100 protein-coding genes and 2 pseudogenes (2 of these 102 only partly in view) are annotated in these 115343 nt (G+C 55.5%); 64 read left to right on the top strand and 38 right to left on the bottom strand.

Annotation, left to right across the window (positions count from 1 at the left end):
* Window positions 1-503, bottom strand: the 5' portion of a protein-coding gene (locus AC2TDA_RS14935; protein ID WP_480877207.1) for a creatininase family protein. The gene continues 232 nt to the left of window position 1, outside the view; only the first 503 of its 735 coding nucleotides appear in the window; the start codon lies at window positions 501-503; its stop codon lies beyond the left edge, outside the window.
* Between the two features lie 72 nt (window positions 504-575).
* On the opposite strand from AC2TDA_RS14935, the gene AC2TDA_RS14930 reads away from it, so the two are divergent.
* Window positions 576-1184, top strand: a complete 609-nt coding sequence (locus AC2TDA_RS14930; protein ID WP_480849303.1) for a helix-turn-helix domain-containing protein — start codon at window positions 576-578, stop codon at window positions 1182-1184.
* 42 nt (window positions 1185-1226) lie between these two features.
* On the opposite strand, the gene AC2TDA_RS14925 is transcribed toward AC2TDA_RS14930, so the two are convergent.
* Window positions 1227-1997: a transporter substrate-binding domain-containing protein gene (locus tag AC2TDA_RS14925; RefSeq protein WP_480849302.1), complete on the bottom strand. Its 771-nt coding sequence runs from the start codon at window positions 1995-1997 to the stop codon at window positions 1227-1229.
* A gap of 121 nt (window positions 1998-2118) precedes the next feature.
* Between AC2TDA_RS14925 and AC2TDA_RS14920 the strand changes: the two genes are divergently transcribed.
* The 3 genes from AC2TDA_RS14920 to AC2TDA_RS14910 are packed head-to-tail and all read left to right on the top strand — an operon-like array spanning window position 2119 to window position 3978.
* Window positions 2119-2859 carry an amino acid ABC transporter ATP-binding protein gene (locus AC2TDA_RS14920; protein ID WP_480849300.1) on the top strand — a complete coding sequence of 247 codons (741 nt, stop codon included), beginning with the start codon at window positions 2119-2121 and terminating at the stop codon, window positions 2857-2859.
* Between the two features lie 9 nt (window positions 2860-2868).
* On the top strand, window positions 2869-3630 hold the full coding sequence (locus tag AC2TDA_RS14915) for an amino acid ABC transporter permease (protein WP_480849298.1): 762 nt from the start codon (window positions 2869-2871) through the stop codon (window positions 3628-3630).
* 12 nt (window positions 3631-3642) lie between these two features.
* Complete coding sequence (locus AC2TDA_RS14910; RefSeq protein ID WP_480849297.1) at window positions 3643-3978, top strand: carboxymuconolactone decarboxylase family protein; 336 nt, start codon at window positions 3643-3645, stop codon at window positions 3976-3978.
* Window positions 3979-4249: 271 nt separating this feature from the next.
* Here AC2TDA_RS14910 and AC2TDA_RS14905 read toward each other — a convergent pair whose 3' ends face one another.
* The 6 genes from AC2TDA_RS14905 to AC2TDA_RS14880 form a co-directional block, all read right to left on the bottom strand.
* Window positions 4250-5959, bottom strand: a complete 1710-nt coding sequence (locus AC2TDA_RS14905) for an ABC transporter ATP-binding protein (RefSeq protein WP_480877206.1) — start codon at window positions 5957-5959, stop codon at window positions 4250-4252.
* 5 nt (window positions 5960-5964) lie between these two features.
* Entirely contained in the window at window positions 5965-6915 is a 951-nt protein-coding gene (locus AC2TDA_RS14900; protein WP_480877203.1) for an ABC transporter permease, read from the bottom strand.
* Complete coding sequence (locus tag AC2TDA_RS14895) at window positions 6912-7889, bottom strand: ABC transporter permease (RefSeq protein ID WP_480849291.1); 978 nt, start codon at window positions 7887-7889, stop codon at window positions 6912-6914. The genes AC2TDA_RS14900 and AC2TDA_RS14895 overlap by 4 nt, the downstream gene beginning before the upstream one ends.
* A gap of 66 nt (window positions 7890-7955) precedes the next feature.
* Complete coding sequence (locus tag AC2TDA_RS14890) at window positions 7956-8876, bottom strand: glutathione S-transferase family protein (RefSeq protein WP_480877201.1); 921 nt, start codon at window positions 8874-8876, stop codon at window positions 7956-7958.
* Window positions 8877-8880: 4 nt separating this feature from the next.
* Window positions 8881-10446 (bottom strand): ABC transporter substrate-binding protein, encoded by a 1566-nt coding sequence (locus tag AC2TDA_RS14885; protein WP_480877198.1) that lies wholly within the window; start codon window positions 10444-10446, stop codon window positions 8881-8883.
* Window positions 10447-10551: 105 nt separating this feature from the next.
* Window positions 10552-12132, bottom strand: a complete 1581-nt coding sequence (locus tag AC2TDA_RS14880; protein WP_480849286.1) for an ABC transporter substrate-binding protein — start codon at window positions 12130-12132, stop codon at window positions 10552-10554.
* Between the two features lie 438 nt (window positions 12133-12570).
* Here AC2TDA_RS14880 and AC2TDA_RS14875 point away from each other — a divergent pair, with 438 nt between their 5' ends.
* Window positions 12571-13347, top strand: coding sequence for an aldolase/citrate lyase family protein (locus AC2TDA_RS14875; protein ID WP_480877195.1), 777 nt, complete (start codon window positions 12571-12573; stop codon window positions 13345-13347).
* 155 nt (window positions 13348-13502) lie between these two features.
* Here the strand turns inward: AC2TDA_RS14875 and AC2TDA_RS14870 are convergent, their stop codons facing one another.
* Window positions 13503-14330 (bottom strand): helix-turn-helix transcriptional regulator, encoded by an 828-nt coding sequence (locus AC2TDA_RS14870; RefSeq protein WP_480877192.1) that lies wholly within the window; start codon window positions 14328-14330, stop codon window positions 13503-13505.
* A gap of 120 nt (window positions 14331-14450) precedes the next feature.
* On the opposite strand from AC2TDA_RS14870, the gene AC2TDA_RS14865 reads away from it, so the two are divergent.
* From AC2TDA_RS14865 to AC2TDA_RS14845, 5 genes are all read left to right on the top strand, one after another.
* Window positions 14451-15542, top strand: a complete 1092-nt coding sequence (locus AC2TDA_RS14865) for a pyridoxal phosphate-dependent aminotransferase (protein WP_480877190.1) — start codon at window positions 14451-14453, stop codon at window positions 15540-15542.
* Window positions 15539-17149 (top strand): thiamine pyrophosphate-dependent enzyme, encoded by a 1611-nt coding sequence (locus AC2TDA_RS14860; RefSeq protein WP_480877188.1) that lies wholly within the window; start codon window positions 15539-15541, stop codon window positions 17147-17149. The genes AC2TDA_RS14865 and AC2TDA_RS14860 overlap by 4 nt, the downstream gene beginning before the upstream one ends.
* Before the next feature lie 11 nt (window positions 17150-17160).
* Window positions 17161-18018 (top strand): hypothetical protein, encoded by an 858-nt coding sequence (locus AC2TDA_RS14855; protein ID WP_480877186.1) that lies wholly within the window; start codon window positions 17161-17163, stop codon window positions 18016-18018.
* A gap of 27 nt (window positions 18019-18045) precedes the next feature.
* Window positions 18046-19539 (top strand): aldehyde dehydrogenase family protein, encoded by a 1494-nt coding sequence (locus AC2TDA_RS14850; protein WP_480849276.1) that lies wholly within the window; start codon window positions 18046-18048, stop codon window positions 19537-19539.
* Window positions 19540-19634: 95 nt separating this feature from the next.
* Window positions 19635-21293 (top strand): alkaline phosphatase family protein, encoded by a 1659-nt coding sequence (locus tag AC2TDA_RS14845; RefSeq protein ID WP_480877183.1) that lies wholly within the window; start codon window positions 19635-19637, stop codon window positions 21291-21293.
* Window positions 21294-21319: 26 nt separating this feature from the next.
* On the opposite strand, the gene AC2TDA_RS14840 is transcribed toward AC2TDA_RS14845, so the two are convergent.
* Genes AC2TDA_RS14840 through iolD form a run of 5 tightly spaced genes read right to left on the bottom strand, consistent with a single transcriptional unit; the run spans window position 21320 to window position 26685 of the window.
* Window positions 21320-22150, bottom strand: coding sequence for a class II fructose-bisphosphate aldolase (locus AC2TDA_RS14840; RefSeq protein WP_480877180.1), 831 nt, complete (start codon window positions 22148-22150; stop codon window positions 21320-21322).
* Window positions 22147-22989 carry a 5-deoxy-glucuronate isomerase gene (locus tag AC2TDA_RS14835; protein ID WP_480877177.1) on the bottom strand — a complete coding sequence of 281 codons (843 nt, stop codon included), beginning with the start codon at window positions 22987-22989 and terminating at the stop codon, window positions 22147-22149. Before AC2TDA_RS14835 ends, AC2TDA_RS14840 begins: the two co-directional genes overlap by 4 nt.
* 14 nt (window positions 22990-23003) lie before the next feature.
* Window positions 23004-23981: a 5-dehydro-2-deoxygluconokinase gene (gene iolC, locus AC2TDA_RS14830; protein WP_480877174.1), complete on the bottom strand. Its 978-nt coding sequence runs from the start codon at window positions 23979-23981 to the stop codon at window positions 23004-23006.
* Window positions 23978-24817 carry a phytanoyl-CoA dioxygenase family protein gene (locus AC2TDA_RS14825; RefSeq protein ID WP_480877173.1) on the bottom strand — a complete coding sequence of 280 codons (840 nt, stop codon included), beginning with the start codon at window positions 24815-24817 and terminating at the stop codon, window positions 23978-23980. Before AC2TDA_RS14825 ends, iolC begins: the two co-directional genes overlap by 4 nt.
* Window positions 24817-26685, bottom strand: a complete 1869-nt coding sequence (iolD, locus tag AC2TDA_RS14820) for a 3D-(3,5/4)-trihydroxycyclohexane-1,2-dione acylhydrolase (decyclizing) (RefSeq protein ID WP_480849267.1) — start codon at window positions 26683-26685, stop codon at window positions 24817-24819. The genes AC2TDA_RS14825 and iolD overlap by 1 nt, the downstream gene beginning before the upstream one ends.
* A 134-nt stretch (window positions 26686-26819) precedes the next feature.
* Here iolD and AC2TDA_RS14815 point away from each other — a divergent pair, with 134 nt between their 5' ends.
* Genes AC2TDA_RS14815 through AC2TDA_RS14805 form a run of 3 tightly spaced genes read left to right on the top strand, consistent with a single transcriptional unit; the run spans window position 26820 to window position 29982 of the window.
* On the top strand, window positions 26820-27923 hold the full coding sequence (locus AC2TDA_RS14815) for a Gfo/Idh/MocA family protein (RefSeq protein WP_480877170.1): 1104 nt from the start codon (window positions 26820-26822) through the stop codon (window positions 27921-27923).
* Between the two features lie 19 nt (window positions 27924-27942).
* Window positions 27943-28836 carry a TIM barrel protein gene (locus AC2TDA_RS14810; protein ID WP_480877168.1) on the top strand — a complete coding sequence of 298 codons (894 nt, stop codon included), beginning with the start codon at window positions 27943-27945 and terminating at the stop codon, window positions 28834-28836.
* Window positions 28837-28848: 12 nt separating this feature from the next.
* Complete coding sequence (locus AC2TDA_RS14805) at window positions 28849-29982, top strand: Gfo/Idh/MocA family protein (protein WP_480877166.1); 1134 nt, start codon at window positions 28849-28851, stop codon at window positions 29980-29982.
* Here AC2TDA_RS14805 and AC2TDA_RS14800 read toward each other — a convergent pair.
* A complete protein-coding gene (locus AC2TDA_RS14800; RefSeq protein ID WP_480877164.1) occupies window positions 29979-30980 on the bottom strand; it encodes a LacI family DNA-binding transcriptional regulator in 1002 nt (333 codons plus the stop codon). The genes AC2TDA_RS14805 and AC2TDA_RS14800 overlap by 4 nt on opposite strands.
* Before the next feature lie 195 nt (window positions 30981-31175).
* Between AC2TDA_RS14800 and AC2TDA_RS14795 the strand changes: the two genes are divergently transcribed.
* From AC2TDA_RS14795 to AC2TDA_RS14785, 3 genes are all read left to right on the top strand, one after another.
* A complete protein-coding gene (locus AC2TDA_RS14795) occupies window positions 31176-32126 on the top strand; it encodes a sugar ABC transporter substrate-binding protein (protein ID WP_480849260.1) in 951 nt (316 codons plus the stop codon).
* Window positions 32127-32202: 76 nt separating this feature from the next.
* Complete coding sequence (locus tag AC2TDA_RS14790) at window positions 32203-33327, top strand: ABC transporter permease (protein WP_480849258.1); 1125 nt, start codon at window positions 32203-32205, stop codon at window positions 33325-33327.
* A 1-nt stretch (window position 33328) separates the two neighbouring features.
* Window positions 33329-34147 (top strand): ATP-binding cassette domain-containing protein, encoded by an 819-nt coding sequence (locus AC2TDA_RS14785; RefSeq protein WP_480849257.1) that lies wholly within the window; start codon window positions 33329-33331, stop codon window positions 34145-34147.
* Window positions 34148-34276: 129 nt separating this feature from the next.
* Here AC2TDA_RS14785 and AC2TDA_RS14780 read toward each other — a convergent pair whose 3' ends face one another.
* Window positions 34277-35260 (bottom strand): glycosyltransferase, encoded by a 984-nt coding sequence (locus tag AC2TDA_RS14780; protein ID WP_480878091.1) that lies wholly within the window; start codon window positions 35258-35260, stop codon window positions 34277-34279.
* 472 nt (window positions 35261-35732) lie between these two features.
* Here AC2TDA_RS14780 and AC2TDA_RS14775 point away from each other — a divergent pair, with 472 nt between their 5' ends.
* From AC2TDA_RS14775 to cuyB, 4 genes and pseudogenes are all read left to right on the top strand, one after another.
* A complete protein-coding gene (locus AC2TDA_RS14775) occupies window positions 35733-37535 on the top strand; it encodes an ABC transporter ATP-binding protein (RefSeq protein ID WP_480877161.1) in 1803 nt (600 codons plus the stop codon).
* A gap of 77 nt (window positions 37536-37612) precedes the next feature.
* Window positions 37613-38485: a glycosyltransferase family 2 protein gene (locus AC2TDA_RS14770; protein ID WP_480877159.1), complete on the top strand. Its 873-nt coding sequence runs from the start codon at window positions 37613-37615 to the stop codon at window positions 38483-38485.
* A 247-nt stretch (window positions 38486-38732) separates the two neighbouring features.
* A pseudogene (locus AC2TDA_RS14765) lies at window positions 38733-39538 on the top strand (D-cysteine desulfhydrase family protein).
* A 30-nt stretch (window positions 39539-39568) separates the two neighbouring features.
* On the top strand, window positions 39569-40261 hold the full coding sequence (gene cuyB / locus AC2TDA_RS14760) for a cysteate racemase (protein WP_480877157.1): 693 nt from the start codon (window positions 39569-39571) through the stop codon (window positions 40259-40261).
* Between the two features lie 43 nt (window positions 40262-40304).
* Here the strand turns inward: cuyB and AC2TDA_RS14755 are convergent, their stop codons facing one another.
* The 4 genes from AC2TDA_RS14755 to AC2TDA_RS14740 are packed head-to-tail and all read right to left on the bottom strand — an operon-like array spanning window position 40305 to window position 45914.
* Entirely contained in the window at window positions 40305-41342 is a 1038-nt protein-coding gene (locus AC2TDA_RS14755; protein ID WP_480877156.1) for an ACP S-malonyltransferase, read from the bottom strand.
* Window positions 41339-43528 carry a dehydrogenase E1 component subunit alpha/beta gene (locus tag AC2TDA_RS14750; RefSeq protein WP_480877155.1) on the bottom strand — a complete coding sequence of 730 codons (2190 nt, stop codon included), beginning with the start codon at window positions 43526-43528 and terminating at the stop codon, window positions 41339-41341. The genes AC2TDA_RS14755 and AC2TDA_RS14750 overlap by 4 nt, the downstream gene beginning before the upstream one ends.
* Before the next feature lie 11 nt (window positions 43529-43539).
* Window positions 43540-44742: an acyl-CoA dehydrogenase gene (locus AC2TDA_RS14745; protein WP_480877153.1), complete on the bottom strand. Its 1203-nt coding sequence runs from the start codon at window positions 44740-44742 to the stop codon at window positions 43540-43542.
* The gene (locus tag AC2TDA_RS14740; RefSeq protein ID WP_480877151.1) at window positions 44739-45914 is read right to left on the bottom strand and encodes a pyridoxal phosphate-dependent aminotransferase; all 1176 of its coding nucleotides are present in this window, start codon (window positions 45912-45914) and stop codon (window positions 44739-44741) included. The genes AC2TDA_RS14745 and AC2TDA_RS14740 overlap by 4 nt, the downstream gene beginning before the upstream one ends.
* Before the next feature lie 101 nt (window positions 45915-46015).
* On the opposite strand from AC2TDA_RS14740, the gene AC2TDA_RS14735 reads away from it, so the two are divergent.
* The 4 genes from AC2TDA_RS14735 to AC2TDA_RS14720 all read left to right on the top strand — a co-directional run bounded on the left by AC2TDA_RS14735 (window position 46016) and on the right by AC2TDA_RS14720 (window position 50778).
* Entirely contained in the window at window positions 46016-46912 is an 897-nt protein-coding gene (locus AC2TDA_RS14735) for a LysR substrate-binding domain-containing protein (RefSeq protein ID WP_480877148.1), read from the top strand.
* 160 nt (window positions 46913-47072) lie between these two features.
* Window positions 47073-48530: a xylulokinase gene (gene xylB / locus AC2TDA_RS14730; protein WP_480877146.1), complete on the top strand. Its 1458-nt coding sequence runs from the start codon at window positions 47073-47075 to the stop codon at window positions 48528-48530.
* Window positions 48527-49480, top strand: a complete 954-nt coding sequence (locus AC2TDA_RS14725; RefSeq protein ID WP_480877143.1) for an aldose epimerase family protein — start codon at window positions 48527-48529, stop codon at window positions 49478-49480. Before xylB (AC2TDA_RS14730) ends, AC2TDA_RS14725 begins: the two co-directional genes overlap by 4 nt.
* On the top strand, window positions 49477-50778 hold the full coding sequence (locus AC2TDA_RS14720; RefSeq protein WP_480877141.1) for a cytochrome-c peroxidase: 1302 nt from the start codon (window positions 49477-49479) through the stop codon (window positions 50776-50778). Before AC2TDA_RS14725 ends, AC2TDA_RS14720 begins: the two co-directional genes overlap by 4 nt.
* Here the strand turns inward: AC2TDA_RS14720 and AC2TDA_RS14715 are convergent, their stop codons facing one another.
* Window positions 50779-52290, bottom strand: coding sequence for a CRTAC1 family protein (locus AC2TDA_RS14715; protein ID WP_480877138.1), 1512 nt, complete (start codon window positions 52288-52290; stop codon window positions 50779-50781).
* Window positions 52280-53539, bottom strand: a complete 1260-nt coding sequence (locus tag AC2TDA_RS14710; RefSeq protein ID WP_480877136.1) for an ROK family protein — start codon at window positions 53537-53539, stop codon at window positions 52280-52282. The genes AC2TDA_RS14715 and AC2TDA_RS14710 overlap by 11 nt, the downstream gene beginning before the upstream one ends.
* A 109-nt stretch (window positions 53540-53648) precedes the next feature.
* Here AC2TDA_RS14710 and xylF point away from each other — a divergent pair, with 109 nt between their 5' ends.
* From xylF to xylA, 4 genes are all read left to right on the top strand, one after another.
* Entirely contained in the window at window positions 53649-54668 is a 1020-nt protein-coding gene (gene xylF, locus AC2TDA_RS14705; RefSeq protein ID WP_480849234.1) for a D-xylose ABC transporter substrate-binding protein, read from the top strand.
* 63 nt (window positions 54669-54731) lie between these two features.
* Entirely contained in the window at window positions 54732-56030 is a 1299-nt protein-coding gene (locus AC2TDA_RS14700) for a sugar ABC transporter permease (RefSeq protein WP_480849233.1), read from the top strand.
* Entirely contained in the window at window positions 56030-56833 is an 804-nt protein-coding gene (locus AC2TDA_RS14695) for an ATP-binding cassette domain-containing protein (RefSeq protein WP_480878090.1), read from the top strand. Before AC2TDA_RS14700 ends, AC2TDA_RS14695 begins: the two co-directional genes overlap by 1 nt.
* A 9-nt stretch (window positions 56834-56842) precedes the next feature.
* On the top strand, window positions 56843-58150 hold the full coding sequence (gene xylA / locus AC2TDA_RS14690) for a xylose isomerase (RefSeq protein ID WP_480877133.1): 1308 nt from the start codon (window positions 56843-56845) through the stop codon (window positions 58148-58150).
* Between the two features lie 260 nt (window positions 58151-58410).
* On the opposite strand, the gene AC2TDA_RS14685 is transcribed toward xylA, so the two are convergent.
* The 7 genes from AC2TDA_RS14685 to AC2TDA_RS14655 all read right to left on the bottom strand — a co-directional run bounded on the left by AC2TDA_RS14685 (window position 58411) and on the right by AC2TDA_RS14655 (window position 65938).
* Window positions 58411-59913 (bottom strand): mannitol dehydrogenase family protein, encoded by a 1503-nt coding sequence (locus tag AC2TDA_RS14685; RefSeq protein ID WP_480877131.1) that lies wholly within the window; start codon window positions 59911-59913, stop codon window positions 58411-58413.
* Complete coding sequence (locus AC2TDA_RS14680; protein WP_480877128.1) at window positions 59913-60686, bottom strand: L-iditol 2-dehydrogenase; 774 nt, start codon at window positions 60684-60686, stop codon at window positions 59913-59915. The genes AC2TDA_RS14685 and AC2TDA_RS14680 overlap by 1 nt, the downstream gene beginning before the upstream one ends.
* Window positions 60683-61687: an ABC transporter ATP-binding protein gene (locus AC2TDA_RS14675; protein ID WP_480849226.1), complete on the bottom strand. Its 1005-nt coding sequence runs from the start codon at window positions 61685-61687 to the stop codon at window positions 60683-60685. Before AC2TDA_RS14675 ends, AC2TDA_RS14680 begins: the two co-directional genes overlap by 4 nt.
* A gap of 12 nt (window positions 61688-61699) precedes the next feature.
* Window positions 61700-62530: a carbohydrate ABC transporter permease gene (locus AC2TDA_RS14670; protein WP_480849224.1), complete on the bottom strand. Its 831-nt coding sequence runs from the start codon at window positions 62528-62530 to the stop codon at window positions 61700-61702.
* A gap of 13 nt (window positions 62531-62543) precedes the next feature.
* Window positions 62544-63410, bottom strand: coding sequence for a carbohydrate ABC transporter permease (locus AC2TDA_RS14665; RefSeq protein ID WP_480849222.1), 867 nt, complete (start codon window positions 63408-63410; stop codon window positions 62544-62546).
* A gap of 107 nt (window positions 63411-63517) precedes the next feature.
* On the bottom strand, window positions 63518-64819 hold the full coding sequence (locus tag AC2TDA_RS14660) for an ABC transporter substrate-binding protein (protein ID WP_480877126.1): 1302 nt from the start codon (window positions 64817-64819) through the stop codon (window positions 63518-63520).
* Between the two features lie 93 nt (window positions 64820-64912).
* Window positions 64913-65938, bottom strand: coding sequence for a LacI family DNA-binding transcriptional regulator (locus AC2TDA_RS14655; RefSeq protein ID WP_480878088.1), 1026 nt, complete (start codon window positions 65936-65938; stop codon window positions 64913-64915).
* Window positions 65939-66065: 127 nt separating this feature from the next.
* Here AC2TDA_RS14655 and xylB (AC2TDA_RS14650) point away from each other — a divergent pair, with 127 nt between their 5' ends.
* On the top strand, window positions 66066-67496 hold the full coding sequence (gene xylB / locus AC2TDA_RS14650) for a xylulokinase (protein WP_480877124.1): 1431 nt from the start codon (window positions 66066-66068) through the stop codon (window positions 67494-67496).
* Window positions 67497-67555: 59 nt separating this feature from the next.
* Here the strand turns inward: xylB (AC2TDA_RS14650) and AC2TDA_RS14645 are convergent, their stop codons facing one another.
* On the bottom strand, window positions 67556-68197 hold the full coding sequence (locus AC2TDA_RS14645) for a TetR/AcrR family transcriptional regulator (RefSeq protein ID WP_480849215.1): 642 nt from the start codon (window positions 68195-68197) through the stop codon (window positions 67556-67558).
* Window positions 68198-68353: 156 nt separating this feature from the next.
* On the opposite strand from AC2TDA_RS14645, the gene AC2TDA_RS14640 reads away from it, so the two are divergent.
* Together AC2TDA_RS14640 and AC2TDA_RS14635 are read left to right on the top strand one after the other, a co-directional pair.
* Window positions 68354-69766, top strand: coding sequence for an aminotransferase (locus AC2TDA_RS14640; RefSeq protein WP_480877122.1), 1413 nt, complete (start codon window positions 68354-68356; stop codon window positions 69764-69766).
* 197 nt (window positions 69767-69963) lie between these two features.
* Window positions 69964-70719, top strand: a complete 756-nt coding sequence (locus tag AC2TDA_RS14635) for an SDR family oxidoreductase (RefSeq protein WP_480849325.1) — start codon at window positions 69964-69966, stop codon at window positions 70717-70719.
* A gap of 269 nt (window positions 70720-70988) precedes the next feature.
* Here the strand turns inward: AC2TDA_RS14635 and AC2TDA_RS14630 are convergent, their stop codons facing one another.
* The gene (locus AC2TDA_RS14630; RefSeq protein WP_480877119.1) at window positions 70989-72641 is read right to left on the bottom strand and encodes an ABC transporter substrate-binding protein; all 1653 of its coding nucleotides are present in this window, start codon (window positions 72639-72641) and stop codon (window positions 70989-70991) included.
* A 98-nt stretch (window positions 72642-72739) separates the two neighbouring features.
* Between AC2TDA_RS14630 and AC2TDA_RS14625 the strand changes: the two are divergent.
* A pseudogene (locus AC2TDA_RS14625) lies at window positions 72740-72946 on the top strand (helix-turn-helix domain-containing protein); the annotation flags it as partial.
* A 51-nt stretch (window positions 72947-72997) separates the two neighbouring features.
* Window positions 72998-73672, top strand: coding sequence for a LysR substrate-binding domain-containing protein (locus AC2TDA_RS14620; RefSeq protein ID WP_480878086.1), 675 nt, complete (start codon window positions 72998-73000; stop codon window positions 73670-73672).
* Between the two features lie 173 nt (window positions 73673-73845).
* On the opposite strand, the gene AC2TDA_RS14615 is transcribed toward AC2TDA_RS14620, so the two are convergent.
* Window positions 73846-74808, bottom strand: a complete 963-nt coding sequence (locus AC2TDA_RS14615; protein ID WP_480877117.1) for a LysR family transcriptional regulator — start codon at window positions 74806-74808, stop codon at window positions 73846-73848.
* A 129-nt stretch (window positions 74809-74937) separates the two neighbouring features.
* On the opposite strand from AC2TDA_RS14615, the gene AC2TDA_RS14610 reads away from it, so the two are divergent.
* The 23 genes from AC2TDA_RS14610 (at window position 74938) to AC2TDA_RS14500 (ending at window position 101130) form a co-directional block, all read left to right on the top strand.
* Window positions 74938-75945, top strand: a complete 1008-nt coding sequence (locus AC2TDA_RS14610) for a TAXI family TRAP transporter solute-binding subunit (protein ID WP_480849208.1) — start codon at window positions 74938-74940, stop codon at window positions 75943-75945.
* A gap of 80 nt (window positions 75946-76025) precedes the next feature.
* Window positions 76026-78239: a TRAP transporter permease gene (locus tag AC2TDA_RS14605; protein WP_480877114.1), complete on the top strand. Its 2214-nt coding sequence runs from the start codon at window positions 76026-76028 to the stop codon at window positions 78237-78239.
* 4 nt (window positions 78240-78243) lie between these two features.
* A complete protein-coding gene (locus tag AC2TDA_RS14600) occupies window positions 78244-79482 on the top strand; it encodes an NAD(P)/FAD-dependent oxidoreductase (RefSeq protein ID WP_480877111.1) in 1239 nt (412 codons plus the stop codon).
* Window positions 79483-79518: 36 nt separating this feature from the next.
* Complete coding sequence (locus AC2TDA_RS14595) at window positions 79519-80259, top strand: aspartate/glutamate racemase family protein (RefSeq protein ID WP_480849203.1); 741 nt, start codon at window positions 79519-79521, stop codon at window positions 80257-80259.
* Window positions 80260-80484: 225 nt separating this feature from the next.
* Entirely contained in the window at window positions 80485-81114 is a 630-nt protein-coding gene (locus AC2TDA_RS14590; RefSeq protein WP_480877108.1) for a hypothetical protein, read from the top strand.
* Window positions 81115-81175: 61 nt separating this feature from the next.
* Window positions 81176-82141, top strand: a complete 966-nt coding sequence (locus tag AC2TDA_RS14585; protein ID WP_480877106.1) for a D-cysteine desulfhydrase family protein — start codon at window positions 81176-81178, stop codon at window positions 82139-82141.
* A gap of 363 nt (window positions 82142-82504) precedes the next feature.
* Window positions 82505-83899, top strand: a complete 1395-nt coding sequence (gene ehuR / locus AC2TDA_RS14580) for a MocR-like ectoine utilization transcription factor EhuR (RefSeq protein WP_480877103.1) — start codon at window positions 82505-82507, stop codon at window positions 83897-83899.
* A gap of 97 nt (window positions 83900-83996) precedes the next feature.
* The gene (locus AC2TDA_RS14575) at window positions 83997-85016 is read left to right on the top strand and encodes a TRAP transporter substrate-binding protein (protein ID WP_480877100.1); all 1020 of its coding nucleotides are present in this window, start codon (window positions 83997-83999) and stop codon (window positions 85014-85016) included.
* Between the two features lie 65 nt (window positions 85017-85081).
* Window positions 85082-85648, top strand: a complete 567-nt coding sequence (locus AC2TDA_RS14570; protein WP_480877098.1) for a TRAP transporter small permease — start codon at window positions 85082-85084, stop codon at window positions 85646-85648.
* Window positions 85649-85658: 10 nt separating this feature from the next.
* On the top strand, window positions 85659-86945 hold the full coding sequence (locus AC2TDA_RS14565; protein WP_480849192.1) for a TRAP transporter large permease: 1287 nt from the start codon (window positions 85659-85661) through the stop codon (window positions 86943-86945).
* A gap of 16 nt (window positions 86946-86961) precedes the next feature.
* Window positions 86962-87399 carry a universal stress protein gene (locus tag AC2TDA_RS14560; RefSeq protein ID WP_480877095.1) on the top strand — a complete coding sequence of 146 codons (438 nt, stop codon included), beginning with the start codon at window positions 86962-86964 and terminating at the stop codon, window positions 87397-87399.
* An 8-nt stretch (window positions 87400-87407) separates the two neighbouring features.
* Window positions 87408-88172, top strand: coding sequence for an ectoine utilization protein EutA (gene eutA, locus AC2TDA_RS14555; RefSeq protein WP_480877092.1), 765 nt, complete (start codon window positions 87408-87410; stop codon window positions 88170-88172).
* Window positions 88173-88190: 18 nt separating this feature from the next.
* Window positions 88191-89186, top strand: a complete 996-nt coding sequence (gene eutB / locus AC2TDA_RS14550) for a hydroxyectoine utilization dehydratase EutB (RefSeq protein WP_480877090.1) — start codon at window positions 88191-88193, stop codon at window positions 89184-89186.
* Between the two features lie 10 nt (window positions 89187-89196).
* Window positions 89197-90189 (top strand): ectoine utilization protein EutC, encoded by a 993-nt coding sequence (gene eutC / locus AC2TDA_RS14545; protein WP_480877087.1) that lies wholly within the window; start codon window positions 89197-89199, stop codon window positions 90187-90189.
* Window positions 90190-90200: 11 nt separating this feature from the next.
* Window positions 90201-91388, top strand: a complete 1188-nt coding sequence (gene doeA, locus AC2TDA_RS14540; RefSeq protein ID WP_480877084.1) for an ectoine hydrolase DoeA — start codon at window positions 90201-90203, stop codon at window positions 91386-91388.
* 3 nt (window positions 91389-91391) lie between these two features.
* Window positions 91392-92378 (top strand): N(2)-acetyl-L-2,4-diaminobutanoate deacetylase DoeB, encoded by a 987-nt coding sequence (gene doeB, locus AC2TDA_RS14535; RefSeq protein WP_480877082.1) that lies wholly within the window; start codon window positions 91392-91394, stop codon window positions 92376-92378.
* Between the two features lie 4 nt (window positions 92379-92382).
* Window positions 92383-92862, top strand: coding sequence for an Lrp/AsnC family transcriptional regulator (locus AC2TDA_RS14530; RefSeq protein ID WP_480877080.1), 480 nt, complete (start codon window positions 92383-92385; stop codon window positions 92860-92862).
* An 81-nt stretch (window positions 92863-92943) separates the two neighbouring features.
* Window positions 92944-94419, top strand: a complete 1476-nt coding sequence (locus AC2TDA_RS14525; RefSeq protein ID WP_480877077.1) for an NAD-dependent succinate-semialdehyde dehydrogenase — start codon at window positions 92944-92946, stop codon at window positions 94417-94419.
* A gap of 14 nt (window positions 94420-94433) precedes the next feature.
* On the top strand, window positions 94434-95807 hold the full coding sequence (locus AC2TDA_RS14520; protein WP_480877075.1) for an aminotransferase: 1374 nt from the start codon (window positions 94434-94436) through the stop codon (window positions 95805-95807).
* A 262-nt stretch (window positions 95808-96069) separates the two neighbouring features.
* The gene (locus tag AC2TDA_RS14515; RefSeq protein WP_480877072.1) at window positions 96070-97320 is read left to right on the top strand and encodes a sarcosine oxidase subunit beta family protein; all 1251 of its coding nucleotides are present in this window, start codon (window positions 96070-96072) and stop codon (window positions 97318-97320) included.
* A gap of 12 nt (window positions 97321-97332) precedes the next feature.
* Window positions 97333-97623, top strand: a complete 291-nt coding sequence (locus AC2TDA_RS14510; protein ID WP_480849175.1) for a sarcosine oxidase subunit delta — start codon at window positions 97333-97335, stop codon at window positions 97621-97623.
* Window positions 97620-100574 carry a sarcosine oxidase subunit alpha family protein gene (locus AC2TDA_RS14505; protein WP_480877070.1) on the top strand — a complete coding sequence of 985 codons (2955 nt, stop codon included), beginning with the start codon at window positions 97620-97622 and terminating at the stop codon, window positions 100572-100574. The genes AC2TDA_RS14510 and AC2TDA_RS14505 overlap by 4 nt, the downstream gene beginning before the upstream one ends.
* On the top strand, window positions 100567-101130 hold the full coding sequence (locus AC2TDA_RS14500) for a sarcosine oxidase subunit gamma (protein WP_480877067.1): 564 nt from the start codon (window positions 100567-100569) through the stop codon (window positions 101128-101130). Before AC2TDA_RS14505 ends, AC2TDA_RS14500 begins: the two co-directional genes overlap by 8 nt.
* 3 nt (window positions 101131-101133) lie before the next feature.
* Here AC2TDA_RS14500 and AC2TDA_RS14495 read toward each other — a convergent pair whose 3' ends face one another.
* The 6 genes from AC2TDA_RS14495 to sigZ form a co-directional block, all read right to left on the bottom strand.
* A complete protein-coding gene (locus AC2TDA_RS14495) occupies window positions 101134-102141 on the bottom strand; it encodes a GlxA family transcriptional regulator (RefSeq protein ID WP_480877065.1) in 1008 nt (335 codons plus the stop codon).
* An 89-nt stretch (window positions 102142-102230) separates the two neighbouring features.
* Entirely contained in the window at window positions 102231-102881 is a 651-nt protein-coding gene (locus AC2TDA_RS14490) for a GntR family transcriptional regulator (RefSeq protein WP_480877063.1), read from the bottom strand.
* A 151-nt stretch (window positions 102882-103032) separates the two neighbouring features.
* Window positions 103033-103899, bottom strand: a complete 867-nt coding sequence (locus AC2TDA_RS14485; protein WP_480877061.1) for a copper resistance D family protein — start codon at window positions 103897-103899, stop codon at window positions 103033-103035.
* Between the two features lie 29 nt (window positions 103900-103928).
* A complete protein-coding gene (locus AC2TDA_RS14480) occupies window positions 103929-104243 on the bottom strand; it encodes a copper resistance CopC family protein (protein WP_480877058.1) in 315 nt (104 codons plus the stop codon).
* Window positions 104244-104253: 10 nt separating this feature from the next.
* Window positions 104254-104685, bottom strand: a complete 432-nt coding sequence (locus tag AC2TDA_RS14475) for a cytochrome c (protein WP_480849164.1) — start codon at window positions 104683-104685, stop codon at window positions 104254-104256.
* Window positions 104686-105439: 754 nt separating this feature from the next.
* Window positions 105440-105997 (bottom strand): RNA polymerase sigma factor SigZ, encoded by a 558-nt coding sequence (gene sigZ / locus AC2TDA_RS14470; protein WP_480877055.1) that lies wholly within the window; start codon window positions 105995-105997, stop codon window positions 105440-105442.
* Window positions 105998-106019: 22 nt separating this feature from the next.
* Between sigZ and AC2TDA_RS14465 the strand changes: the two genes are divergently transcribed.
* From AC2TDA_RS14465 to AC2TDA_RS14430, 8 genes are all read left to right on the top strand, one after another.
* Window positions 106020-106841, top strand: coding sequence for a glutathione S-transferase family protein (locus tag AC2TDA_RS14465; RefSeq protein WP_480877052.1), 822 nt, complete (start codon window positions 106020-106022; stop codon window positions 106839-106841).
* An 88-nt stretch (window positions 106842-106929) separates the two neighbouring features.
* Window positions 106930-107979: a PLP-dependent cysteine synthase family protein gene (locus AC2TDA_RS14460; RefSeq protein WP_480877049.1), complete on the top strand. Its 1050-nt coding sequence runs from the start codon at window positions 106930-106932 to the stop codon at window positions 107977-107979.
* A 481-nt stretch (window positions 107980-108460) separates the two neighbouring features.
* Window positions 108461-109597: a LacI family DNA-binding transcriptional regulator gene (locus tag AC2TDA_RS14455; protein ID WP_480896865.1), complete on the top strand. Its 1137-nt coding sequence runs from the start codon at window positions 108461-108463 to the stop codon at window positions 109595-109597.
* Between the two features lie 17 nt (window positions 109598-109614).
* Window positions 109615-110970 carry an ABC transporter substrate-binding protein gene (locus AC2TDA_RS14450; RefSeq protein ID WP_480877043.1) on the top strand — a complete coding sequence of 452 codons (1356 nt, stop codon included), beginning with the start codon at window positions 109615-109617 and terminating at the stop codon, window positions 110968-110970.
* Between the two features lie 61 nt (window positions 110971-111031).
* Complete coding sequence (locus tag AC2TDA_RS14445; RefSeq protein ID WP_480849155.1) at window positions 111032-112267, top strand: carbohydrate ABC transporter permease; 1236 nt, start codon at window positions 111032-111034, stop codon at window positions 112265-112267.
* Window positions 112267-113475: a carbohydrate ABC transporter permease gene (locus tag AC2TDA_RS14440; protein ID WP_480877040.1), complete on the top strand. Its 1209-nt coding sequence runs from the start codon at window positions 112267-112269 to the stop codon at window positions 113473-113475. Before AC2TDA_RS14445 ends, AC2TDA_RS14440 begins: the two co-directional genes overlap by 1 nt.
* A gap of 5 nt (window positions 113476-113480) precedes the next feature.
* The gene (locus AC2TDA_RS14435) at window positions 113481-114728 is read left to right on the top strand and encodes an MGH1-like glycoside hydrolase domain-containing protein (protein ID WP_480877037.1); all 1248 of its coding nucleotides are present in this window, start codon (window positions 113481-113483) and stop codon (window positions 114726-114728) included.
* Window positions 114728-115343: the 5' portion of an ABC transporter ATP-binding protein gene (locus AC2TDA_RS14430; RefSeq protein WP_480877034.1), read on the top strand. 443 nt of this gene lie beyond the right edge of the window; only the first 616 of its 1059 coding nucleotides appear in the window; it begins with the start codon at window positions 114728-114730; its stop codon lies beyond the right edge, outside the window. Before AC2TDA_RS14435 ends, AC2TDA_RS14430 begins: the two co-directional genes overlap by 1 nt.

Here is a 115343-nt window from a genome sequence, read left to right as displayed (position 1 = left end):
AGCAGGGATTGGGTTATCGCGATTTCGGAAGGTGTTGCATGCATACCCTCCCATTCTCCGTAGAGATCTTTGCGCAGAGTATTAACACCTTCCGGTTCCCACCAACTGCGGATGCGTAGCTTCCCGGGGGCAAGCCCTTCGGCGATCTGTTGTAGTGGCTCGAGGTTCGCGCCGTGGCCGTTCACTACAAACACGCCCACAAACCCCTGGGCCAATAGCCCGTCTATGACCTCTTGCGCGAGACAACGAAAGGTTTTGGCCGACACGGAGACTGTGCCCGGAAAAGCCGTGTTGAAGGGCGCGGGCGTATAAGCCAGCGGTGGAGCAACAATCGCACCGCACAAATCGGCTGCGGCATCTGCAACGGCTTCGGCACAGATTGTATCAGTTCCGATGCGACCCATGGGTCCGTGTTGTTCGGTCGAACCAACCGGTAACAGGATGGCCGCGCCCGTGTCGATACGAGCGCCTACTTCGTACCACGTCATGTGTTCCAATTTCATTGCAGACCCTTTCAATACTCACAGCGCCGAGTACCGCTTTTCCTTTTTGCTACACGTCGATACTCTGAGCCAATGGAAGATTCACTTGAAATCTCGGCCGAAAAGCCGCCCTTGGATCACTTGATCGGGATCACGGTCAAAACGCATCGGGTCCTTGCCGGGTTAACCTTGACCGAGCTTTCGGGTCGGTCCGGGGTGTCGACGGCAATGATCTCCAAGATCGAACGCGGGCAGGTTTCGGCTTCGTTGGGCACCCTTGACGCGTTGGCCAGTAGCATTGGCGTTCCATTGATCAATTTCTTCGCAGGCACAGTCGAGCGCTCGGACGTATCCTTTGTGGCTGCGGGCGAGGGGGTGACTGTACAACGCTTGGGCAGCGGGCAAGGTCATAGCTACAAACTGATTGGCCGGGCTGAAGCTCATCATGTTAATTTTGAGAGTTTTAGTGTCACTCTTGAAGCGCCATTGAGCACACGGCCACTATACCGCCACCAAGGTGTCGAGTTCATCCATGTGACGGATGGAGAAATGGTTTACGGCTGCGGCGATGAAACTTATCACATGCGACCTGGTGACAGCCTTAGCTTCGATTCCAACGCAGCGCATGGTCCGGTGGAACTGAAAACTGGCAGGGTCAGTTTTCTTACAGTCGTTTCCAAAGCCGTTTCCGGCGGAATCTAAAAACGCCCGACCGCTAGGGCCGGGCGTATCGGACTGCAGGGATCAAAGGCCCCACTTTTTCCTGTTCTCTTCAAAGAAACCCTGGGCTTTCTTTACTTCGATCCAGTTGTTCACATAGTTGATCCAGACCTGATCGCTTTGCGGCAACAGCATCGCAATTGGCGAAGGCGACCGAGGGCCGGCATTCTTGACCCGGACAACCGGGAACTTGGCCTCGAGTGTCGAGCCTTCGATGTTCGATGTTATGAATACATCCGCGCGCCCCGCGAGAACCTCCTGAAATCCACGTGCCGGAGCTTCGACAACTTTGATATCGGCGTTCGGGAACCATTCGCGCACCCGCTTCTCAAAAGTTGTTCCGAGGGTTGTCGCGACCTTCACATCCGGTTGGTTGATCGAGTCATATCCGTCGAATTTGTCGGCTTTATCCTTGGTTGTATACGGAAACAACTCAACCGCAATGTAGCTGTCGGAGAAGCCTGCAACCTTCATCCGTGGCGGGGAAATCGAGGCTGAACCGGTAATGTGGTACTTGCCGGCGACTACTCCGTTGACCAGCGTTTTCCAATCGGTGGGCACATATTGCACCTCGACGCCCAGATCAGAGGCCAGTGCGTTCATGATGTCGATGTCGTAGCCTTTGTAACTGTTCGTGGCGGGGTCGCGTAGTGACATCGGGTTCCAGTCACCCGTTGTCCCGACCTTGAGAACGCCGGAATCCAGCACCTCGTTTAATGCCGATTGGGCCTGTGCGGCGCCCGACAATACCAAACCCATTGCCGCAGCTGCCGCGGCTTTCAAAAAAGTGTTCATCTATATCTCCCGTTGGTGGCGGTTGGCGCTTGCTGCCATATTGTTCCTTGATTTAAGCGCAAAGACAAAGATAACCTCAAGAAAATATTCCACTGAGAATAAAATAAGGGCAGTTCAGTCAATGCCAGACGCCGCAATCGAGCTTGTTGATGTTAACAAGTGGTTTGACACATTCCATGTGCTCAAAGATATCAATCTCACGGTTGCCAGCGGTGAAAAAGTCGTGATCTGCGGCCCATCGGGTTCGGGTAAGTCTACAGTTGTGCGCTGTATCAACCAGCTGGAAAAACACCAGAAAGGTACCATTCGGATTGATGGGTTGGAACTGACCGATGACCCTAAATCGGCGGCCAGAATCCGGTCCGAGGTCGGGATGGTGTTTCAGCAGTTCAACCTGTTTCCGCACCTTACGGTTCTTGAAAACCTGACCCTTGGCCCGATCAAGGCCAGGGGGCTTAGTCGCAAGGATGCCGAGGAAAGGGCGCGCCATTATCTCGAGCGCGTCCACATCCCCGACCAAGCGGAAAAACGCCCCATTCAATTGTCCGGCGGACAGCAGCAGCGCGTGGCAATTGCCCGATCTCTGTGCATGGAACCTCGGGTTCTGCTGTTTGATGAGCCCACTTCGGCACTCGACCCCGAGATGATTTCCGAAGTTTTGGAAGTCATGGTGGAGCTAGCCGAGGAGGGGATGACCATGGTTGTCGTCACCCATGAAATGGGGTTTGCCCGAAAAGTCGCGGACAAGATGATTTTCATGGATGCGGGCGAGATCGTCGAACAAGGAAAGCCCGAACATTTCTTCACCAATCCTCAGTCCGAGCGGTGTCAGAAGTTCCTGAGTCAGATATTGCAGCACTGAGTGGCGCCAATGAAAAAACCTCTTGTTCTTTTGCCTCTTGTCCTGCTTCTGGCGGGGTGTTCCTCGTCCCAGACCTGGGGCTGGTATGTGATCGACCCGACCAAGCCATCGGGCTGGACCAACGTAAAATTTCTGGTCTCGGGTATGGGCGCGACGATCCAGATTTCTCTGATTGCTGCAATAATGTCGATTGTTGTCGGGTTGCTGGTGGCCCTGCCGGGGCTTTCGGAAAAGCGCGGCTGGCGTCTGGTCAATCGGGTCTATGTAGAGTTCGTCCGCTCGATTCCGTTGCTGCCGATGTTGTTCTGGGTTTTCTACGGCCTACCGATCGTGTTTCAGTCGATGGGCATGAACATCCCGATTGATCCGTTCTGGGGCGCGATCATCACGCTCGCGATATCTGACAGCGCCTTTACCGCCGAAATTTATCGTGCAGGTATACAATCCATCGCCAAAGGCCAAAGCGAGGCGGCGCAAACCATCGGGCTGAACTACGTTCAGACCATGCGCTACGTGATCCTGCCGCAGGCGATCCGGCGCATTCTACCCCCTTTGGCCAACCAGTTCATATACATCGTCAAGATGAGCGCCTTTGCCAGTGTCATCGGGATGCAGGAACTGACGCGTCGCGCTAATGAGCTTGTGGTGACCGAATACCGCCCATTGGAAATCTATACTCTGCTGATTTTTGAATACCTGGTGCTGGTGCTGATCATCAGCGCTGGTGTGCGCTGGTTGGAACGGCGCATGGGCGCAGACGAGCGCGGATAAGGAGTTGTTAGGATGGACTGGAAGGACTTCATGGCCGAAACCGAGGCCAATATAGGCACGTTCTCGAAAGAGGTTCCTGAAACTGTGCGCGGGTTCGGTATTATGGGTAAGGCCGCCAAAACGGACGGTGCGCTGAGCGAGAAGACCAAGGAGTTCATGGCGCTGGGCATCGCCGTCGCTACGCGCTGCGATAGCTGCATTGGTTTTCACGTGCGTTCGCTTGTCCGACTTGGGGCGACCCGCGCAGAAATGTGCGAGGCATTGGCCATGGCGACCTACATGGGAGGCGGGCCATCTTATGCCTACAGCGCGAAGGCGCTCAAGGCGTTTGACGTGTTTTCGGAATAGGCGAAGGCCATTGGCCTGCTTGGCCCTCTTTCATCCGCGTCAGTGCAGATAACCGCCCGCTTGACTTAGAAGAACCCCAGCACAATGGCACTGTGTCGTCTTGATCAGGATTAATCCCGGACAACATCATCGCATCGGTCAATTAATTCAACCGCCACCTTTGCGGTTTGGTGGCTAATACCGAATACAATGAGATCGGATTTTGTCGGGGATGAACAACCTGCCGGGTTGGCAGGTTTCAGTTCTCTCCAGTGTCAGGCGTTTGCTGCCGTCAGGCTTCGACGCCTAGACCTTCAACCGACAGGTCGTCAAGTTTGGGCATCAAGGTCAACAACTCCCTGGCATACTCGGTCTGCGGATTGGCAAACAGGTCATCGGTCTCTTGAATCTCAACCATCTGACCTTGTTTCATGACCGCAACCCGGTCGCACATCTGCCGGACCACTGGCAGGTCATGGCTGATGAACAGCATGGTCAGCCCCAGATGCTCCTGCAAGTCCTTCAGGATGTTCAGAATCTGCGCCTGAATTGATACGTCCAGCGCGCTTGTCGGCTCATCACAGATCAGGAAACGCGGTTGCGTCGCCAAAGCACGAGCGATCGAAATCCGCTGCCTCTGACCGCCCGAAAACTCGTGTGGGTATTTCAACCCGGCCTCGGATCCGAGGCCGACTTGATCCAACAACTCATCCACCCGGCGTTTGACATCGGAGCCCTGCATCAGGCGGTGATGACGGATCGGCTCGGCGACGATTTCGTCGACGCGCATGCGTGGGTTTAATGATGAATACGGGTCTTGAAAGATCATCTGGATGTTCTTGCGATAAGCGTCCAGACCGGCCTTGTCGCTCAGGTCACTGACCACCTTGCCGTCAAACGTGATGGACCCGCCGTCAACCGGATAGAGCCCCGCGATCATACGTGCAACCGTGGACTTTCCAGACCCGGATTCCCCTACGACACCAAATACTTCGCCTGCTTCAATGTCAAAGCTGACATCGTCCACCGCTGTGAAATAAGTACGATCCCAAGGCAACAGACCACGGCGCTGCAAGAAGTGTTTCGAGATGTTGCGGATCTCGAACACTGGTTTGGATTTGTCATTCTCCTGCTTCGGCCAGTGGCGCGCCATATCTTCGATGGCGAACCGCGTTTCGCGACCGCCATAGCTGATCTGCGGAAAACGGTGCAGTTTCAACGTGGGCCGCGGAACTGCCGCGATCAGTGACTTGGTATATGGATGCTCGGGGCGGCCCATAACCTGTGACGTCGCGCCGCTTTCTACGACTTTGCCGTCATACATCACCGTCACCCGATCCGTGGTATCCGCGATCACGCCCATGTCATGGGTGATCAGAATGACTCCCACTTGCCGTTCACGCGCCAGTTCCTTGATCAGGTCCAGTATTTGCGCCTGCACTGATACGTCCAGCGCGGTGGTCGGTTCGTCCGCGATGATCACGTCCGGTTCGGTGCATAAGGCCAACGCGATGACCACCCGCTGCCGCATCCCGCCGGAAAACTGGTGCGGATACTGGTCCAGTCGCGTATCCGGGTCAGGGATACCGACCCGGTCAATCAGGTCGTGTGCGCGTTTCTTGGCGTCTGCCTCGGACCCTCCCAGATGGGCCTGGATCGTTTCAGTCAGCTGTTCGCCGACCGTGAACAAAGGGTTCAAAGAGGTCAGCGGATCCTGAAAAATCATCGAGATTTTCTTACCGCGCAGCCCACGCATGGCCTCGGCATCCAGGCCGCTGATCTGGTCTCCGCCCAGCTTGATTTCGCCGCTGGCAATGCGGCCGGGACGTTCCAGCAGGCCCATGACCGCCGCGCCAATGGTGGATTTACCCGCACCGGATTCGCCGACCAGCCCGTGGATTTCGCCGGGTTCGACGGACAGGTCCGCATGGTCCACCGCCGTAAAAAGCCGGCGACGGGTTGGGAATTCAACGGTGAGGTTCTGGATTGTTAGAAGGCTCATCAACGTCACCGTAATTTGGGGTTTAGTGCATCGCGCAGCCAGTCGCCCAGCAAGTTGACCGACAGTGCAAGGGCCAGCAGCGTGCAGGCTGGGAAAAACAGGATCCACCACTCACCCGAAAACAGAAAACCCTGCCCGATACGGATCAGCGTACCTAGCGACGGCTGGGTCGGAGGAGCACCTACGCCAAGAAAGCTGAGCGTTGCCTCGGCGATGATAGCCAGTGCCAGCGAGATCGTTGCGATTACCAAAACCGGGCTGAGGACATTTGGCAGGATGTGGCGGAACATGATTGGGATCGGACCACGGCCAATAAGACGGGCGGCCTGAACGTATTCCTTATTCTTTTCGACCAGTGCCGCGCCACGCACAACGCGTGCGAATTGTACCCAATCCGACAAGGCGATGGCGATGATCAGCACATAGATAGCCATCTCGTCACGGTATTCCGGCGGTGTCACGCCTTTGGCAATGCCGAAGATCAGCATCGCCACCAGAATAGCCGGAAAAGTCAGCTGCACATCCGCAATCCGCATGATCAGAGTTTCAATCCAGCCGCCGAAATACGCAGCCACCAGCCCTAGGATCACACCGATGATGAGGGCCAGAAACACGGCTGCGGCGCCCACGAACAGCGAGATGCGCATGCCATACAGGATGGTCGAGAACACATCTCGGCCTTGATCGTCTGTGCCCAGCAGAAATGTTTCCTGCGTAAATGCGTTGGGAGTGCCGGGCGGCGTGAACCCGTTCATCAGGTTCAGCGTTGCCGGGTCGAACGGGTTGTACGGTGCAATCAGTGGCGCAAAGACTGCGGCCAGCACAAGGATCACAACAACCAACGAGGCGATGATGGCCATCGGAGAATGGCGGAAGGACCATGCAAAATCGCTGTCCCAGAGCTTGGCCAGGCGCGACTTGGACATGGCTTTCGGGTTTTCGGTTGTATCGGTCATGTGGCCCTCGCGTCGACACGCAGGCGCGGGTCAATGGCATAGTACAGAAGATCCACGATCAGGTTGATCGTGACGAACATCACCGAAATCAGCATCAGATAAGCAGCCATTACTGGGATATCGACGAACTGGATCGCGTTGATGAACAGCAACCCGACGCCGGGCCACTGGAACACCGTTTCGGTGATGATGGCAAAGGCGATGATCGAGCCCAGCTGAAGGCCGGTGATTGTGATTACTGGCACCAGAGTATTCTTCAGCGCATGACGGAAATTGATCACCCGGTCCGACAACCCGCGAGCGCGGGCAAAGCGGACGTAGTCAGCGCGCAAAACTTCAAGCATTTCAGATCGGACCAGTCGCATGATCAGTGTCATCTGGTACAGACCCAAAGTGATTGCCGGTAAAATCAGCGCTTTCAGGCCAGAGGTCGTCAGGAAGCCAGTGGACCAGTTGCCTATCATCACGGTCTCGCCCCTGCCAAAACTCGGCAAGAGGTCAAGCTCAACCGAGAATATGTAGATTAACAAAATCCCGATCAGGAAGGTGGGCAACGAGACGCCAATCAAACTGACAGTCATAATTACATTGGCCGCAATACCTTGTCGTCGTATGGCGGTGAAAACACCCAATGCGATACCCATGGTGATGGCCAGAAAGCCCGAAACAAAAGCCAACTCCAGCGTTGCAGGCGCACGTTCGGCGATGATCGTGGAAACCGGGCGACCTTGGCGGTATGAGACCCCGAAATTGCCCTGAGCCGCACCTTTCAGGAACTTGAAATATTGGACCGGAAAGGGTTGGTCCAAGCCAAGTTCGGTCCTTAGCCGGTCGATATCGGCTTGCGTGCGTTCCTGCCCAAGCATGTTGTCAATCGGATCGCCGACAAAGCGAAACATCGAAAACGCCACCAGACCCACGACCAACAACACGATCACAGACTGGAACATTCTACGGACTATATATGCGAACATTCTTTTTCCCCGTTGGTCTGTCTGTCTATGCTTTCCCCGACCGGACGGTCAAGTCACCAGCCAAGCCTAAGTGCCCCGATTGTGCGGTGTGCTCCAGTTGACGTCGGGGCCCAAGGGAACGATGCCCAGGGGGTTGCGCAATTCCGAAGGCGAAAAGTAACCCTTTTTGTAGATTTCGAACTTTACGGTTTGGGCAATTTCCGGACGGGCATAGAGGTCACGTGCATATCCCCACAGATTGGGGTAGTCGGTCAATCGACGCACATTGCATTTGAACGCATAATGATAAGCCACATCGAACCGGGCTAGGGTCGGGAATAAGCGCAGGTCGGCTTCTGTCAGGGTGTCTCCACACAGAAATCGGTTCTCGGAGAGGTGGCTTTCAAGCTCGTCCAGCATCCCAAATACATCTCGAACGCCTGCCTCGTAAGCATCCTGAGTTCGCGCGAAACCGGCCCTATAGACCCCGTTATTGAGACGCGGGTAGATCTTTGCGTTCCAGTTTTCTATTTCAGGCAGCTTTTCCTGTGGCGCCAGGTTCGGGCCGAAGTCGGGCAGAGTACCCAGCATTCGGACCAGATCGGCAGACTCGTTCGAAACGGCTCTGTTTTCAACGCGGTCCCACAGAAGAGGTACAGTGATCCGCCCGGTATAGGCAGGCTCAATGCGGGCATAGACTTGATGCAGGGCTGTCGCGTCGAATTGATCATCGGCACCGTCCTCGAAGACCCAGCCATCTAACGTGCGGCGTGGTTTGGCGTAAGCGACCGTGATAAGATCATCCAACCCCTTCACAGCTCGCGTCAGCAGTACGCGATGAGCCCAGGGGCAATTCCATGCCGCGTACAGATGAAAACGACCCGGCGTATACGGCTTGTCGGGAAGTGGGTTTCGTATGGTCGAGACCTGACGGCGGTATTCGCCGTCAAGCTTCGTATCGGGGGCTGGGTCATCAGGGTGATACTGGCCCGCGATCATCAACCCCATCGGATCAGTTCACCGAGACCCAGCGCAGAATCAAAAAGTTGTCGGGGCGTTGGGTCAATTCCACATTGTTGCGCGTACCCCAGACCAGTGGCTGGACATACATTGGAACATAGACCTGTTCGTCCTGAATAATCTGTGCGACTTCGTCCAGCATCGCTTGCCGTTTGTTGGCTTCCAGTTCGGACTGGATTTTCGGCAAAAGCTCATCGACCCGTTCATGCGAGAAACCGCCGAAATTCCAACTGCCTAGCTTCTTTTCTTCGTTGGGTGTGGCCACGAGGAACCTGACAGGGTGTTCGGCGTCGAAGGTGCCAGGACTCCAGCCCAACAGGTACATGTCGTAATTGTCTTCACGCAGCTCGGGCCAGTAGTTGCGTACCGGCATCGCGTCGAGTTCGGCGGTAATCCCGATTTGTGCCAGCATACCGACAACGGCCTGACACACGGCTTCGTCATTCAGATAGCGGTCATTTGGGCATTTAAGACCGAACGAGAAACCGTCTTTATAACCTGCCTCGGTCAACAGTGCCTTGGCGGCTTCGACATCAAATACGGGGCGGTCGGCTTTCGCCTTGGAATAGCCGCTCATTGCCGGGCTGACGAGTTGAGAAGCGGGTTCGGCATTACCGCGCATGATGGTAGCCAAAATAGCATCTACATTGATCGCTTGTGCCACCGCCCGTCGTACACGTGGATCAAGGAACGGGTTCGGTTTCCCAGCGTCATCAGAGTATTTCAGCTTTTCTGCTTCATGATCAAACCCAAGCATGATCACACGCGCTTCGATGCCCTGAATGACGTTGACATCACCGTTGCTCTGCAACCGAGCGACGTCCTGAATGGGAACCGGGTTTATCATGTCGACATCGCCGGATAGCAGTGCGGCCACGGCAGTGGCGGGGTTCTGAACCGGGTTGAATTCGGCTCGGGTCAGGTTGTGCTCTACCTCACCCCACCAGCCTTCGTGTGGTTCGAGCACGGTTTTAAGACCCGGCTCGCGCGCCGTGACTTTGAAAGCGCCGGTGCCGTTGGCGTTGATGGTGGCATAATTGCCAGTTTCCTTGTCGGGCTCAGTGGCATCATTTGCTTCTGCCCAGTCCTGATCCATGATCATCCAGTTGGCAATCGAAGACGGGAACAGGGGATTTGGTGCAGTGGTCATAAAGTCGACGGTAAAATCGTCCACCACGTTCACCTCACTGATCGGGGCAAACCAACTGCGGGTATCTGCCGCTTCGCTTGAAGCGCGCTGGTAGCTGAACAGAACATCCTGCGCGTCAAAACTGCTTCCATCATGAAAGGTGACGTCTTCGCGCAGCCTGAACCTCCAACCTTCACCTTCACCGATGGGTTCCCAGCTAACTGCCAGTGCAGGTTCGACACTCATATCCTTGCCACGGCGGACCAGCCCTTCGTAGACGTTGTTGAGGAAGCCCAGAACAGGTGCTGAGTTTACCGCATGAGGGTCCATTGTCTGCGGATCGGTGGTTGACGCCCACTTGAATTCGGCGGCTTGCGCCGTGCTGGCGACCAGCATGGCCAAACCAACGACACTGTTCCTGAAGATCATGGCAATAACTCCCTGCTTGTCCCGCAAACGGTTTTGGACTCAAACCATAGCTCAAAAAGCAGCAGGGCGCGAAACCGCGCCCTGCCCCCTTGTCTGCAACTCACCTTAGTTCATGGTGAAATATTTAATTTTCGGAGAATCTTCCGGCTCGACAATCGTTCCGACGCCCGACTTCATGCCCCAGTTCAGCACCTGATGGTGGATCGGAATATAAAGCTGTTCGTCCTGAACAACCTGCCAGATTTCGGCAATCTGTGCGTCACGCGCCGGCAGATCGGTTTCCGAGGCCAGCGCCTGAATTTTCGCGTCCAGATCCGGGTTGCTGTAACGCGTGGCATTCCACGACCCGTATTTATCATCCCTTGAATGAACCAGGAAATTGAAGATGTATTCCGAGTCGTAGGTCGGAACACCCCAGCCCAGCATGTAAAAATCGGTCTCGTAATTTGAGAGCAGCGGGAAGTGCTGCGCCTTCGGTTTGGCGTCGAGGTTCACGGTGATTCCGATCTGGGCCAGCATGCCGACCGCCGCCTGACAGATCGCTTCGTCATTGATATAGCGGTCGTTCGGGCAGTTCAGCGTCAGCGAGAAGCCATCGGGATATCCGGCCTCTGTCATCAGCGCCTTGGCCGCTTCGATATCGGTCGTGGACGAGCTGTCCATACCTTCATCCCAGCCATTGACGAACGGCGGCGCAATCATACCCGCGGGAGCCGACTGGCCACGCATCACAACCTGCTTGATCGCATCCCGGTTGATAGCTTTGGACATGGCCTGGCGCACACGCACGTCAGCCAGCGGGTTCGCACCATCGACGCTGTCCGAGGACAGATCGGCATCGCCCATATTCATGCCAAAGAAGATCACCCGGTTCTGCGGCGCGGTGCGCACATCAAGACCATCGGTGCCTGCAACGCGTTCCAGATCCTGGACCGGAACGTCCTGAATGATATCCACCTCACCCGACAGCAGTGCTGCAACACGGGTCGCGGCGTTCTGGATCGGGGTATAGATGATCTCGGTCACCTGCAGCGGGAACTCATCCTTGCCCCAATAGTTTTCGTTCAGGGCCAGCACGGTCTTCACGTCCGGCTCGCGGCTGACCAGCTTGTAGGGGCCGGTGCCGTTGGCGTTCTTGGCTGCAAAGGTGTCTTCACCGCCTTCGTAATCCTGAACCTTGACCGCGTTGTTCGCCTCGGCCCAGCCTTTGTCCATCATGAACATGTTGGTCAGGTTGTTCGGCATGATCGGGTTCGGACCGTTGGTTTCGATCTCGACCGTGTATTTGTCAGGTGCGCGCACCCCTTTGACCGAGGCCAGCAGTTCCTTGTAATCGGAATCCGGTGTCATGGCACGGTTCAGAGAGAACAGGACATCCTCACTGTCGAACTCTGCGCCATCATGGAATGTGACGCCTTCGCGCAGCTTGAAAACCCAGACATTCGGGTTGTCTTCCGACGGTGCCCATTCCGTGGCCAGCGACGGCACAAGCGCGCCGGAGTGGTCGCGCATGACCAGCGTTTCCATGATCTGATGCGCCAACGCCGAGGTCGGACCTTCGTTTTGTGCATGGGGGTCCAGTGTCAACGCGTCACCGGCACGGGCCCATCGCAAGGTTTCTGCCGATGCACCCGCGGCAAGAAGCGCGGTCGCACTGGCAGCGATCATCAGGTGTTTCAAAGTCATCTTGGTCTCCCCAATTATTGTTTGCCGCAGGAAATGCGGGTAACCGAATTTTTCGGTCAACATGCATCTGATAATCCAAATCAAATTGAAAGTTGCAACACCGTAGATCATCAGAGTTCGTTTCTTTCGGCGCGACCGCACGTCAACAAGGCCGCTTGCACGACCCTAAAATGCAATCCCGGCACACTGTTTAGTGTGAAAATACGCCGGAATGAGACAACCCGGCGTGGTTTAGGAAGTGTCGGCGAACACGTTGAGAATTCAGCCTTCAGCTTGAGAAGCCTGCTTCTTACGGGGCTATATGGACAACAGATCGAGTCGGGTAATAACATCAAGTTCGGTAGTATCATCCGAACTATTGGATGCCCGCCGGAATACGGGTTCAAACTGAATTCAGTATTGTCGGCATTGCCCGCTACAACTTTGAACGAGGTTTTCATGCCCGCACCACACAATCCATTCAAGGCTGCTCTGAAACGGGGTGAACTGCAATTGGGGTGCTGGCTTGGGCTAGCTGATCCTTACGCGGCAGAGATCTCGGCAACGGCTGGATTCGACTGGCTCTTGATCGACGGAGAGCACGCGCCAAATGATCTCAGATCGATCACCGCCCAACTGCAGGTTTTGGCAGCCTATGACAACCATGCGGCTGTGCGCGCGCCAATTGGGGATACCCGAATCATCAAACAATTGCTGGATGTCGGGGCACAAACCTTGCTTATTCCAATGGTCGAAAGCGCCGAGCAGGCGCGTGATCTGGTGCGTGACGTGACATATCCTCCGCACGGCGTTCGTGGGGTAGGGTCTTCCTTGGCGCGCGCATCGCGCTTTTCGGCGATTGACGACTACCTGACCACCGCAGGCGACGAAATCTGCCTACTGGTGCAAGTCGAAAATCGTGCGGGCGTCGCAGCCTTGGATGAGATACTGACTATTGATGGCATTGATGGCGTGTTTATCGGCCCGGCCGATCTGGCCGCCGACATGGGGTATCTTGGGCAGGCTGATGTCAACGAAGTTCAGGAGACTATTCTGGACTGCATCTGCAAAATCACTGTTGCCGGGAAGGCCGCTGGTATTCTCACTCTCGATCCGGACCAGCAACGGGCTTACGTCGATCAGGGCGCGACATTTGTAGCGACGGAAATCGACGTAACAGTATTCGCGCGCAACATCCGCCAATCGGCCCAACAGGCGCGGGACCATTTGAAATGAACTGATGGCCGAGCCGCTTCAGATAAGGATTCTTGCGCAGCGCGGATGAAAACAAGCCAGATTCCCCTGGATTCAATCGAACACTCGCGACACAGCTTGGAAAACCGAGCAATCGGTTGGCCCTACAAATGGTTCCCCTATCGGGCCGAAATTTATCAGCCGTGACCGCACAGTTCGAAAAGCGCTGATTTTGAGTTTACGCCCAGCTTTAGGTAAGCGCGTTTGCGATAAGTGGTGACTGTGCTTGGTGCCAAATTCAAATCCCACGCGATGGCATCCGCGGTTTTCCCCTTTAGGATGCCTTCGCAAATGTCCTTTTCGCGGCCAGATAACGAGTTGAGAGGGCTTTTCAACTGGACCGGCTGACCGACAGCATAGTGCATCAATGCGATCTTTGAGACCAGCGTCCAGAAATCGCGGCGCAGGTTCTCCTCGCTGATGCCGAAATGACCATTTCCCTTGAAGCGGTAGAAGTTCATCCCCAGCACTTCCTCACCGTCACAGCACAGGACGGAAATTTTGTCAGCAATGCCAGTGGATGTGAAGAAGTTCTGAAAATACTCGCAGGACATTCGATCCCGGATCTCTGCCAAAGTCAGCACCCGCATCTTTCTGTCCTGTTTCACCAGCTGAATTTCGGTCAATATCGGGTCTTCGGCATATTCCCCGCGCAGATACCGCTGCGCGATGTTCATCGCGGCCTGATTTTGCCGCTTACTGAAGGACAGGTAACACTGTGGGCGATCACGTTTGTAGGAAAATATCAGGCACTGGTCGGCTTTGACGACACGCTCAATCAGATCAAGGAAGTGAACGTTGAAATCAGAAGTGCCGGCCGTCGTCAGGCACGGGGTTAGTATCTCCAGAAATTCCTGGGTCTCTTTTCTACTGAAGATGTTCTCGAGTGACATTGTTTCATGGTGCTTAAGATCACCGGGAATGGCAACGCGACAGGCCGTTGTGATCAGGTAAATATCAGGCATGTCCCCTTCTGCGGGGGACAGAGCTGTAAGTGCCCATTTGCTAGTGTGCTGTCAACGTAAACTGCGCTGGTTCGAAGTTGGACTGGGTGAAGTTGTCAAGAACAGAGGATGCCGAACGGAATGACTAAAGCTGCGTCAATGGAATACAAAGCGGGCCTGTCGACAAAAGATGTAGAGGCGCTAACGCAAGGCAAACCGGTCACCAAGCTTTCGTCGAACGAAAACCCTTTTGGCCCGTCCCCCAAAGCCGTAGAGGCGGCGCGTGCCGCGATTAAAGAGGCCAACCTCTACCCTGAACGCAATGACTCGGCCCTGTGTGATGCATTGGCGGATTTTCACGGGAGGGGGCTGACCCGGGATCACTTCTTTGCGGCAAACAGCGGCGTTGAGGTTCTATCGCTGATCGAGGATGCAATCCTGACGGAAGGCGCAGAAGCCATCATCTGCCCGCCCTGTTTTGGTGCTTATGCAGCGTCTTTGAAAAAGAAGGCAGCGACTATTGGGTTAGTCGAACTTGTCGGCAGTGACTATGCTGTCGATGTTGAGGGTATTCTTGCAGAGATCACACCCGAGACGCGTCTGGTCTATCTGTGCAACCCCAACAATCCCACCGGCACGTGGTTCGGTGAGGACACGCTGAGCGCCATATTGGATGCCCTGCCCCCAGATGTGACGCTGATTTATGATGAGGTCTATTTTCAGTTTGCCACTGAACATGGGCTGCCCGACGCCATCCGACATGTCCAAGACGGTCGCAATATCGTCATTGTACACAGTTTTTCAAAAGCTTACGGGCTGGCGGGGATGCGCTTGGGATACGGGATCGCGCGCCCCGAAACAGTCGCCAGAATTCAACGTCTCAAGCGGGCATTCCATGTAAACTCTGCAGGAATGGCGGCGGCAATTGCAGCCCTAAAAGATGTCGAGCATCTGGCACGAACAGTCGATAATAACCATGCCGAACGCGGCAAACTGGCGTTGGGCCTGCAGAAGCTTGGGTTGGAAACTACGCGAAGTCAGGCCAATTTCGTGATGTTTAAATGCCCTGCTGACCACGATGCCGACAGCCTGACCAAGGCACTGGTTCGGCAGGCGGTCATGGTGCGGCCTGCGTTCAACCTGCCCAACCATATTCGGGCGACGGTGGGCACACCTGAAGATAACCAACGGCTGCTGGCCGCGCTGACAACAATTCTGGAACAACACGTATGACACAGGAAATGACAGGCGGCGAGGCCGCTGTTCTCTCGCTTCACAATCACGGTGTGAAGACTGTTTTTGGGCTGCCTGGGGTTCAGAACGATTGGTTGTACAACGCCTTTTACGACCACAGGTCAAAATTCCGGATCGTTCACACACGGCACGAACAGGGCGCGGCCTATATGGCACTTGGGGCGTCGCTGGCAACAGGTGAGAAGACGGTCTTCAATGTAGTGCCGGGGCCGGGATTGCTGAACGCAACCGCAGCCCTGTCTACGGCCTACGCGCTGAACGCCAAGGTGTTCTGCCTGACCGGCCAAATTCCGTCGCACAAAATCGGGCGACAGATGGGCGAGTTGCACGAGATTGAAGGGCAATTGCAGATCCTTCGAAACCTTACGAAATGGGCGGATCGGGCGGAAAGGCCCGAAGATATTTCTGGTTTGATTGGCGAAGCGTTCCGTCAGATGGACTCGGGCCGCCCTAGACCGGTCGGGCTGGAAATCCCGATGGATGTTCTGGCCGCGCAGGGACCGATCGATCTGAGCCAGAAATCTCTAGTGCCGGATGTGCCTGCTTTGGACGAAGAGGCGCTTGACCGTGCGGCCAAACTGTTGGGGCGGGCGGAAAATCCGATGATCTTTGTCGGAAGCGGAGCCGTTGACGCGAGCTCAAGTATTCGCAGATTGGCCGAAACTCTGCAGGCGCCCGTGATCGGTTACCGGACAGGGATGGGTATTGTCGATGCGCGTAGCCCTTATTCGCTGCACTTGCCGGCAGCTCGACCATTGTGGGAAAAGGCCGATGTGGTGCTGGCGATCGGCAGCAACATGCGGGTGCCAATGGGGAAATGGATAAAGGGGCATCACCCGGATATCATTCGGATCGATACCGACCCGGCCACTCACGAGATCTTTGCGCAACCAACAATCGCGATCACCTCGCGCGCCGAGGCAGCGGTGCCGTTTTTGCTGGATCGCTTGGAGACGTATAACAGTTCACGCGCTTCGCGCCAGGTCGAGCTGTCGGAGGCAAAAGCAAATTGGGCAAAGCGCTCGGCCGTGCTCGAGCCGCAGATCAGTTATCTGAACGTCATCCGCGAGGAGCTGGGCGAAGATGGGATTTTTGTTGATGAACTGACGCAGGTGGGTTTTGCCAGCCGCATCGTTTATCCGGTTTATAACCCACGCACTTATATCTCGACCGGGTATCAGGGAACGTTGGGATATGGGTTTCCAACCGCGCTGGGCGTCAAGGTGGCCCGTCCGGACGTACCGGTTGTCTCGATCACCGGCGACGGCGGTTTCATGTTCAGTGTGCAAGAGCTGGCCACGGCTGTGCAGCACAAGATCCCGTTGGTGACGGTGTTGTTCAATAACAATCAGTTCGGCAATGTACAGCAGATGCAAAAGAACAATTATGGCGGCCGTGTTATCGCAACTGACCTGGTGAACCCCGATTTCTACCGCATGGTCGAAAGCTTTGGCGCGCAGGCATTACGGGCAACCAACGCGGCCGAATTGCGATCCGCGATTGCGCGCGGCATAGCAACGGATGATGTGCCCACCGTGATCGAGGTGCCTTTTGATGACATGCCAAGCATTGACCAATTCCGCTGAGGAGACCCGGATTGAGCAACTGCATTATTCCTGAACCTTCGGACCTCCGCAGAACATTGAACGCGGCGGCCAGCAGCCGCGTTGTTTTCATCGCGGGATTGCCGGGAACAGGGAAAAGTCTTCTATTTCAGCAACTTACGATCCTCGCGGATGAGGTGGGCCGGGTTGTTCATACGATGCAATGGGATGACGCCCGGCAGGCATTCGAACAGCCGAAATGGCTGGAGCTTTACCCCGAAGTGGATAACCTCACTCATCCCGGCGTGCGAAAGGCTGTTGGGTTGTGGGTCCGACAGGGTCTGCAAAAATGGCAGGATACGCATCCTGATCCAAAGCACCTGCTGGTCATCGAACTCCCGGTGATCGGCGGACGGTTTATCGAGCTGCTGCATAGTCAGAACGACGCCATCGAAGACTTGCTGGCGTCGGATCAGACCGTTGTACTGGTACCTGTCCCGACAAATAGCTTGCGACAGAAAATCGAAGAATTTCGAGCCGAGACATTTGCCAACCCGCGAAACGCGCATGAGGAAAAGGACGCGCCGCCCTATATCGTACGCGACCTCTGGCTTGCATCGCGAAGGCTGTATAACCGCTGGAACGGTGTACAAAACGATGACACGCGTGACGCGCAATATGATGAAAATGTGGTTCGTGCCGTCTTCGGACACCTGTGCCGGTTTCGGCATACCGAACTGCTGACGATTGATCAGGTTTTCCCGACAAAAGGTTCTGCCTACGAACGGACGGTTCCAATTCACACAATCCGCGCTGATGCGGAAGAGGTCGACACCGCCTTTGCTAGGCTGCAGGCCTTGTTCCCTGGCCAATCAGCAGAAACTGCGACCGATGGTTGGGCAGATTACTGACTCCCTGACAAATACAAAGGACCCGGCATGACCCAACTGGATCAGCAGCGCATTGATGCCATCGCGCAGGCTCCGGCCCCCAAGGCATTGAACATCATAAATGGCCAGATCAAGTCAGCGGCCAGCGGTCAAGAACTTGAAATTACCAGCCCGATTGATGGCCGACCTTTCAGCATGTTGGCAGACAGCAGTGCAGGCGATCTGGATAGTGCTGTTGCCGCCGCGCGTCAGAGCTTTGATGCGGGGATGTGGTCCGCGATGCCCCCAGCAGGGCGTAAGAACGTGCTGCTGAAATGGGCCGACCTGATCGAGGCCAATGCTCTGGACCTCGCGGTGCTGGGCGTTCGGGACAATGGCACAGACATCCGTATGGCGCTGAAAGGCGAGCCTTTGTCCGCAGCGACCACGATCCGCTACTATGCAGAAGCCATCGACAAGCGTTCGGGCGAGATTACTCCAACCGGTCCGGATGTTCTGTCTCTGATCCACAAGGAACCCGTCGGCGTTGTTGGCGTGATAATTCCATGGAATTTCCCGTTGATGATCGGGGCGTGGAAGGTCGCGCCTGCGTTGGCTGCGGGGAATTCAGTGGTGCTCAAACCCTCGGAGGATGCAAGCCTGTCGACGATGAGATTCGTAGAACTGGCGCATGAGGCTGGAATGCCACCGGGTGTCTTAAACCTTGTGAACGGGCGCGGCCCGGTTGTGGGTGAGGCGCTGGGCCTGCACATGGATGTCGATGTTCTGGCATTTACCGGTTCGGGTGTCGTTGGCCGGAAGTTGATGGAGTATTCCGGGCGCTCCAACCTCAAGAGGATCTATCTCGAACTCGGTGGGAAATCGCCCAATCTGGTCTTTGCGGACGCGCCTGATTTGGAGGTAGCCGCCGCGCAGACAGCGGCTTCGATCTTCCGCAACAATGGGCAAGTCTGTGTAGCAGCCTCTCGTCTGGCCGTAGAACGATCTGTGTATGACGAGTTTCTGGGGATGGTCTGCGCGCATGCTGAAGCGATGAAAATCGGTCACCCGCTGAAGCTTGAAAATACTACTGGTGCCTTGGCCAATGCGGCACAATTGGAAAAAACCAAAAACGCTGTGGCCGCGGCACTGTCCGAGGGGGCGACCTTGTGCACCGGAGGCAATGCGCTGCTCGCTGAAAGCGGAGGGTATTATCACCAGCCCACCGTTTTGCGGGACGTGAGACCGGACATGAACATCGTGCAGAACGAGGTCTTCGGCCCTGTCCTGGCTGCCCGCAGTTTCCAGACTGAGGAAGAGGCGATTAGTATCGCAAATGAAACCGTGTTCGGGCTCTCGTCTGCCGTTTGGACGTCAAACTTGTCGCGGGCGCACCGAATGGCGCGACAGATCAAATCGGGGCAGGTTAACGTCAATTGCTTTGCTGGCTCGGACGTCACTTCCCCGTTGGGCGGGGTCAGGCAATCGGGGAACGGGTCCGACAAGTCTCTGCACGCGTTGGAGAAATACGAAAACCTCAAGGCCACGTGGATACAGCTTTGATGTTGACCAATTGCGGTGCAAGGTGCGGCGAGAGTGGAGAGACGCCCTTAGCCACTGAATGAACCGCCCGTACAGTCGGGAAGACGGAGACGAAAATGTCCAAGGCCAAAAACATACTGTTCATCATGTTTGACCAGCTGCGCTGGGATTACCTGAGCTGCTACGGGCATCCCCATCTGCACACCCCGCATATCGACCGGCTGGCCAACATGGGCGTTCGATTTACCCGCGCCTATATCCAGTCTCCGATCTGCGGCTCATCCCGGATGTGCTTCTATACCGGGCGCTATGCCCAAAGCCATGGTGCCACCTGGAACAACGTCCCCTTGAAGGTAGGAGAGGTTACGCTTGGTGATCACCTGAGAAAGGCGGGGATGGGGTGCTGGCTGGTCGGCAAAACCCATATGTCTCCGGATTTCGAGGGGATGGAACGTCTGGGCATCAGCAAGGATACTGTAATCGGTGCGCGGATTGCCGAATGTGGCTTTGATGTATTTGAGCGCGACGACGGAATGCGGCCAGAGGGGCCCAAGGGTTTATACGACCCCGATGGAGCCCTGCAGTACAATGCCTATCTGAAAGACGCAGGTTATGACGGCGACAACCCCTGGCATGACCATGCCAACTCTGGCATCGACGATGACGGAAATGTCCTGTCCGGGTGGTTCATGAAGAACGCGTCCGAGGCCGCAAACATCGCCGAGGATGATAGTGAAACACCCTATCTGACCCGACGGGGAATGGATTTCATCCAGCAGGCGGAAGACCCATGGTGCTGTCACCTGAGTTATATCAAACCGCATTGGCCCTATATCGTCCCGGCGCCATACAACGACATGTACGGGCCCGAACATGTTCTGCCTGCCGCGCGGTCTGAGGCCGAACGGGAGAATCCGCATCCCGTTCTGGACGCGTTCATGCAAAGCCGCGTCAGCCAGGCGTTTGCCCGGGATGAGGTGCGTGACACTGTGGTTCCCGCTTATATGGGGTTGATCAAACAGGTCGATGATCAGATGGGTGTGCTGTTCAAATGGCTGGAAGAAACCGGCCGCATGGAAGACACGATGATCGTGTTAACCTCAGACCATGGGGATTTTCTGGGCGATCACTGGCTGGGAGAGAAGTCATTCTTCTACGAGACATCAATCCGCGTGCCGTTAATCATCTATGATCCTTCATCCGAGGCGGATTCGACACGCGGAACGGTGTGCGATGCGCTGGTCGAAAGCATCGATCTTGCGCCCACATTCCTCGAAATTGCCGGGGGCGAGGCGTCGGATCACATCCTTGAAGGTGAATCGCTGCTACCGATCCTGCATGGCAAATCAACTGAAACGGCTAGAAACGCCGTGTTCTGCGAGGTGGACTACACTACAAACAACGAGGCTGTACTGCTGGGCGCTTCACCGGATCAGGCCATGGTCTTCATGGTCGCTACTCAGCGGTGGAAACTGATCCATTTTGAAACTGATCACCGGCCTATTCTGTTTGATCTGGAAAACGACCCCAATGAGTTGAACGATCTGGGGGCGTCAACCGAGCATCAGGCCATTATCAGAGATATGTACGAGCGACTGGGGGCTTGGGCCCGGCGTACCTCACAGCGTACGACAGTGTCAAAAAAAGACCTGGAAGCCATGCGTTCTGAAAAGGGTGGCACCGGTGTGCTGATCGGCGTGTGGGATGAGAATGAGCTTCCGTCGGAACTGACGGCAAAATATGTCGGGCAGAAGGCCAAGGACGTACGCAAATAGTCCTTGGCCTTGGCCAGTATTTGTTATCAAGCGGCTTTGAAGTCACGCAAGACCCGGCGGGTGGCGCCGACCAGCGGGTCATGTGTGTCCTTCAGGATCTGCACCCGGTCAAAACGAGCGGAATCTGCATTGACGGCATCTCGTAATGCGTTGCCAAAGGCCATGCGCAACTCAGTCCCGATGTTGAATTTGCAGATTTTCGATCCCTGCGCCAATGCGCGGCGCTGAGCCGGAGGAACCCCCGATCCGCCATGGATTACCAGCGGCACCTTGGTAACGGCCTCGATGGCGCGGATTCGAGGCTCGTCCAGGCCACCTTCCTTGTCTTGTTGCAGGTGCACGTTGCCTACCGAAATGGCCATCGCGTCCACACCGGTTTCCCGAGCGAACTGCGCTGCCTCGTCTGGATCAGTACCAGCCGAGCTTTCACCGCCCGAATAGCCCACAAATCCAATTTCACCCTCGCAGGAAACACCGGCGGCATGTGCTATCTCGACGATTTTAGCTGTTTCGTCGATATTCTCCGCCAACGGTTTGCGCGAGCCGTCGAACATCACTGAACTGAATCCGCTTTCGATTGCTACACGACATTCTTCAGCCGTGTACCCGTGGTCCAGATGGGCGACGACAGGGACCGCGGCCCCTTCAGCCAAGTGTCGAAACATCGCACCCAGAACCGGTAGAGGAGTATGTTCGCGGCAAGACGGGCCTGCTTGCAGGATGATTGGCACACCTTCGGCCTCGGCGGCCGCAACATAGGCGCGCATGTCCTCCCAACCCAATGTCACCAGACCGGCAACGGCATAGCCATCCCGCAGGGCCGGTTGCAGAACTTCGGATAAGGTCACCAAACTCATTTGAACTTGGCCACCATGTCCATGATGCCGGGAATGGTCTTCAGCTGCTCGGCATGGGTGGGTTGGAAATACTGTTTCAGGCTGCGCTGGCTGAGTCCGCCCAGAATTGTAAAGTAGTACATCTGGTATCCCGGCAGAGCCGCGCAGGGGTGATATCCCTTGTCGATGCACAGGGTCGACCCGTCCACGACGTGATATGCGTCACCGGGTTTGTTGTCTTCGCGCTGCAACATCTGCAGTCCTGAGCCGTAGTTTGGTTTGAACCGAAAATTATAGGTCTCGTCATGCCGCGTCTCGTCGGGCAGGCGATCGGTGTCGTGTTTGTGGCTGGGAAAACCGGACCAACCGCCTTCACCCACCGTATAAAGCTCGGACACCAGCAGGCGGCCAACCTTGTCGTGGTGGTTCGCACCAAGGATATGTTTGATCTTGCGGTGGGTTTTGGTGTCGTCCGACCCGTATTGCACCACATCCAGATCAGCAACGCGGACGTCGAAGGGTTCCAGCACCTTGTCGTATTTGGCACCAGCGATAAATGTCTCGGTCTCCTCCGTCAGGCAGGTGATCCGCACCTTGGCACCGACCGGCACATATACGCCTTCGGGATCGCCATCCCAAACATCAGCCGTACGGTTGCCGAGGTTATCGTACACTTTGCCATCAACATCGACGGTCACAGTTCCGGTGGCCGGAACGACACAGGTTTCATAACCTGGCACCGTGTATTCGAAGGCCTCGCCCTGGCTGAGCTTAATGATGTTGAAATAGTTTAGTGGAACCAGATCATTATCGATATCGACGATGGCTTTGTTCTGGTTGTCGTAGGGCGCGATATGCATTTGCGTCTCCTTGTTCAGCACTCAGTCGGGCCGGGGTGCGAGGCCAGAAAGGACTCGAGCTCGGCGGTTGTTGGCATGGCACCGGCGCAGCCGGGTTTGGATACGACGATCGAAGCGCAGGCCGATCCGCGCAGCACGGCATCGCGCAGGTCGTGCCCCGCTGCAATTGACGCCAAAAGGCCTGCCAGAAAACTGTCACCGGCTCCGTTGGGTTTGACCGCTGTCACCGGGTAAATACCGGTCCGGATTTCTTGTCCGTCAACCAGTGTTATCGCCCCTTCGTGCCCCATTTTGTAGACAACCATGCGCCCCTGCGCAGCCAGCTCGCGGGCCTTGTCCAGCCCTTTGTCGATCCCTCCGGCCATAAAGCCGAATTCTTCGTCATTGCCGACGATCAAGTCGCTTTCTGCGCCTGCGCGGGACAAGACGTCGGACGCAATCTGAGGCGAGGGCCAGGAATAGGGGCGATAGTCGATGTCGAAAATGACCGGCATCCCGGCTTTGCGCGCATTTTCGAACGCGCGGAAAGTGGCCGAGCGGGATGGTTCGGCGGCAAAAACAGTCCCTGCGGTGATCAACGCAGTGTAGGCAGAATAATCAACCGCATCCATGTCACCTTCGGTAACTTGAAAATCCGCTGCCCCGTTTCGATAGATGACGTTCTGAAATCCTTCGAGACAGCTTTCATAGACCGCCAGCGAAGTGCGTGCTTCGCCTCCTACAGAGCGGACATAAGTTGTCTCAACTCCGTAATCCTTCAACCGGTTGATGCAGAACCGACCCACCGCGTCATCCGAGACCGACGTGACCAGCGCAGATGCGCCGCCAAGCTTGACCAGTCCGGCGCAAATATTGGCCGACGAACCGCCGAGATCCGCACGAAAGGTTTCCGCATCTTCGCTTTTGACGCCAATCGGATCGGCAAACAGGTCCATTCCCGCACGCCCAAAAACGGCAAAGCGATTGCCCTTGATCCCGTTCATCAGGTTCATGCTCGACCCTCCGTATTACCTGCTTTTGCCGTGTCCAGAACCTCAGGGTAGGGGTAGTTCAATCCCAACAGCTGACGCAGGTCAGGGCTGGCGTTGCTCACAAACTCATCTGGCAAGGCGGCGGGCATGTCCTCCATCGGCTTGACCCATTTGGGCAGGTATTGGATCAAAATCGCACTACGGTCGTGGTCTGCCCGGTTCGGCATCGCGCAGTGCCATGTCACGCCATAGAATAGTGCTACGTCGCCAGGCTCTCCTGTCATGCGTTCACACCGATCAAAGAAACGGTCATCAGGGCCGGGGTAGCGCAGTTCTTTCTGTGAGCCCGGCAGATATGCAGTGGCCCCGCTTTCCTCGGTGAAGGGATCCAGCAACACCGAGACCTGCGCGTTCATTGGAAACGAGCCGTTCAAGCCGACGGGATGCGTGTCCGGTCGGTGGAAATCCCAATACGGATAATCGACATGTGGTTCCTGCCCGGGTCCGCCCGGCAGGATACGGTTGGCCGCGATCGATCCCATGATGAACTCGGTGCCCAGAAAAGACCGCAAAATATCCATCAAAACAGGATGAGCCGCCAGGCGCGAGAAGACCTCGCCCTTGGCCAGCAGGTTCCAGACACGCCTTTGCAGGTTCAGTTTGCCCGCCTCGGCGGCTGCCCCCTGAAAATGAGTGACCTTGTCCGCGGTCTCTTCGGAATGCGCCATGACAATAGCGCGCGCTTCGGCGATATCGTCCGGCGTAAACAGACCCGAGATGCCGACAGCTCCGCCGCCGTGCAGAAGTTCGTCTACGACTTCAGCAGCGGAAACCGATTGTGCGGTAAACCGTTTCATCAAACACCCCGCCGTTGTTTGTCACGTGTGGCTTCCCAGTCGATATGGGCCTGACGAACATTGTCGTCGTCCGTGACGTGCGGCGTTCCAACTTCCCACCAGGCATGGCCTTCGGTTGTCCAACCCTCGTAGGGGTCGACATCCATGACGATGACATAGGTCTTTTCGCTGGCTTTCGCGCGGTTGAAAGCTTCACCCAGTTCTTCGGGGTTTGACACTTTTTCTGCTGCAGCCCCCATCGATGTGGCATGCGAAACAAAATCCACGCCGAATGGTTCTGCGATTGTGGGGCAATCTGCGAGCAGATTGTTGAAACTTTCGTTGCCCGTGTTGTTTTGCAGCTTGTTGATCACTGCGAATCCGCCATTGTCCAGAACCATAACAATCAGCTTTTTCTGGCTGAGGACTGAGGAATAAATGTCGGAGTTCAACATCATATAGGAACCGTCCCCACAGAAGGTGATCGTGTCCTGATCCGGTTCTTGCTGCATTTGAGCGATCCGCGCACCCCAGGCGCCCGCGATCTCGTAGCCCATGCAGGAAAAGCCGAATTCAACGTCTACCGTGCCGATATCAAGTGTTCGCCAGTTGGCTGTGACTTCGGCTGGCAATCCGCCGGCTGCGGCGACTACGCGGTCACGCGCGTCGCACAGTTCGTTCACAACGCCGATCGCCTGAGCATAAGAATTAGGGCGATTGCCGTAGGAGACGTTGTCCGCAACATACTCATCCCACTTTTTGCGCTCGGCCTGTGCCATGGATACCCAGCTGTCCGGCGCGCGATAGTCAAGCGCGGCACCAAGGGCCGAAATGCAAAGCTTGGCGTCTCCAACAACCGGCAGCGACATGTGTTTGCCCGCATCGTGGCGCGCAGCATTGAGCGATATGAATTGCGCGTCTTTCGCAAAGGCAGTCCATGACCCCGTCGTAAAATCCTGAAGACGCGTGCCCACGGCCACGATGACATCGGCCTTTTCTGCAATCGCATTTGCCGAGTCAGAGCCGGTGACACCGATAGGCCCAATATTCAGTGGATGGGTTGCCAGCATATTGGCGCGACCTGCGATGGTCTCGACCACTGGGATCTGGTGCGCCTCGGCAAAGGTTGTCAATTCGGCCACCGCACGAGAATACTGAACGCCGCCGCCGGCGATGATCATCGGACGTTCCGCCCGGGCCAATGCTGCTGCGGCGTCGGCGATTTCTAGTGCATCGGGGGCCTGGCGGCGAATGCGATGCACTTTCTTTTCGAAGAATGTGACCGGATAGTCGTATGTCCATCCCTGTACGTCCTGCGGCAACCCAAGGAACGCGGGCCCGCAATCAGCAGGATCCAACATTGTGGCAATAGCATTCGGCAAAGACTGGATCACCTGCGCTGGGTGCGAAATTCGATCCCAATACCGCACCACAGGTTTGAAGGCATCGTTGACGCCAAAGGTAGGGTCGTTGAAATTCTCCATCTGCTGCAAGACCGGATCGGGCAGGCGGGTGATGAAGGTATCCCCGCACAGCATCAGCATCGGCAGCCGGTTGGCATGGGCCAGCCCGGCAGCGGTCAAAAGGTTGGCCGTACCCGGACCTGCACTGGCCGTGCAGAACATGAAACGCTGACGCAACCACTGCTTGGCATAGCCTGCCGCGGCGAATCCCATGCTCTGCTCATTCTGGCCACGATAGAGGGGCAGCTCATCGCGAACACTGTTCAGCGCTTCACCAAGGCAAGTCACATTGCCGTGGCCAAAGATGCCAAATCCGCCGCCGCACAGGCGCATTTCCTGCCCGTCGATCTGAATGAACTGGTTGGAAAGCCACCGAATAATCGCCTGTGCAGTGGTCAGGCGAACCGTATCAGTTGATGTCGTCATGTCGTTGCGAACCCTCCGGGAAATTTCGGCGAATTTTTGACGCTGTGCCGAATGCGGCTTGCGAGTTATCGAATCTCAGGATACTAATTTTGCAACCGGTTGCAAACCAATTTCCAAACGAGGAGGTCAGCGGGATGACCCAGATCGGAATCGGCATCGTTGGAGGCGGCTATATGGGCAAAGCCCATGCGGTCGCCATGTCTTCTGTCGGCGCGGTGTTCAACACCGCTTTGCGACCGCGACTCGAGATGGTTTGCGCGTCCAGCGCGGAAAGTGCCGAGAGGTACCGGAAGGCGTACGGGTTTCTCCGTTCAACGGATGACTGGCAGTCGCTGGTGTCCGATCCGAAAGTCGAAGCAATCGTAATCGCCACACCTTCTGAGACCCACCGTGCCATTGCCGAGGCTGCTTTTGCTTTGGGAAAGCCCGTGCTGTGCGAAAAACCGCTGGGCGCGTCCGTTGCCGATGGTGCGGCCATGGTTGCCGCGGCCGAAAGGTCGGGTGTCGTCAACATGGTGGGCTTCAACTATATCCGCACACCAGCCAGCCAGTACGCCCGGCAATTGATCGCAGATGGTGTTATCGGCGATATCGCCTGGTTTCGCGGGGAACACACCGAAGACTTCTATGCCGACCCGCAGACACCGGCCACATGGCGTGCAAAAGGCGTATCCAATGGGGCAATGGGCGATCTGGCACCGCATATTATCAATGCCGCCAAGGCACTGATTGGCCCGATCGTACGTGTATCGGCTGAAGTGGAAACCGTACATAAATCCCGTCCAGGCGGAGAGGTCACGAATGATGACCACGGGCAGATGATGTGCCGATTCGAAAACGGGGTTATGGGTCATCTGTACATCTCGCGTATCGCGACGGGCCGTAAGATGGGCTACGCCTACGAGATTACAGGTACCAAAGGTTCGATCCGCTTTGACCAGGAGGATCAGAATGCCTTGTGGCTTTATCAGATGGAAGGGCCCGAGGCGACGAGAGGGTTTGTCAAAATCCTCACCGGCCCGGCGCATCCGGATTACGAGCCGTTCTGTCAGGGTCCCGGACATGGCACCGGCTATCAGGATCAGATCATTATCGAGGCCCGCGATTTCCTGACGGCAATTGACACGGGGCAACCGGTCTGGCCGACTTTCCGCGACGGGCATGCGGTTAATTGTGTGGTCTCTGCAGCGCTTGCCTCGGCGCAGGACGGCACTTGGAAAGATGTCGAAATTATCTGAGCATCGGAGATGTAACAAGATGACAATGAGAATTGGCAACGCGCCCTGTTCGTGGGGAGTGGAATTCGCGGATGATGCCCGCAACCCGGCGTGGCAGACAGTGCTGCAGGAATGCGCCGCTGCGGGTTACAAGGGGATCGAATTAGGCCCGGTTGGATATATGCCTGAAGATCCGGCCATCCTGTCAGATGCGCTGGCCGAGCATGATCTGGAGCTTATCGGAGGCGTCGTTTTCCGCCCTTATCACGATCCCGGCGCGTGGGAGGATGTGCTTGATGCCACCCATCGCACGGCACGTGCGTTGAAGGCGCATGGCGCAGAACACCTCGTCCTGATTGACTCGATCTCGCCCCGTCGCGCCCCGACCGCGGGTCGGGCGACCGAGGCTGAGCAGATGGATCAGGCCGAGTGGGCTGCGTACCGTGATCGTATAGCCGAATCCGCCCGGATTGGGGCGGAAGAATACGGGCTGACCGTCGGCATGCACGCGCACGCGGCAGGTTTCATGGATTTTGAGCCAGAACTGGAGCGTCTGCTGGAAGAAGTGGATGAAAAGATCCTGAAGATCTGCTTCGATACGGGCCATCACTCCTATGCCGGGTTTGATCCCGTAGCGTTCATGCAGCGCTATGCGAGCCGTATTTCCTACGTGCATTTCAAAGATATCGACCCCAGGGTCAAAGCTGATGTCATCGAAAATCGCACCGGGTTTTATGACGCTTGCGGGCAGGGAATCTTCTGCAATCTGGGTGATGGTGACGTTGATTTCCCCGCCGTCCGGCAAGTGCTTTTGGACTCTGGATTCAGCGGTTGGTGCACCGTCGAGCAGGATTGCGATCCGACGCTGGACCCCGATCCGGTCGGAGACGCGCGAACCAACCGCGAATATCTTGAAACCATTGGCTTCAACTAAGGAGAGCAGGCAATGGCTAAACTGAAATGGGGTATGATTGGCGGTGGTGAAGGCAGTCAGATTGGGCCAGCGCATCGTTTGGGCGCCCAGGCCGACGGATTGTTCGATTTCGCCGCAGCCGCCTTGGATCACCGACCCGAACAGGGCCGGGAATATGCACAGCGACTGGGCGTAGCCGCCGACCGGGCCTATGGCGACTGGCGCGAAATGCTGGAAGCCGAAAGTAAACGGGAAGACCGGATCGATCTGGTGACCGTCGCCACTCCGAATGCGACCCACTTTGAAATCGCCAAGGCGTTTCTCGAGGCCGGATTCAATGTGCTATGCGAAAAGCCTATGACCATGACCGTGGACGAAGGTGAAGAAATCGTCCGCGTGGCCGAGGCTTCGGGCAAAATTTGCGCAGTAAACTACTGCTATTCTGCCTACCCCATGGTACGCCTTGCCCGCGCGATGGTGCGCGAAGGTGAGATTGGCAAAGTTCGGCTGGTTGTCACGAATTTCAGCCACGGCCACCACGGGGATGCAACGGATGCGGATAACCCGCGCGTCCGCTGGCGCTATGATCCGGCAATGGCTGGGGTTTCCGGGCAGTTTGCCGATTGCGGCATTCACGCCATGCACATGGCCAGCTTCATCTGCGACGATCATGTCAAATCGCTGTCTGCGGATTTTGCGTCAACCATCCCCAGCAGAGAGTTGGAAGATGACGCGATGGTCAATTTCCGCATGGTCGGCGGGACGGTTGGCCGTCTATGGACATCTTCAGTTGCAATCGGTCGCCAGCACGGATTCGACATTCAGGTTTTTGGTGAAACCGGCGGCGTGCGATGGATGTCCGAGCAGCCAAATCAGCTGATCTACACACCTGTTGGTGGACGCACCCAGATCATTGAAAAAGGTGAGGGCGGTCTGCACGAAGAAGCGCAGCGGCTGTCGCGTGTTGCGATTGCGCATCCTGAAGGTTTCCCTCTGGCCGTGGCCAACATCTATTGCGATCTGGCTGACGCCATCCGAGGGGAAGATCGGGATGGACTGCCGGGGGCAGAAGATGGTGTGCGCTCGATGGCCGCGGTGCACGCGGCGGTGGAATCCGCCAAAGGGGATGGCGTCTGGACGGATGCCCGCCCGCCAATGTTCCGCTAACTCCGGACGGGGCGCAACGTGCCCCGATCCACCACGGAACAGGGAAAAATCCGGGCTTCGGGATAACGGTCGGGTTCATTCAGCATGGCCACTGTTAATTCGATGGAAGAGTTCACGATTTGCCTGATCGGTTGATGGATGGTGGTGAGATTGATGTTCTCCCACCCGGCCATTTCCATGTCGTTCAGCCCGATAATGCCGATGTCGTCAGGGCAGGAATACCCGCTGTCACGCACTGCAGATAACACCCCAATCGACAGTACGTCGTCGCCGCAGAAATAAGCTTCCGCGGGTGTGCCAGCCAGCAATCGCAACATCTCTTTCCGCCCGGCATTAAAGGAATAAGCTTCGGCAAAGGAGTGGGATGACTGGATTTCGGGGTGGTTTTCGAGCTCTGCCATGAAGCCCTTGAAGCGGTCTTGGGTCGACGTCGCCATCTCGGGGCCACCCAGGAAGGCCACCCGTTGATACCCTCTGCTTATAAGCTCTCGCGCAGCCATACGTCCGCACTCAACGTTGTCGATCCCGACCACGTGCACCTGCGGGGCAGAGGAAGACCGGCCGAATGAATGAACAACCGGCATCCGAGCGTCTCGGAACGCTTTGGCAAACGCAGGAGGCAAGGTTGATGAGGCCACAACAACTCCGTCCACCGAATACTGGCGTAACATCCGGACCGAATTCTCTGGATCGGTTTCATCTGTCAGATTGACCAGCAACGGACGCAGACCTCGCTCCTGAAGTCCACGCGTGAACAGATCGAACACTTCCAGAAAAATCGGGTTGTGAAAGTTGTTCGAGATCAGGCCAATCAGTTTCGTTCGCCCTGTGGTCAGGGACGATGCCAGAGCGTTCGGGCTGTACCCGAGTTCGCGAGCTGCCTTTTCAACCTTGCGCCGCATCCTGTCCGAGACAGAGGCGCCATCGGTAAAGGTCCGCGAGACAGCCGACCGGGAAACCCCGGCGCGCGCTGCAACCTCTTTTAGCGTAACGGCCATAGTTACCGATCCCCTTTCGACTTTCGTCGCCTTGTAGGCTCTTTTTAGAACGTCCTGCGCGTTTGTGCATTGTCTATCGGGTTGCTTCATTTTGCAACCGGTTGCAAGAATTGGCAAGATGTGCTTTAACTTGAGTCGGAGGAGCGGTTTTTTGAACCGCCCCGTCGCCACAAACGGTGAAACTGGGAGGAAATCATGACATCACTGATGAAGAAACTGGCGTTGGCTGCGACCGTGGCCGCCGCTCCGCTGATTGCTGCAAGCGCAGCCGTCGCGGAAGGTGAGAAATACGTTCTGGTCAGCCATGCGCCCGACAGCGACAGCTGGTGGAATACAATCAAGAACGGCATCGCTCTGGCGGGCGATCAGATGGGGGTTGAGGTTGAATACCGTAACCCGCCAACCGGTGACATTGCCGATATGGCGCGGATCATCGAACAGGCTGCTGCATCGGGTCCTAACGGCATCATTACGACTTTGGCCGATTACGACGTTCTGAAAGGACCAATTTCGGATGCGGTCGCGTCAGGCATCGATGTCATCATCATGAACACCGGTTCCGGTGATCAAGCCCGCGAGGTCGGCGCGCTGATGTATGTCGGCCAGCCGGAATACGATGCCGGGTACGCTGCAGGTCAGCGGGCCAAGGGTGACGGTGTCGGGTCGTTCCTGTGCGTGAACCACTCGATTCAACAGCCGACGCTTGCAGATCGTTGCCAGGGTTTCGCTGATGGTCTGGGTGTCGAGCTCGGCAATTCAATGCTGGACAGCGGTGCAGACCCGGCGGAAGTCAAAAACAAAGTCTTGGCTTACCTGTCTGCCAATCCTGAAACGGATGCGATTCTGACACTTGGCCCTGTATCGGCTGATCCGACTATTTTGGCGCTGGAAGAAAACGGCATGGCCGGCGACATTTACTTTGGCACGTTCGACCTGGGCGAAGAAATCGTCAAAGGCATCAAAGGTGGCGTGATAAACTGGGGAATTGACCAGCAACCCTTCCTGCAAGCCTACCTGCCGGTCGTGATCATGACAAACTATCATCGCTATGGCGTTCTGCCAGGCAACAACATCAACTCGGGTCCGGGCTTCGTTACAGCGGATGGCTTGACTCTGGTTGAAAAATTCGCCGGCGAATATCGCTGATTAAAACAAGAAGAAGGCGGCTGGACGGGATCTGGCCGCCCTTTTTTTCAACTCCGAAAGAATACGAGGTCTGATAATGTCCGGATCTACTCAACAATCCGCGACAGTCGATGAACGTATTAAACAGCGTTCCCGATTCCGCGAAGCCCTGATCCGCCCCGAGCTAGGGGGGATCGTCGGCACCATCGTTGTTTTTGCCATGTTCCTGCTCTTTGCATCGGACTCAGGCATGTTCAACGCGCAAGGTGTCCTGAACTGGAGCCAGGTTTCTGCGCAGTTCATGATCATTGCCGTCGGTGCCTGTCTGCTGATGATCGCGGGTGAGTTTGACCTGTCCGTCGGTTCGATGATTGGCTTTGCCGGAATGATGATCGCGATATTCTCGGTCACGTTGGGCTGGCCTGTCTGGATAGCGATCATCGTAACCTTTGCGCTGTGCACTGCGATCGGCGCAATCAACGGGTTCATCGTAATTCGAACCGGGTTGCCTAGCTTCATCGTGACGCTGGCATCGCTTTTCATACTGCGGGGCTTTACGATTTACCTGCCGCAAACCATCGAGCGCAAAACCATCATCGGCGGTGTTAAAGATGCAGCCGAAGGAGATTGGCTCGCTTCAGTCTTTGGCGGCAAAATTTTGACCGGGTTCTTCCAGTGGCTGGGCGATATCGGTATCATCGATACGTTTGAACGCGGGACGCGTGAAGGACAGCCGGTAGTCGACGGCATACCGATGCTGATCGTTTGGGCGATCGTGTTGGTGATCTTTGGTCACGTCCTGCTGACCAAAACCAAATTCGGGAACTGGATTTTTGCCTCAGGTGGTGACGCAGAGGCCGCCCGGAACTCGGGTGTGCCGGTCAGCAGCGTCAAGATCAAGATGTTCATGTTTACAGCATTCTGCGCTTGTATCTTCGCCACTTGCCAAGTGATGGAATTCGGCTCGGCCGGTGCGGACCGTGGTCTGCTTAAGGAATTTGAAGCCATCATCGCGGTTGTCATCGGCGGCGCGTTGTTGACTGGCGGGTATGGGTCCGTCCTGGGCGCGGCGTTGGGAGCGTTGATTTTTGGTGTCGTCCAGCAGGGCCTTTTCTTTGCGGGTGTGGAAAGTTCGTTGTTCCGGGTGTTCTTGGGGCTAATCCTGCTCTTTGCCGTTGTCCTGAATACTTATATCCGCCGCATGATCACTGGAGAGCGCTGATATGACCGAAGATACCAAATTCCATCATGGTGATCCGGCTGCTAGCACCCCGATCATCGAAATGAAGGACATAGAAAAGCACTTTGGCGCAGTTATCGCGCTGGCCGGGGTGTCTGTGAATGTCTATCCAGGCGAATGCCATTGTTTGCTGGGCGATAACGGTGCGGGCAAATCGACATTCATCAAGACAATGTCTGGTGTGCACCAGCCAACGAAGGGAGAAATCCTGTTCGAAGGCAAGCCAATGCACTTCGACAACCCGCGTGATGCAATCTCTGCAGGGATTGCCACGGTGCACCAGCACTTGGCCATGATCCCGCTGATGTCGGTCAGCCGCAACTTCTTCATGGGGAATGAACCCTTGCGGAAGGTCGGGCCGCTGAATTTCTTTGACCATGAGTATGCCAATCAGGTGACCATGGAAGAAATGCGTAAGATGGGTATCAACCTACGTGGACCGGACCAAGCCGTTGGTACTTTGTCGGGCGGTGAACGCCAGACCGTGGCGATTGCACGGGCGGTGCATTTTGGTGCCAAGGTTTTGATTCTCGACGAACCGACCTCGGCTTTGGGTGTGCGCCAAACGGCGAATGTGCTGGCTACGATCGACAAAGTTCGCAAGCAGGGGATCGGCGTCGTGTTCATCACCCACAACGTCCGCCATGCCCTGGCCGTTGGTGACAGGTTCACCGTATTGAACCGCGGTAAGACGCTCGGCACAGCGCAGCGCGGGCAGATTACGCCAGAAGAGCTTCAGGACCTGATGGCCGGCGGGCAGGAGATGGTCGAACTGGAGGGCAGTCTGGGCGGTACAGTCTGAGTGGACGTTTGGGGTCTGAGAGAGAGCTGGTCAAATACGCGATTGGCTCTTTCTTAGTTCCGACTAATCTTCAGCGTGTCAACCTAATCCTGATAACGGGCAGCGCTGCATAGTCTTGCTCTCATCCTGTCAGTGGCCGGTCACTTTCTTGTACAGTGCGGACTTATAACCCACCAAGATACCCAGCACACCGACCAGCCATCCAGTCAGTCTGGCAATCTGAATGTACCGGTGGCTGGGTTGAAAGGGCAGCAGAACAACGGCTCCGAGTAACGCCAAAAAGCGAAACGGAGCACCTAGAAAACCAACCAGAGCGCTTACGGGGGCTCTGCTCATTTTGCGCCTCAAGTGCGCGTTCGACTGATCCCGGCCACGGGCGACCTGATACCAGAATGACAGCCGTTCGGGCGGGATCGTCTCATAAACAAACGCGTCGGTGACCCAACCGACCGGCAATCCGGCAGCAACTGTTTCTGCATAGAATTTCGCGTCGGTCCCGCCGGTCATCCGCATCTTCTCATCAAACCAGATGCCGAATTCGCTAAAGAGACGGGTTTCACCCAGCCAGTTGTTCGTCACGATGGTAACGCCACCTGTCGCATCCAGCGTGGCGCGTTTTGCGGCGGCTCTTTCTTTTCCCATGTAACGGTTGTCGATGTTTTGAAGCATCAATCGCTGCAGCGTGGTCTCGCGCCCTGTCGGAGCGGCGGCCCGGAGTGGGGCGCCAAGAAGGACGGCAGAGCTGTTTCGGTACCCTTCAACCAGTTTTTCAAGCCAGTCTTGGGCCACAACTTCGTCGTCATCGACAAAACACAGCAAGTCCGCAGTTTCCGCTATAGCTTCGCGTGCAGCCCTATTGCGGCCAAAGGGAATTCCAGGCTCAGTTTCAAGTACGTAGTCCAGGGGAATACCGTTGGGTAGTTTTTCGCCCCAGGCTTGCGCAACGGATTCACTGCGGGCAACCGAGTCGTTTTCGACGACCAGACATCGTACGATGGTATCCTGTGGAACGACCATCTCCGCCCAGCTTTTGATCAGAGCGTCCAGCATTTCCGGGCGCCGCCTGGTCAATGTTGCCACAGTGATACGGAGTAGAGCAGTCCGACGATCCATAAATGCTGATACAATCATATTCGATCCATTGGCAAGCGACGCCACTTGATTAAGTACTTTCGATGAACATATGAGGCATCCGTTCGATTATGAAAAATGTTCTACGCCACCTCCGGCAAATGTGAACGTTTTTGGTTACCCGACTGTTAACTAACAACGCATGTGGATGTCTCAAGTATTGATGTCAAAGAAATTGACTAAGGACTACTCTGAACCTGAAAGATGCTACTCCTTCCAAACTATGAGGCTGGATCACTACACCCAAAATTGGGGCGAGCTTACCCTGAGATGCGGTTGCATTTCCGTCAAGCGTAGGGTCAAAGTCTTCTGAAATCGTAAGAACGCGGCGATCAGAGTGCCTACCTGCCGCCTCAAGTAGTACGAGGCGAAAGGCAAAAAACAGTTGGTTCGTAGCAAACGAGCCAAATCTGGTCTCGTTTCGTCGTGACTCTAACAACTGCAGGACCTTGTTTTGCGAAAGATCAAACTGAAATTCCTGGACAAGAAGAACGAGTCGCTTTTGTGGCGGCTGGTTAGTGAAAACGCGCGCGCGCAGGCTGTGCCCTACATCATTGCAATTACTGCAATGGTTTTCGTGGCAGCCACGACGGCATCGATTGCATGGATCATGCGCGACGTCGTGGATACCCTGTTCGAAGCCGATAACTCCTCTCAAGTGTGGGGTGTTTCGCTGGCAGTGTTCGTGATTTTCCTTGTCAAAGGCGTGGCCACCTACGTTCAAGTCGTATCACTGACGCGGGCTGGGAACCGGATCGTTGCTCAGCAGCAAATCAAACTTTACGACAAACTGCTGCGTCAGGGAGTGTCCTTTTTCAACCTGACCGAAAGCTCGGACCTACTGACGAGGGTAACGCAATCGGCGCAAGCCGCTCGTAAAGTCGTCGAACTGATCGTCACAACGGCTGTTCGGGACACTTTGACCTTGATTGGCTTGCTTGCGGTTATGTTCTACCAGCAGCCCTTTTTGTCTTTGTTCACGCTGGTGATCGGACCAGTGGCAATGCTTGGTGTCCGAGCGCTTTTGCGGCGAGTTCGAGAAATCGCTGACAAGGAGATGCAATCGTTGTCGGCGATCATGAAGGTGATACAGGAAACCTCGGCCGGTATTCGCGTTATCAAATCGTTCGGGCTGGACGAACGTATGGCGAAACAAATGTATGACTCGGTGAAAAGCGTCGAAAAACGACGCAATAAACTGGCGCGATTGCAGGCGGCTACCAGCCCTTTGATGGATATTCTGGCTGGTTTTGCTATTGCGGCGGTCATCGGCTTGAGCGCCGCGAATATTTTCGGGTCTAAAGGATCAACACCTGGTGAACTGTTGTCTTTCGTGACGGCTCTGATGATGGCCTATGAACCAGCCAAACGGCTGTCCCGTATTCGTGTCGGATTGGAAATCGGATTGCAGCGGGTGAAGTTGATGTTTGACCTGCTCGACCAACCGGAAACACTGGTTGAGGACGATAAACCAAAGAGCTTGCCCGCCGGGCCGGGCAAATTGGTTTTCGATGACGTCACCTTTGGATACAGCCCGACGGATCCAATCCTAAACCATCTCACCCTCACCTTCGAGGCCGGTCAGACCACAGCGCTTGTGGGCCTTTCCGGTAGCGGTAAGTCGACCATTCTGAACCTGGCATTGCGTCTTTATGATCCGCAAAGCGGCAGTGTTTCGATCGATGGACAAGACATCAAATACGCATCGTTCGAGACGCTTCGCAAAAGCATGTCCTTTGTCGGTCAGGAGACGTTTTTGTTTTCGGCTTCGATCGCCGACAATATTCGATTGGGCCGAGAAAACGCCTCGCACGAAGAGGTGATCGAGGCGGCAAAGGCAGCTAACGCGTACGAGTTCATCATGAAATTGGACGATGGTTTCGACACGCTGGTGGGCGAGAACGGTGCGTTCCTGTCCGGCGGCCAAAAACAACGCCTTGCAATCGCACGCGCATTGCTGCGCGACAGTCCGATCCTGTTGCTGGACGAACCAACCAGCGCGCTGGATTCCAAGTCTGAACACCTTGTTCAGGAAGCATTGCATCGCCTGACCAAAGATCGCACAACAGTCATCGTGGCACACCGGCTTTCAACAATACTACATGCCGACAAGATTGTGGTCGTCGAAGCCGGTGAAATTGCTGAGCAAGGCAACGCAAACCAACTGCTCGATCATGATGGCCCGTTCCGCAGTCTTTACGACCACCAATACTCAAACGCCGCGAAAACGTCAGAAGGATCGGTCGAGCAAGGATAAAAGAAGCTGAAGCGCCTTTTTGGCCGAAATCCAAAACACCCTTTCCCGACTTCGACCTGGAGCCAACGCAGATTAAAATGGACGCATCCGTAATCATTCCAACCTATCAAAGCTGGGACGACTTGCAGAGTTGCCTCGACTGCTTGGCGGGGCAAACAATCAGTCCGCAACGGTTCGAAATCCTGGTGGTCAACAACGATCCGGATGGCGCTGTTCCTCAGTCGCTGCGCATGCCGTCAAACGCTCGGGTTTTGTCGGAAGCAAAGCCCGGCTCATACGCGGCACGCAATCGAGGTATTAAAGAGGCAAAGGCGGATCTGCTGTTCTTTACCGATGCAGATTGTCGACCCGCGCCAGAGTACTTGGAAAACGGGATAATGGTAGCTCGGGAAAACCCGGATGTCGGGCGGTTCGGTGGTGACGTAGTTCTTTTTCCGAACGGAGATAACTGGACGGCAACTGAGCTTTTTGACCGGCATCTAGGGCTGGAGCAAAAGAAATGGGTCACGCGGGGGCGGGCGGTTACGGCCAACCTTGTCGTACGGCGCAGCATCCTAGACCGGGTCGGGCCTTTTAACGATGCCGTGCTTTCCGGCGGAGATATGGAGTGGAACGACCGAGCGACCAAGGCTGGCGAACCCATATTGTTCGCCGAAAACGTCATCGTCGGGCATCCAGCGCGCAAAAGCCTGAGCGAGCATACAACCAAAGCCCGCCGTATCGAGGGCGCGCGCCTGAGACGTAATGCCAAACGGGGCGTCCTGAACTACATTCCGCCGGTTCACAAATTTGTCCCATCGTTCAAAACTTTGATTGAGCTCCTGAAAAATCCGGATCTGAGTTTCGGGCAAGCGATGGGAATTTGGGGTGTCCATTACTCCATCAGAGTGGCAAAGATAACTGAAACAGTTCGCTTGCTTTGGTTGCGTCAACCGGACCAACGTAAGTAGATCAGCACCGTTTTACTCTTTGAGGTCAGGGTTTTGACGTGGCGGTGGATGACGCACGTCTCGGTCATCAGGGTCTTTCCGTGATCAACCAAACCCAATCGGATTTGCCGTGCTGAGCATCAGCTTGGGTATATCCAGTCCCCAGATGCTCCGATGAGGTTTGGCCGCACAATTCTAACAGCCTGCCCTTTTTGGGGCTGCAGACAGTGCATTCTCTGCCCAACGAAACAGATTGGCAGGATCCCGAATGAACCTTCCCCGTGTTCACGTTGCCCGCTTACCGACTCCGCTGGAGCAAATGGAACGCTGCTCAGAAAAGCTTGGTATCGAGTTGTGGAATTAACGACGATTGCACTGACGTGTCTACCGGCTGGAACAAGACGCGTAAGTTGGAGTTCCTGATGGGCGCGGCTCTGACGCAGGGCGCAAATATGGTCATGACTCAGGGCGCAACGCAGTCGAACCACGCGCGCCAAGGGGCACAACGTTTATGTCGTTCCTGACGGTGGGTCGAACCCGACCGGGGCATTGGGGTACGTGAATTGTGCCGTGGAGCTTTTGGGACAGGCGAACGACGAGGGGCTTCTGGTCGACCGGATCGTTCACGCGACAGGCTGGTCGGGTACTTAGGCCGGGCTGGTGACCGGATTGTGCGCAATGAACGCTCAGATTTCAGTGTTGGGTATTGGAACCCGCGCGCCGCAGCCCAAGCAAGAGCAGATGGTCTATGACCTTGCCTGCAAAACGGCAGAGAAGTTGGGATGTCCGAACGTCGTCAAGCGTGAGGATGTGGTGGCCAACAGGAACTATGTCGGAGAGGGGTATGGGCGGCCCACGGAAAGCAGGATTGAAGCAATCCGCCTGTTTGCCGAGCTTGAGAGAATCCCGTTGGATCTGGTCTATTCCGCCAAGGGGGCAGCCGGCTTGATCGATCTGGCGCGCAAAGGAGACTTTTCCAGCGAGCGTGTGGTCTTTCTGCATACCGGCGGCTCGGTTGGCTTGTTCGGATATGATTTCGCCTTTGATAATACTGATCGTTGGGTCGAAATCTAAGATGTGTTGCCGATTGCCACGAGGTTGGCGGTGACCCGGAATGTGGTGGTAATACTGGGCGGTACGGGGCCTGAGGCGACCGTTTTGCTACAGCAAAGGTTCTTGCAGATCATCGATGCGCGGGATGATGCAGATCATCTGCCACTGCTTATCGACATGAACCCTCAGGTTCCGTCTCGGATAGCGCATCTGATCGAGGGAACCGGCCCGTCGCCTGCGCCGGTTCTCATCGAAATGGCCCTACGTCTGCAAAAGGCAGGGGCCACGGCATTGGCGATGCCCTGCAATACCGCACACCACTATCCGCCGCAGATAACGGACCAAATTAAGGTACCCTTTCTGGATAGGATCGAGCTTTCAGTCGCGCGTGTATCGCGGAGTTTGCCAAAGGGTAGTCTTGTGGGTTTTCTGGCGTCGCCCGCAATTCAGATGGCAGGTGTGTTTGATGGCCCGCTAAAACGGCATGGCCTGATACCGATCTGGCCAGAGCAGGCAGACCAGCTGCTATTCGCAATCAAGGACATCAAGGCCAGCGGACCGACCGATAGGTCTGTTAATATTCTGTCCAGCGCTGCATCCGATTTGGTATCGGCAGGTGCAACGCATCTGATTGTCGCGTGTTCCGACTTTTCTCTGATTGCGGAGACTCTGGTGGCGGCCGTGCCTGTCACCGATACGGTCGATGTTTTGGCCGAGGCAATTCGAGACCATTCTGTCGTATGACTTTTGGATGAGGTGACGGTAACGCGCCTTGGGTGCACATCGATCACACCACGGTGTCGCGCTGCTCTTTTATCCCCATCGAGACCAGCAGCGGATCATTGGCCTGACGGGCTTGAAATGCCGCTTTGTCTTCAATCGTATCCCAGTCGCACAGGATGAGGCTCTGCGCTACGGCTCCGCCCAGCGTGGTTCCCGGGCCGGTCACGATGAACAGGTCCGGGGCAAATTCGCGGGCGGCCTGTGCGACGGCACGCGAGAAGTCATAGGTTTCAGTCACTTGACGGCCCAGCGTGTAATCCCAGAGCGCTTCCAGATTGCAAGCACCCGGCCACCATATCTGGCCGCGCCCATCTATCATAGGCAGGTCAGGTTGCTGGAATTGGTCTGCTGTCAGCCGAGCGCGCCCTTCTGCCGCGACCGGGGCCTGAAGATGCGAATGGAATCCAGCGTGGTTGGCCAATCGCATGGGGAACCGCTCCTGCACTACAGGTACAGCCTTTTCAAACGCGGACAAGCCTGCTTCGTCCCCGGCCAGCACTAGCATCCCGCCCAGATCAATCGACAGGGCCAGAGTTGCGTCGTTGTCGTTAATGCCATCTACAAGCGCTAGAAGTTCAGACTTGCGTGCTGGGTCCGGTTGCCAATCGGCATCCATAAACGGATAAATCAACTGTCCACCAATCAGACGCTCTTGCATCAGCGTGCCCATGGTGTTGACCACCTCGAACCCGGCTTCAGCGGACAAGGCCCCGCCGCAAGCCAGAGCCGAATACCACCCCATAGAGTTTCCTGTCACGGCCACCACTTCGATCCGTTCTCGGTCGACAGCGCGAAAATCCCCCAGCGTGGCCGCATAGATCAGGGCCGACGCATTGTCGCCCCGCGTATGTTTGGCGATGGAGTAGCGCGCCGCCCCATCCAGATCACTCAGGCTTTCCTGACCCTGCGCGTGTCGAATCTCATTGAAGTGGGTCAGAAGGGCCTTATCCGTGAAATGTCGCCCCAAGGTGCCAAGCTCGGGTTTATTATATGTGCCTCGGCCCGGGCAGATGACGACGGCTGTCTTTTTGGTGGTGCTCATTTGCCGACCTCCATCAGTGATCGCGCAGCAGCTGCGATGCTGTCTTTTGATGGCATTGTCGCTGCATAGGCTGGTCCGGTGGCGATAAAGCTGTCCTCGGCGGTGATACGGGCCAGCGGCACATCGGTAGCTTCGTGGAAATGCGCCATCAGGGCTTCGGCGACGCCACCGTGATGGCGGGTCTCATCCACGATCAGGATATGCTTGGCCCCGCTCACGGCTTTTGTCAGGGCCTCTTTGGGCAGAGGGGATAACCAGCGCATGTCGACAATCCGCGTTTTGATGCCCTCGGTCTCGAGTGCGCGCCGCGCCTGATGGCTGAGGTAGACGCCGTTGCCAAAAGTAACGATGGCCAGATCGTCGCCGTCGCCGTCCACGCCAATCTCGCCGAATTCGATCCGTTCAGAGGGGTCGGGATAAGTCCCCATCCAGCCATTATCACCGGCTTCGTGAAGGTCGCGCATCGGGTAGAGCGCGATGGGTTCAAGGAATACCACAAGCCGCTGTTCCTCGCGCGCCAGTCGCACGCATTCGCGAAGCATCCGCGCGGCGTCGGCTCCGCTTGAAGGGCAGGCGAGGATCAGGCCTGGGATGTCGCGGAGAACAGCAACAGAGTTGTCATTATGAAAGTGCCCGCCAAAGCCTTTTTGATAGCCCAAACCGGCAATGCGCACGACCATTGGATTGGTGTACTGTCCATTCGAGAAGAAAGGCAGGGTGGCGGCCTCGCCGCGCAGTTGATCCTCGGCATTGTGCAGGTACGCAAGGAACTGGATTTCCGGCATCGGAGTGAACCCGTTCTGCGCCATGCCGATGGCTAGTCCCAGAATCGACTGCTCATCCAGCAGCGTATCGATCATACGGTCGGCGCCAAATCGCGCCTGAAGTTTTTGCGTCACGCCATAGACGCCGCCTTTGCGGCCCACATCCTCTCCCATCATAACGATCTCGGGATGTTCCAGCATCAGATCTGTCAGGGCCCAGTTGATCAGCCGCGACATGATCTGTGGCTCAGAATGGGCCTTGAGGTCCCCGCCAAAGACTTCACCCCGCCGCTCGGGCACCGGCCCGTTGGTCGGTGCACAGGGACGCGCAGGTGGGATCAGACTTGCCATCACATCCTTGGCGGTTTGCAGGCGCGGCCGGGTCACGGCCTGTTTGGCCACACGCGCCACTCGGGCGCAAGTGTCGTTGTAGACGGTCAGTGCTTCGCGCGGTTGCATGGCCCCGGATTGTTCTAGCAGTCGAACAGAATGTAGCAGGGGATCATTGGCTTCTTCCGCCTCGACTTCAGCCTTGGGCATGTAAGTGGTAGGCATGTCTGCTCCGGCGTGACCGTAAAGACGTACGGTACGAACATGCAGGAACGCCGGTTTCTTACGGTTGCGCACATAAGCAGCGGCCTCCTGTGCGACGCGGAAGGTTTCAAATATGTCCAACCCGTTGCATGTGAAATACTTCAGCCCCGGTCGGTTTGAAAATGTGGCGGCGATCCAGCCCGAGGGCGTCTTGGTGGAGATGCCAATCCCATTGTCTTCGCAACAAAACAACAGCGGTAGTGGAACGGATTGATAGGATGTCCACTGCGCGGTGTTGAATGCCCCCTGTGCGGTTGAATGGTTGGCCGAGGCATCGCCGAACGAGCAGTAGACGATGGCGTCTTCAGGCATGTCTGCATGCTCGGGTCGGTGACGGCGCGCCGCACCGATCGCATAAGCCGCCCCAACCGCCTTTGGCAGATGACTGGCGATGGTGGAAGTCTGCGGCGGAATACACAGTTCCTTGGACCCCAGTACCTTGTGCCGTCCCCCGCTGATCGGGTCGTCTGCGGACGAGGCAAAGGACAACAGGATGTCCCAGGTTGGGCTCTGGCCCGGCACCTGGTCGGCGCGGGCAATCTGAAACGCCGCATCGCGATAGTGTAGAAAGGCCGGATCGGTTGGGCGCAGGGCCGCCGCGACGGCAGCCATTCCCTCATGCCCGGAAGACCCGATTGTGTAGAAGCCTTGCCCCGCTTTTTGCATGGCGCGACTTTGCCGGTCGAGTGCCCGGCTGAGGCATTGTGCGCGATAGAGCGCTACCGCCTGTGGCCCGTCAAGTGGGCCCGCGGGAGAAGCGCCCGCAGGAAAATCCCGTGCCGCGACCCGACGCAGGAAATTGTCGTGAACGATGGTGGCGCGATCCATATCAGCCTCTCTTATGCAAAAGCCTGAAGGCCCGTTTGTGCCCGGCCCAAAATCAAGGCATGAACGTCGTGGGTTCCTTCATACGTATTTACGGTTTCAAGGTTCACCATGTGACGGATCACATGGAAATCCAGACTGATACCGTTGCCGCCGTGCATGTCGCGGGCGTGGCGTGTAATTTCCAGCGCCTTACCGCAGTTGTTTCGTTTGATCATGCTGATCATTTCGGGTGCGGCACGGGCCTCATCCATCAGGCGCCCCACGCGAAGAGCGGCCTGTAGGCCCAGCGTTATCTCGGTCTGCATATTGGCAAGCTTAAGTTGGAACAGTTGTGTCTGTGCCAGCGGCCGCCCGAATTGCTTTCGATCCAGCCCATACTGCCGCGCCGCATGCCAGCAGGCTTCGGCCGCCCCCATGGATCCCCAGGCAATACCGTAACGTGCTCGGTTCAGACATCCGAATGGTCCTTTCAGGCCTTCGGCGTCAGGCAGCAACGCATCCTCGCCGACCTCGACGTTGTTCATCACAATCTCGCCGGTGATCGAGGTTCGCAGAGATAGCTTTCCCTCGATCTTTGGCGCGGACAAGCCGGGTGTTCCTTTGTCCAGAACAAAGCCCCTGATCTTACCACCATGCGCCGCGGACTTGGCCCAGACGACGAACACATCTGCGATCGGCGCGTTTGAGATCCACATCTTGGTGCCATTCAGCACATAGCCACCCTGTGTCTTCTGTGCCGTGGTTTTCATCGAACCGGGGTCCGAGCCCGCATCCGGTTCTGTCAGGCCAAAGCAGCCGATATATTCGCCGCTGGCAAGTTTCGGCAGATACTTTTTGCGTTGGTCGTTGGTGCCATATGTATAAATCGGGTACATCACCAGGCTGGACTGTACCGACATCATCGAGCGGTAGCCGCTGTCGACGCGCTCGACTTCGCGTGCCACCAAACCATAGGTCACGTAGCCCGCGCCGATACCGCCAAACTCCTCTGGGATGGTGGTGCCCAGCAGGCCCATTTCGCCCATCTCGCGGAAGATTTCAGGGTCGGTTTCTTCCTTGGCAAACGCTTCGGTTACACGCGACATCAGCCTGTCTTGTGCATAGGCGTAGGCGGCATCGCGCACCATGCGTTCGTCTTCGGTCAACTGACCTTCAAGCAAGAACGGATCATCCCAGATAAACGGGCCAAGGTCAGGACGGGATTGAGGCTTCATGCGAGTTTCCTTTCGACAGCGGCTTTCAGTCGGGCCAGACCTGCCGTAATTGTATCTTCGGCGTACGCGAATGACAGGCGGAAATGCCCGGGCAGACCAAAGGCGCGGCCGGGAACCAGGGCAACGCCGGCCTCTTCCAGCGCCCAGTTGCAAAACCCTGCATCGCTTTCGAACGGCCGACCCCGATCTGCCAACAATCCGGCGCAGGACGGGAAGGCGTAGAACGCTCCATCCGGGGCCGCGCAGTCCAGCCCGGGAACCTCATTCAGCCCGGCGACCACAAGGTCGCGGCGCACGGCGAAAATAGTGCGGCGGTCCTCCAGCACTTCGGGTGCACAAGTGATGGCAGCGAGTGATGCCCATTGTGAGATCGAGCATGCCCCCGAAGTGACTTGCCCCTGAACTGCAACCATGGCTTTTATCAGGGCAACCGGCCCGATGCCCCAACCGATACGCCACCCTGTCATTGACCAAGCTTTGGCAACGCCGTTGACGATCAGCGTACGGTCGGCCAACTCAGGGGCGGCCTCGGCCACCGAGATGAAAGGTACGAAGCTGAGATGGCGGTAAATTTCGTCCGCCAATATCCAGACATTTGGGTGGTGAGTCAGAACATTGGCTAACGCTGCAATCTCGGCCCGTGTGTAGATAGCGCCGGACGGGTTTGATGGCGTGTTCAGCATCAACCACCGAGTCCGCGGGGTAATTGCCGCCTCCAACTGTTCAGGTTGCAGCTTAAAGCGCTGCTCAATAGGACACGGCAAAACAACTGGTACCCCGCCCGCCATGCGGACGATGTCCGAATAGCTGGTCCAATAGGGCGCTGGCATAATGACTTCGTCGCCGGGATTCAGACTTGCCAGCATCGCATTCGCGATAACCTGCTTCGCGCCGGTAGAGACAATCACCTGCGCTGCGTCGACCCCGGCCTGCTGGGCAATTCCAGTTCGCAATGCGGGCACACCAGCGGTGGGCGGGTACTTCGTTTTGCCTTCTTGTGCGGCGAGATGAGCGGCCTCAACCACATGTGGCGGGGTAGGCAAATCCGGTTCGCCAGTTGAGAGCGCGAGTATATCGCGCCCTTCACCACGCAGTCTTGAGGCGGTTTCCGAAATCTGCACGATTTCGGACAATTCGATCCCATTCAGACGGGCTGCGCGTTGGAACGACATGAGCACTCCTCTGGCTACTGATGTCCGGTTTTATCTGCAAAAATACTTGATAAAAAGACGTGAATAGGTATCGTATTGATGATTAAAACTCATGAATGCCCATGTCTAAATTCAACTCCCTGCCATCCCTTGCCTTGATGCGGAGTTTTGAGGCCGCAGCACGGTACGAAAGCTATACAATGGCGGCCGAAGAGCTGGGTGTGACCCAAAGCGCCATCAGTCGTCAGGTCCGTGAACTCGAATCTGCGCTGGGAGTGGCGCTGTTTCGCCGCGTGGGACGGGCCGTGCGCCTGTCGAAGGCGGGACTTGCGCTGCGAGACGAGCTTGCGGGTGATCTTGAACGCCTTAGCGGCACCATCAACCGCGCGACCGCAGCAGGCGACAGCGCAACTCTTCTGAGTGCAGCCGTATTGCCCACCTTCGCCACCCGTTGGCTGGTGCCGCGTTTGCCGGAATTCAAGGCCATGCATCCGGGGATCGAACTGGATTTGCAATCCTATACAACGCCGTTCAGCCTTGAAGAACGTCGTATAGATCTGGCCATTCACTTCGGTCGCGATGACTGGCCTGGTGCCCGACTGCGCAGGCTCTTTCCGGAAAATCTGGTTGTTACAGTCGCGCCAGCCTTGCTCGGGGATCAGGGATTGCGATCGGAAGAGCAAGTTTTTGACCTGCCGCTTTTACACCTGACATCTCGTCCGGATCTATGGTCGGCGTATCATGCTCATATTGGGCTGGAAGGAAAAGCCGTCTTTCCAGGCCTGCGCTTCGATCAGTTCTCGATGTTGATCGCCGGTGCAGTGGCCGGGTTGGGTGCTGCGATCCTGCCGTCCTACTTGATTGAGTCAGAGCTTGATTCCGGTGCGCTGGCGGAGGTCGGTCACTTAAAGAACACGTCCAACAGCGCTTATTATATCGTAACTCCGACGGGACAAAAAAATGAGGCGGCTCAATTGTTTTCCGACTGGCTCAGCAAGCAAATACGTGTTCGGGCCTGAGCTGCTTGCAAATCTCGACAGTCAAGAGTTTGGGCTCTGAGCTCATTTGCCCAATATCATTCCGGCGGATGTCATCAGGCATGGTTTGAAACTCTTGTTGACAACAATCTCGTGACAATTAATTTTAATTACTAAAATAATCTTGAACTGGAAGCACAAAGTGTATCTTGGATTGGACTTGGGCACATCGGGTCTCCGTGGGATTCTTGTAGATGAAGCCGGTGTCGTCGTTTGCGACGCTGAAGCGGGTATTCCAACCTCAACGCCAAGGCCCGGATGGTCCGAACAATCCCCTTTGGATTGGATAGATGCTTGCAGAAAGGTTATCGGACAGCTTCGAGGCGCTAATGGACCTGCCTTTTCACAGCTGCGCGGAATTGGTCTGAGTGGGCACATGCACGGTGCAACCCTGTTGGCTTCTGACGGAAGTGTTCTGAGACCGTGTATTCTCTGGAACGATACGCGATCTGCGAATGAGGCCAAGATCCTCGACCAGAAGAAGGAAATGCGGGCCATCTCCGGCAATATTGTTTTTCCCGGATTCACTGCGCCTAAGTTGGAATGGGTGCGATCTAATGAGCCCAGTGTGTTTTCCAGAACGGCCAAAGTTTTGTTGCCCAAAGACTATCTGCGGTTTTGGCTGACAGGAGAATATATCAGCGACATGTCAGACAGCGCGGGCACGTCCTGGTTGGATGTTGGCGCACGGCGATGGTCTGAAACGGCGCTCGAACTCAGCAGCATGGGCAGAAACCAAATGCCCCGATTGGTTGAAGGCAGCGAGTCTGGAGGAGACTTAAGGGCCGAGTTGCAACAAGAGTGGGGATTGTCAGGCCCTGTGGTTGTTGCTGGCGGTGCGGGCGACAACGCTGCGGCGGCCTGCGGCATTGGAAGTATAAATGAAGGTACCGGGTTTTTGTCGCTGGGAACTTCGGGTGTATTGCTTGTTGCAAGGGAAACCTATGTTCCGGCGCCGGAGACGGCCGTGCATAGCTTCTGCCATGCCGTTCCGGATCGATGGATCCAAATGGGTGTCATCCTTTCCGCGACAAACAGCATGAATTGGCTGTCCCGCAATCTTGGTCAGCCCGTAGAAGACCTTGCCGAAAAAGTACCCGCCAGTCTGAATGGCCCGTCTTCGATTACGTTTCTGCCTTACCTGTCGGGAGAACGAACACCGCACAACGACAGCGTGATCCGTGGGGCGTTTTTGGGTGTGGATATAGCTTCGGAACCAGCAGATTTGACCCAATCTGTGATGGAAGGCGTCGCATTTGCAATGAAGGATTGTCTGGAGGCGCTGAAGGCCACGGGAACAGAACCGGGCAGAATACTGGCAGTAGGTGGGGGCGCTCGATCCCGTTTTTGGTTAGAGACACTGGCCACTGTGCTGAAGGTCCCTCTGTTGGTGCCCAAGGGCAGCGAGTTCGGGGCGGCAATTGGTGCAGCGCGCCTCGCTATTTGTGCTGTCAACGGCGCAAGCCCTGCAGAAGTCATGACACCACCTGAAATTCGGGAAATCATTGAGCCGCGCAGCGACTTGATTGATGCTTACGAAAGTGAATTCCAGCGTTACAGGCAGTATTATACTGCACTGTCACCGTTAGCAGGGCGATGAGAAAACAAGAGGAAGACCTTAATCAAATCAAACGGGCTGTTTTGGAAGACGGCGCGATGCGTGTCTCGCTGTTGAGCTACGGGGCAATCACTCAAGGTTGGTGGAACAAGGGCGTTCCCCTGATACTTGGGTACGAAGATCCAAAGGCGTATTTTGCTGACAAAAACTATATGGGTGCAATTGTCGGGCGCGTTGCCAATCGGATCAGTGGGGCACAGTTTGCGCTGGGCAACGCGCGTTTTGAGTTAAACGCAAATGAGGGCCTGAATACGCTGCATGGTGGAAAAACCGGGTTGTCCCGCCAGCACTGGCGGCTTTCGCAGACTTCCGCAACCGAGGCCGTGTTGAGTTTCGTGTCGCCAGACGGAGATAATGGTTTTCCTGGAGAAGTCAGATTTGAAGTGTGTGTGAGCCTGCAATCTCCGCGCTTGGTATACTCGATATTTGCCTTACCTGACCGACCAACCCCAATAAGCATCGCACAGCATAATTACTACTCGCTCGGCAGTGACACAGGCATTTCCGAACACAAACTGAAAATAGCTTCAAATCGTTTTCTGGAGGTTGACAATGAGGGGATTCCGTCGGGGTCGATAAACGATGCACGAAATGGTGGATTGGATTTTGCCGTTGGTCGAGCCGTTGGAAGTGTCTCCGAAGACATCGACCACTATTTCCTGTTCGATCCTGAAAGAATTCGAGAAATCCCGGTGGCGAGGTTCAGCGCACCGTCCGGTCTGAACCTGCATGTGTACTCGGATCAATACGGAGCTCAGGTGTATTCCGGGGCAAAGCTATCAGAACCTTTTCAGCGAAATGCCGGGTTGTGCATCGAGCCATCAGGCTTTCCCGATGCACTCAATATCCCATCATTCCCCTCAATCGTGTGCACGCCCGAGAACCCGTACCGGCAGACACTCACGCTGGAGATTTCCGAGGTGCAGGCATGAAGTTAGGAATGCTGGTCGGAGTATTGAGCGTAATTTTTGGGGGCGTCTCTGGCATTGGTGCTCAGACGCTTGGACCGAGCCCGGAGTTCAATGAACCCGACTTGGCGAATGTCGAGCTGGGGCAGTTGCTTTTCTACGATCCGATCCTGTCTGGAAACAGAAACATAAGTTGCGCGACGTGTCATCACCCCAAGCTTGGCACATCAGATGGCCTCTCGTTAGGGATCGGAGAAGGTGGCGTAGGTCTGGGTGCAGAGCGCGAATTTGATCCTAACAACCCACCAGAGCAACGCATTCCACGGAATTCGCCGGGGCTCTGGAACCTTGGGGCAATCGAATTCACGACGTACTTCCATGATGGGCGCCTGGAACAAGACGCCACGCAACCTAATGGGATAAGAACGCCGTTGGGTACACATATGAGGCCAGGATTTAATTCCGCCTTGGCAGCCCAGGCTATGTTCCCGGTGCTGTCGCCAGATGAGATGGCCGGGCATTATTCTGAGAACGATGTGAGCAAGGCAGTACGCCTTGGCTTTTTCACACAGGAAGGCGGTGCATGGGATCTGATAGCGGCCCGTGTTTCGGCAATCCCGGAATACGAACGGCGATTTGACGAAGCTATGCCAGGTGACGCGATCACGTTCACCGCAATTGCAAATGTGATCGCTGAATTCATCGCTTTTGAGTGGCGCGCGGACAACAGCGCATTCGACCGCGCAATGCGGGGAGACGGCGATTTGCCTGAAAAGGCGCAGCTTGGAATGCAGTTATTCTATGGCAAGGCGCGGTGTGGAACTTGTCACTCGGGATGGTTCCAGACGGATCATAAGTTTCACTCGATTGCGATGCCGCAAATAGGACCCGGTAAAGCGGCCCGATTTGAAAATCATACAAGGGATGACGGACGTCTGCGCGTGACTGGCGATGCAGATGATGCGTTTGCGTTTCGCACACCGTCATTGCGCAACGTGACCCTCACCGCGCCTTACGGACACAACGGTGCCTTTGCTGAGCTCGAGGATATTGTGCGACATCACCTCGATCCGGTTGGTTCATTGCGTTCGTATTCCGTCGATCTGGCTTTGTTGCCCGATTTCCCAGATGCCGACAACCTGCGACCAATGCTGGAGGTCGAACATGTAGATGCGATTGCCAGGTCCAGCGACTTGGAAAAAATTGTTCTATCTGATCAGGAAATTAGCGCAATATTGAGTTTCCTGAGCAGTCTGGAGGACCCTGCAGTTCGGCTTGGTGTTCCCGAGGACGTGCCGAGTGGTCTTCCGGTCGATCAATGATCACCGTTGAATTCGAATAATCTGATTGGAGCTGTAGTCCTGCCAATCACTAGCGGCACCATCGGGCCAGATGACCCTAACATTGACGAACTTGTCTTCTCTCAGACCAAAGTGATGAAACCCCGCGATACCGCCGGCATGTCCTCCGCCGACTGTTATTTCCCGGGTCTGGATGCCATGCGAAGTCCTGATCTCGATAAATCCGCCGACTGCGAAGCGGTTGGGTCGATCCTGACCGACATCCAATAGCAGCCAATTTCCGGTCAGAGCTTGGTTTTGATGGACTTCGATCTTGGAGCCGCGGTTGACGACCACCAGATCCAGCCAGCCATCGTTGTTCAGGTCCACCATAGCTGCGCCACGAGATTTTGACATCGATGCGACTTTTGCCTCAGCTGAGGCTTCGAAGAATTGGCCACCTTCTTGCTGCAACAACATGTTGTTGGGGTCATTCAGCGCAGCGTCCGGCATCTGTTCGACATTTCCTTTTGCTACAAAAATGTCGTCCAAACTGTCGTTGTTAACGTCACCAAACTGTGCATGCCAGCCGGTCGAGGGCCGACCGTCACCACCCACATGTGGTCTGTGGGCTGTCGTGCCTTTATCGTACGTAGCATCACGCCATGTCGGACCATTGGTTTCGCTGTCAAAAATCTGAAACTTCTGGTCTCCCATCGACGTGAGGTAGATCTCGGGATGCCCATCGCCCGTCAAGTCGCGAGAGGCGATACCCATTCCCCAAATCGAATAGGGCAGCCATCCTTCGTCTTGCGAATACAGGCGTGGTGTAGGCTCCATCGCCCAAAGCTGCTCCTGCCCACCGCGTACAAAATAATGGCGGTCGTTGCTGACACGCAGATCTGCGCGGCCGGTCCGCCCCCAGTCCGAGAACAGAATCGACAAAGAGCAATACCCCGGCACGAGATGCTCCGGTGTCCGGTAGGTGTCTCCTTCGGGTCGGTAAAGAACCGTTGGCCCGCAGGTTTCAAAAGGACCATCGGGGTCGTATCGATCAACGTATGTGCCGAACGCCAGCGTCGGCAGCGTTTGGTTGTCTTCCCACGTTGCTGAAAAGCCTGTGGTCCAGTGGTCCTCCGACCGGAATCCGAGCGTGGTGAAGGGGCTGAATTGGCAATCCGGTTTACCCTGAAGCAAAAGATCTTCACCAACGCGCATGACTGCCAGGTCCATGATACCGTCGCTATCGACATCCAAGGGATAGGCTCCGGTCACTCCGGTCAGGGCGAGTTGGTCAGGTGTTTCGGCGTGAAATGAAATCTCTTTGTGCGAGGTATTCTTGAACAGCTGAGACTGTTCCGAACCGCCTGCCACAAAGAGGTCAGGCCGTGTATCCCCGTTGCAATCAAAAACAGCAACTCCACCGCCCACAAAGTGTTCCCAGCCGCCATCGTAAACGTGAATCGGGACATCCACATTTTCAAACTGCGGAACAGCGGTCTCGGCACCAGCCGCCGCGGCAAGGCATGTAAAAATTGCGAACTCACGACGCATGCGTCGCAAGCTCCTGGACCTTAAGGATCGAGACTTGTTCAATCCCATATGCGGCTGCGCCCTTGGCCCACATCAGATCGCCCCAGTGGTGAACTTTTATTTCCGGTAAAGGTGCATCGACATTTACAATCCCACTGCGAATTCGGTCCATAACATCGTCTGAACACAGGTGCTCAAAGCTCATCTGAGCGCCTGACACAATGATGCATTCAGGATCAAACAGATTGATCAGATTGGATAGCCCCAAACCAAACATCTGTCCTGCGCGCGCAAGAACAGACAGCGCCCTGTCGTCTCCTGATTTGGCGCGATCATGAATGTCAGAAACGGTTTTCATTTCCCGGCTTTGGCCCGCAACCGTCATTTCGCGGATCAATGCATAATCCCCAACATAAGCTTCAAGGCACCCACGCTGACCGCACTGACAGAGGGCTCCGTCGAGATGCACTTTGATATGTCCGAATTCCGCGCCGCAGCCCCTTTCCCCACGGTAGAGCTTGCCGTCCAGTACAATGCCAAGCCCCACACCGTGTTCGATTGTTACAACAAGGAAGTTTCTCAGGCCTTTTCCCAACCCAAAAAGCTGTTCTGCCTTTGCGACAAGGTTCGCGTCGTTTTCAATAAAGGCAGGGCAGGGAAGCCCCTTGGACAACAATCCGCTGAAATCAACGTTTCGCTCAGTTATGGAAGATGACCAGTGAACGAAGTTCTTTTTAGCGTCGACGAGGCCGGCTATCCCGATTGAGACGCCGGCCAATTGTTGTATGGAGCCATCAATCTTCGCGCATGCTTCTTCCAGTGCGCTGCGAATGGCGGCCACAAACTCGTTGGGTGCCATTCGGGCACTTTCCAACATGAATTTATGCGAAGTGACTTCGTTTCCCTCGAAATCGACGAGAATGACCGAGATAACTTGCCGGGCAACTTTTAGGCCAGCCACAAGGTAAGACTGGCCGTCCAATTGGAGCAGGACCCTTGGCCTTCCTCTCTTTGCGGATTTGGATTGAGCCTCACCCTCAATCTCTTTGATCAGTCCGGCCGAAATGAGATCAGCCGTTGCCGCCGTGACTGTTGCCGGACTGGTTTGCAAAGCAGAGGCGATATCGATCCGCGAGATCGATCCTCTTGTTCTGATGTGCTCCAAAACCCTTAGGCGCGTTATGTTTCTTTGGTCCATGGAATTTGGAGAAGCTTTGCTTTTCAGCATCTTGTCCTCGCGAATCTGATCTGCGTCCCAATCTAGTTGCATTTTGCCTCTTCTTATAGACTAAATATTTTACTGACTGAAATAAATATGATATTCAAAATTGTGAGAGTCACGAATCGAGATGCGATGGCTCAGCAATCGGGAGGAAACCATGAAACGAATTCTCAGCTTCTCAGCTGCGGTCACCTTGCTGGCTTCAACTGCATTCGCAGAGCCGGTCGTCGGTGTGAGCTGGTCCAACTTTCAAGAAGAACGCTGGAAAACAGACGAAGCGGCAATCAAGTCGGCGCTTGAAGCAGGTGGTGCCGAATACATTTCGGCGGACGCGCAATCGTCATCCGCAAAGCAGCTTTCAGACATTGAAAGCCTGATCGCGCAAGGTGTGGACGCCTTGATAATTCTTGCACAAGACGCACAAGCCATCGGGCCAGCCGTTCAGGCAGCAGCCGACGAAGGTATTCCGGTCATCGCCTATGATCGTCTCATCGAAGATGATCGCGCATTCTATCTGACTTTTGACAATGTCGAGGTCGGTCGGATGCAAGCGCGTGCAGTTTTCGAAGCGATGCCGAAAGGCAACTACGTGATGATTAAGGGTTCGCCCACGGACCCGAACGCCGATTTCCTGCGTGGAGGTCAGCAAGAAATCATAGGTGCTGCGGTCGACAGTGGTGACATCGTAATCGTTGGTGAGGCGTACACAGACGGCTGGCTACCAGCCAACGCGCAGCGAAATATGGAGCAGATTTTGACCGCCAATGAAAACAACGTGGATGCGGTTGTTGCGTCAAACGATGGAACTGCGGGTGGTGTCGTCGCGGCTCTGACGGCGCAGGGGATGGAAGGTATCCCGGTTTCCGGCCAGGATGGCGACCACGCCGCGTTAAATCGGGTCGCGCTGGGCACTCAGACTGTTTCGGTTTGGAAGGATGCCCGTGAACTTGGAAAAGCAGCCGGAGAAATCGCAGTCGCACTGAGCGGAGGCACAAGCCCGACAGATGTCGAAGGCGCAGCCAGCTGGACCTCACCAGGCGGCACCGAGATGAATTCGGTTTTCCTGGCTCCAGTTCCGATCACCAAAGACAACCTGTCTGTTGTTGTAGACGCCGGTTGGATCCCGTTGGAGGATCTGTGCCAGGGTGTCGAAAACGGTCCTGCTCCCTGCAATTAAACTTCAAAGTCTCTGGCCCGCTTCGTTGAGCCAGAGACCATTGCTGAATATGAAAGATCGGAAATGACCGAAACTTCGACTCAGCCGGTACCTCAGAAAACAAAGCCGGGCCTGTTCCAACAGTTGGAACTTGATATGCGGCTATTGGGAATGATCGGCGCATTTGTCATCCTCTGCATCGGGTTCAACATCTTTACCGATGGACGGTTCTTAACGCCCCGGAACTTGTTCAACCTGTCGATCCAGACAGTGTCGGTGGCGATCATGGCCTGTGGCATGGTTTTCATAATTGTTACACGTCACATTGATCTCTCAGTTGGCGCTCTGTTGGCGACAACATCAGCAGTAATGGCAGTGACACAGACCGAATTGTTGCCACACGTGTTAGGTATGGGTTTGGACAACCCTGCGACATGGGCGATCACGGTTGTAGTCGGGCTTCTGGTCGGTACTCTGATTGGTGCATTCCATGGCTGGATGGTTGGCTATCTGACGATCCCTGCATTCATCGTCACGCTCGGCGGGTTTCTGGTTTGGCGAAATGTAGCCTGGTATTTGACCAGCGGTCAGACAATTGGCCCGTTGGACGGCAACTTCCTCAAATTCGGAGGAACCAACGGAACACTTGGCACAACGACAAGCTGGCTGTTTGGTTTGTTTGCAGCCGGGATTGCAATCTGGATCTTGTTGAGCGGCAGGAGAGCAAAAGCGGCGCATGGATTCCCGGTAAAGCCTGTCTGGGCCGAGACCACCTTGGCCAGCATAATCGCGATTGCGATCCTGGGATACGTATATATCGTAAACAGTTACGCCATTCCGACCCGCAGGCTTCAACGCATGTTCGAAGCTCGGGGGGAAACGATGCCAGAGGGGCTGGTTGTTGGCTATGGTATCCCGATATCAGTTCTTATTCTGATTATCGTTGCAGTCACATTGACAATTGTAGCGCGGAAAACCCGGTTTGGCCGTTACATCTTTGCTACGGGCGGCAATCCAGATGCGGCTGAACTGTCTGGCATCAACACACGTTTGCTAACAGTTAAAATCTTCGCGCTAATGGGCTTCCTATGTGCCGTCTCCGCTGTTGTCGCTTCTGCACGTTTGGCCAACCACTCCAACGATATAGGGACACTGGACGAGCTGAGAGTGATCGCGGCAGCAGTCATCGGAGGGACTGCATTGTCCGGCGGGATCGGGACAATTTACGGAGCCATACTCGGTGCACTGATCATGCAGGCGCTTCAGTCGGGAATGGCGATGGTTGGGGTAGATGCGCCGTTTCAGAACATCGTCGTTGGCAGCGTTCTGGTTCTCGCCGTCTATATCGATATCGTCTATCGCAAGCGATTGGGGACAAAATGATGCAAAACCAAGTGACGCAAAAATCCCCATCGAAATCCGGCAGAGGCTCGGGTATGCCGCCGTTGGTTGAGATGCGCGAAATCTCGATATCTTTCGGCGGGATAAAGGCCGTGGACCACGTTTCAGTCGACCTTTACCCCGGTGAGGTCGTCGGTTTGTTGGGGCATAACGGGGCAGGGAAGTCCACCTTGATCAAGGTTCTGTCCGGAGCCTATCAGAAGGATCACGGAGAAATCCTGATCGATGGGAAACCGGTTGAGATTGATAACCCACGCGATGCGCGGGCTAACAATATCGAGACGATCTACCAGACGCTCGCCCTGGCCGACAATCTGGATGCGACGTCCAACCTATTCCTCGGGCGGGAAATGACCACGCCAATGGGCCTGGTGAATGATGCGGCAATGGAGGCCGAGTGCCGCAAGATAATGGCGCAGCTCAACCCGAATTTTCAGAAATTCAACGACCCAGTATCGGCGCTATCTGGTGGCCAAAGGCAGTCGGTGGCGATAGCGCGTGCGGTCTATTTCAATGCACGCATCCTGATTATGGACGAACCTACGGCAGCGCTGGGTCCGCATGAGACGCAGATGGTGGCAGATCTGATTCATCAACTGAAGGCGCAGGGCATCGGGATTTTCCTGATCGACCACGACGTTCATGCCGTGATGGAGTTATGTGATCGCGCGTCAGTAATGAAGAACGGAAAACTGGTCGGAACGGTTGATATCGCTGATGTAACTGACGACGACCTGTTGTCGATGATTATCCTGGGCAAACAGCCAGGACAAAAAACAGAGTAGGGGGCAGGTATGACCAGTGGATTCTTCGAAGGGATCGAAAAGATCCGATATGAAGGGGAGGACAGCAAAAACCCACTCGCCTTCCGCCAATACAACCCGGACGAAGTTGTCATGGGCAAACGTATGGAAGATCACCTGCGATTTGCTGTTGCCTGGTGGCATTCCTTTGCATGGGAGGGTGGGGATCCCTTCGGCGGGCCGACATTTGAACGCCCGTGGCATCCGCAGGACGACATGGGACGGGCCCGGATGAAAGCGGATATTGCTTTTGAGATGTATGAAATTCTCGGTCAGCCGTATTTTTGCTGGCACGATGTAGACATCCGGCCCGAGCAAGGGAATTTTGCGGGCAATCTGAGAACGCTGGAAGAAATCACCGATTATATCGGTGAAAAGATGCAGGCCGCTGGAACCAAGCTCCTCTGGGGAACGGCCAATATGTTCAGCCATCGTCGCTGGATGGCCGGCGCCAGCACAAACCCGGATCCTGACGTTTTTGCATTTGCGGCGGCCACCGTGAAATCATGTATAGACGCGACCCATAAGCTGGGTGGTGAAAACTACGTTCTCTGGGGCGGACGCGAAGGGTATGAAACCCTGCTTAACACGGACCTGAACGCAGAGCTCGATCACATGGGTAGGTTCTTGAATATGGTCGTGGAGTACAAACACAAGATTGGTTTCAAGGGTGCCATACTTGTGGAACCCAAACCGCAGGAACCTTCCAAGCATCAGTATGACTATGATGCTGCGACTTGTGTTGGATTCCTAAGAAAGTACGGGCTTGAAAACGAAGTGAAACTGAACCTCGAGCAGGGTCATGCAATTCTGGCTGGCCACAGTTTCGAACACGAAATCGCCGTTGCGGCAGCTGAGGGAATGCTGGGTTCAATCGATATGAACCGGAATGACTACCAATCGGGCTGGGATACGGACCAGTTCCCAAACAACACGCCAGAGGTCGCGTTAGCCTATTACTACATTTTGAAGGCAGGCGGGTTTTCGACCGGGGGCACAAATTTTGACGCAAAAATACGCCGGCAATCGATTGATGCTGAAGATCTCGTCGCCGCGCATGTCGGCGGTATGGACGTGTGTGCCAGAGGCTTGAAAGCTGCGGCTGCAATGATCGAGGACGGAGGCTTGGCCTCCGAATTGGCAAACCGATACGCTGGTTGGGCCTCTCCCGAGGCGCACGCCATGTTGGAATCCAGCCTGGAAGAGATTTCTTCCCGCGTTCTTGCAAAGGACATTAATCCAGATCCGAGATCAGGGCGTCAGGAAGTGTTGGAGAACTACGTGAACAGGTTTGTCTGATCCGTTTGACTTTGCGGGCGGTCTCTTGGTCGCCCAGTGGGTCAGGAAATTCAAGTTTCGCACTCGCCGTTCGTACATTCTGAGATAGCACGATAGGCTATGCTTCTCTTTTGACGAAGCAGCCTTCAAAGAGGGTTATTCTGCCTGGAAGGTCGATTAAACTGCTGTGCCGTGAATTGTGACACCTGCCGTCATCGAGCTGAATCGTATTGCTCTATGCATCGCACTACAGCTTTTGGAGTAGGGGGCAATCGGTTTGCTCAAGGAGATTGCGTCAGATAGCTTTCGATTGCTGCCCGGCTGCCCTTCTGCCAAATCTGAGGCAACCAAGACGAAAACTCCTGAAGGAAGAGCGATTCATGCCCTATGTCGCCGTAAAGCTTGGTTTTACTTATCCACTCCAGTGGATTTTCTCTGGCGGCAAATGCGGCATGCCTCAAGTTGCTCCACATTGGATCGTTTGGGGCGATCTCGGTTCCATCTTCCCGGATGCCAGCGCACATCCGGGCCCAGAACGCCTCAGCCAAGGCTAGCCCTGTTACAGACGAACCTGTTCGCAGCGCGTCGCGGAGCGAAGGCAGTAGGAAGCCGGGATGGCGGGCGGAGCCATCAAAGGCAACACGGCGCGTTGTGTCGCGAATTGCAGGATTTGCAAATCGACGTTCGACCAAGCCCAGATATTCAGAAGGGTTCGTTTCCGGCACCGCATCGACGAGGGGTGTGATTTCATTGATTTGGGTTTTTCGGAAAAACTCCAAGATTTTAGAGTCTTGCATACATGCCGAGATCGTGGGGACACTTAAAACTTCGCCGACATTTGCCAGAAGCTGATGGCCACCGTTCAGAATTCGCAGTTTCATTGCCTCATAAGCATGAACATTGTTCGTAATAGTGACGCCGACGTTCTCCAGCGGCGGTCGTCCGGCGCAAAAATTGTCCTCGATAACCCACTGGCGGAAATTCTCATGAGACACAGGTGCCAGATCGGCGATACCTAAATCTCGGCTTTGGGATATGACCTGATCGGTGGTTGCCGGAACTATGCAATCCACCATCGAGTTCGGAAAGGCCCCGTTTCGGTCAATCCATTCGGCCAGGTCAGGATCGGACAAACGCGCCAACCCAACGACACAGTCGCGCAAAATAGCACCGTTACCTTGCAGGTTATCGCAGCTCAATGCTGTAAACGGATGCTGCCCGGAAGACCGCCGGTGCCTGAGGGCGGCCACGATGGCCCCAAATACAGTTTTGGGGTATTCGGGATTTTGAGCGTCGTGGCGGATATCTTCGTGCTCGATATCGAAGTCACCCGTATTAGTGTTTTGGTAATAACCGCCCTCCGTTACGGTAAGCGACACGATACGGATGGCCGGGTTGGACATCTGCCGGATCAACGGCGCGTTACCGCACTCGATTGGAAGATAGTCAACCATTGGGCCGATGATTTCGGCAGATGTGCCCGAAGGGGCAAGCTCGGTCAGTGTCGTAAGACAGTCTTGCTCGATCAGCCTTTCCCGCATCTCGGCGTCGTAGGGGCGCACACCTGCTCCGATGATCGCCCAGTCGTATGCCATACCCTGCTGCATGAGCCGGTGAATGTACCAGGCTTGATGAGCCCGGTGGAAATTGCCGAGACCGATGTGAACGATCCCTGGCTTCAGATCCTGGCGTCGGTACTTGGGAACTTTGATATCGGCAGGAAGATCTGCCAGGTGGTTGAGTTTCAGATTTATCGGTGAATTAGCGTTCGCCAGAGGTACCATCAGCTCATCCAATTTCCGCCATCCACGTTATACGTTTGTGCAACGATGTAATTGGCCTCCTCAGATGCGAGGAAAACTGCCATGCCCGTAAGGTCTTTGGCACAGCCCATGCGCCCATAGGGCACCGCTGCTGCGACTTCGCGCTTTTTCTGGCCCGGTACTTTGCCTTCATGTTTTGCAAAGAAGGCATCAACACCGTCCCAATGTTCGCCATCTACAACGCCCGGGGCGATGGCATTCACATTGATCCCGTGTGAAATCAGGTTCAGGCCGGCCGACTGCGTTAGCGAGATGACTGCCGCCTTGCTGGCGCAATAGATGGCAACCAATGGTTCGCCGCGTCGTCCGGCCTGCGAGGCCATATTGATGATCCGGCCCCGGACGCCGTGCTTGATCATGTGCTGCGCTACGGCTTGCAGGGTGAACAGCGTGCCTGCGACGTTAACCTCAAAAACCCGGTTATAGTCGGCGCGTTCGATTTCGGTGATCGGTGCGGCCGAGAAGACGGCGGCGTTGTTTATCAGGATGTCTATTGGTCCAAAATGTGCTTCCGTGCGTGCGATGGCGTCCTTGATGCTTGGTTGTTCAGTGACGTTCATCTCGACGGCCAGCGCGGCCTCGCCGATTTCAACAGCCGCATCCTGCGCTTGCACGATGTCGATATCCGCAAGGGCTACCCGAGCGCCCTCTGCGACATAAGCTTTGGCGAAGGCCAGTCCGATTCCCCGCGCTGCGCCCGTGATGAGCGCAGTTTTACCGGCAAGTCGTTTCATTCGATCCGCATCCCTTGGGCGTCAAATCGGTGGATCACATCTGTACGCGGCGTTAAGTGGATGCGGTCCCCGTGCCGAAAACCAACCTCTCCGTCCGCACGTACCGTTATGGTTTCGGCCAGGCCTGTTTCATGGATGTGGAAGAAAGTGTCCGATCCGAGATGTTCGGAAACCCCTACGACACCGGACCATGTGCCTTCGCTTTCGGATACAGCGATGTGTTCAGGTCGAACACCTATCGTATGTGCGTTATGTTTTGCGGCCTCTTCACCTTCGATGAAGTTCATCTTCGGCGAACCGATAAACCCGGCTACGAACAGGTTTCGCGGCGTACGGTACAGTTCCAGCGGGCTTCCAACCTGTTCAATGACTCCAGCCTGAAGCACGACAATCTTGTCGGCCATGGTCATGGCTTCAACCTGATCGTGGGTCACATAGATCATTGTTGTCTCTAGGCGTTCGTGCAGTTCGCTGATCTCGAGCCGCATGCCGACGCGTAGGGCAGCGTCGAGGTTGGACAGAGGTTCGTCGAACAAGAACGCCGCCGGTTCGCGGACAATCGCGCGCCCGATGGCAACACGTTGCCGCTGACCGCCAGACAGTTGTCCGGGGCGGCGATCAAGATAATCGGCCAGGTTCAGAACCTGCGCGGCCCCTTCCACACGCCGGTCAATTTCGGCTTGATCCAGCTTGGCCATGCGCAGCGGGAATGCGATGTTTTTGCGCACCGTCATATGCGGGTACAAAGCATATGACTGAAACACCATCGCCAATCCTCTTTTCGCGGGTGGCACGTCTGTTGCATCTGCCCCGTCGATCTCGATGGAACCGGAGGTGATATCCTCCAACCCCGCGATCAACCGCAGCAGCGTGGATTTACCGCAACCCGAGGGACCGACGAAGACGGTGAACTCGCCATCTTCTATAGTCAGGTCCAGCGGGGGGATGACCTGTACGTCGCCGAAGCTTTTGGTCACGGACTTGAGTTGAATGCGTCCCATGAGGAGTGCTCCTTATTTCACAGCGCCGAAGGTGAGGCCGCGGACAAGTTGTTTCTGGCTGAACCAGCCAAGGATCAGGATAGGTGCGATCGCCATAGTCGAGGCCGCGCTGAGCTTGGCAAAGAACAGGCCTTCAGGGCTGGAATAGCTGGCGATGAAGGCAGTCAGCGGGGCCGCGTCGACGGCGGTTAGATTGAGGGTCCAGAACGCCTCGTTCCAGGCCAGGATAAAGTTCAGTAGAACGGTCGAGGCGATGCCGGGCACAGCCATGGGCGTCAGAATATAGAGGATTTCCTCTTTTAGCGTTGCCCCGTCCATTCGCGCGGCTTCCAGGATTTCACCAGGAATTTCGCGGAAGTAGGTGTAGAGCATCCAGACGATGATCGGCAGGTTAATCAGCATCAGCACCACGACCAGCCCGCCACGAGTGTCCAGCAGACCCAAACGGATGAACAGCAGGTAGATCGGATAAAGTACGCCGACCGCAGGCAGCATCTTAGTGGACAGCATCCACAGCAGGATGTCTTTGGTGCGTTTTGAAGGCACGAAGGCCATCGCCCATGCTGCTGGTACTGCAATGATCACGCCCAGGATAGTCGACCCGCCCGCGATGATGACCGAATTCCAAAGGAACCGCATATAATCCGAGCGTTCCTGTACAATGGCGTAGTTTTCCAGCGTCCAATCGAAGTTAAGGAACAGCGGCGGGCTTGCTATCGCCTGCGCCTCGGTCTTGAAGCTGGTCAGGATGGTCCAGAGGATCGGAAAGAAGATCAGCAGGCCGACTGCCCAGGCGAGGGCGGTGTTGAGCGATTTGCGTTGTGTCGTGACGGTGCGGGCCATGGTTTTCGTCTCCTCACGCGTCCAGGTTTTTGCCGACGATGCGCATCAGGAAGATCGCAACGATGTTGGCAAGGATGATTGCGTAGACACCTCCGGCTGATCCAAGGCCGACGTTCTGGCTTTCCAAGACACGCTGGAAGATCAGGTAGGTGAGTGTGCGGGTGCCGAATGCGCCGCCAGTGGTCACAAAAATCTCGGCGAAGATCGACAGCAGAAAGATTGTTTGGATAAGGATCACGATTGTGATCGCGCGACCCAGATGTGGCAGAATAATATAGTAGAACCGTTTCAACGGCGGCGCGCCGTCCATCTCGGCCGCTTCCAGCTGCTCGCTATCCAGCGACTGAAACGCTGTCAGCAGGATCAGCGTCGCAAAAGGCAGCCACTGCCACGAGACGATCATGACAATTGAGGTCATCGAGGCCTCGGACAGCCATGAAATCGGCTCTGCTCCGAAGAACCGCCACAGATGAGCCAGAAGCCCGTTCACAGGGTCCATGAACATGTTCTTCCAGACCAGAGCAGAGACTGTCGGCATGACAAAGAACGGGGCGATCACGAGGATGCGAACAACGCCCTGTCCCCACATTGGCTGATCCAGCAGCATCGCCAGCAGGATGCCGAGAATAACAGTGATCACCAGCACTCCGCCAACGATCACAAGAGTTGCCTGAACCGCGGGCCAGAACGAGCTGGACGATACGAACCGGACGTAGTTGTCGAACCCGACCCAGCCCAGATCACCGCCACGCAGAGGCAGGTATTTCTTGAAGGAGAAGTACAGCGTCATCGTGAGCGGTACGAGCATCCAGCCAAGTAGAAGGACCACAGCGGGTGCCATCATCAGGCGTGCTACGGATCGGGATTGTTGAGTTGCCATGACGCAAGACCTCTCTGTTCAGGCGCATACCAGCCTGCGAGAAAAACGCGAGTTGTGGAAGTAGGGAGCGGGGGACAGAACCCTGCCCACCCGCCGGGGAGTGTGCCTCAGTAGCCTGCGGCTTCCATTTCTTCAGTAGTGAAGGCCTGCGCTTTTTCCAGCGCTTCTTCAACTGATTGTTGTCCGGCATAGACTGCCGAAAACTCTTGGCTAACCTGCGTGGCAATGCCCGCAAATTCCGGGATAGCAGCGAACTGGATGCCGACATATGGTACCGGTTTGACCGTCGGGTTGTTCGGGTCTGCCGACAGGATCGAGTCCAGTGTCATCTTAGCGAACGGAACCTTCTGATACTCAGGGTTCTCATAAAGCGAGGTGCGCGCGCCCGGAGGGACGTTAGCCCATCCTTCGGTTTCGGCGACCAATTCGATGTAGTCTTTGGATGTAGCCCATTCGATGAACTGCTTGGCAGCATCTTCCTGCTGAGTACCCGCCGGCACAGCCAGCGCCCAGGCCCAGAGCCAGTTGGACCGCTTGCCCAGACCTGTATCCGGCGCCAGCGCAAATCCAACCTGATCTGCCACAGTCGAGTCCGTTGGATTGGTTACGAAGGATGCCGCAACCGTCGCGTCGATCCACATACCGCACTTGCCCTGTTGGAACAGCGACAGGTTTTCATTGAATCCGTTGGTGGCGTAACCGGCAGGGCCGGATTCATTCATCATTTCGACGTAGAAGTTCAGCGTGTCTGCCCATTCCGGTTGGTCGAACTGAGGTTTCCACTCTTCATCGAACCAACGCGCGCCAAAGGAGTTGGACATCGCAGTAATGAACGCGCCGCCTTCGCCCCAACCGGCCTTGCCACGCAGGCAGATACCGTTGATGTCGGCGTCGCGATCGGTCATGGCGGCTGCCGCTTCTTTGATGAACTCCCATGAAGGAGCATCAGGCATCTCAAGGCCCGCCTTTTCCATCAGATCCTTGCGGTACATGATCATCGAGCTTTCGCCGTAGAAAGGCGCCGCATAAAGCGTACCCTCGTGGCTCAGACCGCCCGCCATAGCGGGCAGGATGTCACCAACGTCATACTCGTCGGACAGGCCATCGAGAGGGACCAGCCATCCATTCGCACCCCAGATTGGGGTCTCGTACATGCCGATCGTCATGATGTCGAACTGACCGCCCTTGGTGGTGATGTCGGTCGTCACGCGCTGACGCAGCACGTTTTCTTCGAGCGTCACCCATTCTACGTCGATGCCGGTCGCTTCGGTAAATTTATCAGTATAGCCCTGCATCCGGATCATGTCGCCGTTGTTCACGGTGGCGATGGTGATGGATTGTGCATGGGCTGCTGCCGTTGCGACGAATGTTAGTGCAGTCGCCGCACGAAGTGTGTTCTTCAGATACATCCCTGTCCTCCCTGAGCTTGGATGTCGTACAGAGAGAGTAGTGCGAAAATTGTCGCGACGTCAATAAAAACTTTACGCGCGTTAAATTTTAGGTCACGCAGAATCCCTCAAAACGAGCCGCGCGGGAAACAGAGTTTCTGTTCGCTCATTAATTTGTCCCCCACTTTCAATGAGTTCAAAGAGAGTTTCTACACTTCGGCCCGCAACGTTATCATAGTCGTGTGCAGCCGTTGTCAAAGATGGGCACGTGAACTTAGAGAACGGATGATCGTCGTTGGATGCGACACGCAACGAGCAATCTTCCTTCCGTCCGACCCGAATCCCCTGTTTGTAACACGCAGCCAGGAAGCCGATTGCAAGGCGGTCATTGCTGCATAAAACAGAATCCGTTCTCAGTATTCCCTCTTCCAGAACCTTTGTTGCGCCTTGACAGCCGATCTCCTCGAAGGCCCAGCCTTCGCCGTCAACCTTGATGACATGGGGTTCGAACCCCAGACGTTCCATCACTTCGATATAGGCTTTGCGGCGTTTATTGGCATTTGGGTTGGCAGGTGTGCGCATCTCAAAAAACGATGGTGGCTCGCCGGTTCGCGTCATGTATTCGACGGTCTGCGAAACAAAGCTGAAGTTGTCAGAGCCGATAAAGGCGGCCCCTAATCCTTCGAGGTTGCTGTCGAACAAAACAGTCGGAACATTCTCGCAGAATTTTTCGATTTGAGCCCGATCTGACGGTCGCCCCAGGGGGGCCAGCAGCACGCCAGCGGGCTTCATTGACCTGAGACTTTCCAAGATCTCATTTTCCAGTTTGGGCTCGCCGTGTGAACTGAACAGAGTTGGACGATAACCAGCAGCGATACAGCTTTGTTCCAGATACCTGGCAATTTCGGCAAAGAACGGATCGGCAAGGTAGGGCACAACGATCCCGATATTCTTGGTCAGCTTCCTGTTTTGGTTTACCGCATAAATGTTAGGTCGGTAGTCAAACCGCTCTAGCGCTTCTTCGATGCGAGCGCGTGTTGTGGCGCGAACACTATCCGGGTCCTGAAAGTACTTGGAGACCGTCGGGCGGGAGATGCCGCTGACAGCAGCGAACTCCTCCATATTCTTAATTTTTGTCATTCTCTCTAACCTTCGGGCAAGCGTCGTCACGATCTTACGCTTCTTTACATATTCTTTGCGCGCGGTAAAAATCAATAGCTGGACCCTTGTCGCTTTGATCTCGCAAGACTACAGATTTGATATGTATGTGGGGATTGATATCGGCACGTCGGCGGTCAAAGTCGTCTGCTCGGACGGGTTGAAAATCCAAGCCGCAGCCTCTGTTGAACTAACAACAACCTCACTCAAACCGGGTTGGTCAGAGCAACACCCCGACATTTGGTGGCACGCAACTTGCGTGGCAATGCGTCAGCTGGGTGAAAGGGCTAATCTTTCGGACGTGAAGGCCATCGGCCTTTCCGGCCAGATGCATGGCGCTGTCCTGATCGATCGAGAGCAGCGTCCCATCAGACCGGCAATTCTCTGGAACGACAGCCGGGCCGCGCACGAGTGCGACCAACTGCGTGGCGCGATACCCGAGATCGGCCAAATAGCAGGCGTACCCCCACTTCCAGGCTTTACCGCACCGAAGGTTATGTGGCTGAAGCGTCACGAGCCGGAAAGCTATCGACACATTGCCCACATCTTGCTGCCGAAAGATTACGTCGGCCTGCGTCTTCACGGAGAAGCAGCGACTGACACTTCTGACGCTGCCGGGACCTTGTGGTTGGATCAAGCCTCGCGAAATTGGAATGCCGAGATTGCAGAGGCCTCTGGCGTTTCCCTGAACTGGCTGCCGCCGGTGTTCGTTGGTCATGAGGTCGTCGGGAGGGTAACCGCCCAAGCCTCGGAGGAAACCGGATTGAAGATCGGTGTGCCGGTTGTCGCGGGGGGTGGGGATGCTGCGACCGGCGCAGTGTCTCTTGGCGTGACTGATCCGGGGCGAGGGTTCGTATCTCTTGGCACTTCAGGTCAGCTTTTTGTCGCGGACCGCACTTACCGGCCCAATCCGGATCGCTACGTGCATGCGTTTGCGCACACGCTGCCTGACCGGTGGTACCAAATGGCAGCGATGCTGAATGGCGCCAGGCCCATTTCGTGGATTGGTGGGCAATTTGAAATGTCCGCCGCCGAGGTGGTTGCCTTGGCGGAAACAGTCGGCAGTGATCGTGTTCCAATATTCCTCCCCTATCTAACGGGAGAGCGCAGCCCTCATGGTGACCCGCACATTCGAGCGTGTTTCTTTGGCCTTGAGGATTCGACCACTCGGGCGGAAATCTGTCGCTCCGTAGTGGAAGCTGTCGCATTCTGCTTTGCCGACGCAGCCGATAGTTTTGGCGACACCCTTGCCCTGCAATCCGAGCTGGCCGCGATTGGCGGCGGGAGCCGATCGGACCTGTTGCTTCGCCTGATTGCAACTGTGACATCCAAGGCCATCGTTCGTAGCGATGGGGCAGACTCGGGCCCGGCGTTGGGGGCGGCAAAACTTGCGGCATGCCGGGATGGCGCTTTAAGCATTGGCGATCTGGCGGTGCGGCCTCCTACAGACGATCGATTTGAACCTGAAGATAAGACTGCATTGTTTGATCGACTCCAAAAGTTCCGTTCACTGTACAAATCGGTCAGTACCATGGGGTAGGACTGGCCTCCGGTCGAAAATCCGGTGTCAATGCCGTCAGGTATGATAGGCGCCATTTATCAAAAATACCTCGGGAAAAACGCCCGCGCAGTAATGGCGCAAATTTCCACAGCTGCTTGTCGATCAAACGTGTCGGGATGGGCATGGAAGTCTGTCCAGAGACCCTCCAGCAATGACATTAGTGCCATGGCGACTTTCTCGTAATCCTCGGTGGTTTCGCCTGCCTCACATAAAATACGGCAGCATTCCCGAACGTGTTCGTGTAAGGCGGTCCCTCGGGTCTCCACGTAACCGGAGCCGAGTTTTCGAAGCTCTGGTTCGGCGCGAAATGCAAATGTCAGTCTTGCATTTCGCTCGTTCAGCACGTCTTCCGAAAAATCGGTCTCAAACAGCGCTTTCAACTGAGCTGCCGCATCCGCAGGGGAATCTACGTCCTCAGCGGCTTTGTCAGTGAAGCTCTGCCAAGCCGTGTCGTATCGCCGGGAAAGGTGAGTGGCAAGTTCGCGAATCAAGTTGTCTTTGGTTTGGAAATGCAGGTTGATCATTCCTCGCGATAGTCCGGATTCTTCCTGTATGCGGCTGATCGTTGTGCCGCTTACGCCATGCTTCAGGATTACATTGGCCGTAGCTTCCAATAGGACTTCCCGATGTAAGTCCTTGTCGATTTTCCGTTTTTTGACTGCATTCCCGCTGCTTGCCATCCATTGCACCTTTTCGACGTCAAACGTTCTGCTGCCGCTTGGGCGCGTTGCCAGTGTTTACAGCAAATCCCATCGACAATGAACGTTCATTCAACTATATCATAAATGTATGAACGTTCATTCATAGCGAATGCAACCCCCGGACAGAGGCTTGAGATGACTAAACTTGGCAATGACTTCGAAAACTTCAGAATCTGGGACAAGCAAAACTACTTCCACCCGTGGGAAGGGCTGGAAGTGCAGGGCGCTGATAAAGCGGCTCGGACATTTAGCGAATACGCTGAAGGCATCTATGTCTATGACGAGCACGGAAACAAGATGATCGACGGTCCGGGCGGCATGTGGTGCATGCAACTTGGCTATGGCAATGCTGAGATTGCCGACGCCATGGCAGATCAGGCCCGTAAGATGGCTTATTGTTCACCGTTCTCCGAGGCGACTTCGGTCAGTGCAGCCCTTGCGCATTCGATTGCCGAACGAGCACCGGGTGACTTAAACCGTGTTTATTTCACAACCGGTGGCTCGACGGCCGTCGATACTGCAATCCGCTTCGTTCATTTTCGCAACAACTTGCTGGGAAAGCCTACCAAAAAAAGGATCATTACCCGCGCGCATGCCTACCACGGCGGCACGTATCTGGCGGCATCGTTGAGCGGTAAGCCAAGCGAGCGCCAGTGGTTGGATACGGATCAATCCACTCCGTATTTTCTGCCCGACGTAAACCCCTTCCACAGGCCTTCAGGCCAAAGCATCAAAGCCTTTCTCGAAGAGAAGGTAGCGGATCTGGAGAATGCCATTTTGGAATTGGGACCAGATAATGTCGCCGCATTCATAGCCGAGCCTGTGCTGGGGTCAGGCGGAGTAATTGTGCCGCCGGACGGCTACCATAAGCGCTGTCTTGAAACCTGCCGCAAATATGATGTGCTTTATATCTCGGACGAGGTGGTCACCGGCTTTGGACGTCTGGGTCATTGGTTTGCATCGGAAGAGGTGTTCGGCATCGTGCCCGACATCATTACATGCGCCAAGGGTTTGACTTCGGGTTATGCGCCAATGGGCGCTGCGGTTTTCTCTGATCGGTTGTTCCATGACATTGAGGGCGAAATTTCCAAGGACGTCTATTTCACCAGCGGTTACACGTATTCGGGCCATCCGGTTTGCGCTGCGGCTGGCCTCAAGAACATCGAAATATTCGAACGGGATGGCATTCTGGAGAATACGCGAAAAAATATCCCTCACTTTCAGAAGCGGCTGCATCAGCTGCGGGATATTCCGCTTATAGCGGACGTTCGCGGCATAGGGCTTGTGGGTTGTATCGAATGTTCGCTTACTAGCGCCGGCGAGGCGAACCCGAAGGTCGACGCTACAATCGGCGCGCAGATCGACGCCCGTTGCCAGGAACTGGGCCTCATGGTCCGTCCTTATGGCAACATGGCGATTTTTTCGCCGCCACTGGTGATCAATGAGAAGCAGATTGATGACTTGTTCGATCTGCTGACTGAAGGCGTGAACCGAGCAACTCAGGACTTGTTGGGGCAAGGGTTTGAACTGGAAGACGAAAGGTACTGAGTTGCCTGCCGACATTCATCCCGGTGAAGGCGACAGTTTAGCCAGCAAAGCAGGAATTTCGGATCGGGATTGAAATTTCCCTCCGACCCGGTTCTTGCGCTTTTAATAGCGTGAGTTCAGCAAGCGCAGGAAACGGGTCGCTTCACTCTCACTTTGTTCACAAGCTGAATGGCATGCAATTAGTGAAAGGCATGACCATGGAACTTAAAGGTAAAACGATAATCGTCACCGGCGCGAGCAGTGGAATTGGCGCAGCAGCAGCGCTGTTGTTTGCGGCAGAAGGGGCTAATCTGGTTCTGGGAGCACGTCGCGAAACCGAATTGTTCAACCTCGTTGGGCAAATCACGCAAAGCAACGGAAATGCAGTTTGCGTCGCTGGCGATGTGACAGATAGTGCGTATGCGATGGAGCTTGTTGATTTGGCCGAACAGACTTTTGGTGGTCTTGATGGTGCCTTCAACAATGCTGGCATTGTGGGGGATATGGCGCCAGTTCCGGCTATGGAAGTAGAAAACTGGCAATCTGTTATTGCGACCAACCTCTCAAGTGCGTTCTTCGCAGCCAAGGCTCAACTTCCGGCACTGGAGAAACGTGGCGGCGGGTCGATCGTATTTACAGGAACGTTTGTCGGGTTCAGTAATGGCGGCATGCCCGGCATGGGCGCCTATGCTGCGTCCAAAGCGGGATTGATCGGCTTGGTGCAGTCCTTAGCCTCTGATCACGCGGCGCAGGGCATTCGAATTAGTACTGTTCTGCCAGGTGGTACCAAAACCAGATTGGCAGGTGACGATCCGGCAACGCACGAGTTCATTGCTGGGTTGCATCCTCTGAAGCGTATGGCAGAACCGAAAGAGATTGCGCAAGCAGCGATGTTCTTATTGTCGGACCGATCAAGCTTTGTAACGGGTTCGCCATTGGCCGTGGATGGAGGCATGGCGACCAGGCTGCTTTAAAAAGGCTTCCTAAGTTACCAGAGCGGCTCCGCGCATTAGGGGCCTCTCTCAAGTTTTCAGACTTGCCGGACTGGTCCGAGCGGTGCATCAGAAAGCTCAGAAAGCTGCGGAGGTATATTGATCTGTTACCGGCCAAGCAGAATGAAAGACCGATTCACAGCGACACTGGACCCTCAAGCCCCAATGAGGTGTTCGCGATGATCAATTTTCTGACCCTGTGGCTTGGCCCACCTAATGGAATATGGGCCAAAGCCTGAGTTTGACTTGGTCTACTGGGACTCAAGCGCCAGTTTGTGCACATGAATCTCATTTATCGGGTGGCTTTCGGCACCGATGACACCGGGACGGGAATGACGGTACAGCGACCGCCAATACGGTTGAATGATTGTTCCGTCATCCCGCATGAACTGCTCGATATTTTCCATATGACCACGTCGGGTTTCTGCATCGGCGATGGCGGACGCTGCTTCCAGCATCGCGTCGAAATCAGAGCTGGCCAAACCGGTTTCATTCCACGCTACGCCTGATTTATAGGCCAGCGTCAGCACCTGAACACCCAAGGGTCGGTGCCCCCAGTCGGTTGAGCTGAAGGGGTACTTGTTCCAGTCGTTCCAGAAGGTGTTCCCTGGCAGAACCGTGCGTTTGACGTTCAGCCCCGCATCACGCAGCTGGGCTGCCAATGCGTCGGTCGTGTTGCGGCGCCAGTCGTCGTCAATCGAGAATATCTCGTGCTCGTATTCGAGCATGCCGACTTCTTCCAGCAATGCCAGTGCGCCCTCGACATCCTTTTCTGGGGCTCCGATGTCGGCATATTCCGGGTGAATGGGACAAACGTGGTGGTTCTCACCCAGCGTCCCCCGATTGGCGTACCCGAGCTCAAGCAAAACTTCGTTGTCGCAGGCCATTGCCAGTGCACGGCGCACGCGTGCGTCGGCATAGGGCTTCACACCGTCGACCTCGGCGTCTCGATTTGTGCGCAGAACCATCGTGTTCGCCGAGACGGACTCGCTTTGGTTCCAGCCGATGCTTTCATAGATATCGACAAATTCACCGACTGTTTCATAGGTCATGTCGATTTCTTCGGCCTCTGCTGCCGCCAGATGTGCCGCACCGTCGGTTCCGTAATCAATGAACTCGATCCGGTCCAGATAGGCGCCTTCCCCCCACCATTCGTGGTCTGTGTTTTTTTCTAACACGACCTTTTCGCCAACCAGGTATTCAACAAGCTTGTAAGGTCCGGTGCCAACCGGATCGTTCGCTGGATCACCGGACCAGCCATCGGGAACGATGGCGGCGGGGTATTCGGTCACGGCCGGAATAATGGTGATATCTGGTCTCGTGAGTTTCAGTTTCAGCGTCAGATCATCGACAACTTCCAACGCACCCTCTGCCGGACCGTCCCCGGCTTCATTTTGCAAGGACCCCATACGCGCGGCCATGGAGTTGCCTTCCCAACTGCCGTCGCACCAACGCTTGAAGTTATACGCGACATCATTGGCCGTAAGCGTTCCGCGCCCGTCATTCCAGTTCACCCCCGGACGTACACGCAAAAGATATTCGGTCGCGTCATCGTTAACTTCCCAGCTTTCCAGAAGTCGCGGTTCGAACGTACCGTCAGCGTTGTATTGTACGAGATACTCCAGAAATCCCCGCACCACGTTACCAAGTTGCGGCCAGTTATATAGCGGCGGATCAAGCTGGGCGCGCACGACTTGCTGGATTCGAATTGTCCCTCCGGGCTGGATATTCGCGGCGGCTTGCGCCGGTTGCGCCAGACCAATCATCGAATAGGCGGCCGAAGCAGATATGCCGAGCGCTGTGGCGCGGGTCAGGAATTCGCGCCGACTGAGGGTGCCACTTGCCACTTCATCAGCATGCATATGTACCGCGGGGTGAATGATATCTTTGCGACTGTAGTTCATCAACTTCGGCTCCAATAATTCTCTCGCAAGGCTGCTTACGCGGCCCTTGCCGCAATTTTTGGTACAAATCTGATCCATTTTGCAGTAGTCGAGTGTTTATGGATGACATTAACAGGGTTAATACCAACCTCAGTCGCAACCTGGTGGCGCTTTATGCGTTTGAGTTGGTCGCTCACCACGGAAATTTCACGAGTGCCGGGGAAGCCCTGGGTCTGACACAATCCTCGGTCTCTCAAAGGATCAAGGGCTTGGAGATCGATCTTGGGGTTGTTCTGTTCAAGCGAGAGCATCGCGGCGTCTCTCTGACAAATGAGGGTCTCAGGCTTTTGAACGTGGTCCGGCCGGCAATGACGCAGATGGGCTACGCTGTCGGCAGTTTGATGGAACGCAAGTCAAAACCCCGGGTCCGGATATCAGCCGATTTCGCATTTTCAACCTTTTGGTTGCTGCCGCGTCTGACTTATCTGCGCGAAGAAATCGGCGACGAGATTGAAATTCAGATTCTGGCGTCCACCGTTCCACCGAGCTTTGATGACGAAGACTGTGATATCAAGATTCACGTTGCTCACAAAAGTCGGATGAACCGAGGCGACATATTGCTGTTGGAAGAGACTGTTGCTGCTGTTTGCAGTCCACAGCTATTAGAAAAAATAACGCCAATGCGGTCTTCCGCCGATCTTTTGGACGTTCAGCTTCTTAGTCTTTCAAAGCCTGCGGCAGCCGAGTGGCAAACTTGGCAAGGTTGGTTTGATAGCCTGGGAATTACGGGTGAAAGAAAGAAGAACTACATCAGTTTCAATAACTACGACATGATCACTCAAGCTGCTGTGGCCGGCGATGGCGTTGCCTTGGGCTGGATCGGGCTTATTGATGACCTGATACAAAAGGGAAGGCTGGTGACTGTTACGGATGACGTGGTTGTCAGCAACGCCGGATACATCATGTCAAGGGACCAAACCAATTTGGGCAGCGGTCCTCGTCAGGTATTTGAATGGATAGCCGATCAGGTTTTTGCGGCGCCTTCCGGCTAGCAATCATTGCCGTCTCAAGAGCATGGTTTGACATTGGGGACGATGCAGCACTGTTGGGAGGTTTCGAAAACCTGCTGGAAAAACGGCAAAAGACCGCATTTTGCGTGTGTCTTCGAAAAGGCATCAGGGATTGCGTCGACCAGAAAGAAGACCAAAATTGGTACACGGTGAAACTACTTAACGCTTTCGTCTGAAATCGCTTCAGCACCGGGGTTTGCATTGATTTCGCTTAACATCTTCAGAACTTCGACCTTCCACCCTGCCTTTATCTTCAGGGCCAGTTGTGAAGGTGGCCGATGGACAGGCACGAGGATCGCATATTCGTATCTGAGCGGCTCCTTGAAGGGCACGAAGACCACTCGGCCATTCGAAAGGTTCAGCTCCGCTTCGGTAGCAACAGTTAACGGATCAACGATGGTGCAACACTGTCCAGAACTGACAAACGGGATCAGCGGCAGAAAATACTGGCATGTGACGGTTGGATTGTAATTGGCTGACGCTTTTTGGAATTCCTGCCTGATCTTTCGCTGGAATGGGTGAGTGGCATACAAACCGCCCATCGGAATGCCGTCCAGATCAGAAATCGTGACACTCTTTTCCGCAGCCAGTCGGTGGTCACGGTCCACGGCGCAAAAACAATCTCCTCTGACAATCTCGGCTGAAAATTGAGGCTGTCTACCGGTCGCATGTTCGAAATCAGCAAATCCAAAGTCGATGTTCTGAGTACCTGCCAACTCCATGATCTGCGGTGAACTGCGTGTCGATAGTGTAATCCGTATATCCGGGTTTTCGCCAACCGACTCGCTGATAAAGCGGGGGAACAGAAAGGCAGATGGGCCAGGCATTGTGGCGATATTCAAACTACCCAAGTGACCTTTGAGCAAACCGTCCATCGTATTGGAAATCGTTGAAATCCGGTCCAATATTCCTGTTGTTTCGGCAAGCAGGTATTGGGCTTCGGGCACCGGTACCAGTCGCCGCCCTCGACGCTCGAACAGAGTCAGGCCCAAGCTTTTTTCAAGGTTCTTAATCGCCAGGCTGATCGCTGGTTGCGTACGATTCAACTTTTTTGCGGTCTGAGAGATGGAGCCGGTTTCCATCACCTCACGAAAAACGGTGAGCTGCGAAAGGTTCATTTTCTCTATATAAGGTAAACTTTAGTTTTGTGAAATATAACAAATTTGTTTTTATGAAAATTGCCTCTACGCTTGGGAGATCGAAATTCGGGCAAACCGAATCCAACGATTCCTAACTGGGAGATGACAATGAAACTCGTGAAATACCTTACTGGAATTGCCTTGGCCGGCGCGCTTGCGGCGCCTGCTCTGGCGCAGGACCCGACATTCTTTCGCATCGGCACAGGTGGCGCAGGCGGAACCTATTTCCCCATCGGCGGGACTATCGCTAACGGCATCTCGGCGCCTCCGGGATCGCGCCCCTGTGAAGAAGGCGGTCAGTGCGGCGTACCGGGTTTGATTGCAATTGCGCAATCAACCACCGCCTCAGTATTCAACAACGCAGCCGTTCAAAACGGCGAGTTGGAAGCTGGTCTTGCTGCAGCTGACGTTACCCGTTCTATGTATCTGGGGGAGGGGAAGTTCGACGGAAAACCTCATCCTAAGCTGCGTATCGTGGCAAATCTGTTCCCCGAAGACCTACATTTGGTGTTGCCCGCCGGATCAACGATCAACGATCTGAGCGACTTGGAAGGCAAGCGCGTTGGTATTGCGCAAGCAGGTTCGGGCACACAGGTTGCGGTTCTGCAAATGCTGGACGCCTGGGGCGTAAACCGTGACAACATGGATGAGGCGGAGTTGAACAACAGCCAAAGCGCCGAGCGCTTGGCGGATGGTCAGTTGGATGCGTATTTCTATGCTGCTGGTTGGCCGGTCGCCGCGATGGTTCAGTTGTCCTCGACCAAGGGCATGAACCTGCATTCCTTCTCGGACGATGACCTCGCCAAGATCAACGAGATCATTCCGGCATACATCCCCTCGGCCATTCCGGGCGGCGTTTATGAAGGCATTGATGCCGAGACCAAAACCCCTGCGGTCAGCGCTATGCTGGTGGTATCGTCGGATCTGTCGGATGATCTGGTCTATGAACTGACCAAAGCCTTGTGGAACGATAATACCCGCAAATTGCTGGATAACGGTCATGCCAAAGGTAAACAGATAACTTCGGATACTGCACTTGACGGTGTCGAAGCCCTTGGCGTTCCGCTGCACCCTGGCGCTGAGAAGTTCTACAAAGAAGCTGGTCTTCTTCAGTAGCCTGATCACAGCGCTACCTAAGCACTCGGTGCCCCAAAGGGGCACCGTATTCTCGAAACTTGCGAAATCAGGGGGCCATCATGTCCGATACTCCGAATCTTGATGACCACGAACTCACAGCCGAAGAATTGGCGGCTATCGAAGAACAGTTCGACGAAGGTGCCGCCGTCCGGCAGGTAACGCCGACAACCGGCAAGGTCCTGCGCGTTGTAGCCCTGATCTTTGCGTTCTACGAGTTCTTTACTGCGGGCTTCGGACTGCCAGCTGATCATTGGCACATGGGCATCTACCTGGCCCTGCTGTTCATTTTGGTTTACGCTACGATCCCGATTGTCGGAGCCAAAAGCCTTTATGCGCTCAAAGTCAGCCGATTCCGGATAGGCAACATCCCCCTTTACGATCTGGTCTTCATGGCGCTCGGCATCATTGCAGCGCTTTATGTCGGCCTCGCCTGGCGCGGCATTCCGTTTCTGGGCATCGAGGAACAGACGTTCCGAATGGGTAACCCGAACAGTTATGACGTGGTGCTGGGCGTTGTCATCATTCTGCTGGTGCTCGATATCGCGCGGAGAACATTGGGCTGGGTGCTGCCTCTGATCATTTGTGGGTTCATCTCCTATGCATTGCTCGGACCCTATTTCCCCGGCTTGCTGCAACATCCCGGCGTGAACTTCAAAACCTTCGTGTCTTCGATGTATTTCCCGCAGGAAGGCATTTATGGGGTCACGTTGTGGGTCGTCTCGACCATAGTCTTCCACTTTGTGCTGTTTGGCGTGATCGCGCAGCGCACGGGGCTAGGTCAGTTATTCATCGACAACGCAACCATCCTTGCCGGGCGCTATACAGGTGGGCCTGCGAAGGTATCGGTAGTATCCTCTGCCTTCTTCGGCACAATTTCCGGGTCATCGGTCGCAAACACCGTGTCGACTGGTGCGCTGACCATTCCGAACATGAAGCGGCTCGGGTATCCCGGCCACTTTGCGGGTGGCGTTGAGGCCGCGTCCTCAGCCGGCGGGCAGATAACGCCTCCGATCATGGGGGCAGCAGCCTTCATCATGGCAGAGTTCCTTGAGGTGCCCTATACGACTATTGTAATTGCGGCGATTTTCCCTGCTCTCCTGCACTATGTCGGCGTATTTGCAGTTGTGCACCTGATGGCGCGCAAGCTGAACCTGAAGGGTTTGGCTAAAGAGCAACTACCGCAACTTAAAGCCGTGTGGAGCGAAGGTTGGGCCAACATCGTGCCCCTGATCGGGCTGCTTGTCGTGCTGTTTACTGGCTATACGCCTTTCATGTCCGCATTCTGCGGCATCTCGCTGGCAGTGATTGCAGGAATGTCACGCCTGAAACAGCCACCAACGCTGATCTACGCCGCGGCGTTCCTGGCGTTTGTTTTGTGGAAGTTCTCAGATGGCGGGTTTGATCTGACTATGACAACCATTCTGTGCGCACTGTCGGTGGTTGCAACGCTGAACCCGCAGAAACGCATCGAAGTTCCCGAAATGCTTCAGGCGATCGAGTTGGGCGTGAAATACTCGCTGGCGGTCGGCGCTGCTGCCGCTGCCGTGGGCATTGTCGTCGGTGTGATCAACACGACCGGCATCGGGTTCCGTATCGGCTTCATGGTGACGCAGGGGGCGGGAAACCTGGCGTCGGATATGTATAACCTGTTGTCCTTTGACAGTTTCCAGCTGTTTGCGGTCGAAGACCTTCAACTGTTCATCTCGCTGGTCTTTATCGCAATCGTTTGTATCCTGATGGGTGCCGGTATCCCCACAACCGCGCTTTACATCATGCTGGTCTCTGTTGCACAGCCCGCGTTGGCACAACTGGGCGTACCGCCGATCGCAAGCCACTTGTTCGTGCTCTACTATGGTGTCGTGTCCGAAATTACGCCACCGGTCTGCACTTCGGCCTACGCGGCAGCGGCCATCGCAAACTCGAACCCATTCCGAACTGGATTGTCCGCCTTCACGCTGGGCTTGGGGAAAGTCATTGCCCCTATGGCATTTGTCTACGCTCCGGTTCTGCTGTTTGTGTCCTCGACCGGGTTCAATCTGTGGGAGTTCACCTATACTGCGACCAGCTGTATCGCAGGGGTCATTGCGTTGTCGGCGGCTGTGGTCGGGTACTGGCTGACACCCCTGAACGTGGCTTCGCGGATACTGATGGCCATCGCAGGGGTAATCTTCGTGGCGCCGACTTTGACCGCCGATTTGGTCGCATTGGTGGTCGCGTCGCCAGTGATCGTCACCCAGTTGCTCGCCCGCAACCGCAGCCATTCCACGGTCTGACAAGATGGCCGAACAAGTCACCATAATCGGCGCTGGTATCGTCGGCATCTGCTGTGCTTTGTCGTTGCAGGAACGCGGCATCCCGGTTCGGCTGGTCGACAAGGGGGAACCTGGTCAGGAAACGTCGTTCGGAAACGCGGGCGTCGTTTCACCGTGGTCGATTATTCCACAATCCTTGCCGGGCATTTGGAAAAAGCTGCCAGCAATGTTGCTGGACCCAAAAAGCGCCCTGTCGGTTCGGTTTTCCTTCTGGCCAAAAATGGTGCCGTGGGGGATGCGGTTTCTTGGGAATTCCCGTGAAAAGACCGTTCGCGAGATTGCGGACGCGATGGAGCTGTTATGCAGGCCGTCTATCGATTTATATCGCCGGCACCTGCAGGGTACAGGGCAAGAGAACCTGATCACCGACAGCTACTACGTTCACGCTTTTCGCCGACCTGAACAGGCCAATCTAGACGGGTTGGATTATCTTATCCGATTGGAAAAAGGCGGTCGGTTGGAGCGCATCGACGGCGACGAGCTGCAGCGCATAGAACCTGCTCTGACGCGTGAGTATAAAGCGGCGGTTCTGATCAAAGGGCAGGCGCGGATTACGTCACCGGGGCGGATTGGCGCGGTTCTGGCGGAAAAAGCGCGCAGTCAGGGTGCCGAGATCATAAGGACCGAGATTACTGGTTTGACCCGCGCAGAGGCCGTCGGTTGGCATCTGGCCACGCCCGGAGAAACACTCCACGCGGCCAATGTCGTTCTTGCAGCAGGCGTCTGGTCTGCGGACCTTCTCAAACCACTGGGCATTTCCGTTCCGCTGGTAGCAGAGCGCGGATACCATGTTGAATTCCCAACCCCGTCTGTCTGCTTGAACAATTCGATTATGGATGTGGATGCAAAGGTGGTCGCAAGTTCAATGCAAGATGGCCTCCGGGTCGCGGGAACGGCTGAATTCGCGAGTATTGACGCACCACCAGACCCCCGTAAGCAAGCGACCCTGACGGGGCAGGCAAAAGCAATGGTGCCGGACCTCGATACCAGTCAGGCACTATTTTGGATGGGGCGGCGCCCATCCTTTCCTGACAGCCTGCCAGCGATTGGGCAACTTGATGGGGAATCTGGCCTTTATAGCGCCTTTGGGCATTCGCACTACGGGTTAATGATGGCGCCAAAAACGGGGGAATTAGTGGCGGATCTTTTGTCTGGTCGCCACCTTAACATCAATCTGGACCAGTTTTCGCTGGCTCGGTTCTGAGCTTCATCGCGTTTACATCTGAAGGACTTGGGTAATATGCCGATATACAATGGCGGACAGAACATCTGCGGGGCATCGATTGGTGTGCTGTGTCTAGAGAGCTATTTTCCGAAACCCCCCGGACACATAAAGAACCCGTCGAGTCTGCCGTTTCCGGTTCTCTATGAAATGATTGATGGGGTCACGGTTCCTGCCTTGTTGAATAACCCCACGCCTGATCTGTTGGTGCCCTTTATCAAGGGGGCTCAACGATTGGAGGCTGAGGGCGTACGAGCCATCACCGGCAGTTGCGGTTTTCTGGCCTTGTTTCAAAAAGAGCTCGCGGCCGCCGTTTCCATTCCTGTTTTCGCGTCAAGCCTGATTCAGGTGCCCTTGGCCTATCACATGACCGGTGCCAGCGCGCCGGTTGGAATACTGACTGCCAACGCTGCTGCATTGACGTCTCGGCATTTTGAAGGTGTGGGCGCAGAAGGCATCCCGGTGGCGGTAAAAGGGCTGGAAGATACCAGTGAATTTGCCGATGTGATCCTGCGAAACACACGAACAAGGATGGATACAGACCTGATCGAAGCCGAAGTTCTGAACGCGGCTCGCAGCCTTAAGCGCGAAGCGCCGGAAATACGTTCTCTGGTTTTGGAGTGCACGGATTTGCCGCCTTATGCCGCGCGTATTCAGGAAGAGCTCAAACTGCCGGTTTTCGACCTTACAACTCTGGCGCAAATGGCTCATTCAGTTGCAACTCGAGCACCATATTCGGGGCTGATGCCCTGGGCTTAGCCTGTCGGCTTATCCGGGACGGATCATTGGCGCGTATTGAGAGTTGCCAATACAAGCTGGGCCAAAGCTTGCTTGATTGGACACTTTAGCCTTTGCCCGGTACGAACGTGCCAATGGGAGTTTGAATTGTTCGTAGAAATATCTATCCTTTTGATAGCCATCTGCCTGGGTGCAGTACTTCAGGTTGGAGTGGGAATAGGCTTCAGCATTGTTGCAGGTCCACCCATGATGATCTTACTGGGTACGGCGGCCGCGGTCCCTCTGTTGCTATTGTTAAATACAATTGTTTCAGCAGTCGCTACGGACAGTCGCATTCTGGCAGTCGAACGAAAAACGATTGGCACTGCAATCACCGGATGTTTGATCGGTGTGGTGCTTGGATTAGCCATCTACCCATTTTTAAGCGAGCCTTTCGTGTTGGCATTGACTGGGTGTCTTTTGCTGATTGGCCTGTTGACGACAATGATCCCGACGCATACCGCAATGGGAACCGCTGGTTTTACTGCCGTGTCAGGCTTATCCGGGTTGGCCACTGTCTGGGCCGCGACACCGGGGCCTCTCATGGTTTTCGGGCTGATTGCGAAAGGTCGAACTGCTCGGGATGTAGCCAAGCTGGTTCAACCCATAGCTCTTGTTGCTTACGGCGTCGCCTTTCTGCTGCATAGTTTCTCGGATTGGCAGTCTACTCAATTTGGACCGCAGGTTTGGGCCTTTGTTGGTGTCACAATGATCGGCAGCCTGTGCGGGCGTGCCGCCCGGGCATACCTGCCCCAATCTCTAATAAAATCCACAATACGCTTAATTTCACTTGTGGCTTGCTATGTTCTTTTCCAACGCGCCTTTGCGATGGCGTAATTCCAATGGGCGGACGATGACACGCATGGATTTGCTTTCCAAGTTTCCACGGGCTCAACTCATGTCGGGTATAACTCCGCTAGAGCGCTTAGACCGGATATCACAGGAGTTGCGAATTGATCTCTGGCTCAAACGTGATGACCTGACCGGACTAGGCTTTGGCGGCAACAAGACAAGGCAGCTTGAGTTTTATCTCGGCGATGCGCTTGCGAAGGGGGCCGACACCATACTGATCACGGGCGCTGTTCAATCCAACTTTGTACGCTCCGCGGCGGCAGCAGCAGCGGCCTTGGGCCTCAAGTCGGTCTTGCAGCTGGAAGAGCGCGTTCCGGATATGGGCAAAGATTATTACACGTCTGGCAATGTCCTGCTGGCCAAAATTCTGGGCGCCGAACACATGAGCTATCCTGTCGGCGAGGACGAAACCGGCGCGGATACCGCGCTACATGCGCGTGCGGATAAGTTGAGAGCGCAAGGCCGCAAGCCGTATGTCATACATCTGGGGCTAAATCACCCGCCGCTTGGCGCGCTGGGCTACGTTGAAGCAGGCCATGAGCTTTGCCAACAGATGCCGGATTTTGATGCTGTAGTCGTTCCATCCGGCAGCGGTGCGACCCACGCTGGATTGCTAACAGGGGTTAGGCTGTCAGGGGTTTCCGCTCCTGTGTTTGGCGTTTGCGTGCGTCGGAATCGTCAAATGCAACATGAACGGTTGAATGTTGTTTTGGAAAAACTGTCGGACCTGTTGAGCGTTGATCCGGCTTTGGTTCTGGGAGATATCAGTGTTTCAGACGGAGCATTGGGTCCGGGCTACGGTAAGTTGGGGCATAAGGCTCGGTCCGCATTGAAGATGATGGCTCGGAAAGAAGGTGTTTTCCTTGATCCTGTCTATAGCGCAAAGACTTTTGCGGGACTGCTGGATCTGGTTCGGGAAGGCCGTATCCAAACCGGTCAGAAAATAGTGATGATCCACACTGGTGGATTGCCTGCGTTGTTTGGATACCAAAGCGCGCTAGAAGATATCTAACGAACGAATGCCAAAGTCGTTTTGTTGGTCTGAGCCGCGAATTTGAAATCGACAATACTTGGTTATTCAATGCTGGGTTATAAGTGGTTCGAGTATTCCTATGAATCGCTGCGCCTCGCCTAGGCGAGGCAAGTAGCTATAGACCCTGAAGCGTCTTGCAGTTTAGGGAACTGGGTTGCCAGGACGGATGCTGCACTGGATGTCTGGCAATAATTGGTGGCAGTTGGTTCAAGCAAGGTGTTGCGGCGGTAATACGGCTCCAGTTCACCTCGCCAAGACGACGCGGCATCGGGTGAAAGTCGCGATTGACTGAAGTGTGTAATTCGTGTTGCGTGACTAAACCAATCAATTCTACAATGTAGCATGACAATTTGGTTTCCAAACCCCGACACGTTAACTTCGCCGTTACATGCCAGTCTGGCCCAGGCTATTGCTAAGGCTATTTCAGATGGGCGATTGCCAAAGGGTACGCAATTGCCGACGCACCGGAAGATGGCTGAGAAGCTGAACCTTAGCATCCATACGGTCAGTAAGGCCTATGACAGTCTGCGGCGGCAACGGCTGATTGATGGACAAGTCGGTCGTGGCAGTTATGTTCTGGATCCCGATACGGCCAATGACCAGCCTTTCAAACTGAGCTCGGACCGAGATGGCGGGTTTGATCTGTCGATTTCCCGTCCCGCTTTCTCGCAGGAACACGTTGATCGGTTTCAGCAAGTTCTGAAGGAACTGCCCGAAGGTTTGGACCCAAGCTATTTCCTGTCTTGTCGACCGAATGCAGGACACGATGCGCATCGCAAGGCCGGGGAGATTTGGCTAAGGCATTGTGGATTGGATGTCGGATCCGAGCGGATCATTATGACCAACGGGGTCAGTCACGGCATGTCGGCGGCACTATCTGCGCTGGCGCGCGCCGGGGACACGGTGGTGACTGGCAAGACGACCCATCATTTGTTGGTTTCTGGTTGTTCCTATTTTGGTCTGAACCTCGAAGGTCTGGATGTGGACGGCGAGGGCATTGTGCCAGGCGCCCTTGAGAAATTTTGCCGTGAGAATACAGCCAAAATATTGTTTCTGCTGCCATCTTTGGCAAATCCTACGGTGGAGATGATGTCAGAAGAACGCCGGAGAGCGATTGTCGAGATTGCGCGGCGGCACGACCTTCACATCATCGAAAATGATGCTTTCGGACCCGTGGCCGAGGATCGCCCAACACCTGTCGCTGCGCTCGCCCCCGAGCGTACGATTTACCTCACAACATTTACTAAATGCACAGTGTCGGGATTGCGTGCCGGATATATGGTTGCGCCCGAACATCTGCTTCCGGCTTTGACCGGTAGAATTGTCGTGTTTGGCTGGATGGCCACTCCGCTGATGTGCGAGATTGCAACGCGCTGGGTGCTGGACGGCACAGCGCTGGAGCTCGCAAAGTGGCAACGCAATGCGTTGAGAAAACGCTACGAAGTTGCCTGTGAGGCGCTGCGAGGTTTGCAATGGCGCGGCCATCCGTCAGCCCTGCATCTATGGTTGTCTTTGCCGGAAGGGTGGCGCACAGATGCATTCGTTCAATACGCTCGGCAGCTAAAAGTGTCTGTCTCACCAGACACGCCGTTCCTTACGCCAAAGACACCCTCGCAAAACGCTATAAGGATTTCTCTTGGAAGCATTCAGGACCCCGACCGTTTCCGGCAGGGGTTGGATTTGATTTCAAGCTTGGTGACTCAATCCGCCGAAGCGCTGGCGCCGCACGAATATTGATATTGTCACGCGACAATAAAAAAATTGACATGCAGTACAATTTTTCCCAATACCTGTCGCAGCGGCGTTCACAAGCCGACGTGACATGGAGGAAATCATGGCTCAATCAGTCAAATTTACGCTCGGGGCCATTACGGCTGCCGGAATTGCACTTACTGCCGTAACAGCAGCACAAGCGGATACCTGGCGATACGCTTTTGAAGAGGCGATGGCCGACGTTCAGGGGGTTTACGCCCAAAAGTTCAAAGAAGAGATCGAGGCGAACTCGGATCACGAAATCCAACTGTTCCCTTATGGTACCTTGGGTGAATCCGCTGACATTATGGAGCAGACCCAGGACGGTATCCTGCAATTCGTTGACCAGTCCCCAGGCTTCACCGGCTCACTGATCCCCGAAGCTCAAGTGTTTTTCGTCCCATATCTTCTGCCCACCGATCAGGATCATCTGGCGCGTTTTTATAAAGAGAGCAAAGCCATCAACGATATGTTCAAACCACTTTACGCCGATCAAGGGCTGGAGTTGTTGAACATGTTCCCCGAAGGTGAGGTCGCGATGACGACCAAGACGCCGGTTGCCACCTGTTCCGATCTTAACGAGGTCAAGTTCCGCGTCATGACCAACCCGCTGCTGGTGGAAAGCTACAAGGCCTTTGGCGCTACACCGACCCCGCTGCCTTGGGGTGAAGTCTACGGTGGTTTGCAGACCAACGTGATTCAGGGGCAGGAGAACCCGACTTTCTTCCTGTACTCGACCAAGATCTACGAAGTTACCGATTACATCACCTATGCGGGTCACAACAATTTCACGACCGCAGTGATGGCAAACAAAGACTTCTATGACGGGTTGAGCGCCGAGGATCAGCAAGTGGTCCAGAATGCTGCAAAAGCTGCTTATGACCACGTGGTGGTCTACCAGCAGCAAGCGGCAGAAACCGAGTTGGCGAAAATCATGGAAGCCAAGCCCGAGATGAATGTCACCGTGTTGTCTGACGAGCAGCGTGCCTGCTTCAAAGAAGCAGCCGCCGAGGTCGAGGCGAAGTTCATTGAAATGACCGGGGACAATGGTGCAGCTATCCTTGAGCAGATGAAAGCGGATCTGGCTGCCACTGCAAACTAACGATCCTTGATGAAAATGGCGGGCCAGATCATTGACTGGCCCGCCATCAGGTGACGGGGAAGATCATGGACAATCCGCACGACACGGCCCTTCCGGGCTTTCTGGGCGTTCTGGACAGTGCAATCAGTCGCATTGAATCGTTTTTGCTGGCGGCAGGCGTGTTGCTTATGGCGGTCAACACTGTGGCGAATGTCGTTGGCCGGTTTGTACTTGGAAACTCGATCTTCTTTTCCGAAGAGCTGAACCGAATTCTGATTATCCTAATCACATTTGCAGGGATCAGCTATGCGGCACGGCACGCAAGGCACATTCGCATGTCGGCAATTTACGACGCGCTGCCCGCCAAGGCGCGCAAGGGCCTGATGGTGGTGATTGCCGTGATTACCGCCGCGTTTATGTTCCTGCTTTGCTATTACTCCGTGAAATACATCGGGGCACAGGCTGCGCGGGGCAGGGTGCTGCCTGCGCTGCAAATCCCTGTCTGGATCATTCTTGTGTGGGTGCCTGCCGGGTTTTTCATGACCGGAACACAATACCTGCTGACCGCAATACGAAACTTTACGTCATCCGGCATCTACCTCTCGACCCATGTCCAAGAAGGGTACGAGAGCGAAGAAGAAATCGAAATCTGAGGGCAATCCGATGGCTGCAACGATCTTTCTGACCATGATTGTCCTGCTTCTGCTGGGCTTCCCGATGATGATCCCCCTGATTGCGGGGGCGCTTGTGGGTTTTCTGATGCTGTTTGGCGATCTGGGCCGAACCGAGACAATGGTGCAGCAGATGATGGCGGGCATACGTCCAGCCTCGCTGATTGCTGTGCCAATGTTCATCTTCGCCGCCGACATCATGACGCGCGGCCAATCGGCAGGTCGGCTGATCAATGTGGTGATGGCTTATGTCGGTCATATCCGTGGTGGTCTGGCGATTTCAACCGCCGCGGCTTGCACCATGTTTGGCGCGGTATCGGGTTCAACTCAGGCGACAGTTGTGGCGATCGGTTCACCCCTGCGGCCGCGCATGCTGAAAGCGGGTTACAAAGACAGTTTCGTACTGGCGCTGATTGTAAATGCCAGTGATATCGCCTTTCTGATCCCTCCTTCGATCGGCATGATTATCTACGGCGTGGTGTCCAGCACTTCGATTGCCGAGCTTTTTATCGCCGGTATAGGGCCTGGCCTGCTGATATTGTTCCTGTTCTCTGTCTACAGCTACATCTACGCGGTCCGAAATAATGTGCCGACGGAACCCAAAGCCAGTTGGTCTGAGCGGTTGAAAACAATGCGCGAGGCGCTGTGGCCAATGGGTTTCCCGGTAATCATCATCGGTGGCATCTACGGGGGCGTTTTCAGTCCGACCGAAGCAGCGGCAGCCTGTGTTCTGTACGCTCTGGTACTAGAAGTGGGCGTATTCCGCTCTATGACGATTGCCAACGTGTATGACACGGCCAAGTCGACAGGGCTGGTTACCGCCATCGTCTTCATCCTAGTGGGCGCGGGCGCCGCGTTTTCATGGGTGATCTCCTTCGCGCAGGTGCCGCAACAGATCCTTGGCGCAATCGGAGTAGCGGATATGGGAGCTATTGGGGTTCTCTTCGTGATCTCAATCGCTTTCTTCATTGGCTGCATGTTCGTGGACCCGATTGTCGTCATCCTTATTCTGGTGCCTGTCTTCGCGCCGGTCGTTCAGTCCGTTGGTCTGGACCCGGTACTGGTTGGCACGATCATCACCCTGCAGGTTGCAATAGGTTCGGCCACGCCACCGTTCGGATGCGATATCTTTACCGCTATCGCCGTATTCAAGCGCCCGTATGCCGAAGTGGTACGTGGCACGCCGCCATTTATCGTGATGCTGTTGGCGGTGTCCGTGGCGCTGATCTTCTTCCCGCAGATCGCCCTGTTCCTGCGTGATCTGGCCTTTGCGAAGTAATGGAGAGAGGCCGCTGATGTTCAACTCAATCCTTGTTCCCTTCGACGGTTCAAAAGGGGGCGAAGCTGCCCTGAAGAAGGCTGCTGAACTGGCTAAGTTGTGCAGCGCCGAACTCACCTTGTTGACGGTCTACAGGCACCACTCGCTGCTTGAGGCATCGATGCATGTGGTGCGTTCGGATACACCAGACGATCTGGATGACATCATGTGTGGGCACGCGAAAGAGGTAGCCGAACACGGTAAATCCATCGCATCGAAGGTTGGCGTTCAGAACTTGCGTGCTTTTGTAAAAGCAGGGCCAGTTGCACGCACCATTACTAAATTCGCAAATGAGCATGGCAACGACCTGATCGTGATCGGCAGTCGAGGACTGGGCTCGCTTGAAGGGGCGTTGTTGGGCAGCGTGTCCCACAAAGTTACAAGCTTGGCGGAAACGCCAGTTCTGGTTGTTTAGGAACAAAGATGGCACTCGATATCTCCTCAACCCCGTCGCGCGTGTCCGCCCGGTTGGATGACCGACCGGTCCGTAAGCGGATTGCCCTGGTCGCGCTGGCAACCGATCACACGTCCGAGCGTGATTTTTCCCGCATTTGCGACCCTGACCGTGTCGGCGTGTATGTAAACCGTATCGGGTTCGAGAATCCGACGACCAAGGAAACCCTCATGCGAACCGGCCCCCGGTTGACTGAGGCGGCGGCGCAGATTTTGCCGGGTGAGGATGTGGACGTGATCGCGTATTGTTGTACTGCGGCGTCAATCGTGCTTGGCAATGACGCGGTCACCCGACACCTGAACGCAGCCAAACCAGATACACCTTGCGTTACCCCTAGTTCAGCCGCTTTCGACGCTTTCAAGGCCTTGGCGGCCAGCCGTGTGTCGGTGCTTACACCTTATAGCGCCGAGGTGACTGATGAGCTGGCACAGTATTTCGGGACCCACGGCCCGGATGTGATCAACGCCAGCCATTTTGGTCTGACGGATGATCGTGAAATGGCGCGGATTTCCGAGGACTGCATCATCGAGGCAAGTATCGCCGCTTGCGATCCGCGCGCGGATGCCCTGTTTCTGTCCTGCACCGGCTTACGCGCCGCCACGTGCGCGCAACGGATCGAAGACCGGTTGGGCAAGCCCGTTGTCACGTCAAATCAGGCCATGGTCTGGCGTTGTCTGCGTCTGGTCGGGCTAAATGAACCAGTGCCAGGATATGGCAAGCTTTTTGAACTCTAATCAGGCAAGATACACTCAATGACACCGAAACTCACGCTTCAGGACAGTTTCTGCGCGCGCGCCCTCATCGACGGGCGTGTCCGGCGGACAGCAACAATCAGCTCACCGTCACTTAGTGCGATCACCGGCGGAAAGGTATCGCTTAAACTGGAGCAAACGCAGATCACTGGCAGCTTCAAACTGCGCGGTGCAACGAATGCGGTGCTGTCGCTAACGGATGAACAGCGTGCTGCGGGTGTTGTTGGCGTTTCCACCGGCAATCATGGCCGAGGTCTGGCGTATGCAGCTGCACGGGCTGGGGTGCGTTGCATCATCTGCATGTCCGAGCTTGTGCCTCAAAACAAAGTCGAAGGCATCAAATCTCACGGGGCCGAAGTGCGCATTGTCGGCCAGTCACAGGACGACGCGCAGGTTGAGGTCGACAAGCTGGTAGCTGATGGAATGGTTCTGCTGCCCCCCTTCGACCATCGCGACATCATTGCGGGTCAAAGCACGATTGCACTGGAGCTGCTGGAACAGACGCCGAATCTGGACACGGTTTTGGTGCCCCTGTCAGGCGGTGGTCTGATTTCCGGTGTGGCCATGGTGATGAAGGCGGTTAACCCTGATATCCGTGTCATCGGCATCTCGATGGAACGCGGTGCGGCCATGTACCAGTGTCTGCAGGCGGGCGGGCCGATCCTGGTTCCCGAGGAGGCAACGCTAGCCGACAGCCTTGGCGGCGGGATTGGTCTGGACAATGCCTACACGTTCGAGATGACGAAATCTCTGGTCGATGACATCGTTTTGGTGAGTGAGGTCGAAATCGCCGACGCTATCCGTCACGCATACTTCATAGAGCGGCAGGTGATCGAGGGCTCCGGCAGCGTTGGAATTGCAGCGCTTCTGTCAGGTAAGATCGGCCCGTTTAATCATTGCGTATCCCTGATCACTGGTCAGAATATCGACATGGCCCTCCATAAACGCCTGATTGACGGGGAAAATGTCGACGTGGCAGCGGAAGCTAAGGCTTAAGGAGGCGCAGATGCCAGATATCAACATCCTGACCGAGGCGGAATTGCGCGCGCTGATGCCATTGGACCTTTCCGCGATCGATTGTGTGGAAGGCGGGTTCAAGGTGCTGGCCGGTGGGCAGGTCCAAATGCCGCCCATTCTTTCGATGCCAATCCCTGACCACAACGGAGAAATTGACGTTAAAACCGCTTATGTGCCGGGATTGGACAGTTTCGCGATCAAGATGAGCCCCGGCTTTTTTGACAATCCAAAGCTGGGCCTACCCAGCACATCCGGCCTTATGGTGCTGTTTGCTGCCAAAACCGGGATGTTAGAGGCTCTCTTGTTGGATAACGGTTATCTGACAGATGTCCGTACTGCGGCGGCGGGGGCTGTGGCCGCGCGCCATCTGTCGCGTGAAGATGCAAAATCCGCCTGTATCCTGGGGTCTGGTATGCAGGCACGTTTGCAGCTCAAGGCGCTGTCGCTGGTTCGCCCGATCACAAAAGCGACCATCTGGGCACGGGACTTTGCTAAGGCCCAGCAGTGTGCCTCCGAAATGAGCGCAGAGCTGGGATTTGAGGTTAACGCCAGCGAAGATGCTGCGGCCTCGGTTTCCTCAGCGGATGTCGTCGTTACCACGACTCCGTCTACTTCTCCGATTGTTCAGGCAGATTGGTTGCGCCCCGGTCAACATATCACGGCGATGGGGTCGGACCAGGACCACAAAAACGAACTGGAGCCCAAATGCTTGGCTCGGGCGGACTTATACGTCCCGGATCGCCAATCACAGACGGAAAGGATGGGGGAATTGCGTAGCGCTATTACCGCTGGTCTGGTCAAGGCAGACCTCAAGTTCGCCGAGTTGGGCGACATCGCAAGCGGGCAGCGTTCGGGCCGAAAGTCGGACACTGACATAACCATCGCTGATCTAACCGGAACCGGTGTCCAGGACACTGCAATTGCCACCTTCGCCCGACAGCGCGCACAGGACGCGGGTCTGGGAACGATTTTCACCAGCTAAGAGAGTCAAAGATGCCGACACCCACGTTGCATTTCTCCACATCAGAGTTTCAGGCCCGGATCGACAAGACCCGTTCTGAAATGGCCCGACGGGGTATCGACACGCTCATCGTGACCGATCCGTCGAACATGAACTGGCTGACCGGCTATGACGGCTGGTCTTTCTACGTGCATCAATGTGTCGTTCTGACCATGGATGGAGAACCGATCTGGTTCGGGCGCGGTCAGGATGCCAACGGCGCCGTGCGAACCTGCTTTATGGATCCGTCGAATATCATCGGCTACCCCGATCACTACGTCCAATCGACAGAGCGGCATCCGATGGATTACCTGTCCGCTCAATTGACGGATCGGGGTGCAGGTGCCGGCACAATCGGTGTGGAGATGGACAATTACTGGTTCACTGCCGCTGCCTATGTATCACTGCAAAAGAATCTACCGAATGCTAAATTCAGCGATGCCAATGCGTTGGTCAACTGGCAACGCGCGGTAAAGTCCGAGACCGAGCTGACCTATATGCGACAGGCCGGGAAGATCGTCGAACGGATGCATCAACGCATTTTCGATAAAGTTGAACCGGGTATTCGCAAGTGTGATCTGGTGGCCGAGATTTACGACGCCGGATTGCGCTATGACGCAGGGATGGGTTTTGGCGGAGACTACCCCGCCATTGTTCCTCTGCTGCCTTCCGGGTCAGATGCGGCGGCACCGCATCTCACCTGGGACGATCAGAAGATGAAGTCTGGCGAGGGCACGTTTTTTGAAATTGCTGGAGCTGTTCATCGTTACCATTGCCCACTGTCTCGCACTGTCTTTCTAGGCAAGCCAACGCAAACATTTCTGGACGCAGAAGTTGCTGTATTAGAAGGCATGGAGGCCGGGCTTGAGATGGCTAAGGCCGGAAACACCTGTGAAGATATCGCTAAGGCGTTTTTCAAAGTGCTGAAGAAATATGGCATCGAAAAAGACAACCGTACGGGTTATCCGATTGGCGTCAGCTACCCGCCCGACTGGGGCGAGCGCACTATGTCTTTGCGCCCCGGCGACACTACGATTTTGCAGGAAAACATGACCTTCCATTTCATGACCGGTCTTTGGATGGAAGATTGGGGTTTTGAGATCACCGAAACTATCCGCATCGGGGAAACAGGTCCCGAATGCCTGTCGAACGTACCTCGCAAAATGTTGGTGAAGGACTGATTGATGAAAGCGAATCCGATTTCACCAACCATTCCGCTGGAACAGGACGGCGTACATCATGGCTTCCTGAAGCTGCCCTACAGCCGGGACGACAGCGCCTGGGGGTCCGTAATGATCCCGCTGACGGTGATTCAGAACGGCAACGGCCCGACCGCACTGTTGACCGGCGCCAATCACGGCGACGAATACGAAGGCCCGGTCGCGCTGCATGAGCTGGCCGCGAATACCCGTGCCGAGGAGGTGACAGGTCGGCTGATCATCGTTCCGGCATTCAATTACCCTGCGTTCCGGGCGGGCACTCGCACTTCTCCCATCGACAAAGGCAACATGAACCGGTCTTTCCCCGGTCGCCCCGATGGCACAGTAACCGAGAAGATTGCCGACTATTTCCAGCGCACGTTGTTGCCGATGGCGGATGTAGCCGTGGACTTCCACTCTGGTGGTAAAACGCTCGACTTTGTGCCCTTTGCGGCTGCCCACATTTTGGATGACAAAGAAACGCAAAGGGCGTGCTTTGCCGCGATGAAAGCGTTCAACGCGCCGTATTCCGTGGAGCTGTTGGAAATCGATAATGTCGGTATGTACGACACTGCTGTTGAGGAAATGGGCAAAGTTCTGGTCACCACCGAGTTGGGGGGCGGAGGGTCATCTACGGCACGCAGCAATGCGATCGCCAAGAAAGGCCTGCGCAATGTGCTGATCCACGCCGGAATCCTGCAAGGGGAAATGCAACTGGATGAGACCGTGAACCTGACGATGCCGGATGACGATTGTTTCCTGTTCAGCGAAGGTGACGGGCTATACGAGGCAATGATCGATCTTGGTGACCCGGTTTCAAAAGGTGATCTAGTTGCACGGGTCTGGCCATTGGATCGCACCGGACAAGCGCCACAGGAATACCGCGCCCTCCGCGATGGTCTTTTGATCAGCCGCCATTTTCCCGGCCTGATCAAATCTGGCGATTGTGTCGCCGTGTTCGGCGTGACCTGAGCCCATGCAGTTGGACCAACGCGATCTGGAAATTCTGCGTGTGCTGTCAACCGAAGGCCGCATCACCAAGGCTGCATTGGCCGATCAGATTGGTCTTTCGGCTACACCCTGCTGGGACAGGCTAAAGAAACTGGAGCAGGCCGGTCTGATCGAGGGATATGGCGCCCGGATCAATCTTAAGAAACTGGCGCCTCACGTGACGGTGTTTGTCGCTGCCGAAATCGCGGACCACACCGCCGCCAGCTTTCGCGCATTTGAAGCTGCAATGCAGCGGTACGATGAGGTTGTGGCCTGCTGGGCGCTGGGCGGCGGCTTTGACTATCTGTTGCAGATCGTCACCCGCGATATCGACGCCTATCAACGCTTGATCGACGAGATGCTGGACGCCCGGATCGGGCTGTCGCGGTATTTCACTTATGTAGTGACCAAGCCAGTGAAAGGCGGCGGTGCACCACCGTTAGACTTACTACTAAAAGGCAGTTGATTCCTCTGCGATCAGAGCGATGTTCAGTCACATCTTCTGCACAGGATAGGCAGATTCTCCTGTAAATACAGGAGAGGAATCATGTTGGATACAGCTCTGTCCGCACGTGTGAATATTCAGGATAAGGCTTTGGTGCGTTCGTTTTCCTACGTAAATGGGAAATGGTGCGCGTCAAGAACCGGTGACAGTTTCAGTGTGACTGATCCAGCCAGCGGCGACTATCTGGGCGACGTGACGGCGATGACCGCAGAGGAATCTTCTGCCGCAGTAGACGCGGCAGAGGCGGCCTTTTCGGCTTGGTCCGGCTTATTACCGCAGGAGCGCGCAGCCATCCTGCGCCGTTGGTTCGAGTTACAGATCGAACACAAAGAAGATCTGGCCCGCATCATGGTGCTAGAACAAGGCAAACCGATTTCGGAAGCCCGCGGTGAAATCGACTATGGCGCAGCTTTTGTCGAATTCTATGCAGAGGAGGCAAAACGCCCCAATATCGAAGGCATCACCAGTCATCTGCCGGATGCCGAGGTTGAGCTGTGGCGTGAACCATTAGGTGTCGCAGCTCTGATTACTCCGTGGAATTTCCCGTCGGCTATGTTGACACGTAAGGCCGCGGCGGCACTGGCGGCTGGCTGTACCGTGGTTGCACATCCATCGGGTGAAACACCATTCAGCGCGCTGGCGTTGGCCGAATTGGCTGAACGCGCCGGCATACCTGCGGGCGTATTCAATGTGGTGACAGGATCCGCACCAACCGTGGTGGGGCCGTGGACGCGCGATCCACGCGTTCGTGCGCTGTCTTTCACCGGGTCGACGGAGATTGGCAAGCTGCTCTACCGACAATCGGCCGAAACGGTCAAGCGGCTGGTGTTGGAATTGGGCGGCCACGCCCCGGTTATTGTCTTCAAGGGCGCCGATCTGGATGTAGCCGTAGCCGAGACGATCAAAGCCAAGTTTGCCACGTCGGGTCAGGACTGTCTGGGTGCAAACCGAATTTTTGTAGAACGCCCTGTTTATGACGAGTTCTGCGTCAAATTCACCGAGGCTGCGCAAAAGCTAACTGTTGGATTCGGGATGGATGACCCGGATATTGGCCCGCTGATGAATGAAAATGCGGTTGCGAAACAGGAAGATCATGTGGCCGACGCGCTGGACAAAGGCGCGAAACTGGCTTGTGGTGGCAAAAGGCATTCGCTTGGTCCGCTGTTTTATGAACCAACAGTACTGGTCGATGTACCGGCCGATGCGCGCATCCTGTCCGAGGAAACATTTGGTCCGGTCGCCCCCATCACTCCGTTCGATACCGAGGACGAGGTGATCGCCCGTGCCAATGACAGCGAATATGGTCTGGTTGCCTATCTCCATAGCCATGATCCGCGTCGCATCTACCGTCTGAGCCGCGCGCTGCAATTTGGCATGGTGGCCGTCAACCGTACCAAAGTGACCGGTGCGCCCATTCCTTTTGGTGGCACCAAGCAATCCGGGCTTGGCCGCGAGGGCGCGCGTCAGGGAATGGAAGAATTCACCGACATCAAATACGTCTGCCGTGATTGGGCGTGAGAAAGGACTAAAACATGCTTAGGAACGATCAACTCGACCAATGGGACCGCGAGAATTTCTTTCACCCGTCTACTCATCTGGCACAACATGCCAGAGGCGAAAGCCCGAACCGGATCATCAAGACCGCTAGCGGTGTATTCATCGAAGACCGCGACGGTACCAAACTGTTGGATGCTTTCGCCGGCCTTTATTGCGTCAATGTTGGCTATGGTCGTCAGGACATCGCCGATGCCATCGCGGATCAGGCACGTGAACTGGCTTATTACCACTCTTATGTAGGTCACGGTACCGAGGCCTCAATCACGCTGTCGAAAATGATCCTCGACCGGGCGCCTGCGAACATGTCCAAGGTGTATTTTGGCCTCGGCGGATCGGACGCGAATGAGACCAACGTCAAGCTGATCTGGTATTACAACAATATACTGGGACGCCCTGAAAAGAAAAAGATCATCTCGCGCTGGCGTGGTTACCATGGGTCCGGGCTGGTGACGGGATCGCTGACCGGTTTGGAGTTGTTTCATAAGAAGTTCGACCTGCCTGTGGAGCAAGTGATCCACACCGAGGCACCATACTACTACCGCCGCGTAGACCTTGATCAGACTGAAGAGCAGTTCGTAGCCCACTGTGCAACTGAGCTTGAAGCGCTGATTGAGCGTGAAGGGGCTGACACAATTGCTGCATTCATCGGAGAACCCATTCTGGGTACCGGCGGTATCGTTCCTCCGCCCGAGGGGTATTGGGCCGCGATCCAGGCCGTTCTGAAAAAGCACGACGTTCTTCTGGTCGCTGACGAGGTTGTGACTGGGTTTGGACGCCTCGGGACAATGTTCGGATCGGATCACTATGGAATAGAGCCCGATATCATTACCATCGCCAAGGGCCTGACGTCCGCATATGCTCCACTTTCGGGGTCAATCGTCAGTGACAAGGTCTGGAATGTGTTAGAGCAAGGCACTGATGAGAACGGACCCATAGGGCATGGCTGGACCTATTCGGCGCATCCAATCGGGGCCGCTGCCGGTGTTGCGAACTTGAATCTGATCGACGAGTTGAACCTTGTCAGCAATGCAGGCGATGTTGGGGCTTATCTGAACACCACCATGACCGAAGCGCTGGCGGATCATCCACAAGTGGGCGACGTGCGCGGTGAGGGTATGCTGTGTGCAGTAGAATTCGTGAAGGACAAGGACAACCGTGCCTTCTTCGATGCGGCGGACAAGATTGGACCACAAATCTCTGCGAAACTTCTGGATCAGGACAAGATCATCGCCCGAGCCATGCCTCAGGGAGACATACTCGGGTTCGCACCGCCCTTCTGTCTAACCCGAAAGGAAGCCGATCGAGTGGTAGCAGGCACGGTACGCGCCGTTAACGCCGTATTGGGGTAGAGGATTATTCCTTTAAGTAGTTTGACCGGGTTCTCTCGCAACCCGGTCAAAATCGACTGTCAGCTTTTGCAAGGCGGCAGAAACAGCATTTAGGCTTGGCAATTGGTGATCTAAGTCTGAGATAATTGGCGACCGTTCTGAGCCTGAGTTTTTTGCCAAACGTGAAAATCTGTCGTTTCCGAATTTAATTCTGTCCGAAACAACGAGTGAATAACGCACCGGGGTGCGCGCAAATTGGAGGCTGCTATGAACAGGAGCTTTCATGCGATATTCAGCTCTGAAGATCTTAAAAGAGGCGGTGACTGGCCACAAAGGTTGGGGCCCGCAATGGCGTGACGTCGCGCCTGGCAGAGCCTATGACTATGTCATAATCGGCGGTGGCGGCCACGGGTTGGCGACAGCCTATTACCTAGCCAAAGAATTCGGAGCCGCGCGCATTGCGGTTCTGGAGAAAGGTTGGATTGGAGGCGGTAACGTTGGGCGGAACACGACGATTATCCGGTCGAATTATCTGCTGGACGGGAATGAGCCGTTTTATGAGTTTTCCCTCAAACTGTGGGAAAATCTTGAGCAGGAACTCAATTACAACGCGATGGTCAGCCAGCGCGGTATCCTGAACCTCGTGCATTCGGATGCGCAGCGAGATGCGGCGCGGCGGCGGGGCAATGCGATGATCCTGAACGGGTCCGATGCCGAGTTGTTGGATGCCGAAGGCGTACGCGCGATGTATCCGTTTCTGAATTTCAACAATGCGCGGTTTCCGATCAAGGGCGGGTTGTTGCACCGGCGGGGAGGAACCGTTCGCCACGATGCGGTCGCTTGGGGGTTTGCACGCGGCGCGGATATGCGCGGCGTGGATATCATTCAGAACTGCGAAGTCACAGGCTTTCGGATCGAGGGCGGCAAGGTTTTGGGCGTCGAGACCACTCGCGGCTATATCGGCGCGAAAAAGGTGGGCGTCTCTGTCGCGGGCAATTCCAGTCGTGTGATGGCGATGGCGGGAATGCGCCTTCCGATTGAAAGTCACGTTTTGCAGGCGTTTGTCTCAGAGGGGCTCAAGCCTTTCATCCCTGGGGTGATCACCTATGGCGCGGGTCATTTCTATTGCAGCCAGTCTGACAAGGGTGGGTTGGTCTTCGGTGGCGATCTGGACATGTACAATTCCTACGCTCAACGCGGAAACCTGCCGGTGGTCGAGGATGTAGTCGAAAGTGGGATGTCATTGATACCAGCTCTTGGGCGTGCTCGTCTGTTGCGCAGCTGGGGCGGGATCATGGATATGTCCATGGATGGATCGCCCTTCATCGATAAAACGCATATCGACGGGCTCTATTTCAATGGTGGCTGGTGTTATGGCGGCTTCAAGGCGACGCCAGCGTCCGGCTACTGTTTCGCCCATCTTCTGAAGACTGACCGCCCGCATGAAACCGCGACAGCCTATCGGCTGGACCGGTTCATGACCGGGCACATGATCGACGAAAAAGGGCAGGGCGCCCAACCGAACCTGCACTGAGGGGTTTATCAGATGATTATCAACCATCCTTTGCTTGGCCCGCGTGACGCGCAGGAATTCACCTATCTGGGCGACGCGTCCCTCATCAACCGCCCCGACTGGCAGGCTGAGAATGCGGCGCAGGCGTTTCACGATTACCTCTACCTACGCGACAACCCGGCCGGCGAACATCGCGAATTGTGGTTCCACGAACAAGGCGACCGGTCGTGGCTGGTGGTCACTCGCAACACGGTGACGCACGAAATTCTGAAAGTCGAGCTGGCGCGAGATGTCGCCAAAGCCGCAAGGAAGGCTGCCCAATGATACAACACAATCGTCTGAATGGTGGCCTGATCAACCGTGACGCCAGCCTGAGCTTCAAATTCGACGGCAAGTCTTATCAGGGGTTTGAAGGCGACACACTGGCCTCGGCCCTGCTGGCCAATGGCGTGCGGCTGATGGGCCGGTCGTTCAAATATCACCGTCCGCGCGGGCCGCTGACAGCGGGTAGCGAAGAGCCGAATGCGCTGGTCGAGCTGCGCTCGGGCGGGCGGCAGGAACCCAACACGCGTGCCACCGTGGCCGAGCTTTATGACGGGTTGAACGCCAACTCGCAGAACCGCTGGCCGTCGCTGGAACGCGACTTTATGGCGATCAACGACCGGTTCTCGAATTTTCTGACCGCGGGCTTCTATTATAAGACGTTCATGTGGCCCAAGGCGTTCTGGGAAAAGCTGTATGAGCCGATCATCCGCAAGGCCGCTGGTCTGGGCAGCCTGACCGGAGAGGATGATCCGGATGCATATGACAAAGGGTTTCTGCACTGCGATCTGCTGATCGTCGGGGCTGGGCCGACAGGTTTGACGGCAGCTTTGACCGCAGGGCGTGCGGGCGCGCAGGTCATTCTGGCCGATGAAGACTTCCGCTTAGGCGGACGCCTGATCGCTGAAACGGGGTCTCTGGCTGACATGTCCGGCGCAGATTGGGTTGCGCAGACGCTGGCCGAGCTGGCGTCGATGAAGAATGTGCGAGTGATGCCGCGCACGACTGTTTTTGGTGCCTATGACCATGGAATTTACGGTGCTGTTGAACGCAATGCGGATCATGTGATCGCGCCCGATGCATATAAACCGCGTCAAACCTTGTGGCGTATCTACTCCAAACGCGCGCTTATCGCGACCGGGGCTATTGAGCGGCCCATCGCGTTCGCGAACAACGACCGGCCCGGCATTCTGCTGGCCGGAGCGGTGCGGGCCTATGCCAACCGATGGGCCGCAACGCCCGCACAATCGGTTGTGGTGTTTGCCAACAATGACGATGCACACCAGACGGCGCGCGATTTGATGGCGCAGGGCGTCCAGGTCCCGGCCATTGTGGATACGCGACCCGATGCACCTGACGTTGAAGGTGCCGAGGTCCTGAAAGGGGCCGAGATCATTAACACCTCGGGCCGTCTGGGGCTGACCTCGGTGCAAGTGCGCACCGACAAAGGCTATACCCGCGAACTGCATTGTGAGGCGCTGGCGATATCCGGCGGTTGGAACCCGAATCTGGGCCTGACGTGCCATCAGCGCGGCCGCCCGGTCTGGAGCGGTGATATTCATGCCTTTGTTCCGGGAGAGGGCCTGCCCGTTGGCCAGATCGTGGCCGGGGCTGCCAAGGGTGACCTGACCACGGATGCGGCGCTGCAAGGTGGCGCGGCGGTGGCTGTGAACGCGCTGGAGGAACTGGGGATCACCGCAACGCCTGTTGACTTGCCCACAGCAGCGGACGCGCCTGTTTCGATCACGCCGTTCTGGCATGTCAAAGGCGCCAACCGCGCGTGGCTGGATTACCAGAACGATGTGACCGTCAAGGACGTCAAGCTGGCGCATCAAGAGAACTTTACCTCGGTCGAGCATCTCAAGCGCTATACCACGCTGGGCATGGCAACGGATCAAGGCAAGACATCCAACGTCGGTGCTCTGGCGGTGATGGCCGAACTGACAGGTAAGTCAATCCCGGAAACCGGTACGACGATTTTCCGCCCACCCTATACGCCTGTGGCAATGGGGGCCCTTGGTGGTCGTGCGGTCGGCAAGGATTTCCATCCGACCCGTCTGACACCCAGCCACAAATGGGCCGAGGAACAGGGCGCGGTGTTTGTCGAGGTCGGCAATTGGCTGCGCGCCCAATGGTTCCCCCGTAAGGGTGAGACCCATTGGCGGCAATCGGTGGACCGCGAGGTTCTGCAGACCCGCAATTCGGTCGGCGTGTGCGATGTGACCACGCTGGGCAAGATCGACGTGCAGGGTGCAGATGCCGCTGCTTTCCTCAACAAGATCTATGCCAACGGCTTTGCCAAACTGCCCGTCGGCAAGGTGCGCTATGGCCTGATGCTGCGCGAGGATGGCGTGGCGTATGACGATGGCACTGCCGCACGTCTGTCCGAAGACCATTTTGTCGTGACCACGACCACCGCCAACGCGGTTCTGGTCTATCGCAACATGGAATTCGTGCGCCAATGCCTGTGCCCGGATATGGACGTGCAACTGATTTCGACCACCGAGGCCTGGGCGCAATATGCCGTAGCCGGTCCCAACAGTCGCAAGCTGCTGCAAAAGATCGTGGACCCTGAATTCGACATCTCCAACGAGGCATTCCCCTTCATGGCCTGCGGTGAGATCACCGTCTGCGGCGGCCTGCGGGCGCGGCTGTTCCGTATCTCATTTTCGGGCGAGCTGGCTTACGAAATTGCCGTGCCCACGCGTTACGGCGATGGCTTGATGCGTGCGCTGATGGAAGCTGGCGAAGAGTTCGATGTAGTTCCTTACGGCACCGAGGCGTTGGGCGTCATGCGGATCGAAAAGGGCCACGCTGCGGGCAACGAGCTGAACGGGACGACAACGGCGCTGAACCTCGGCCTTGGTCGTATGGTCAGCACAAAGAAGGACTGTATCGGCAATGTGCTCAGCCGCCGTGAGGGGATGAACACCCCGGATGCGCTGGCTTTGGTCGGGCTGATGCCGGTGAACGCCAAAGATAGCGTTCCGGCTGGGGTGCACCTGATGAACAAGGACGGGCCAATCGATGCGGGCCATGATCAGGGCTATGTCACCTCGGCGGCCTTTTCGCCGATCCTAAACAGCTCCATTGGTCTGGGCTTCGTCAAAGGCGGTTTCGACCGCATGGGAGAGCAATTGCGTCTGGTCAACCCGCTGGAAGGCCAGGAGGTACTGGTCGAAATTGTCAGCGCTCATTTCGTGGACCCGGAAGGGGAGAAGCTTCGTGCATAAACTGAAATCTATCACCGCGCTGGGGGGCGACACGCCGCGCAGGGATGAAATCGGGGCGATCACAATCACCGAGGTTGCGGATCAAGCCTTGGCCTCGATTGCGGTGCGCGCAGGTCAGCTAGATACCGTGAAGCAGGTGCTGGCTGACAAGATTGGTCTGAACTTGCCGGTGGTCGGCCAATCCGCACAGGCCGGGCCATACGCCGCATTCTGGACCGGGGCGGAGCAATGGATGATCAGGGCCTCGCATGACAGCCACGAACTGTTGGCATTGGAATTGAAGCAAATCGTTGGCGACAAAGTATCAGTCGTCGAGCAGACAGATGGATGGTGCCGGTTCGACGTCGCAGGGGAGAGGCTGTGCGATCTGTTTGAGCGTCTGAGCCATGCGCCGGTACGCACAATGGAGACAGGCACCGCGTTGCGTACCACGGCAGAGCATCTGGGTGTGTTCCTATGGCGTCTGGCCGAAGACCGCATGGCGGTCATCGCCCCCCGATCTTCGGCCGGGTCATTACATCACGGGATGTTGGCCGCAGCCCGGTCGATTGCTTGACCTTCAGCCCGAGGGCAGAACGTCATCGCTGCCGACCCGCATCGAGTTCTTGGCGCGCCGGTCACTAATCGGCGTCACACCAAAAGTTTCGCGATAATGTCGCATAAACGCACCGGGCGTGGCATATCCGACCATATAGGCAACTTCGGCGATCGGGTCGTTGGTATACAGAACCAGTTGCCTCGCTTGGTTCATCCGCATCTTACGGTAGTAGCTTAGCGGGCTTTGGCCTGTTGCCTTTTTGAATCCGCGTTCCAGTGACCGCGGTGACAGGCCGACTGCCTCGGCCACTTCGCCGATCTGGATCGGGCTTTCGATATGTTCGGCAAAATGCTGAATGGCGCGTGCGACCTGTTTTGGCAGCAAGTCCTGGCTTTTGGCGGTAGAGATTGCGGGAACCTTCTGCGACATGGCCGCGCTGCGGATGAAAGGATGCTGAAACCAGCAGGCGACCTCGGCCATGATGTCGCCACCAAGCCGTTCTTCGATCAACGTGAGCATATGGTCAAACACGGCGGATGCACCGGAAATGGTTGTGAATGCGCCTTCATCGTGAATGACGGTGCCCTGTATCGGGATTTCAGGAAACTCGGCCCGAAAGGCGGCCTCGTAACACCAATGAACCGAGAGCGGGTGAGCTCCGGTCAGCTGCGTTCTGGCCAACGGAAACACGCCGCCGCTGATTGCACCGAGGCGCGTTTTGTTACGCAACATTCTTTGAAGAGCAGCGTTTGCTTTGGAGGGTTTGGTAAATTTACCGTTGGGGCTGGAGGCAAATAACAAGTGATCCAGCGATTGTAACTCTGCCAAGGTGCAATCAGGTGCAAAGGTAACCCCAGCAGAGGATTGCACTGGCTCGTTGCTTTCAGCAATCACTGTCCAGCTGAACGCGTCCTGACCCGAGATCTCATTGGCTGCTCGCAATGGTTCGATGCAAGAGGTCAGACACGCCATGGGGAACCCGGGAAAGACCAGGATGCCAAGCGATGTGGTGTTTGTAGCTTCTGACATTTTCAGATCATTACCTCTTTGTGCCTATTCCTGATGGGCGCATCAGGTGATCGAATGGAGTCATCTTGTCCGCAGTCATATTGGCAGATTCAGCAGATGTTTTCATTCAATTGAAAGGCGTACCCAATGTAGTTTCCCTGCAGATAGCCAACGGCTGCAATATTGTTGTGCACCTGTGCTATCTGAAAATCCGAAGTCTGCTTGATCAATGCGTCACATACTTCTGGCCCCTCTATATGTTCCAAGCGGCGCCAAACGCTGGATGCTTGGACGTACGCCAGTTTCCAGAGTTTCCACAGCGACGTGACCAAGGATTGCAGGCGCTGGTTCAGTTCCACGTACTGCTGAGACTCAGGACGTTCTCTCAGGACCAGAGCACGTTTATGGATCGAGAGCACTTCGTCGCGGTGGTGAGTTTCAGCAGCGACCGGTGACAGCTCTCCGATCATATTGGCCAATACCATTCTCATTTCGCAAAGGTGCCGTTTGCGCTCGTCCGAAAGCTTGGTAACCACCGTCCCGACACCGTTGCGTGTTTCGTCCAGCCCAAGATGACCGACGTGTGCGATCGCATCTCTGGCAGGTTTTCTGCTTACGCCAAATTCCTTGGCAAGCACAGCCACTTTCAAACGGTAGCCAAGCCGGTAGAACGCAAAGCGGATAGGTTCAAGAGTTTGCTCCTGAGTCTGATCTACAGTCGATTTATCGGGTGAATCGTTTCGCAATTCCGCAAGGTTCAAGGCTTTGACCTTCTGTGTTAGCAGGGGCTAGTTTTTGATCTCTGATCAGGGTTCCTTCAACAATCTCAGCCTTTCTTACCATGATTGGATTTCAGACCCGGACCAAAGCAGCAATAGCAAAGGCAAGAGCTAATTCTACATTCAACGTTTCTCAAATCGGAAGCGCCAGGACGCTGGTGAGCGTCGATGTCGTGATCAGTACGAATAGAATAATTACTGCTTCGATCTCGATCGAGCGCGCGAGTTGACGCGCCGCCTTGGCTTCTCCGGCCTGTATGGCTGGAACGAAACGGAGCTTGTTTACAACGGCCAAGCTCAGGACCGCTGCCACAAGCAGAACTTTGACCAACAAAGCTTGACCATAACCAGTCAGGAAGAGGGCATTCAGAGTACCCGATAGTGACCAGGCCATCCAAAGCCCTGCCAAGATCAGGGCCGGGACTATCAGGGAAGCGGCTTGCCCGAACCTGTATCCCAGCAGCCCTGCGTTTTCCGATTGCTCAGGCTGGCGAGACAAACCCCACAGCGGGCCAAGGACCCCAATCCAAAATGCTATACCCAGAAGGTGCAGCAGGAGGAGGAGACGGAATCCGGTACGGTCCAACGCGGGAACGTGCCCTATCTGCACAAAGGACCATAGGGCCAAGATACCGCCAGCAAGCGCGATCCAATGGCCAAAGCGTGGGATGAACAGTCCCGCAATGATCAATGCAGAGCCAGCAACACGGTAGATTAGGGCGTCACCAACTGAGGTTTGCCACAGCAATCCAAGCATCTCCGGATCGGTCAAACCGTGAATTTCACCCGCCAATGCGGCTCCGCGCAACATGAACCCAACGATTGTCGCAGTAAGCGCAAGCGCTGCCAGGAAGATGGCAAGCTTCCGCATTCGGCTAAACTGCGGAGCCACTAAGCCGGGATACACGCATCTGATGATCATAAGCCCCGTCGACCCCGCGAAGCCGACATAAAGCATCGTCTTCACGAGGATCGCGGCCATTCCCCAGAGGTCTGGCATTTTCATTCCACGTTAAAGGAGAATTCGCCCTACATTAAGTGGCCGTCTTCACCCAAACCGCGCCACTCAATGAGATAAGTCCCAGCGCCGCGTCCCTGAATAGGTATCGTGAACACCTGATCAAAGCTCGTCTGACCGATCAAATCGAGTTGAACAGGTGGGTCATCTTCATGGGCTAACTCTACTCGGGTCAGACGAATGTTCTTCGTAAAGTTGAGAGCAATTTCACTCGGTGCATTCGCAATCTTTGTACCGTCGGCTGGTGTTGTTGTTTCCACACTGGAATGTGCAAAAGCGGCACTGGCAAACCCCACCATCAAGGCAAATACGACGATCTTTTTCATGGTGTTTTCCTTAGTTTATTCCGTTGGCACGCTGGATTTCACGAATGTATGCGATCACCATGGCCACGTCACCACGTGTCAGGCCTTCTACGGGCAGCATATCTCCAAATTGCCAGTGATGGCTTCTGACACCCACGGCGACAGCACGCTGAAAGGCCTCATCAGCGTGATGGTTTGGTTCGTAGATGATGTGGATCAACGGTGGTCCAACTCCTTCTTTACCAACTGCGTTGGTTCCGTGGCAGGACGCACAGGAATTTTCAAAGATGCGCTGGCCAATCGCGGCATTGCCTTCAATGCTTGGCAATTGAATTTCAACCATGGCGCCGTCTTCAGATGGTGCGGATTGCGTGATTAGCTTAGCGGGTTCGGGGCGAAGGGCCGCGTATGCAGCCGCGGCGGCCGCGGCGAAAGCGCCAAGTATGAGGATTTTTCGGTTCATGGAGTGATCCCAACCTAATGAAAACGGAATAGGCCGCAATTTTTCAGCGACCACATTTTTAGCTGATCACATTCGTGAACAGCGAAGTTCATTCGGTTCAAAAGTTAGGCGGCTTAAAAGGATTATCTGTGCCAGTCCGATGTGCGAGGGCCTGGAAACGGAAAGCCAAATCAATCTCGATCAGGTTCAGAACCGCATCTGGACTCTGAGGGGTAACTGCCAATACGTGGCACAAAGACGGGTTGCACTCGTCGTGATCTGCGCTGTTGGGCTCGTTTTGATTGCCGTGGTTGAGCCCCACATGAAGGCCATCGACCGACGCGGAGATATGTTCATCACAATGTGCGCCAACGCAATCGTTTGACAAAGCGTGCGCAACGCCGCCGATCCCGGTCAAGATGACTAGAATACCAACCAAAAGCGCCGATGTGATTTGGCGTATGAACATAGGCGGGGAAACTATTGCACTAACCGGGGCAATACAATGCCAGTATCACGTGTCCAACCAAATTACGGCGATTGCGTTTTGAAGAACGTGTAAACCATACACGTGTTGCAATGGCCGAATTGCCAGTTCACTTTTCTGCAAGGATTTTTTGGATAATCCACACATTCAACACTACGACTGATGACGCTGAACGGTTTCACTAATCTCGGAACTGGAATGCTGGCGCAGTATCAATTGTCGCAAAAGGGGGGGCTCGGCCCGATCCTTACTTTGGTGTAAGCCGAGAGAGGGTCTGCCATGGACGACTCAGCAGTCGTCGCAACCGGTTTCTTTGCGTTGGTAGTCCACGATATTGCCCCTTGCATCCACTGAAAAGTCGCAGCAGTTTTCAAAGAGCTTACGCAATTGTCGCCGGCTGGCTTGGACTTGGGACTTGAGAGTTGAGTAGCTTACGCCAAGCTCTGCCGCATAGTCCTTTTGCGATACGCCTTGCATATCTATCCGGTGTAACAATTGACCCATACCAGGCGGCAGTGCGTCAATGAATGGGACAACACAGTTTTCCAGGACATGTTGGTCGCTCTTACTCAGATCGTCGTACCACAGATCTTCTGGGTGAATCGCTGCAGAACGCCCGTTGCTCCGATAGAAGTCAGTGATTGTGTTGTTCGCGATCTGAAAAAGCCATGCTTTCAAGTTTTCGACTTTGTCGAGGTCGCTGATGCCCTTGTGAGTTTTTAGCAGGATACTCTGAAGCAAATCGTCAGCGTCATCAGGGTTGGATACCTTCGAACGAAGGAATGCCAGCAAACTGGTGCGGTACTCTGACCATATTCTCTCAAGATCCGGGTTCGCTTGTTTCATTGGTACAGGTTCCTTGAGTTCCGTGTGCGTCTTCAAAACAAACAACAATATCAGCGATTTTTTTCCTGAAAGGTTCGTCTTTTCGCGTCGACGCTCGTCTTACAAGTCAGATCAACCAAGAAGGACCACAGACATGATCAAGATCGTTAGTTTCAAAATCTGCCCATTCGTTCAGCGCGTTACAGCATTGCTGGAGGCCAAGCAGATTCCCTATGATATTGAATATATTGACCTGAAGAACAAGCCCGAGTGGTTTCTGGACATGTCCCCTACAGGCCAGGTGCCACTGCTGATAACCGCGAGCGGTCGACCGCTGTTCGAGTCAGACGCGATTGTAGAATATATAGATGAAGTCACTGCCCCGCTACAGGATGGTTTGACACCGGAGCAACGCGCGATAAATCGGGCATGGAGCTATCAAGCCACCAAACACTATCTGACGCAGTGCAGTACAATGCAGAGCGCAGACAAAGACCTGTTTGACGAACGTATGGCGAAACTCGGCAAGTCCTTTGACAAGGCAGAACGTCAATTGGGACACGGCCCTTTTTTCTCAGGCAAAACTTTGGGGAACGTGGATATCGCCTGGTTGCCACTGTTGCATCGCGCGGCCATTGTTGAGAAGCACAGTGGTTACGACATGCTCACCAATTACCCGAAGGTAAAAGCCTGGCAGCAAACTCTGTTGAACAGCGGCATCCCCGTGAAGTCAGTGCCGGAAGACTTTCATCAAAGGTTCTCGGACTTTTATTTGGCTGAACGGACCTGGCTGGGGCGCGGAGCCAATCTGAACGAACCACCAGGCGAGCCCTCACAATCCAATACGAGCGGGTGCTGCGGTTGACCCTTTCCGTCAAGTCCCGCCCATTTGCCATGTGCAGGTGGGCGGGCGCATAGTTGGACAAATGACAAGACACAAAACCGAGGGAAAAATGGACAAATGGGTCGTGGGTGCTATCACCAAGATCAACGCAGACGCACACAGGTCAGCGGATACGCACCTGTTCAAGCTGTCGGTTCCAAACCTGGATGGAGTGGATATCTACCTAAAGGATGAAAGCACCCATCCGACCGGTAGCCTGAAACACAGGCTAGCCCGGTCTCTTTTCCTTTACGCCTTGTGCAACGGCAAGATCAAAGAAGGCACGACGATCATTGAGGCATCTTCGGGCAGTACGGCGGTTTCCGAAGCCTATTTTGCACGCATGATCGGTGTGCCATTCATCGCAGTCATCCCCAAAAGTACAGCTCACAGCAAAATTCGACTGATTGAGTTTTATGGTGGTCAAACGCATTTCGTGGACACGGCGCCCGAAATGCACGGTACATCGGTCGAACTGGCAAATTCTATCGGCGGGTACTTTATGGATCAGTTTACCTATGCCGAGCGCGCGACTGATTGGCGTGGTAACAATAACATTGCCGAAAGCATTTTCCGGCAGATGGAATGCGAGCCGCATCCTGTACCAACGACGCTGGTGATGAGCGCAGGCACCGGCGGAACTTCAGCCACGCTGGGCCGGTACCTCCGGTACCGTGGATTCGATACTGCCCTGACGGTCGTCGATCCTGAAAATTCTGTGTTCTACGACAGCTACCAGACCGGAGATCGAACTCTGACGTCAGACCGGTCCAGCAGGATTGAAGGTATTGGTCGACCCAAAGTCGAAAATTCCTTCCAACCGGATGTCATTGACCGGATGATCAAAGTACCCGATGCGGCGAGTGTGGCCACGATGCTTTGGCTGGAAAAACAGATTGGCCGGCGGCCAGGTGCCTCAACCGGGACCAACCTTTGGGGGACACTCCAGACCGCCAATGAGATGATGCGTAACAACCAGAAGGGGTCGATCGTCTCGCTGCTGTGTGACAGTGGTGACCGATATCTGGACACCTACTATGACCCGGATTGGGTCAGTGCACATATTGGAGATATCCGGCCATTTTCTGAAGACCTGGAATGCTGGTCTACTCCTAGGTGATGATCTTATTAAGTGTTCGTGCGCTTTCAGAAAACGACACAGCCCTTTGCCCTATGAAAGAAGGAGTATCGTTGGATACGGTTGTTGACTGACGGGTTGGTCACGGACATCGAGACCGGCCTTGACGGTGCAGATACTCTCGGTTGATCAGTTGGACGTTATAGTCAAGCCCATCGCGATTGACTATTTTGACTTGCTTCACGTTTCGCGCAATGCCGAGGACTTCATTTCAGGGTTTTCTGCATCAAATCTGCTAGAGGTGGAGCTCGGAGCCCGCCGAAAAACAATAGTTCTCTCCGGGATCGAAAAGCCAACGCGAACCAGATCAAAGGACGGGTCTGGCCGACTGTCAGCTATGCGGGGCAGGTCGCAATTCGATCCAAATGCACTTTTACTTAAGCGCCGCGATTTGTTGGGTTGAAGCGTTCGTTTGATTTTTTTGTTGCCGAAACCGGTTTCGGAACGAACAAATGAACAAATGATGGCGAATCCCAAGATGCAGAAACACGAAACACCACTCCGGCGAACCTCTGTTGCCCAGAGGGTGAAGCTGGACGAACTGGCGGACCATCTTGGTTTGTCAAAGAGTACTGTGTCCCGCGCATTGAACGGATACTCGGACATTTCGGATGCAACGCGAAAGAGAGTAGAGACCACCGCGCGGAAGATGGGCTATCGGCCGCTGAGCCACGCGCAGGCTATTAGAACAGGCAAAGTGCGGGCCATTGCCATGGTCATCAACAGCGAAGAACCAGACCGGCACAATCCGTTTCTTCAGGACTTTCTTGCGGGCGCCTGTGAAGCGGCAAGTTCATTTGATTGGACCATGACGATATCTACAGCAAAGTCCGAAAAGGACATGCTCACGGTGTTGGGGCGACTTGTAGAAGAACGCAAGGCTGACGGGTTCATCCTGCCTCGGACAGAAGTTAGCGACGCGCGTGTCGAATACCTTAGGGAGTTGAAGGTTCCTTTTATCCTCTACGGTCGGACAGGATATGGGCAATTGGATCCTCAGGATGACACATCCTGGTTTGATATCTCCGGAGAAACGGCAATCCGTAATGCGGTCGATCGTTTGGTCAGTTTTGGCCATAGCCGCATCGGTTATGTCGGAAGCGATCCGAAGTTCAACTATAGCCACCTGCGCCGTGACGGTTATGTCGAAGGATTGCGATCCGCCGGCTTACCTGTCGATTCAAAGTTGGTTCGGGATGGTGCGCGTACGCGCGAAGAAGGGGCAGTGGAAGCAAAGGCGCTATTGAAGCTGAAACACCCACCGACTGCCATAGTATTTGCGACTGATTTGGCAGCACTGGGTTGTTATCCGGTTTGCGCTAACCTGGGTCTCGAAATCGGACATGACGTTTCCGTCATCGGATATGACGGCATCCCTGAATGCCAATACGTCAATCCGAGGCTGACAACCTTCAGTGTAGACTCTCAGCGGGCAGGCGAACGCCTTGCCACGCTGCTTATCCGCCAGACACGAGGCGAAGAGCCTGCAAACTTACGCGAACTCAGCGACGCTGTCCTAATCGAGGGTGAATCTGATGGGCCACCGCAGCTTACACCCGAGGAACTGGCGCGAAAGGCTGAACAATTCAATGATCATTAGCGGGGAGGAGACCGACTATGAACCTTACACATAACGCGTCCAGACTGATGCTTGGAACATCTCTGGCGCTGATTTTGACAGCCGTGTCCGCTCAGGCGGATACAATTCGGTTTTGGACGACCGAGGAACAGCCCGAGCGACTGGCAAAGCAACAGGAAATGGCGGACCAGTTCAAAGCGGAAACCGGAACATCTGTTGAGGTAATCCCGGTTACTGAAACCGATCTCGGTACACGCGCAACAGCGGCCTTTGCGGCCGGTGATTTGCCGGATGTGGTTTATCACCCGTTGCAGTATGCATTGCCGTGGGCAGAAGCAGGGATTTTGGACACCGAAGCAGCAACCGAAGTGGTCGAGGACCTTGGCGCCGACACATTTGCGCCCGGCGCGTTGGCCATGGCAGCATTTAACGGCGAAACGGCTTCTGTACCCGTTGACGGCTGGACCCAAATGGTCGTCTACCGCAAGGATTTGTTTGACGAAAACGGGTTGGACGCGCCCAATTCCTTTGCTGCAGTCGAGGCTGCGCTTGAGGCGTTGCACAACCCACCGGAGATGTACGGTTTCGTTGCTGCCACAAAAGTGGACGAGAACTTTATGAGTCAGGTGCTGGAACACGTCTTTCTTGCGAACGGCGTCAGCCCGGTCGGTCCGGACGGATTCCAACCGCTTGACGAGGCAAAGACCGCTGAAGTCCTGGACTTCTACAAGGCCATTGCCAAAGCATCGCCTCCGGGTGAGCTGTATTGGAAACAGTCACGCGAGTTGTACTTCGACGGCAAGGCCGCGATGATCATCTGGTCCCCGTTCATTCTGGACGAGTTGGCTGGTCTGCGCGACAGCGCTCCGCCAACGATCAACGACGACCCTACTTCGCGCGACCTGGCCGCCAAGACGGGGATTGTGACCAACTTTTCAGGCCCGTCCAACCCTGATGGCGCGGCTTGGGGTGACGTACGGTACTTTGGCATTACCAATGATGCAGATACCGACGCGGCCATTGATTTCGTCAAATACGCCATGGATCAGGGCTATACCCAAACATTGGCCATCGCGCCCGAAGGCAAATTCCCGGTTCGTCGTGGTAATGCCGACAACCCGACCGCATTCTCCGAGGCCTGGGCAGAACTGCCTGTTGGCGTAGACCGCAAGGCGCCTCTGGGCGAACTCTATGACCAGACGATGATCGACGAAATTGTCGGTGGTCTGGATGTTGCTCAGCGCTGGGGTGTGACCGAAGGTCAGCTCTCGCTGGCGTCTAAAATGATTAACAGCCAGGCGATCAACCGCGTTGTCCGCCAGTACATTGATGATGAAGTCGACGCTGCCGCCGCTGTTGCTGCGATGAACGAAGAACTCGCCAAGGTTCAGTAAACCCGGCCCGTTTTTCACGCGGCGGCGTTCGCGCCGCTGCCCCAACCCTTTGAGGTATCCCATGTCTTCGGCCATTCCCCCGACCGGCACGGGAGCGCTTGCGAAACGCGAGGCACGTTTGGCATGGGCGCTTCTGGCTCCGACCGTGATCAGCGTGTCACTTGTGGTGATCCTGCCCCTGTTTGCCATCATCTGGATTAGCTTCAAGCCCTTTACCCTGTCCGACCTGCGTCCGCCTGCACCAGTTGTTCGCGAAAGCTTGCGTGGATCGGGGGATGACTTGCGGATCGAGTACCGCTTGCGCAACTCGAGTCAGGAGATTGCCATCGCGGGCGTAACCATCAGCGACACACTTCCAGAGGGCGTGACGCCAACAGCAGAAATAGTGGCACCTTGCCAGTTGGAGGGTCGGAACCTGTTCTGCGACTTCGGCAGTCTCGAGGGCGGTCAACGCGAACGCATCCGTATTCCGGTTGCAATTGATGGCGACACTGACACCTTCGAGGAGTTGGTTGAGGGGTCGGAACCGACACTTACTGGCAGTGGCCCCAGCATACTGACCAATTTCGAATTCAGCCTTGAGAACTTTGCACGCGTCTTTGATGGCTCGGAATTCTGGGGCGTTCTGTGGGTTACTTTGTTCTATACCGTCTTTGGCACCATCGGGGCTTTGGTTATGGGGTTGTTCGCGGCCTTGCTGCTGAACAAAAGCTTCAGGGGGCAGGGGGTCATCCGCGGTCTCTACCTTTTCCCCTATGTTGCTCCGGTCATCGCCGTTGCATTCACCTGGGTCACGCTGTTTGATCCGTTTTCAGGCTCGGCTAATGCATTGTTGGTTCAAATGGGGCTAAGCAGCGACCCGATCAACTTTTTCGGTGAACGTCCACTGGCGCTGATCATGGTCACAGTCTTCGAGATATGGCGCTATTTTCCACTGTCGTTCCTGTTCATCCTGGCGCGGATGCAGTCCATCGACTCGAGCATGTACGAGGCCGCAGATATGGATGGTGCCTCTCCATTTCAAAAGTTCTGGCTGCTGAGCATTCCGCAATTGTTGGGCATCCTATCGGTATTGTTCCTGTTGCGCTTCATTTGGACGTTCAACAAGTTCGACGACATTTTCCTGCTGACTGGCGGCAATGCAGGCACTCGCACTTTGACCGTGAATGTCTATGAACAGGCCTTCGCGATCTCGAATATCGGTGCCGGCGCCGCTGTGGCCGTCGTGATCTTGTTGTGCCTGATTGCGTTCAGCTTTGTCTTCTTTCGGTTCATCAGCCGTGAGGAGGGTTTGTGATGCGCAATGGCTTTGTAACTGGGCCGGTTCTGGGCGCGCTGTGGCTGGTGGTGATTGCCACAACCGTCGCGGTCACCATGTCTTTTGCCACCGGCGCGGCATTCCGCCCACAAGTTTTGATGAGCCCGTTGTGGGGCGCGATTATCGGTCTGACTTCTGTCCGGTTCCCGGCCCGATATGCGCCGGTGCGACTTGGCGTAGCCGCGTTAGCTGGCCTGTCATGTCTGACTGGGTTCGGCCCAGTATTGATCGGACCCGAAACCTCGGTTCAGGCGACACTAATCACGGTAATTGCGATCGCAGCCGTTATGCAGGTTTCTATGGCTGAAATCCTCAAAGAGGTACCTTTCGGGGAACTGACTCGGCATGAGTTCGAAGACGCGGTGATCCGCTTTTGCACCGGCTTCGGCTACATCTTCTTCACCGCAATCGTGGTCATCCCATTCTATGTGATGGTGATGACCAGCTTGAAATCTCAGCAGGCTTTGTTGCAGAACCCGCTCGATTTCTCGGTCGACTTTAGTCAGGGAACAGCTCTGTTCCGCAGCTATACCGAGCTGTTTCGCGACTTCAATTTCGGAACGTACCTGTGGACTTCGTTCTATGTTTCGGTCCTGACGGTATTCATAACACTGCTGTTCAGCGTACCTGGGGCCTATGCGGTGGCTCGGTTCCGGTTCCAGGGGCAAAAGGCGTTCTCGCGCTCGATCCTGTTGATCTACATGGTGCCGATGATTGTTCTGGCGCTGCCGATCTATATTGCCTTCTCGTTGACTGGGCTGCGCAACTCGATCCTGGGTATCGTAATGATCTACCCGGTCACGACGATCCCGGTGGCGCTTTATATGCTGCAGGGTTACTTTCGCGGCCTGCCAACCGAAGTGGAAGAGGCCGGCCTTATGGATGGCCTGTCGCGCCTTGCCGTGATCTGGAAGATCACCTTGCCACTCAGCCTGCCGGCGCTGGCCTCGGTGTCGCTATATGTCTTCATGATCGCCTGGAATGAATTCCTGCTGGCCTTCATGCTGCTGGATGACCCGTCGAAATTTACCCTGACCCGAGGCGTCACGATGCTGAATTCCTCAGAAATTCCCCGTCAGCACCTGATGGCGGGTGCCGTCATAGCCACCGTCCCGATCATGGCGCTGTTTCTGGGGCTTGAACGTTTCATGACAAAGGGCCTGACTGCGGGGTCCGTCAAAGGATGACACAGATGAACCAGCATACGAATCCAGACCGCGAAGCGCGCAATATCCTGATTGCCAATGATCGCGGTGGTTACACTATCCCGACCGAGGGGTTGTATCCGTATCAATGGAACTGGGATAGTGCGATCGCCGCGCTTGGCTTTGCCGAGTTTGACATCAACCGCGCCTGGACTGAAATCGAAACGCTGTTTACCGGCCAATGGGATGACGGCATGGTGCCGCATATCTTGTTCCACCAGCAGGACGACGGGTACTATCCCGGTCCGGATGTCTGGGGCTGCAGCGGTCCAATCCCGTCCTCCGGTATCATCCAACCCCCCATTGCCGCGACGATGGCGCGTAAGATCTGGGAGCAGGATACCGAGGTTGGTGACGCGCGCCTTCGGGCACTGTTTCCTAAAATGTTGGCATGGCACCGTTGGATCATGAAATGGCGCCTTGATGATCAGGGGGCTGTCTGCACAACCCATCCTTGGGAGGCAGGTCGTGACAATGCGCCCGATTGGGACAAGGCGATGGCGCGGATGGATGCCTCTGATGTGGGTGAGTATCAACGCCGCGATACAAGTCACGTGAACAGTGAAGATCGACCGACAAAGTTCGACTATGATCGCTACATCAAACTGGTTCAGATCGGCCGGCAGGTAAAATGGGATCAGCAGGCTCTTTTATCCCGGAATCCGTTTCGTGTAGCCGATCCGACGATGACATTCACAACGCTTCGCGCCGCGAGGGACTTGCTGGCAATCAGCGAACACCTTGGTCTGGATGCAGGCACTTTGAGCATTGATATCTCAAAACTCGAACAAGGTGCACATTCACTTTGGAACGAGGATCTGGGCTTTTTCGACTCCCGCGACGCACACACAGGGGAATGGGCCGGCAGCATCTCGAACGCTTCATACCTGTGTTGGTACGCGGGTATTGAATCCGCGAAGATGCTGGAGCGTTTGCAATCGGTATTGGCAACCGTTCCCTATCCAGTTCCAAGCTACGATACGTCCATGCCGAATTTTGATGCGCGCAGATATTGGCGCGGTCCGACATGGGCCTTCATGAACATGATGATTGCGTTCGGATTGGCCGAAATGGGCCACGTGCAACAAGTAGAAGAGCTTCGCCGAAAGACCGCAGATCTGATCTCGATCTACGGGTTTGCAGAGTATTTCGACCCCATTTCTGGAAACCCCGCCGGGGGCAATGCATTCACCTGGACAGCCGCGGTCTGGCTTCACTGGGCAGGGAGGAACTAATGGGCAGCATTGAACTTAAGTCCGTCGAAAAATGGTTTGGCTCTGCGCAGGTCATCAAAGGCATCGATCTCAAGATTGAAGAGGGAGAATTTGTTGTTTTTGTCGGCCCATCAGGATGCGGAAAATCTACTCTGTTGCGCATGATCGGGGGTCTCGAAGACATCTCGCGGGGGGCATTATTGATCAACGGCAACGATGTTACGGATCATCCACCCTCCAAGCGAGGGCTGACAATGGTGTTTCAATCCTATGCGCTTTACCCACATCTGACCGTTGCCGAAAACATGGGCTTTTCGCTCAAGGTTGCTGGTGTCCAGAAAACGGAAATAAACGAGCAGGTCAATAAGGCGGCCGATGTCCTTAAGCTGGGACCATTTCTGGAACGACGACCGAAAGATCTTTCCGGCGGGCAGCGGCAACGGGTTGCCATTGGTCGTTCTATCGTGCGTGACCCCACGGCTTTTCTATTTGACGAGCCGCTCTCGAATCTTGATGCGGCTCTTCGCGTCGAGATGCGCTACGAAATTGCAAAGCTGCATCAGAATCTGAAGCGCACGATGATTTACGTGACGCATGATCAGGTTGAGGCAATGACACTTGCCGATCGGATCGTCG

This window comes from Ruegeria sp. HKCCD6426 (genome assembly GCF_057221115.1).
Note: the sequence above shows the minus strand (reverse complement) of the source record. Positions and strands in the feature narration are given on the sequence as shown.

What these genes read in the sequence shown, in the direction of transcription:
- AC2TDA_RS14930 (WP_480849303.1), top strand. Translation starts at nt 576, where the DNA reads ATGGAAGATTCACTTGAAATCTCGGCCGAAAAGCCGCCCTTGGATCAC.
- AC2TDA_RS14925 (WP_480849302.1), bottom strand. Translation starts at nt 1,997, where the DNA reads ATGAACACTTTTTTGAAAGCCGCGGCAGCTGCGGCAATGGGTTTGGTA.
- AC2TDA_RS14920 (WP_480849300.1), top strand. Translation starts at nt 2,119, where the DNA reads ATGCCAGACGCCGCAATCGAGCTTGTTGATGTTAACAAGTGGTTTGAC.
- AC2TDA_RS14915 (WP_480849298.1), top strand. Translation starts at nt 2,869, where the DNA reads ATGAAAAAACCTCTTGTTCTTTTGCCTCTTGTCCTGCTTCTGGCGGGG.
- AC2TDA_RS14910 (WP_480849297.1), top strand. Translation starts at nt 3,643, where the DNA reads ATGGACTGGAAGGACTTCATGGCCGAAACCGAGGCCAATATAGGCACG.
- AC2TDA_RS14905 (WP_480877206.1), bottom strand. Translation starts at nt 5,959, where the DNA reads ATGAGCCTTCTAACAATCCAGAACCTCACCGTTGAATTCCCAACCCGT.
- AC2TDA_RS14900 (WP_480877203.1), bottom strand. Translation starts at nt 6,915, where the DNA reads ATGACCGATACAACCGAAAACCCGAAAGCCATGTCCAAGTCGCGCCTG.
- AC2TDA_RS14895 (WP_480849291.1), bottom strand. Translation starts at nt 7,889, where the DNA reads ATGTTCGCATATATAGTCCGTAGAATGTTCCAGTCTGTGATCGTGTTG.
- AC2TDA_RS14890 (WP_480877201.1), bottom strand. Translation starts at nt 8,876, where the DNA reads ATGGGGTTGATGATCGCGGGCCAGTATCACCCTGATGACCCAGCCCCC.
- AC2TDA_RS14885 (WP_480877198.1), bottom strand. Translation starts at nt 10,446, where the DNA reads ATGATCTTCAGGAACAGTGTCGTTGGTTTGGCCATGCTGGTCGCCAGC.
- AC2TDA_RS14880 (WP_480849286.1), bottom strand. Translation starts at nt 12,132, where the DNA reads ATGACTTTGAAACACCTGATGATCGCTGCCAGTGCGACCGCGCTTCTT.
- AC2TDA_RS14875 (WP_480877195.1), top strand. Translation starts at nt 12,571, where the DNA reads ATGCCCGCACCACACAATCCATTCAAGGCTGCTCTGAAACGGGGTGAA.
- AC2TDA_RS14870 (WP_480877192.1), bottom strand. Translation starts at nt 14,330, where the DNA reads ATGCCTGATATTTACCTGATCACAACGGCCTGTCGCGTTGCCATTCCC.
- AC2TDA_RS14865 (WP_480877190.1), top strand. Translation starts at nt 14,451, where the DNA reads ATGACTAAAGCTGCGTCAATGGAATACAAAGCGGGCCTGTCGACAAAA.
- AC2TDA_RS14860 (WP_480877188.1), top strand. Translation starts at nt 15,539, where the DNA reads ATGACACAGGAAATGACAGGCGGCGAGGCCGCTGTTCTCTCGCTTCAC.
- AC2TDA_RS14850 (WP_480849276.1), top strand. Translation starts at nt 18,046, where the DNA reads ATGACCCAACTGGATCAGCAGCGCATTGATGCCATCGCGCAGGCTCCG.
- AC2TDA_RS14845 (WP_480877183.1), top strand. Translation starts at nt 19,635, where the DNA reads ATGTCCAAGGCCAAAAACATACTGTTCATCATGTTTGACCAGCTGCGC.
- AC2TDA_RS14840 (WP_480877180.1), bottom strand. Translation starts at nt 22,150, where the DNA reads ATGAGTTTGGTGACCTTATCCGAAGTTCTGCAACCGGCCCTGCGGGAT.
- AC2TDA_RS14835 (WP_480877177.1), bottom strand. Translation starts at nt 22,989, where the DNA reads ATGCATATCGCGCCCTACGACAACCAGAACAAAGCCATCGTCGATATC.
- iolC (WP_480877174.1), bottom strand. Translation starts at nt 23,981, where the DNA reads ATGAACCTGATGAACGGGATCAAGGGCAATCGCTTTGCCGTTTTTGGG.
- AC2TDA_RS14825 (WP_480877173.1), bottom strand. Translation starts at nt 24,817, where the DNA reads ATGAAACGGTTTACCGCACAATCGGTTTCCGCTGCTGAAGTCGTAGAC.
- iolD (WP_480849267.1), bottom strand. Translation starts at nt 26,685, where the DNA reads ATGACGACATCAACTGATACGGTTCGCCTGACCACTGCACAGGCGATT.
- AC2TDA_RS14815 (WP_480877170.1), top strand. Translation starts at nt 26,820, where the DNA reads ATGACCCAGATCGGAATCGGCATCGTTGGAGGCGGCTATATGGGCAAA.
- AC2TDA_RS14810 (WP_480877168.1), top strand. Translation starts at nt 27,943, where the DNA reads ATGACAATGAGAATTGGCAACGCGCCCTGTTCGTGGGGAGTGGAATTC.
- AC2TDA_RS14805 (WP_480877166.1), top strand. Translation starts at nt 28,849, where the DNA reads ATGGCTAAACTGAAATGGGGTATGATTGGCGGTGGTGAAGGCAGTCAG.
- AC2TDA_RS14800 (WP_480877164.1), bottom strand. Translation starts at nt 30,980, where the DNA reads ATGGCCGTTACGCTAAAAGAGGTTGCAGCGCGCGCCGGGGTTTCCCGG.
- AC2TDA_RS14795 (WP_480849260.1), top strand. Translation starts at nt 31,176, where the DNA reads ATGACATCACTGATGAAGAAACTGGCGTTGGCTGCGACCGTGGCCGCC.
- AC2TDA_RS14790 (WP_480849258.1), top strand. Translation starts at nt 32,203, where the DNA reads ATGTCCGGATCTACTCAACAATCCGCGACAGTCGATGAACGTATTAAA.
- AC2TDA_RS14785 (WP_480849257.1), top strand. Translation starts at nt 33,329, where the DNA reads ATGACCGAAGATACCAAATTCCATCATGGTGATCCGGCTGCTAGCACC.
- AC2TDA_RS14780 (WP_480878091.1), bottom strand. Translation starts at nt 35,260, where the DNA reads ATGGATCGTCGGACTGCTCTACTCCGTATCACTGTGGCAACATTGACC.
- AC2TDA_RS14770 (WP_480877159.1), top strand. Translation starts at nt 37,613, where the DNA reads ATGGACGCATCCGTAATCATTCCAACCTATCAAAGCTGGGACGACTTG.
- AC2TDA_RS14755 (WP_480877156.1), bottom strand. Translation starts at nt 41,342, where the DNA reads ATGAGCACCACCAAAAAGACAGCCGTCGTCATCTGCCCGGGCCGAGGC.
- AC2TDA_RS14750 (WP_480877155.1), bottom strand. Translation starts at nt 43,528, where the DNA reads ATGGATCGCGCCACCATCGTTCACGACAATTTCCTGCGTCGGGTCGCG.
- AC2TDA_RS14745 (WP_480877153.1), bottom strand. Translation starts at nt 44,742, where the DNA reads ATGAAGCCTCAATCCCGTCCTGACCTTGGCCCGTTTATCTGGGATGAT.
- AC2TDA_RS14740 (WP_480877151.1), bottom strand. Translation starts at nt 45,914, where the DNA reads ATGTCGTTCCAACGCGCAGCCCGTCTGAATGGGATCGAATTGTCCGAA.
- AC2TDA_RS14735 (WP_480877148.1), top strand. Translation starts at nt 46,016, where the DNA reads ATGTCTAAATTCAACTCCCTGCCATCCCTTGCCTTGATGCGGAGTTTT.
- AC2TDA_RS14725 (WP_480877143.1), top strand. Translation starts at nt 48,527, where the DNA reads ATGAGAAAACAAGAGGAAGACCTTAATCAAATCAAACGGGCTGTTTTG.
- AC2TDA_RS14720 (WP_480877141.1), top strand. Translation starts at nt 49,477, where the DNA reads ATGAAGTTAGGAATGCTGGTCGGAGTATTGAGCGTAATTTTTGGGGGC.
- AC2TDA_RS14715 (WP_480877138.1), bottom strand. Translation starts at nt 52,290, where the DNA reads ATGCGTCGTGAGTTCGCAATTTTTACATGCCTTGCCGCGGCGGCTGGT.
- AC2TDA_RS14710 (WP_480877136.1), bottom strand. Translation starts at nt 53,539, where the DNA reads ATGCAACTAGATTGGGACGCAGATCAGATTCGCGAGGACAAGATGCTG.
- xylF (WP_480849234.1), top strand. Translation starts at nt 53,649, where the DNA reads ATGAAACGAATTCTCAGCTTCTCAGCTGCGGTCACCTTGCTGGCTTCA.
- AC2TDA_RS14700 (WP_480849233.1), top strand. Translation starts at nt 54,732, where the DNA reads ATGACCGAAACTTCGACTCAGCCGGTACCTCAGAAAACAAAGCCGGGC.
- AC2TDA_RS14695 (WP_480878090.1), top strand. Translation starts at nt 56,030, where the DNA reads ATGCAAAACCAAGTGACGCAAAAATCCCCATCGAAATCCGGCAGAGGC.
- xylA (WP_480877133.1), top strand. Translation starts at nt 56,843, where the DNA reads ATGACCAGTGGATTCTTCGAAGGGATCGAAAAGATCCGATATGAAGGG.
- AC2TDA_RS14685 (WP_480877131.1), bottom strand. Translation starts at nt 59,913, where the DNA reads ATGGTACCTCTGGCGAACGCTAATTCACCGATAAATCTGAAACTCAAC.
- AC2TDA_RS14680 (WP_480877128.1), bottom strand. Translation starts at nt 60,686, where the DNA reads ATGAAACGACTTGCCGGTAAAACTGCGCTCATCACGGGCGCAGCGCGG.
- AC2TDA_RS14675 (WP_480849226.1), bottom strand. Translation starts at nt 61,687, where the DNA reads ATGGGACGCATTCAACTCAAGTCCGTGACCAAAAGCTTCGGCGACGTA.
- AC2TDA_RS14670 (WP_480849224.1), bottom strand. Translation starts at nt 62,530, where the DNA reads ATGGCCCGCACCGTCACGACACAACGCAAATCGCTCAACACCGCCCTC.
- AC2TDA_RS14665 (WP_480849222.1), bottom strand. Translation starts at nt 63,410, where the DNA reads ATGGCAACTCAACAATCCCGATCCGTAGCACGCCTGATGATGGCACCC.
- AC2TDA_RS14660 (WP_480877126.1), bottom strand. Translation starts at nt 64,819, where the DNA reads ATGTATCTGAAGAACACACTTCGTGCGGCGACTGCACTAACATTCGTC.
- AC2TDA_RS14655 (WP_480878088.1), bottom strand. Translation starts at nt 65,938, where the DNA reads ATGACAAAAATTAAGAATATGGAGGAGTTCGCTGCTGTCAGCGGCATC.
- AC2TDA_RS14645 (WP_480849215.1), bottom strand. Translation starts at nt 68,197, where the DNA reads ATGGCAAGCAGCGGGAATGCAGTCAAAAAACGGAAAATCGACAAGGAC.
- AC2TDA_RS14640 (WP_480877122.1), top strand. Translation starts at nt 68,354, where the DNA reads ATGACTAAACTTGGCAATGACTTCGAAAACTTCAGAATCTGGGACAAG.
- AC2TDA_RS14635 (WP_480849325.1), top strand. Translation starts at nt 69,964, where the DNA reads ATGGAACTTAAAGGTAAAACGATAATCGTCACCGGCGCGAGCAGTGGA.
- AC2TDA_RS14630 (WP_480877119.1), bottom strand. Translation starts at nt 72,641, where the DNA reads ATGAACTACAGTCGCAAAGATATCATTCACCCCGCGGTACATATGCAT.
- AC2TDA_RS14620 (WP_480878086.1), top strand. Translation starts at nt 72,998, where the DNA reads ATGGGCTACGCTGTCGGCAGTTTGATGGAACGCAAGTCAAAACCCCGG.
- AC2TDA_RS14615 (WP_480877117.1), bottom strand. Translation starts at nt 74,808, where the DNA reads ATGAACCTTTCGCAGCTCACCGTTTTTCGTGAGGTGATGGAAACCGGC.
- AC2TDA_RS14610 (WP_480849208.1), top strand. Translation starts at nt 74,938, where the DNA reads ATGAAACTCGTGAAATACCTTACTGGAATTGCCTTGGCCGGCGCGCTT.
- AC2TDA_RS14605 (WP_480877114.1), top strand. Translation starts at nt 76,026, where the DNA reads ATGTCCGATACTCCGAATCTTGATGACCACGAACTCACAGCCGAAGAA.
- AC2TDA_RS14600 (WP_480877111.1), top strand. Translation starts at nt 78,244, where the DNA reads ATGGCCGAACAAGTCACCATAATCGGCGCTGGTATCGTCGGCATCTGC.
- AC2TDA_RS14595 (WP_480849203.1), top strand. Translation starts at nt 79,519, where the DNA reads ATGCCGATATACAATGGCGGACAGAACATCTGCGGGGCATCGATTGGT.
- AC2TDA_RS14590 (WP_480877108.1), top strand. Translation starts at nt 80,485, where the DNA reads ATGATGATCTTACTGGGTACGGCGGCCGCGGTCCCTCTGTTGCTATTG.
- AC2TDA_RS14585 (WP_480877106.1), top strand. Translation starts at nt 81,176, where the DNA reads ATGTCGGGTATAACTCCGCTAGAGCGCTTAGACCGGATATCACAGGAG.
- ehuR (WP_480877103.1), top strand. Translation starts at nt 82,505, where the DNA reads ATGACAATTTGGTTTCCAAACCCCGACACGTTAACTTCGCCGTTACAT.
- AC2TDA_RS14575 (WP_480877100.1), top strand. Translation starts at nt 83,997, where the DNA reads ATGGCTCAATCAGTCAAATTTACGCTCGGGGCCATTACGGCTGCCGGA.
- AC2TDA_RS14570 (WP_480877098.1), top strand. Translation starts at nt 85,082, where the DNA reads ATGGACAATCCGCACGACACGGCCCTTCCGGGCTTTCTGGGCGTTCTG.
- AC2TDA_RS14565 (WP_480849192.1), top strand. Translation starts at nt 85,659, where the DNA reads ATGGCTGCAACGATCTTTCTGACCATGATTGTCCTGCTTCTGCTGGGC.
- AC2TDA_RS14560 (WP_480877095.1), top strand. Translation starts at nt 86,962, where the DNA reads ATGTTCAACTCAATCCTTGTTCCCTTCGACGGTTCAAAAGGGGGCGAA.
- eutA (WP_480877092.1), top strand. Translation starts at nt 87,408, where the DNA reads ATGGCACTCGATATCTCCTCAACCCCGTCGCGCGTGTCCGCCCGGTTG.
- eutB (WP_480877090.1), top strand. Translation starts at nt 88,191, where the DNA reads ATGACACCGAAACTCACGCTTCAGGACAGTTTCTGCGCGCGCGCCCTC.
- eutC (WP_480877087.1), top strand. Translation starts at nt 89,197, where the DNA reads ATGCCAGATATCAACATCCTGACCGAGGCGGAATTGCGCGCGCTGATG.
- doeA (WP_480877084.1), top strand. Translation starts at nt 90,201, where the DNA reads ATGCCGACACCCACGTTGCATTTCTCCACATCAGAGTTTCAGGCCCGG.
- doeB (WP_480877082.1), top strand. Translation starts at nt 91,392, where the DNA reads ATGAAAGCGAATCCGATTTCACCAACCATTCCGCTGGAACAGGACGGC.
- AC2TDA_RS14530 (WP_480877080.1), top strand. Translation starts at nt 92,383, where the DNA reads ATGCAGTTGGACCAACGCGATCTGGAAATTCTGCGTGTGCTGTCAACC.
- AC2TDA_RS14525 (WP_480877077.1), top strand. Translation starts at nt 92,944, where the DNA reads ATGTTGGATACAGCTCTGTCCGCACGTGTGAATATTCAGGATAAGGCT.
- AC2TDA_RS14520 (WP_480877075.1), top strand. Translation starts at nt 94,434, where the DNA reads ATGCTTAGGAACGATCAACTCGACCAATGGGACCGCGAGAATTTCTTT.
- AC2TDA_RS14515 (WP_480877072.1), top strand. Translation starts at nt 96,070, where the DNA reads ATGCGATATTCAGCTCTGAAGATCTTAAAAGAGGCGGTGACTGGCCAC.
- AC2TDA_RS14510 (WP_480849175.1), top strand. Translation starts at nt 97,333, where the DNA reads ATGATTATCAACCATCCTTTGCTTGGCCCGCGTGACGCGCAGGAATTC.
- AC2TDA_RS14505 (WP_480877070.1), top strand. Translation starts at nt 97,620, where the DNA reads ATGATACAACACAATCGTCTGAATGGTGGCCTGATCAACCGTGACGCC.
- AC2TDA_RS14495 (WP_480877065.1), bottom strand. Translation starts at nt 102,141, where the DNA reads ATGTCAGAAGCTACAAACACCACATCGCTTGGCATCCTGGTCTTTCCC.
- AC2TDA_RS14485 (WP_480877061.1), bottom strand. Translation starts at nt 103,899, where the DNA reads ATGCCAGACCTCTGGGGAATGGCCGCGATCCTCGTGAAGACGATGCTT.
- AC2TDA_RS14480 (WP_480877058.1), bottom strand. Translation starts at nt 104,243, where the DNA reads ATGAAAAAGATCGTCGTATTTGCCTTGATGGTGGGGTTTGCCAGTGCC.
- AC2TDA_RS14475 (WP_480849164.1), bottom strand. Translation starts at nt 104,685, where the DNA reads ATGAACCGAAAAATCCTCATACTTGGCGCTTTCGCCGCGGCCGCCGCG.
- sigZ (WP_480877055.1), bottom strand. Translation starts at nt 105,997, where the DNA reads ATGAAACAAGCGAACCCGGATCTTGAGAGAATATGGTCAGAGTACCGC.
- AC2TDA_RS14460 (WP_480877049.1), top strand. Translation starts at nt 106,930, where the DNA reads ATGGACAAATGGGTCGTGGGTGCTATCACCAAGATCAACGCAGACGCA.
- AC2TDA_RS14455 (WP_480896865.1), top strand. Translation starts at nt 108,461, where the DNA reads ATGGCGAATCCCAAGATGCAGAAACACGAAACACCACTCCGGCGAACC.
- AC2TDA_RS14450 (WP_480877043.1), top strand. Translation starts at nt 109,615, where the DNA reads ATGAACCTTACACATAACGCGTCCAGACTGATGCTTGGAACATCTCTG.
- AC2TDA_RS14445 (WP_480849155.1), top strand. Translation starts at nt 111,032, where the DNA reads ATGTCTTCGGCCATTCCCCCGACCGGCACGGGAGCGCTTGCGAAACGC.
- AC2TDA_RS14440 (WP_480877040.1), top strand. Translation starts at nt 112,267, where the DNA reads ATGCGCAATGGCTTTGTAACTGGGCCGGTTCTGGGCGCGCTGTGGCTG.
- AC2TDA_RS14435 (WP_480877037.1), top strand. Translation starts at nt 113,481, where the DNA reads ATGAACCAGCATACGAATCCAGACCGCGAAGCGCGCAATATCCTGATT.